Here is a 115,343-nt window from a genome sequence, read left to right as displayed (position 1 = left end):
TCAATTTTAGAAATCTCAAGAATATCGTTAATCAAATTGAGGAGATGCTCGCCGCTAAGATTAATAATGTCTAAAGACTTTTTTTGTTGTGTCGTTAATGATGGATCTTGTCCCATTAGCTGAGTAAAGCCTAAGATCGCGTTAAGCGGTGTCCGAAATTCATGGCTCATTTTGGCTAAAAACTGACTTTTGGCTTGGGATGCGGCTTCAGCTCGAATTTTGTCTTTCTCAAGTTTGAGATTTTGTTGGGCTAACTCGGTGCGATAGTGTTGCAATTTGAGGATTTCGTAGCCTGCGATCGCACTTGCAGACCCAATCAGCGCTAAAAATGGAGGCACCACCGGAATCCACCAGCCACCGAGAAATGTTAGATAGCTACTGACTGACAAAACACCCCCTGCCAATACTACAGCGGTGATCAAAATAGCCAGACGGGTAAACCTCCGGGTACTATCTCGTTTGGATTCCAATAGCCACTGGTATCCCAGGGCTCCCACCCCAGACCAGATCAAAATCCAGACTGCCTCTATGGGATCAGCCCATACCCGCAGCACTGCCCGGCCATCCAGGGCTGCACTCACTAGAGTGCTGGCCAGATTGGCATGGAGTACCATTCCTGCCGTCGCTTCTGGTGTATTGATCAGGCGACTGCTGTAGGGCGTATAAAACAAGTCATTGAGACTGGTGGCCATGCCGCCGACAAGTACGATGCGATCGCGAACCAAATCTGGCTCTAGACGATTATTCAGGGCCTCAGTTACAGATATCTGGGGAAATTGGTTTGCATGGCCGCGAAAATTAATCAGAATCTGATAACCACCAGCGTTAGTGCGAATGTAGCCACCAGCGTTACCGCGCAATGGCCTGAGGATCGCCTGTCCCAAACGATAAATTTTCTGGTCCGCATCCACCACTTCCTGGGGAACTCCCTGCATGGCTAAATAACGCACGGCCAGCTCTGCCCCCAGCCCCAGTCGGAGCTCATCGTCGGCATTGGCATGGGACAACAATCCTCGCCGAAACTTACCATCCGCATCCACCAGCAAGTCAGTCAGGGCCACCTGTCCCTGGCTCTCTAACTCAGCGGGGGGGGCCACTGTGCGGCCAATGGCTTTCTCGACACCAATCAGATTAGAGGTAGACGTCATCACCTCAACCCAGTCTTGATGCCCCGGCTCCACAGGTAGGTCGCGATATAGGTCTAAACCGATGACAGCAGGTTGATGTTGTCTGAGATTTTGAATCAGCTGGGCCAGTGTGGCGTCAGAGAGAGGCCACTGACCGAGACGACTGATATCAGACTCCTCAATGGTGACCAGCAGAATTCGTTCGTCAATGGGGTCTACTGGTCGTAGTTGAAAGTATTGGTCATAGATCGCCCACTCTAATAACTGTAGCGCGCCTGTAAAGCGTATGGCGATGACGACACCAGCCACAATTGGCGTTGTTAACAGTGCAGCAATCCATCGCATCTAAGTCATCTGAAAAGTACTGTGCATTCTCTTCTTTTTATCAGCGCGACTCTTGCATTATTGCAGAGCAGGGTAGCTGATGTGTTTTCATACAGGCAAGGAGGCAAATTAGCGAATGTATCGTGGTCACTCAAGCGCAAATTGTAGGGTAAACAATGAGAAACAAGAAAACCCATGACTCAAGTCTCTACCAGTTCCATGGCCTAACTGATGGGAGACTTATCTGAGTTTTTATAGGGTAATGCAATGCTAGTTAAGAAATGGGGTGTTTGCGATCGCACCTAAATCTTCAGACCGGAGCAACTCAATCCAATTCTCATTGAGAGCATTGCTCTCAGGCTGGCGTTCCTTCAGCAGTGCCAGGCTTAACAACATATCATGCCAAACACCAGCCCGTCCGTAAATAACCGCCTGGGACAACAAGGGCTGCTGAGGGGGCAAGTCATTATCAGATAGGTCAATGCGACGAATCTGACCACTGGTGATGGGCAGATCTGTTTGCGTGGGCTGACAGAGAAGTGCCAGGGACCAATGATACGTTTGCCCCACGACCAATTCAGGACTATCTATCGGTAAAGAAATCCTAAGAATCCCCCCGGTTTGAGGAATCTGTAGACGGCTTTGATATACGCCGTTTTGTTCGTCATCTCTCAACGTTAAATGGGCCTGAGTGGCCATTGTGGGAGGCACATAAACCATCAGGGTGGGGTGGGAAGACGTCGTCAACCCCACCCCAGACTGGGGCACCAGTGCTGTCATCGGAAACGCATAGGATTCATCCTGCATACATTTTATGTCTGTAGGGCGAGAGGCTCCACCGCGAGAATTATCTACCTTTTCATCAGTAGGCGGTTCAAACATAATTAGGGGAGTGGCGGTTGCCGGACGCGACGCCCTCATGGGACCAGGGGATGGCGCAGGACTAGCCTGGGCTATCGTATTAATTACTGACCCAAAATTAATCACTGACCCAAACGACAAGATTCCTAGTAGAGCCAGACACAAGCGGTTATGTAGAGAACGTTTCATAGGTATCTGATATCAATGGAAAATGAAAAAGATTTGGCTGTACTGATTCTTGGGAGGATTCAATCTGAAAAATCAAGGATTTTGGATAATCCTGCTAGATCGATTTACCCTCTAAATCATCAACAGCAAAGATTTTAAGTAAAGGAGATTTTAAACAGGTATCTGAATGAAGCCGTTTGCACCATGTGCCTAATCAGTTATCCCTCCCTATGAGAGATATGGCATGGCCTGAGATGCCTCCTTATTTAATTTTTTTGTTTCATTCCTCCAGGTTTAGCATCACTTCATAAACCACCTCCCACTACAACCAATTACCCACTAAAACAAACGGAGCCCAGTAGAAAGGCTGCTGATACTGGGGGTGTTTTAACAAGCTTAACTGTGCCGCCCTTAGGGCCGCCGCTTTACTCATGTCTGGGTTTTCTGCCAGCTGGCGATAAAATTCCACCATCAGGGTGGCCGTGGATTCATCTTTCACTTGCCAAAGTGTTGCCAGGGTACTGCGGGCACCAGACCGTAGGGCAATGCCAGCTAACCCTAGGGCGGCTCGTTTATCTCCCGTAGCCGTTTGACAGGCACTGAGTACCAAGAGTTCTAAGGCTTGGTCCGGGTCTCGTTTTCTGGGCTGTAGTAAGGCCTCCAAATCTTGAACATTGATCCGACCATCCCATGTCACCAGAAACGTTTCCTCTGCCTTGGAGCTAAACTGGCCATGGGTCGCTAAATGCACCACTGAAAAGGGTATATCGTTGAGGGCGCGTTGGAGTCGATCGGTGGTAAAGCTTTGATTGAGTAGCGTGGTGGTGGGCAGTGTAGAGCCAATTTGATTGACTTCTGTGTTAACACCGGGCAACGCGGAGAACCCTTGTTGAGAAATACTCAATCCCCCCGTCAGCACATCCAGCCGCCCCGGATCGAGGGACTGGGGTTCAAGCAGCTGTAACCCTGGGCTGAGGGCAATGCCATAGCGCTCAATGAGGTAGCGTTTACCATCATGCAGTGCCGCCATGGGCAAATTTCGTAACGTGCCGTCCAGCACAAACACCAGTGTTTGGGTATCCCCTAAGAAGTACTCAGCCGGGCGGATCAGCCAGTCATAGAGCTGCTGTGACACCTGTAGGCGATCGGCTTCGAAAAAGTGAGGATTTAAGTAAAGTTGTAGCTGGGCAATGGCGGTTTCAATATCGGCCTGGGGCAGACGCGTTTCATAGTAAAACAGGGGTAGGTCGGGGCGGGAAACAATCACCGCCAGACGATCGGACAAGATAATTGGATAAATGACAGCCGCTGTCGCATCAACGGTGTCAATGAGTTGAGATTTTGCTTGTAAACAAGCATGACGAAAAAAGTTATCCAGTTCCGCCAGCTGTAGAGATTCAATCAACTGCCTGGCCTGTTGTAGCTGAGCCTGCTGAGGGTCTTGCTCTAGGAGGAGTGAGACAAGTTCTCGATACACTGGCTCAACGGTTTCAAGAAAGGAAAACTGTAGCTCAGGATTGAGGGCCACTAGCTCCTGTCTTAAGGACTGGAGGGATTTAACCGCATTACTGTAGGATGCGATCGCAGCTTTAGTCGCTCCCTGATGTTTCAAAATGCGGCCCAACTGCCACTGCCAGGTGGTTTTCAAATCAGGTGCATTCAGACCTTCTGCCAACTGCATTGCCCGTTGTGTCAACTGTTGAGCGTCTTGCCATTGCCCAGCGGCCTCATAGAGGTGGCCCAGCTGTCCCAAGGCAAAGGCTTCGGCCCGCGTATCCGATAGCATCTGGGCAGATTGCACCGCATTAGCCAACAATTGGGCCATGGTTGCCCTCTGACCAGATAATTGCTGGCCGATGGGCGATTGGGCTGCCCGAATCCAGCTGGCAACAAAGTTGACCTGGGCATAAATGGTGTCCCGACCCGGTGGTAGGGTCGTTAATGGGTCAGGTAATGCAGATAACAGAGACTGCGCTAACGACCACTGCCCTGTTTTGACCAACAGTTGCAGCTGATGAAGCTGGGCCTCCATGCGAGACATTGACTGACTGGCCCTATCCGCCGCTTGCCGATAGCGGGATAGGGCAGTTTCATAGTCACCCTGGGCAGCCAGGGTATTACCTAGATTAACTAGAGTGGCACTGGCTTCATCCGCAAAGACTGGTGTGGTGGCCACCAGTGTCTGGGTAATTTCCAGACTTTCGGTGAGTAGGGATTGCGATCGCTCTAAATCTCCCACCGCCTGTAGGGCTGTGCCTAAAAGTTTGAGGCTAGTTGCTTTTACCGTTGGCTCTGAGAGGGTCTTTACTGTTGCCAGAGATTGTTCTAATAATTGCTGAGACTGTTGATAATATCCCAGAGTTTGTAGCGCCTTCGCTTGATTGAGCTGGGCCCCTAGTTGACCAGTGGTATCGCCTACCGAAGCATAGGTAGCTGCCGCTCGCTTCCAGGTTTCGATTCCTCGCTCAGGCTGTCCTAAAACCAGTTGCAATTGTCCATGCAGGTTTAAGCTGGCGGCCAACAGTGTTGCATCCCGTTGGGATGTCTCCGCCAATAGGGTCTGACTCTTATGATTGGTTTGCTGGGCCAATGCCCACTGGCCCAAATTAAAATAAGCCAGCGCCAGATAGTGTAGTGCCCTGGCCTGGTGTAGTTGCTGGCCCTGGCGTTCATAGTCCTTGGCCGCTTGCTGCCAAACATCTGCGGCTGATACTAACTGACCCGCTGCAAATAAGGCACTGCCCTGGCTGAGGGCACTGATGTTGGGATCCTCAAGATTGGGACCCGCAAGGTTGATGCCCTCAGCTAATGGTTCCCCTACAGTAGTCTTTGCCTGATGAATGGGGCTGGGGAGATAAAGCTCTCCCCTTGCTATCACGGGCGTCCCCCACATCCATAGCCAGCAGCTGACTATGGCCAACATCATTAGCCAGCTACGTCGCCAAAACCGTCTGTTACATATCTGCACAAGTCGCATCGCCGTTTAGCCTCTGTGACATTTCTAGGCAACGATGTCTAATAAGGTCATTCAACCTGTCTCCGTAGAAATCGGGATATCCATCAGATAATTGGGGTGATAAATACATTTCTTAACCACCCAGGTCGCAAGGGGATATCCACTCAAGCCAAGTTCCCTTGATTAGACCATAACGCTAGAATCTACCAGGATTCTAAGCCCTGACTTGTTAATTCTATGGGGTAGCTAACGCCTTGTTCTATCCAGGTGCTCCTTTAAAGACCGACTTAACCTTATAGTGAATCATCCGTAAATTAAGATCCATGATCTAACAATTCTCCCGATGGCTCTAGCTGTGTTTTGTAAGCTATGGCAAGAAGACAAAGTTGTTTGTCTTTGGGCAAGCCAATCATGTTATGAACGCTCATAGAAGCAAGGCTCCCTATCATGTCTCGACTGGTAATGCCCCGACGAGTAATACCCCGATTAGACTGGTCTACTAAGCTGACGGGTTACAGCTGGGTGATGGCAACGCTGCTGAGTGCGTTGGCACCCCCAGGGATTGTCCCAGCAGCCCAGGCCCAGACCCAGGACCCGATTGTGCCTGACAACACGACTAACTCGGTGGTGCCCAAGGGCTGTACTACATGCCCGATTACGGGCGGTATCCTCAGCGACGATAGTCAAACTCTTTTTCACAGTTTTCAACAGTTTTCAGTACCTACTGGCGGGGCGGCTCTTTTCTTGAATGATCCGTCCCTGAGCACGATCATCACGCGGGTGACAGGGGGGCAACGCTCGGATATTGACGGTGCGATCGCGGCCCAGGGCAACGCTGATTTGTTTTTACTTAACCCCAACGGCGTCATCTTTGGTCCCAATGCCGTGCTCCAGGTGCCGGGTTCTTTTATTGCCAGCAGCGCTGACAGTGTTGTCTTTGCCAATGGCGATGTTTTTAGCGCTGCTACAGCCAATGCTCCACCGTTATTAACCGTGAGTACCCCTGTGGGGTTGCAGCTAGGAACAACGCCAGGAGATATCCTTGTGGAAGGTTCAGGTGACTTTCCACCCACACGGCCCGGTTTATTTGTGTCCCCTGGTCATACCCTGGCTTTATTGGGAGGTGATGTCAGGGTAGTCGGTGGCACTGTGTCGGCACCATCGGGACGGTTAGAAATTGGCAGTGCGGCCCAGGGGACAGTCAGACTAAGGCCTGTTACCAACGGTTTTGATCTGCAATACAACACCGTCTCAAGATTTGGCGCAATTGACCTGAGTCAGGGAGCCTTACTTAACACCAGTGGCCCTGGGGCCGGAGACATTGACCTACGGGGACAAACAGTTCTTGTGGAAGACGGTTCCCAGGTATTAGCGGTAACCCAGGGGCCATTATCAGGGGGAGATTTAAGGATAAGGGCCACTGATTCGGTCACCGTGCAAGGAGACTCGGCCAATGGTCAGATTATCAGCCGTTTGAGTACGGATACCATTGGTGATGGCATGGGCGGCGACCTGATTGTGGATACACGGCAGCTTCAGGTTCGCGATCGCGGTTTGCTATCGGCCTCCACGGCAGGGAATGGAGCTGGAGGTAATCTGATCCTGCAGGCTAGCGACTCGATTGAACTTAGCGGGACTGGGTTTCAGGCATTACAAACCCTGATTATCGGTGCCCTTCAAGGCACATTAGACATTTCTGCTGCTGAAAGTGGACTATTAGCCGGCAGTGATGGAGCCGGAGCCGCAGGTCAGCTCAGGATCGATACGCCCCAGCTACGCCTGCAGGACGGAGCGTTAATCTCGACCACGACTAGTGGCAATGGTGCGGGTGGCGATGCGTTTATCAAGACTACTGAGTCAGTTGAAATCATCGGTTCAATTATCTTAACGGGCACTCTCCAAGGCACCACCCAAGATGCCGGTGATTTAACTCTCGATACTCAGCGTCTGGTATTGCGCGATGGCGGACTATTACAAACAATCACCTTTGGCGCAGGAGATGGCGGTGAATTGATCGTCAATGCCACTGAGTCAGTTGAATTGCTAGATACCCCAGTAGGAGCCGTTGCGCCTACGGGCATTTTTGCCAACAGCATTTTTGGTACCGGCTCGGGGGGGAATATTACGGTCAATACCCAGGAATTCACTATGACAGGGGGCGCTCAGGTGAGTAATCAAACGGGGGCTTTTTTGGGGAACGCAGTGATTCCATTGGGCGGTCCTGCTGGAGATGTCATTCTCAATGTCGGCGGCACCACTGAAATCATTGGCTTATCCCCAAATGGTCGCTTTGGCAGTGGTCCGGGTACATCTAGTTTTAGCGGGGCTCCTGCCGGTGATGTAATACTCAACACCGGTAATCTCTTTATTCGAGATGGGGCCAATATTTCGACCACTACCTTTAGCGATGGGCTAGGGGGCACACTCACCGTTAATGTGACCGATGTGTTAGAAATCAGCGGCACTGGTACAAGACAACCCTTAGGGGTAATTGTCGAATTGCCCAGTAGCCTGGTCTCCTCGTCTGGGCGAGACGATTTTCCGGGGCTGGTGGGCAATGGGGCAGCGGGAGAGCTACAGGTCACTGCAGGTGAGCTGATTATTCGAGATGGGGGTGCGATCGCAATCAATAGTCAGGGGCCTGGTGATGCGGGCACATTAAATGCCACCGCCAATCTGATTCGGCTAGAAAATGGCGGTACCATTAACGCGGCCACCACCACGGGTGCTGGCGGCAACATTGAGCTACAAACGCCTATTTTGTTATTGAGACAGGGCAGCAACATTAACACCGATGCTGGTAATGCCGACGGTGGCAACATTGACATTGATACTGTTTTTCTCATCGCCTTAGAAAACAGCGATATTACAGCCAATGCCCAACAAGGTAGAGGGGGAAGAGTTAGCATCACTGCCCAAAATATTCTCGGCACAGCCTTTAGAGAAAACCTAACCCCTGCAAGTGACATTACAGCCACATCAGCATTGGGGCCTGAGTTTAGCGGTGTGGTCGACATCAACACACCTGAGCTAGAACCCGACAGCGGCCTGGTGGAGTTACCTGCCACCATTAACGATCCGACAGATCAAATTGTTGCAGGTTGCGCCGCTGATAGTAACAATAGTTTTGTTATTGGTGGCCAAAACGGACTACCGACAAATCCTACCCAGCGACTACAAACATCAGGTGGCTGGCAAGATTTACGTTTTTTAAATGATGTTGATGCGGCAACAACATCAGCACCTGAAAGCGAGACTGTTATCATTGAGCAACCAACAATCTCAAATTCTCAACCGATGCTTGAGGCTAGCTACGCCCAGGTTAACGACAACGGTCAAATTGTTTTAGCCGCTAAAACCCATGACCCATCTCGGTTTAATTCTCAGCATGACCCATCGGGTGAATGTGCTGCCCATCGTTACAATTCCCCCTAGGCCCTGGCTCAATAAGCGACATTGATGGTCTCCTTGCTTAAACTGTGTCTGGATCAACCCCCATCGCTCTAAGACGTTCTGCTAATTGTTCTGCCCGTTTTTCTGCTTGCTCGGTATCTGTTAGCAGCCAGTTACCGTCTACATCACACCACCGTAGCCATGGGCCAGGCAACCCTTCAAAGTAGCCTTCCCATAGGCCCAATCCGATTTTTAGGTCGTCTAGCCAAATCATAGGGTTACCATCCTGGATGGATTGCTCTTCATAACGGCGACCAACGAGCTTGAAATAGCGCAAGCGCTGGGTATAACGGCTATAGACCAGATAATGGGGAACTCGTAGATATTTTTCATAAACGTCGACCTTGCTAGGAGGACGTTCGGCACCATTGGCCGGAGGGTGGGCATTGCCCACTCTGCTCTCGGGAATTTTATTATCGTCATCAGGAATCTGATCGCTATCTTTAAAAAATCGACCCAGGTCTTCCTGTTCTGTGCGGGGGATAAAAATTCTACAACGATGGTGGGGGCTTGGCCTTCTTGCCAGACGACGTAGCTACGGCGTAGGTCATGGCCATCGTAGAGGCGAGGGACGTCGAGTGCTAAGAACCAGTCAGGGCGTTTGTGCCAGAGGGGGTGCTGAACATCGTAATAAAGGTTAAGGTTAGAGCCGGTAAAGCGGTTGTCGGCGGCGTAATCTTGTAGGCGCAGAGTACGGCTCAGCAGTTGGGGTTGTAGGTCATGAAATTCGTCTGGCAAACCAGGTTCCTCTGGAAATTCGCTGGGTAGGTCATACATAGTAGGCAGTGTCTCGCGCGGAGAGCGAGGCTGCTCGGTTTGAGGGACGGAATAGCCAGTGGTGAAGGGCATGAGATAGCACACTTGACTAGGTTTCTTGCGCATGCAGATTCAAAACCATTGTACAAAAATTAAAATCACTGAAACTAAAGGTGTAGATGTGAACTTAGTTACTATGATGACTAATTCCTCTGTATTGAAGTAATTCACACTTACATCAGAGGCAATTGCTGTAGCTAAACTTTGGATTGTTATCAATCAGTTAAATCCAGTTGTTGTTTTAGCTTATTCGGGACACCAAAGGCACTGTCGATTCCTTGTATTCCTTGCCAGAATGTTTTTTGCCTTTTCACCTTGACTGGCTGATGCTAACCAGCTCTGAACTTTTGGACGCTGTTGAGCAAATTCCTTGAAGCTTTCTAAATATGCAGCCTGGCTAATCAACGCCACCGACTGTGCTAGTGTCGGCTCTTCTTTGGTAGTTTCCAGGTAAAACTTCATTAGCCCTGTACCAATAGACACAAACGGCAAACTTGCCCCCACAATCTTGCCCAAGGGCGAGTTCAGCACATCCAGCAAAGAGTCTAGCTGCGCCACTAGCGGTGCCAGCTTTTTTACATTAGGCTCTTCAGTCACGAATATATCTGCCAGTCCCAACACCGCTTCCGCTGCATCAGCCGTTCCCTCTACTGTATCCAGCGACGCAAGTTCATGAATATCCGTAGTCAGAAACTTCAGTCTCTCATCCTGCGACTGTCTTTGGGGCATTCGTACGGGTTTTGCCTAAAGCTTAGTTTTGCCGATCCCAATGCCTGGAGTAAAGAGTAAACCGAACCGAAAAGCGGTCAGCCCATGCGAGTCTTGAAAAAATGGATGCGCGTATGAGTCAAACCTCTGTCTTCAAGTGTTTACTAGAAGCTTCGCTATAGTTAAAGTGCTTTCTGTATTTCAGAGCCTTAGGTTAAAAGGTAAATTCAATGGCTAAACCACCAATCCTAGATCCTGAGCGTTCATATACCTTTCGGTCATATTTTGAAATGACCTATGATCCAGAGGATATCCTGGCTGAGTTTGGCTATCGCCTACAAAGGGCACGAATTACTTTACCTCAGGGAAAACGCACCTTTCCTCAGCTTGCTGAATTAGAACAGCGCATTGAACGTACATTGCCAGTCGTGAGTTTGACTAGCGAAACTGCTCGTCGGGAGACCTTGGTAGCTCCTATCCTGATAGAAATAGCTGCTTTCTGCAATTGTCAGCTCAAAATTGAATATCCCCTCAATGTTAGTCAATGGCTTAAAGGTAATCTGGATTATCTCCTACGATCTGATCACGAGTTTTTAATTATTGAGGCAAAAAACGACGATCTGTCGCGAGGCTTTACACAGTTAGCCGTAGAACTCATTGCCCTGGCAAAACAACAAGAATCCTTAGACCCCTTATTTGGTGCCGTAACCATTGGTGAAGTGTGGCGATTTGGTCAGCTCGATCCGCAGAAACAACAAATCACTCAAGACTTAGAACTGTTTAAACTACCAGGAGATTTAGACAGTTTAGTCTCCGTACTCATTGGCATTATGGAAGAACAAACTGCTTTTGCAGTGTAGTCTCTAAACACTCAACAACTGACAAAGTTTATACAGCAGTGGTGTCAACAATAGCGCTGGTAAAAATGAGGCCACTCGGATAGTCGCCACTTTTAACAAATTCAAACCTAACCCTAGAATAATGACCCCACCCACACCGGTCACCAACAACACACTGGGGGAAGATGCCGGATCACCAATCCCACTGGCCAACAATCCAGCCAACAAAGACATACCACCCTGATAGACCACCACGGGCAGCACCGAAAACCCAACACCAGCACCATAACTACCGGTCAACGCGATCGACACCAGGCCATCCATAGTGCCCTTGATAATTAAAATTGTGCCATCACCGCTAAGACCGTTGTTGAGACTGCCCAAAATTGCCATGGGGCCAATGCAAAACAACAAACTCGCAGCAACAAACCCTTCAGTAAACTGACCGCCGCCGCCAAATCTGGCTTTTAAAGCATCCCCAATAGCGATGAGTCGTCGTTCTATCTGCCACCACTCGCCCAGCAGACCACCGACAACCAAGGCCACCAAACCAACAATCACACCAGCAATGTTGCCAGCATCTACCTCAGTCAATGGCTGAGCCATTTGCATTCCGATAAATAGAGTGATCAGCCCCACCGCCTGGGTAATCACATCCTGCATCGCCCGAGGTAATCGTCCCCTTACAATTAGCCCACTCGTGGTACCCAATAGCACCAGCACCACGTTAATCCAGGTCCCACTTGTCTTTGCCCACAGGCTCAGCATTATTTTCTTATCTTCTATAGCATCCTGAGGCCATCATCGTCCCCTTGGACACCCTACAATCTTAAGCCCACCTTTTGTCGTCAATACTCTACTTGCGCATCAGGATCAACCAGGCATTTCTTCATGTAGGGTCGTTCCATGGAACGACCCTACATCAGATATTGGATTGCGATTTAGGGCCACCAGACTCACAATAAATAATGATATTGACCATTTTCTTGAATAATCTATGGTTTCCGTCAGTCTGCTCAAAGCTACCAGCTACGATATCGACACCCTAGAGCAGCAGCTTCGTGACCTGCTGGCTCCTTTAGGTGGCATGGCAGCCTATGTCAAACCAGGCCAGCGAGTTCTTTTAAAACCTAATTTACTCACAGGCGCACGTCCTACCAAGGAATGCACTACGCGGGCAGAGTTGGTTTATTGTGTGGCTAAACTGGTTCAAGAAGTTGGCGGCCAACCGTTTTTGGGTGATAGCCCAGCCTTTGGTAGCGCCTACGGTGTTGCTAAGGCCAATGGTCTACTGCAGTGGGCAAAGAAACTTGACCTACCCATTGTGGAACTCCACGGTAAACGCTATCAGCTTCAGCAAGAGGGTAATTTTGATAACCTGCTGCTCTCGAAAGAAGCAATGGAAGCCGATGTGGTGATCAATTTACCTAAGGTTAAATCCCACGTTCAGCTCACGCTAACATTGGGTGTCAAAAATCTCTTCGGCTGCGTGCCAGGAAAAATGAAAGCCTGGTGGCATATGGAATCAGGTAAGGACTGTCAGAAATTTGCTCAAATGTTGGTGGAAACTGCCCAAGCTATTGATCCAGACCTGACAATTTTAGATGGCATCATTGGTCATGAAGGTAACGGACCTAGCGGCGGTGAACCACGACGCCTTGGGGTATTAGGTGCATCACAGAATGTCTATGCTCTAGATCGGGCCATGGTAGATGTTCTTCAGATCAAGCCATCTCAAGTGCCAACCGTTGCAGCCTCTCAACGCCTTGGACTATGCCCCACTAACATTGATTTTGTTCTACAGTCACCGGCTGAGTTGTACATCGATAACTGGCAACTACCCGAGAAGCTAATGCCCATTGATTTCGGCATGCCACGGGTGATGAAATCTACCTTTAAGCACCTGTATATTCGATTTATCAAGGAACCGATCGCTGCCTATGCCCAGCGCTAGGTGGCATCAACCGCATGTTCCTATACACCCAAAGGTCGAGCTTGATAGATTAGCCCGACCTTTGGGTATAGAATTGATTCGCCACCGGGCGCTATCAGCAGGGATGTTGTATCCAGCCTTTACTAGAAACCAGCGGTAGTTCTCCTCATCGCTTTGGCCATGGACTTAAACGACGACATGCTGGGGCCTGGGCGACGACGACTCGCCTTAGCAACGGGGGTTGTGTAATCAAATGTGGGAGCTGGCTCTGGTTCAGGTGCTGGCGGTTGATTAGCTGAAGCTGCCAGTGCTGTACGAATTAGTTCTATAGGATCTGAAATAGAGGCAGTTGGAGTGGCCACTGGGGCAGCTGTTTCGGATGCTTTGTTATCAGTATTCTTGACCTTTTTAGCCGCAGGAGCTTTGGCTGTCGCTGCAGCGGGCTTTGGCGCTGGTGCAGCAGCAGGTGCTGGCGTAGCAGTGGGCTCAGAAATAGCCGCGATTTCTTCTTCGGGTAATTCTAAATAGTATCCAGACTTTTTACCTAAAAGTTTGTCCAGCACTCTAACTAAGCTCCTAATCAAACAGCAATGTTGTTGCTAATTTAAGGAAATATTTTTAGCTGCGTTGCCAAGAATTCCAAGAATTATTTAGCAACTTACAGATTAAGTTATTCCAAAAAACAGCAACGTTCAGCAATAAATACGCCGAATCCCATCGGCAATCATAACCTTGCAACGAAGTCGCTACGAGGTAAAACCATTATCAAATCTGACGCCTGTGGGAAGCAAGGAAGCATCAGACCTGTTTACAATAGTTAATAACTTACTTATTTAAGCGATTATTTAAGCGATATCGTTTCCTCAATCTGGCCCAAGCATGGCCATTAAAAATGACTTCTCGGAACTTTTCCAAGAAGTCATTTGTGAAATGAACTGAGACTAGGGCAGCTTAATCGGCACCTTGGGTAAGTAGCTCACGCTTCTCCTTAGGTGCGATAACGACCTTACCTTTCTCATCCACATCGACGACGGCTGTATCTCCATCCTGTAGACGGCTGGATAGAATCTCCTCTGCTAAGGTGTCCTCTAGCAGACGCATGATGGCGCGACGCAACGGTCGAGCACCGTAGCTGGGGTTGTAGCCCTCTTCCACCAAACGCTCTTTGAACTTGTCCGTTACCTCTAGGGTGATTCCCTGTTCGGTTAACCGACCAAAGACTTCTTTGAGCAGAATATCGGAGATTTCTTTAACCTCAGGCTTAGTAAGCTGACGGAAGACGATGATTTCGTCCAAACGGTTCAAGAACTCAGGACGGAAGTACTGCTTCAGCTCTTCATTAACTAGAGAACGAATGCGGTTGTACTGAGACTCAGCTGCATCTTCCTCTAGCTCAAAGCCAAGGCCACCGCCACCTTTCTCAATAACCTTAGAACCGATGTTGGAGGTCAAAATCAACAAGGTGTTCTTGAAGTCAACTGTACGGCCTTTGGCATCGGTGAGACGGCCATCTTCCAAAATCTGCAACAGCATGTTGAAGACATCGGGGTGGGCCTTTTCAATCTCATCAAAGAGAACGACTGTATAAGGACGACGACGTACAGCCTCAGTCAGCTGACCACCTTCGCTATAGCCGACATAGCCCGGAGGAGAACCAATCAGCTTAGAAACTGTGTGGCGTTCCATAAACTCGGACATGTCAAGGCGAATCATCGCTTCTTCTGAGCCGAAGAAGTAAGCGGCCAATGCCTTGGTTAACTCGGTCTTACCAACACCGGTAGGACCAGAGAAGACAAAGCTCGCAATGGGTCGGTTGGGATTCTTTAAACCCACACGGGCTCGACGAATTGCCCGAGAAATTGCTTTCACAGCTTCATCTTGGCCGATAACGCGCTGATGCAGCGTATCTTCCATGTGAAGCAGCTTCTCAGACTCAGTTTCGGTCAGTTTATTAACCGGTACGCCAGTCCAAGATGCCACGATGTGGGCAATGTCCTCTTCGGTAACCTCAGGAGAATCAGAACTACCAGCTTCATCAGTGCGCTTACTTTGAGCGATCGCACGAATTTCAGCCTTAATTTCCATTTCGCGATCGCGAAGCTCACCCGCTTTGTCAAAATCCTGAGAACGTACCGCATTGTCCTTATCTTTTAGAACACTGCGAAGCTCTCGGTCTAGCTCCTTAGCAGCCGGGGGAAGCTGGGAATTAATCAGTCGTACCCGAGAGCCTGCCTCGTCAATTAAGTCAATGGCTTTATCGGGAAGGAAACGGTCAGAGATATAACGATCCGCCAGCTTGGCCGCAGCTTCCAAGGACTCATCAAGAATCTTGAGCTTATGATGCTGTTCGTAGCGATCGCGTAGACCGTGCAGAATTTCGATGGTTTCCTCAACGCTGGGCTCACCCACCATCACAGGCTGAAAACGACGCTCTAGGGCAGCATCTCGCTCAATGTGCTTACGATACTCATCCAGGGTGGTGGCACCGATGCACTGTAACTCACCCCGAGCCAGGGCAGGTTTGAGGATGTTAGCAGCATCAATAGCGCCCTCAGCAGCACCCGCACCGATCAGGGTATGAACCTCATCGATTACTAGGATGACATTCGCAGCTGAGCGAATTTCATCCATGATTTTTTTCAGGCGCTCTTCAAATTCACCGCGATACTTGGTTCCTGCCACTAACAGACCAATATCCAGGGTGACAACCCGCTTTTCTTCAAGGATATCGGGGACATCACCGTTGGCAATGCGTTGGGCCAAACCCTCGGCAATTGCAGTTTTACCCACACCTGGCTCACCAATGAGGACAGGGTTATTTTTGGTACGACGGCCTAGAATCTGAATAACACGTTCAATTTCTTTTTGACGGCCAACCACAGGGTCAAGCTTGCCCTCTGAGGCCATCTGAGTCAGGTTAGAGCCAAATTCATCCAGGGTGGGCGTCTTCGTTCGACCTTGACTACCACCAGTGGAGACCTCAGCGGTCTCACCTAACATACGAATCACCTGGGTACGAACCTTAGACAGGTCGACACCAAGGTTTTCTAGTACACGGGCAGCCACGCCTTCGCCTTCGCGAATTAGGCCAAGGAGCAGATGCTCAGTACCAATATAGTTATGGCCTAGCTGACGGGCCTCTTCCAGGGACAGCTCTAACACCCGCTTAGCACGTGGTGTGAAGGGAATTTCTACGGCGACGAACCCGGAACCGCGACCGATAATCTTTTCGACCTCGATCCGAGCATCTTTGAGATTTACCCCCATGGACTTCAGAACTTTGGCGGCCACACCGGTACCTTCACCGATGAGACCGAGGAGGATTTGCTCAGTTCCCACAAAGTTATGGCCCAGTCGGCGAGCCTCTTCCTGGGCGAGCATGATCACCTTAATGGCTTTTTCTGTAAAGCGTTCAAACATGGCGGCTTTTCATCACCTGGCTTGTGCGGAGTTGCCATGATTCTAGCACAGCCATTTTTGCTGAAACTGTGCCGGTATTCACGACTTGCAATGGATCTAGCGCTAAAAAAAGACTCACTTAAACAATTTTTGGGTAGATCTGGGAGTGAAGTCAGGCGGCATTGTCCTTGGTCGCGCTCGTTACATCGTGTACCACCGATTACTGACATCCTTAACCAAGATTTAAGCCTGACAGGGCCTTTGTTTAGGGGGCAAACGCCTTGAATTTAGAGATTTTACTCCACAGATTTTCCGTGGCATTACGCACATAAATATTTAATACGTATTAATTAGTGATTGTTACATGGGTGCCATTGGTATTGATGCTGACGAAATGTTTCTGTGCATTCAAGTTCCAAATGCTCTAGCTGTTGTAGAAACTCAGGGTTTTGCAAATGGCTGCGCCATAAAATGAGGGCATTTTCGCCATCCTGGTAATATCGCTTACGTTGTCCGGCTGTGCGAAAGCCAAATTTTTGATACAGACTCAGGGCTTTTTGATTAGACGCTCGCACTTCTAACGTGGCATGGGTGAGTTCGCGTTGACGTGCCAGTTGTAGCAGCTGAATGAGCAAGAGCTGTCCTAAGTATTGGCGGTGATAATCGGGATGAATGGCTAATGTAGTGATATGGGCTTCATCTAGAATGGCCCATAGACAGCCTAGACCAATTACATCTTGATTGGCCAAAAGTACAAGTAGATCGCTATTGGGACTGTCAATTTCGCGTCGGTAGCCAGCTTCAGTCCACAGCCCCCCCAGACAAACCTGATCGAGCCGCAATACAGCAGGCAGCAACTCATCGGTCAAAACTTGGTAGGTCAGTGTTGTCATCACGCGTATGAAAAGGTCCAGGTAAATAGATACTTTCTCAGAAGAAGCCAGAGGGTGATCGGTGACGAATTGTACACTGGAAGCTTGCATTGGGTGATTTCACCCGCTGACAACCTCTGACAATAGCTATGGTTTCCACACTTCCTTCTGCAAATCAAACCACTCGTTCTAGCCTTGACTACCTGGAGACTAACGGGTCTGACTCACCCAATCAGCGGCTTTTACCCCTCAGTGTTCAGGTGAATGAACAGGATCATCTGCAAGTTGGCGGGTGTGATGTCGTCGAGCTAGTTAAGGAGTTTGGCTCTCCGTTATACATTCTTGATGAAGTGACGCTGCGAACGGCATGTCAGCAGTATCGTCAGGCATTTGACCAATACTATCCGGGAGAGGCTCTAGTGATGTACGCCTCAAAGGCATGGAACTGTTTGGCGGTGTGTGCGATCGCAACCCAAGAGGGCCTAGCCGTGGATGTGGTATCAGGGGGGGAACTCCTAACGGCGCTAACAGCTGGCGTTAATCCAGATAAGCTTTACTTTCACGGTAACAACAAATCCCACGGTGAGCTGCAACGAGGCATTGACGCAGGCTGCCGCATTGTTGTCGATAACTGGCATGAGCTTAAAACCCTCAGCGCGCTAGCCAGTCCGCAAACCCCCGCAACTATTCTGCTACGAATCACACCAGGCATTGAATGCCACACCCACGACTATATTCGCACCGGACACATCGATAGCAAGTTTGGCTTTGATCCCGATCAATTAGAAGAAGTCTTTACCTTCGTAGCTCAGCAGTCATCATTAGTTTGTGTTGGTCTGCATGCCCATATCGGCTCTCAAATTTTTGAGCTACAGCCCCATGAAGATTTATCTGCTGTCCTTGTAACTTGGATGGAAGCAGCAAAACGCCATGGTTTACCCATTAGTGAACTCGATGTGGGGGGTGGCCTTGGCATTCGCTACACCGAAACCGACGATCCACCCAGCATTACTGATTGGGCACAGGTCGTTTGCGAAAACATGATCAAAGCTTGCCAAGAGGCCAATGTGGCTTTACCCAAATTAATCTGCGAGCCAGGACGTTCTCTCATTGGCACAGCTTGTATCACCGCTTATACCATCGGTGGCCAGAAGACTGTCCCCGGTATTCGTGCCTATGCTGCGGTAGATGGCGGTATGTCTGACAATCCTCGTCCGATTACTTATCAGTCGCTTTACCGAGTGTTAGCGGCTAACAAAATGTCAGCCCCCCTCAGTGAAACCGTTACCTTGGCAGGTAAACACTGCGAATCGGGAGATGTGCTGATTCACGATGCCCAGCTGCCTGTTTTAGTGGCGGGCGACATCGTCGCTATTCCCGCCACTGGAGCTTACAACTACAGCATGGCCTCCAACTACAATCGCGTTCCTCGACCAGCAGCCGTATTGGTGCAAAACGGTGAGGCCTCATTAATAGTAGAGCGAGAAACCGATGCAGACTTAATCCGCTACGACCGTCTCCCCAGCTATTTGAGGAGCTGAGCTTGGCTATCTGGCGGTCAATGGAGCTGTTGCCTAGAATAGAAGCCAAGATACATGCTGCGGGCCATCTTGGGTAGTCTTTACAGTAGCCGCCGCTTTAGCAATGAATCGTCCACAGTTATTAACGCTATCTGTGGCGTCTTATCCTGTAAATCCTGATTTTTGAACTGGGTGCATCCTGAGATCTGCCGTGGCATCTCGTAAATGCAATTAGAGGAAGCGTTGGTTACCTTGGCAGGCCAACAACCAGGGTCCTTCTCAAAGCGATATGCAGGATACGTAGCCCCCGCTACCGTGATTAGAAGAACGGTTTGAATGCTAAAGCCGAGCGTCTAACGCAATGTCTAACGCACTATTTAGATCCTTATATTGAAAACCCAGGTTGGGGCTGACATTTGCTAGGTCTGTTCATCCATATCATCGATATTGCCCTTGTTCTCGTTCTCATCTACCTAATGCTGGTGGTTATTGGCGAGCGCCGTAACCTATGGATGATTCGAGGACTGATTGTGCTGATGCTGGCAGCCGTTCTTAGCCATGCGCTAAAGCTATCGCTGCTTGGTTTTGTGCTGACTAATTTATCCTTTGGGGCCGCTGTGGCCATGGCCCTGATGCTACAAGCAGAAATTCGTCGATTTTTAGAACTTTTGGGACGGGGCGAACTTATTCAGCTGTTTTCTCCCACCAGTCGCCCCACATCCAGGCCAGACGGTGTGATTGATGAACTGGTGGATGCCGTTCGGGAACTCTCTCAAAAACGTACGGGAGCGCTGATGATTTTAGAACTTGGCCCCCCCATTGATGAAAATGATTTCTCGGTTCCTGGAGTACGGCTGAACGCCGATCTATCCAAGGAACTGATTCAGACTATTTTCCAAACCAGTACCTTGCTCCATGACGGTGCCATTCTCATCCGTGCTTCTCGGATTGTAGCCGCCGGGGTCATTCTGCCCATTTCAGAAAGAATTGCCTCAAGACAGTTGGGGACTCGCCACAGGGCAGCCATGGGGATTACTGAACGCATTGAAAATTGCCTGTGTATAGTCGTTTCTGAAGAAACGGGTTCTATTTCCATTGCTCAACGGGGTCGCCTGAATCGCCCCCTGACTAGCAACCGATTGAGGGAGCTACTACAGGAACAATTCACACCGCTGGTGGAAAGCGACACTGTTGCCCCCGAATTGCTCAATCTCGGTCGTCGGTTGACCGGGCTATGGAAATGGGCTGGGCAATTGCTGGATAGACGTTAGATATCTGGATGTCTAGAGTTTTCCAAGTTTATTTTAGATCTCTGCTCAGGCCGTTACAAATGGGGCAGATTAAGTAAAAAAGCTAACAAACACGCCTCATCTTAAAAATGGTTATGATGTAATAAGCACTAAGCATATATACGCAGTGAGTGAAGGGTACTTCCATGTCAGCCAGCCAATCTTCCCAGGAAAAAGAGCAAACTCCCTTGTCAGAACGGGAATTGCAGATTGTTGAGCTGGTTGCCGCTGGCTTAACTAATCAAGAAATCTCAACTGAGCTTGATATTAGTAAGCGCACCGTTGATAACCACATCAGTAATGTTCTAAATAAAACAGCCACCGGTAATCGGGTGGCATTGGTCCGTTGGGCTCTGAAATGGGGCAAGGTCTGTATCGATGACGTTAACTGTTGCAACCTGCCCACTACTAATGGTCATAATGATCAGCATCTCTCCAATGGCCAGCAGGAGCTAGTGTCTTAAACCAAAGTTGCCATCTGTGGTCTTTTCTGCAGAAAAATCTAATTCTGGTTGTGGATAAAGTTTAAGCTGGCGATCATTTGATAGGGTGGGCAATGCCCACTGCAAATTTTTAACAGTTCACTAATGAGCAATATCCAGGCACTGCGAGGTACCCGTGACATTCTGCCCGATGAGGTAACGGTGTGGCAGCATGTGGAATCAGTAGCTCGTGATATTCTCAATCGCGCTGCCTATCGAGAAATTCGCCCACCCATGTTTGAGCAAACAGAGTTGTTTGCTCGGGGCATTGGTGAGGCCACCGATGTCGTTGGTAAGGAAATGTACTCCTTTGAAGATCGGGGGGGACGTTCCATTACACTGCGGCCAGAAATTACTGCTGGTCTTGTGCGGGCCTTTATTGGTAATAAGTTGTACGCAAGCGGCGGTGTACAGCGTCTATGGCATACGGGGCCAGCCTTTCGTTATGAGCGTCCTCAAAAAGGGCGGCAGCGACAGTTTCATCAGCTAGATGTAGAAATTTTGGGTAGTCGCGATCCACGGGCGGATGTGGAGGTAATTGCGATCGCAACCGACATCCTCCAAAGCCTGGGTTTAAAGTCTCTGACCTTGGATCTCAACTCAGTCGGTAGCGGAGCCGATCGCCAAGTCTATCGCGATGCTTTAGTGAACTACCTCACCCCTTACAGAGATGAACTTGACGGTGATTCCCAAGCTCGCCTAACGCGAAACCCCCTGCGTATTCTGGATAGTAAAGACAGTCGCACCCAGGAAATTGTCAACGATGCCCCCAGTTTGCTGGATCATCTGAGTGATGATTCCCAGCGTCACTTTAACCAGGTGCAACAGCAGCTCAGTGCCCTGGGCATTGACTTCACTATTAATCCTCGGTTAGTGCGAGGTCTCGACTACTACACCCACACTGCCTTTGAAATTATGTCAGCGGATCTTGGAGCCCAGGCTACAGTCTGCGGTGGTGGTCGCTATGATGGTTTAGTCCAACAATTGGGCGGCCCAGATGTTCCGGCCATTGGCTTTGCCATTGGTTTAGAACGACTCACCATTCTGCTTCAGCAACTGCAAAGTACACCGGTCCCTGCCTTAGATTTCTACATCGTTTCCCGGGGTGAAAAAGCAGAGCCTGCGACTACAGTCCTTGCTCAGAAGCTTCGCCATGCAGGATTTTCGGTAGAAATCGACTTGAGTGCTAGTGCCTTTGGTAAACAGTTTAAGCGGGCTGATCGCAGCGGCGCTATTGGCTGTTTGATTCTGGGGGACGCCGAAGCTGAAGCGAACACTGTACAGCTAAAGTGGCTGAGTTCGGGAGACCAGTCAGAACTGTCTCAAACTGATTTAATTAGACAGGCTGACAGTCTAAAAAACAAACTTACAACCTTGCGCCAGTAATAAAATTAGATCTATTAGCCCATGTATAGACGTTGCCTGCAACGTCTCTTCACCCATTTATGTCAAGACTAGAGGTCACCACCACCTATCTAGAAATGCTGTCCGTGAGTCAGATTAACCCTGCCTCGCCCACGCACATCACCCTGACAGAAGCTGTTGTCCCATGTCCAGAATTCCAACGATTCCTTTACACCGCAGTGGGAGGATCATGGTACTGGATGGACCGCCTGCGTTGGACCTACCAACAGTGGGCCGATTATCTCAACCAAGAGTCCGTTTGTGTCTGGGTTGGCTATGTCAACGGTGTACCAGCAGGCTACTTTGAGCTGTCAAAACAACCCGATCTCAGTGCCAAAATTGAGTATTTTGGTCTCTTGCCTCAATTTATTGGTCAAGGCCACGGGGGCTATCTTCTAACCCTGGCTCTCAAAACAGCCTGGGAACTCACCTCAACACGGGTCTGGGTGCATACCAACTCCATTGATGGTCCCCATGCCCTAAAAAATTATCAGGCGCGGGGGTTGGTCATTTATGACCAACAGCAACATATTTTTGACTTGCCCCAAAGCTCACCAGGGCCATGGCCTGGAGCCCGTAGCCCTCACCAAAAGCACTAGGCACAATTCCTTCAGAGACAATTACTCCAGAGACAATTACTCCAGAGACAATTACTAAGAAATATCCTCACTTCCGTCACAGGCTCCAATGGCGATGCTAGCGTAAACGGAATCAAAGGCTAATTTAGAGTGTCCATGGCCCAAGATCCATCTAACGATATATCCGATAACTCTCCTCAGACCCCATTAAACCAGCCTAAAAATCGTTCAGAGCTGGTAAATTTTATCGCAGCCGCTCGCAGTCGGGGAGCCTCCGATGAGTTTATTAGTAGCCTACTACGCAATTTTGGTTGGCCCCAAAGAGAGATTGAGCGTGCCTATTTTGTCGTCTATGAAGAATTCGTGGGCATGCCCATTCCTGCGCCCTCGGGTGGTCAAGGGGAAGCAGCGCGAGATGCCTTTATCTATCTGCTTTCGTTTGTCACGTTAGGAATTTGGACCCAAGCACTGGGAGAAATTGGGTTTATTTTGATCAATCACGTCATCCCAGATCCCTTAAGCCGTTCCTATGGCGACTCATCGTTTCAGGTGGCCTTTTGTCTAGCCCGTCTGTTGGTGGCCTATCCGGTATATCTGCTATTGATGCGCAGAATTCTCAAGGACCTGTCTGTATATCGCGAAAAAACCTACTCCGGTGTCCGCAAATGGCTCACCTATATTGCCCTACTCATCGTTGCATTGGTGGGCATCGGTACCTTAATGGCGTTTCTCACTTCGTTTTTGCGCGGCGAATTAACTCCACGGTTTTTGCTCAAAGTGCTGGTTATTTTAGTCATTGACGGCAGCGTCTTAGCATATTACTACCAATGGGTTCAACGACGTCCAGCTCAGATTTAACTCAACGTCTACCGTCAGATGGGCTATGCCCACCTCGCTTTGCAAACTATGAACCATTCAGCATTTGATCGTACCTTTGCCACCCTCGCTACTGTGGCTGTCGCTGCTGGTGCAGCGGCTGGTTTTTGGGTGTTGGGCACACCAGGTCAGCAGCGTCTGATCATGAGTGACCGACAGCGATTGGAAGATTTGAATGCGATCGCAAATACCCTTTATTGGCAAAATCAAGACCAGGAAGAATACGTCCTACCCGACACCCTAAACCCGGATGATCAGCGTCAAGATCCCATTACTCAAGAGCCCTATGGCTATAGCAAAGTTGACGAGAGTCTATACCAGCTCTGCGCTAATTTTGCCACCGATAGCAGCACCCACAAGTTAGCCAATGCCAATAACGAAAACTGGCAACACCCTGAAGGATTTCACTGCTTCGAATTAGAAATTAGTCAACAGCCCCCCTCTCTCTATTAACCATTTCAAGATTAGAGAAATTAGACAATCTATGGCATGATCCAAAGCCATCACGACAGGTTCAGCCGATTTTCAGGAGATTTTCAGCTGTGTAGGCGTTAATAACAGCAGCCTAACCGCCTAAAATCAGACCTCTATCTCACCCCTTCGTTTTCTTCTAGGAGAATTACATGAGCTACCTTGAAACCACAGCTAAGTTCTATAGTGACGTGGCCGAAGACCCCATGGTAGGACTGTGCTGTGTTCAGAGCACCCCATTGCAGCTACCGGACTTAAATGTTCCTACCCTGATGCAGGAAATGAACTACGGTTGCGGTACAACCGTCCATCCGTCCGAATTATCAGGTGACCCTACCGTGCTCTATGTTGGCGTTGGTGGTGGCATTGAAGCCTTACAATTTGCCTATTTTTCACGGCGGCCCCAGGGGGTCATTGCTGTGGATCCTGTAGATGCGATGAGGGATGCAGCCCAGCGCAATCTAGCCATCGCTGCCGAAGAAAACGACTGGTTTGACCCCAGCTTTGTCGACATTCGTAAAGGTGATGCATTCGATTTGCCCATCCCCGACAATTCCGTCGATGTGATGGCACAGAACTGTCTGTTCAACATTTTTGAACCGGCGGATCTAGTACGGGCTCTAAAAGAAGCCTATCGAGTGATTAAACCTGGCGGTCGTTTGGTCATGAGTGATCCCATTGCCACCCGCCCAATCCCCCCCCACTTGCAAGCAGACGAACGGTTGCGGGCTCTATGCCTGTCGGGAGCCCTCACCTATAACGAGTATATTCAGGCCTTAATTGACACGGGTTTTGGCCAGGTGGAAATCCGAGCCCGTCGCCCCTACCGTCTACTGGGTAAAGAAACCTACAACCTAGATCAACCCCTATTGCTAGAAAGCTTAGACTCAGTTGCGTTCAAGGTTCCCCTTCCTCCTGATGGAGCCTGTGTCTTTACTGGCAAAACAGCTGTCTATGCTGGCACAGAAGAGTACCTTGACGATCAGTCCGGACATATCATGCAGCCAGGCATTCCCCTGGCAGTATGCGATAAAACTGCAGCTAACCTGGCCAGCAAGTTCCCTAATGAGATTGTTTTAACCCCATCCACCTGGTTCTATGACGGAGGGGGGTGTTGCTAACCTAGACGGCGCGTTAGCCAGCAGCCACAGCCCACTGTGGCAAAGCCTAACCAAACAGACGGCTCTGGCACCGACTGCCTATTTGGACTAGTCGAGTTGTGGGGCAATGCATGATTAACAGTATCTCCTCGGTAAAGATTTGCCCCCACAACATATCCAAATTCATTGTTGTCAATCGCAAATCCATCCACTGCGACATCGTTAATAAGCGGAATTTCCGCAGGGTTATTACCTAAACGAGAAACGATATAGGTGATACCCATAAACTGGCCATCTTGAAAGTTGACTTTTGGAGAGTTGGCATCAATATCTAAAACATCATTGTCATCAGTAAATGTGATGCCACCAAAATCAAAGATAATTGACGTAGGCCGAACCGTTTCGTAACTCTCTTTCAGTAAATTCGTGACATCAACGGATGTTAACCCTATATAGCGCTCTCCTGCGAGGGGGCCGGATGTAACATCTACAGTGAAGTCATAGGAAACAGTGTGAGCAAAAGCTACTTGTGCCTTAAAGAATGTCAATATGGCAGTTGTTGCCGCCATCAAACAAACGCGATTCATCATGACAAGATTACCTTAGCTCAGTCAATTTATGGTCTCTAAACATCTTTAAATCCTGTATGTATACCCTAAAGGAGAGTCATAACAAAAACGCCAGTAACAACAAGGAAATTTGATGAGTGTTTACTTAAACTTGTAGTCAACTATTCTGAAAAATTGCGGACTTGAAAAACAAGAGGTAGTCCAACAAAAGATATTAAGTACTATTTTTTTCAGCCTAATGTCGGATTACATAATAGTTGTGGCAGTCATGAAGCCCTGGGCGTACTATTGAACTGTTGGCAAACAAATCTGCCTTGTGTCTAGCAACAGCTATGTGCGCCAAGCTATAAGTTCTGAGCGGCACCGTAGATCTCAGGGCTATGTATTCCATCGATAAAACAATGACGAACAATGCAGCTAAAGCTTAAGGTTTGGCGACAGGCAGCTCCTGATCAATCAGGGCATATAGAGGACTATCGCCTTTCAGGCGTATCCCCCGATATGTCCTTTCTAGAATTACTTGATTTACTCAATGAACAGCTCACAGCCTCGGGGCAAGAGCCGGTGGAGTTTGATCACGATTGTAGAGAGGGAATTTGTGGCTCTTGTGACCTAATGATCAATGGTCAGGCCCATGGACCAGAGCTGCGTACGGCTACTTGCCAACTGTATATGCGTAACTTCAAAGATGGGGATACCATCGTCATCGAGCCTTGGAGGGCTCAGGCATTCCCAGTTGTTAAAGACTTAGTGGTAGATCGCAGTGCGTTGGACCGGATCATGGCAGCCGGGGGCTTTGTATCTGTAAAAACCGGGTCTGCGCCTGAAGCTAATAGCCTTCCTGTTGCCCCTGGTAAAGCGCAAACTGCCTTTGATTATGCCACTTGTATTGGCTGTGGAGCCTGTGTAGCGGCTTGCCCCAATGCGTCTGCCGCCCTATTTACTGCGGCGAAGGTGGCTCATCTGTCTTTACTTCCCCAGGGACATCCCGAACGCCGTCAGCGTGTCATCAACATGACTGAACAAATGACAGCCGAAGGCTTTGGTGATTGCTCTAACCACGGAGAATGTCAGGCGGTCTGTCCTAAGGGAATTTCGATTGATGCGATCGCAACCATGCGCCGCGAATACCTCAAGACCATTTTTTAAGGCCTATCACCCAATCGTGGGTTGTCCAAATCGTAAAGCCATACCCCAAATCGTGTGGGGACGTTCCATGGAACGTCCCCACACGATTATTAGGCCTGGAGTTCGTCCAATCGGGCCAGGACTTCTTGGCTATGAATTGCCGGGCGCACACCGAGAAAACGCTCGCGCATGGTCCCATCCGGATCAATTAGATAAGTATGGCGCATCGACATGGGTTTCATCCAAGACCCATAGGCACGGCTCACCGCACCATCAGTATCTGCCAGTAAGGGAAACTTTAAGCCTTCGGAATCACAAAATTCAGCATGGCTATCCACATCGTCAGCACTGACACCAATAACCTGGGTCTTGCGCTCAATAAACTCTGGTAAATCTCGCTGAAAGCGTTGTGCTTCCAACGTGCAACCAGGGGTAAAGTCCTTGGGGTAGAAATAAAGAACAACCCACTGTCCCAAGTAATCTGTTAGGGAAATTTCCCCATCGCCTACATTTGTGGGGAGCGTAAAGGCAGGAGCAGGCTCCCCCAACGGTACTTGTTCACCACCGAGAGCTTGGGCCGGTAATGATGGCCCTAAAATCAGCACCCCCACCAAGAGCACCGACAAAGCCAGACGGTAAATACAACGACGGACAAACGAAAGGGTCATAACAAACAACAGCAAAGCAAATACTTTACTTAAGTTAACATTTCTGGCCAAGCCCACAGGTTGTCTCAAACACTAAGGAAATTAGATGAGATACACAAAAAAATAAGGTTCGAAGTTAAACTTCGAACCTTATTTTTTCTTAAGTGGCGGGGGCCGGATTTGAACCAACGACCTTCGGGTTATGAGCCCGACGAGCTACCAGACTGCTCTACCCCGCGTCAGCGCTTTACTACTATAGCTATGGGTTGTGTAAAGTGCAATACTTTTTTGCCATTAATTTTTGATCCCCAGATTTTTTCATATCTAATTCTGCCAAAAGCCCATGACAGTAGGCTTTTCAAGAAACTAAACAAGGTCAATTTCACCAACCATATCGAGCCGCTTGTAGTCGCTCAAATTTAAATAGGTTTCGGCCATCGTGTCGGCAATATCTGGAGAAATCCATCCCAACTGTCGTAAAACATGGAGAGCCGCTGCATATTTAGCCCGCTTAGAGCCATCCACGACCTTCAGGGCTACCCCCAAGCCTTCCCCTACTCGACTCATACATTGAATCCCTTCTGCCCCAGACTTACTGAGAATTTCGCCATGGGTCAAGCACATTAATTCCGTATCAAATCCGCCGGGGCCTGATACCATCTCCGGATGGTGTGTCATGGCTCGCACAACTCGCTCCATCTCCAGGTTTTCTCCTGACGCCAATTTGGCATACAGCGTTGCCATTTGTCGCAGCTGCATGAAATAGGTGGGAGCACCACAGTCATCGTGGGCGCAAATAAACTCGTCAGATGGCATTCCCAATAAACTGGCAAAGCGATTGAGAATCAGCTGTTGCAAAGGATGATTGCGGTTCAGATAGGTATTGAGTTCCCATCCTTGCTGTTTACAGCATGCCAGCATGCCAGCATGCTTACCTGAACAGTTGTGTTCCAACGGGCTCTTCTTGCCATCGGGCACCGGACATCGTAAACACGTAGGTTCTAAATCAGCACGCCACAAAATGCCAAATACTTGCCGGGCCTGGTGGGTCAGGCCTTGGTGAGAACCACAGATAATGGCCAAATCTTTGTCAGTAAGCTTAAACGCATCCAAAGCCCCTGTAGATGCAATAGCCATCGCTTGGAAGGGCTTCAGGGCAGAACGTATAAAGCTGGCATTATCTGCATCACCAGCTCCTGATAGTAGTCTCCCGCGACTATCAGCCACTGCCGCGTGGACCTGATGAACAGACTCGACAATCCCTTCTCTCAACAGTTGGACTGCCAATGGAGTAGTGGAGATACGGCTTGGCCTAGGCATAAATTTTGATTGAAACAGCTAGAAAATGACGATATATAAGATATACAAAGATACCGGACCATCTGAACCGGGATCAGAATACACCGATAAAAACTGAATACCTGACTTATCTTGGCAAAACAGGAAAATAGTTAGAGGAGCGACCACCCCAGAATACTGGTTGCCAGGCAGCTGGCTATGATACCAAAGGTTTTTCTCAGGCGACTTAAGATTGGTTTCACCTGGTAATCCACGATCAGGCAATCGCGATTGAATACATCATCAGGCTTAGTCCATATCTGACCGTCATACCAACCCGACTCTTCGTAGGGCAGGTCCCTGATTTGCAAGCGATGACCCACATGGGACCAACCCACATAAAGCTGTAGCAACGTTAGCGTTGGTATCACCAAAGCTCCCAATGAGGCACTCACCAAAAACTGAGTCAAAAATTTGGTTGGAGCAAAACTGGCAGCGGCAATCGGTGCGGAGACTAACCAACTGAGCCCCCAAACCACTAGAACAGGGACGGTGTAACCACGCAAACTACGGGCACCCCAGCTATAAAACCAGGACTCCCGCATTTCCTCATATTCTCGAATAGGCAGCTGCTCAGCAGGAACAGGACAGCGTGGTGCAGAGCGTTTCATGGCCAATGGTTACGTTTTAATAACTTCATCATAGGATAAGCACTCGCTTTGGCCTATTGCCCCATGCCAGGGGAGGGCGTAGGAATAAACTCAATGCGCTTAACGTGGCCCCAGAATGCCTCAAGATCGTAATATTCGCGCTCACGTGGCTGAAAAATGTGGGCAATGACGTCACCGTAGTCATAAATCACCCATTTCCCTTCTTCAACGCCCTCTGTACGTAGAGGAGAGCGGCCATGGTCCGTTTCGATGGTGGACTCAATGGAGCGGGCAATCGCACGAACCTGGACATTGGTAAACCCAGTGGCAATTACAAAGTAATCAGCTAGATAGGACGCATCGCCCACCTGTAGGATAGAAATATCCTCTGCTTTCCGGTCATCGGCGGCATTGGCAATGGCTGTCGCCAGCTCTAATGCCTTTTCGTCTATTTGTTCCGTTGCGATCGCATCTACACTATTTCCTGATGTATCCAATCTAAGTGCCTCAGTCAAAGATAATAAGCTCCCTCATCAAATCAACAATATCTACACGGTAATGCAAATTATTTGAAGCAGAACACATTCAGCAATTCTGCAGTCAATAGTGTAACGAGGTGTAATACATTACCAGTGGGTGTACCTAATGGCCATTACCGATGTCAAACTTTGGCATCATAGGGGATAATCCATCTGATTTTAGGGGATAATCCATCTGATTTAGAAAGTGAACCTACATGAGGAAGCGCTGTTATGGCGACGCAAGCAGGGATAGGCGTATTAATTGGATTGGGGATCGGTTCGGGTGTAACCGCCTTCTTAATGCAACGCATTATTCGTCGCCAGGATAATGCCTTACAGCAATCCATTAATCGCTTGAACCGCATCCAGGAAGATCATGCCCAAGATTTAAATGCAGCCCTGGAAAAAATGGCCGCTGACTACGAACAGCAATTGGCCGCCAAAATTGAGCGTTACCAAGACACCCATGAAGAACAACTCACCGAGCTAGACGCCGAATACGAAGCGCGTATTGCAGCATTGACCGGCATTGGCTTTCAAGAAGAAACCAATGCAGTGCCAGAAACGACGGCAGATGCAGTCAACGAGGTTTCAGCGCCCCCAATTGAAGCCACTCAACCCATTCCAGAACAAACCTTTACACCCATTCCAGATCCCTGGGCAGAGAGCAACAATCCACCTGGAGCCACATCTGAACCCGCTACCCCCCCAGAGACAGTGGCCACAACCTCGGTTGAGACAACGACTGCACCTGGCCAGCCCAACGCCAGCCAGAATACCCAACTGACTCAAACCGCAGCTGAACTAGGTAAAACCGCCGCCCTCAATCGTAAGGAAGCTATTCGCGCTGTCCCCCAGCTTGGCAAGCTCACCAAAGATGTCGATGCTGATGTTCGTCTAGCAGCCATTACAGCCCTTCAAGAATCTGGTTCCATCAAGGCAATTCCCTTTCTGCGGCAGGCACTTAGAGATACTGACAGCCGTGTTGTAGCTGCTGCCAGTGCCGCCCTCAATCGCTTTAAAGGCAGCAAGAAACCTGCGCCAAAAGCTAAAAAAACTAACAAAACCAAACGTCGTCGATAAGATATCTGCAACTCAGCTTGAGCCAAACTACGCTTGCTGCCATCATAGGCAAAGGTTTTAACCCGCTTTGCTATACGAGGATGCCTGCATGACTAAAGCAATCATGGAAACCGCGAAGGGAACTATCAATATCGACTTTTTCGATAACGATGCTCCCAATACAGTTGCAAACTTTGTCAAACTTGCCAAAGACGGATTCTACGACGGGCTCAATTTCCACCGCGTCATCCCCAACTTTATGATTCAGGGCGGTTGTCCCAATGGTACTGGGACTGGTGGCCCTGGCTATAAAATCAAGTGTGAAATCAACCCTAACAAGCACGAGGCAGGCAGTCTATCCATGGCCCATGCCGGTCGTGATACAGGAGGTAGTCAGTTCTTCATATGCCATTCTCCTCAACCTCACCTGGATGGAGTTCACACAGTCTTTGGTAAAACCACAGATATTGATGTTGTTAATGCCATTAAGGGTGGCGATAAGATAGTGTCCGTGACCATTCAAGACTAAAACTATTGCTTTGGTGGCCCAGCCGCTAATGATTAATAGCTTTAAACTACAGCCCTGTCTCTTCATTGGTCATGAAAAGACAGGGCTAGTTTTTTAGAGGCCCATTAATGTCATACCAAATCCGAATTTATTCACCCTGATTAAAAATGGACAATCCTGTAGGGGCAATGCCTTAGGGATGCCCTTCGGTATCGGGCGTTACTAGTCAGAATTTCGTATAAGTCAATAGATAAGTCAATGCATTTAAAATAAACTCCATAAGTTTCCGTTCAACTAATTGAACGGTTCAATAGAACACATCTGAATAGAGTGTTCGGGAGTAAGATAGCTAACCAAGCCCCACAGAATTTACTAACAATAGAGAGAGTAATCTCAAACTCCTATTGTGCAATATGCTATCTCTTCATTTTTGGCCGATATGTTATTTAGATCTCTGTTTTTAAATAATTTCATTCCCTCTCATTCTTCTCATTAAACGCAGTCTTTTGTCTTATATTTCTCATCTTTAGAGAGATATCTAAATACCGAGTGATTTGACCCTGTTTTTGTCTTGCACTATCAGGATTTCTACGATTAGTATAGCTGTAAGATTCGTAATCTTTAACACAGCGTATTCCTATGGCTAACATCAAAAAAACACTCAGTATTGTATTGAGGATGGTAAAAACTATCGGAGTCGCTTTTGGTGATTGGAAAACGAGTTTTTCCTTATAGTTTTTTGATGAATAGTCATGGTTGAGATACCCTGTGATTCCCCGCCAGCTTCAGAAAAACTGAATATTGACCTACTTAAAATTTGGCTGATCCGCTATCTGCCCAAGCTGGGATTAATCTCTTTGCAAGCACATAGCCATGTGAAGGCACGTCTTGCTGTTGCCGTGTCAGCCGAAGCCCGTCAAGAAACCCGTAGAAAAGTTTTGGGAAACCTAACAGCCCACTGCACAATGTCAGGGTTAAGGGCGCAACATCTGATGATGGATAGCCATATGCCATTGCAAATTCTTGAAGCTCAAAAAATCACTCATCAGATAGTGGCTATCTATCAATACTTAATGGAAGCCTATGTGAGAGATTTTGTATTTGCCCCGGTCTTGCACCATTTGCACACTACTGATAGTAAACAGGTAGTTGCACTTCAGATACTGCCCAAGTTTCATCAATTGATGCAAGGATTAGCGCCGTTGCTCAAGGGTTTACAATCTCTGATTTCAACATCTACCAATCTTCGTGCCATTGGCTTTTTAAGTACACAGATTCATCTATCTCGACAACGGATCTTAAGTCGTTTAGATGTTTATGAGCGCATCTGGCTCTCTCCATATTTGCAACTGACTGAAGAATTGCTGTGTATGCCTTGGCAGCGCGTATGCATAGCAGCAGGTAACCATTCATCCAACAGCCCGGCAGCAGCACTTGTGACCAAAATGTTGCCCCTGACGGAACCTATTGCCAGTGCGGTTTATCATCGAGCATTACGCACTTTTCCAAATCATGTTAGTCGTCAGGGTTGCATCCAGTCAGATCCGGTGCAAACCTCCAGTGTTCGCGATCTGAGCATGTTTCAAACCTACATCTGGCTCTCTTTGCTGGAGGGCAATATATCGGTTATTAAAAATGAGCTTCTGCCTCTATGTCTTTTAGTCTTCCCATGTTCCAAAGTTAGCTGGCAATTTGTGCAGTATGGGATTCAGTGGCTTAGTGAAGAGATTTACTTGCACCTCACATCTCCAGAAACACTCATGTTTTCTAGCTACATTAAACCCATTCAACGACTGTTTAAGCAGGCTGACCCAGATCAGATTGATCTGGTGAAAGTCAACAGCAAGTTAACGATAAAAACCATGGGGCATCAACTTCAGCCGGTAAGTCTTGGCTAAGTAGTATTGCTTTTACACTACTGATCAGCAGTATCAAACAGGGCTAGCAGCTGGGCTTCATTGAGTTGCGGGGTATTATACTTTTCAGCTTTTTTGAGTTTACTGCCAGGGTTTTTGCCAACAATAATGTAATCAGTTTTTCCACTGGGCATTTTATTAAGCCGTCCGCCCGCATCAGTAATTAGCTTGGTCACTTGCTCATAGGTAAGAGCCTTGAGTGTGCCTGTAATTACAAAGCTTTTGCCCGTTATTCCCTGGGTTGTTGTAGTGTCCTGAGATGGTTCTGTGGTGAGGCTGGCAGCTTGTGCCGATGGCTGTTCATTAGACTGTGTGGGAGTTGGGGCTGTTGCTGCCGAAACGGGAGGTGGAGAAGACGGGGGGACCGCAACGGCAGACGATGGTGCGGGAGTGGTTTGTTGTTTTTTGAGAGACGCAATTACAGTTTGGCTAATCTCTAGGGCTTCTTTCATAGCCACTTGCTCTTTAGCCGTTACTTTCAGCTGATCTGCCTGGGTTGTCATGGTTTGCTGAGCGGCTTGTAATTGTTGAGTCAGTTGAGCATTCATTGCTGTCAATTCCTCCACCTGGCGACTTAATTGGGGAGTATTCTGAGCTGTCTGTTGTGCCAGTTGCTGATGAGCTTGGGTCAGTTCTTCTAGCTGATTGCGTAGAGCTGTTTCACGATCATGGGAAAGCTGGGCATCTACTAGAGACTTCTGTGCCTGGGCTAATTCTGCTTCTAATACTGCAATCTGAGCCTGAGTTTGAGCTAATTGGGTCTGGCTGGTTGCCACGTCACGTTTTAACTGGTCACGTTCTTGCCCCAAGCTGGCTACCTTAGTTTGTTCACGCTGGGCGATCTGTTCTTGCTGCTGGATAGCCGTAGCCTGCTGTTCTCGTACCTGCTCTAGTTGCTGAGTCAGCTGAGCAATCGTTGTCTCAGTCTGAGCAGACTCTGTTTGAGCAGCGGCTCTAACCTGCTCTAGTTGTTGGGTGAGTTGATCGATGGTCAATTGAGCCTGGGTTGCTTCCATCTGAGACGTTGCCTGGGCTTGCTCTATCCGTTCTAACTGCTGGGTGAGGCGGTCGATGGTCGATTGAGCCTGGGTCGTTTCTGTGTGTGATGTTTCACGCGCTTGCGCTAGTTGCTGGGTGAGTTCAGCAATGGTTGCTTGAGCTGCTTCGATTTGCGCCTGGGATGTTTCGCGTGTTTGTTCTAGTTGCTGCGTTAGCTGATTGATCGCTGTCTGAACTTGCTCATCTTCAGTTTGCACAGCCGCAAGGGACTGCTCTAGCTGTCGTTTATTTTGTTCTAGAGTTGTAACGGTGTGGGCTAGCTGACTGTTTTCAGTCTCTAAATTCTTCAGCTGTTGCTGCTGGGTTGATGTCTGAGCCTGGAATTGGGCTAGCTGTGAGGTTACCTGCTCTAGCTGTTGCGTCAGTTCAGTAATGGTTGTCTGAGCCTGAGTAACTTCTGTTTGAGATGTTGCTCTGGTGTGTTCTAGCTGTTCTAACTGCTGGGTGAGTTGGGTAATCGTTTCTTGGGACTGGGTTGTCTCTGCCTGAGCCGTTGCTTGGGTTTGTTTTAACTGCTGCGTGAGCTGGGTTATGGTTGTTTGAGCTTGGGTCGTTTCTGTCTGAGCGGTCTCGCTTGCCGCTTCTGCCTGTTGCAGTTGCTGGGTGAGCTGATGAATGGTTGCTGCCGCTTGTTGTTGCTCTGTCTGGGCGGTTGTTTGGGCTTGTTCTAACTGCTGAGTCAGCTGAGTGATGGTTGCTTGGGCCTGAGTCGCTTCTGTTTGGGCTTGGGCTTGGGCTTGTTCTAATTGCTGCGTGAGTTGGGCTTGGGCTTGTTCTAATTGCTGCGTGAGCTGGGTAACGGTTGCTTGGGCTTGGGTGGCTTCTGTCTGGGCGTTAGCCAGGGTTTGCTCTAGCTGCTGCTTATTTTGTTCTAAGGTCTTAACGGTTTGAGCTAGCTGACGTTTTTCAGTCTCTAAATCCTTCAACTGCTGCTGCTGAGTTGAGGTTTGGGTCTGTAGTTGCCCCAGTTGGGTTTCCAAATCAGCTTGGCGAGTCTGAGTCTCTTGGCGTAGCTGGTGTAACTGCTGCTCTGATTGTTCTAGGCTATTCAGACGTTGCTGGGTGGCTTTTAATGAGCGTTCTAAGTTTCTAGAGCGATCGCATTCCGTTTTATAAGTTTGCTCCAGCGTCTGTTTCTCTGAAGTCAAACCCGCTACTTGACCTTCTAGCTGAGTCGTTGTGCTTTCTAGCTGAGTCGCTTTGCCTTCTAATTGAGCTGTTTTGCCTTCTAGCTGAGCCACGTTAGCTTCAGCGGCAGTGGCCATTTTAGAGATGCGATCGCGTTCTGCCTTCAGCTCACTCACCTGTTGCTCCAGGCCCATGACCGCATCCTTAGCCAGGGCCATGGCCTCATTCAAGGTTTTATTTTGTGTCTGAGCCTGATTTACCTGTTGAGTTAGCTTGGTTTTTGTCCCCTCCAACTTAGAAAGCTCGGTCGCTTGCTGGGCCTTCTGTTTGCCCAGGCGACTCGCCATCACTGCACCCACCAATGCCGCTGTGCCTACAGCAGTACCCACCAGTTCTGAAACCAGGGTGTAGTCCATCAGTTCTGAAACCAGGGTGTAGTCCATGGCCTGCATTTCCCAACTCAATTAACATATCAACTCAACAGACTTTCTATAGTAAACAGCTATGGCAGCGACTATGGCTCTTGGCAGAAATATTTTAGGCATTCGTCAGGGAATGGGTCGTTCGCTGGCCTAGGCAGGGGAAGGTGCAGTGGGCAGTGGGCCATGGCCACTTGCCTTCTATACTTTTCCTGCGATTCTTCCAAAGGCTTTTCGTAAACCAGACACAATAGAACTAATCGCAGCATTAGCAACTATGACTTCTACGCCCTCGGCTGGGTCAAACCGCCTGCTTACCCTTTACAAGTCATCCATTGGCAAAAAGCTCATCACTGGCCTTAGTGGTTTAGCCTTGGTCACCTTTGTCATCATCCATATGACGGGCAATTTCGTGTTGCTAGTTAGCGCCGATGGCTATAACCAATATGGTCACTTGATCGAGCAGTTGGGGCCATTGACATGGCTGATTGAGCTGGGGTTGTTAGGGTTTGTGTTGATTCACGTTTGGATGGGCATACAGATTTTTTGGGGGCGGTTGCGGGCACGACCTCAGGGATATGCCATCTATACATCTGCCGGAACGCCTAGTTACCAATCTATGAGTTCTCGCTCCATGATCATTACCGGGCTGGTTCTGGGCAGTTTTCTAGTCTGGCATCTGCTCACCTTTAAGTTTGGTGTGCGCTACACCGTACCAGGCTCAGATATCCGCGACTTATCGCGGCTGGTTATCGAAAAATTTCAGCAGCCCTTCTACTTGGTCAGCTACATCAGCGTCATGGTAATGCTTGCCAGTCACCTACGCCACGGCATCTGGAGTGCGTTTCAATCCTTAGGTGCCTTAAATGCCGCCCTACGCCCCATCATGTATGGGACCAGTTTTGTGTTAGCCATCGGCATCGCGTTGGGCTTTATTGTCTTACCCTTAGCCATATATTTGGGGCTCATTACCTAAAAAGTTTTGAATTTTGAGGTATGAATTTGGAATTTTCAGATCCACAATTTCCTGACCACCATAGATTCTCACAGTTCTAATTTTCTTGTGTTCTTAAACCTTAAAGCCAGCAACTCAAAACCAATAACCAAGACCCAATAGCCAATAACCAATAGCCAATAACCCTTTGCCTCAACCGACTCCTTATCGTTACACTTATGCCTTTAAACCCTCGCATTCCCCACGGTTCCTTAAAAGACAAGTGGAACAACTTTAAAGACCACTGCCAGCTGGTCAATCCCAACAACAAACGCAAGCATACGATTATCATTGTCGGTACGGGTTTGGCAGGAGCATCAGCGGCGGCAACATTAGCTGAACTGGGTTACCACGTAAAAAGTTTCTGTATTCAAGATTCTCCTCGAAGATCCCACAGTATTGCGGCCCAAGGTGGGATTAACGCCACTAAAAACTATCCCAATGATGGTGATAGTATTTGGCGGTTGTTTTACGACACCATCAAAGGGGGAGATTATCGCTCCCGAGAGGCGAATGTGTATCGTCTTGCCCAGATTAGCAATCACATTATTGATCACTGTGTTGCCCAGGGCGTACCCTTTGCCCGAGAGTATGGTGGGTTATTAGCCAATCGGTCCTTTGGGGGGGCTCAAGTATCGCGCACATTCTATGCCCGTGGGCAAACGGGCCAACAGCTCTTGCTAGGGGCCTACAGCGCCATGATGAAAATGGCCCACCAGATTGAAATTTTCACCCGACGTGAGCTGTTGGATTTGGTTGTCATTGACGGTCATGCCAGGGGAATTATTACCCGCAATTTAATTACTGGGGAGTTAGAGCGGCACCAGGGTGATGCGGTACTCTTGTGTACCGGCGGCTATGGCAATGTGTTTTACCTATCTACCAATGGTCGCAACTCTAATGTGACAGCAGCATGGCGCTGTTATAAACGTGGGGCTTATTTTGCCAACCCTTGCTATACCCAGATTCATCCCACCTGCATTCCAGTGTCAGGAGACTATCAGTCAAAACTCACCCTGATGAGTGAGAGTTTGCGGAACGATGGCCGTGTTTGGGTGCCGATAAAACCAGGGGATAATCGTTCGCCCAATGAGATTCCTGAAGACGAGAGAGATTATTACCTGGAGAAACGTTACCCTAGCTTTGGCAATTTAGTGCCTCGGGATGTGGCCTCACGCAATGCTAAGCATATGACCGATGACGGTCGTGGTGTGGGTGCCACGGGGCTGTCAGTGTATCTAGATTTTCGGGATGCCATTGCGCGGGATGGTGAGGATGCGATCGCAAACCGCTATGGCAATCTTTTCCAGATGTATCAACGCATCACCGACGAGAACCCCTACCAACAGCCCATGCGCATTTACCCAGCGGTGCACTATACCATGGGCGGTCTGTGGGTGGACTATCATCTGATGAGTACGGTACCTGGTTTATTTGTTTTGGGCGAAGCCAACTTTTCAGACCATGGAGCCAATCGTCTTGGGGCCAGTGCCCTGATGCAAGGATTGGCCGATGGCTACTTTGTAATTCCGTACACCCTGGGGGATTATCTGGCTCGTACCCCTTTACCAGCAGTAGAGACTACCGATGATGCCTTTGCTGAAGCTGAGGCCTCGGTGCAAACAAAAATCCAAAAGCTCCTCAGTATCCAGGGTGATAAAACGGTGATGCAGTTCCATCGTCAGCTAGGTCAGCTGGTGTGGGACCATGTGGGCATGAGTCGCGATCGCAATAGTCTCAAAGCTGTAATTAGCCAAATCCAATCCCTACGAGCAGAATTCTGGCAAAATCTCCGGGTTCCTGGCAAAGCTAACACCCTCAACAAAAATCTAGAATATGCTGGTCGTCTAGCTGATTTTCTGGAACTGGGTGAACTTATGGCCCGTGATGCCCTCAATCGAGAAGAGTCCTGTGGCTGTCATTTCCGTGAAGAATATCAAACCAGTGATGGTGAAGCCAAACGAAATGATCAAGACTATGCTTATGTAGCAGCTTGGGCCTACAGTGGTGACGAACAACCCCCTGAACTACATAAAGAGACACTGGCTTTTGATAACGTTGAACTGACGCAACGCAGTTATAAATAGGCTCGTTTAATTCTGGTTTCCCATCAGCGACAACTCTGCTAGTAAACCTTGATCGACTCTACCAATAGCTGAAACGGCCCTGCTTCAAAGTGGGGATTGAGCTGTCGATCATATTCAAATTTGCTCAACATCATTTGCAGCGAATAGATGATGCCTCTATTAATTGGGGGCCGTTGTACTACCCTTGCCCGTTGTACTGCCTTCATGTCAGCAAACGGGATGCGCACAGTTACCCAGCCCCCATTAGCTGTATCAAAAGAATAGGCATAGGCCACGGTGTCCCAGCCCGCACCATCACGCAAAAAGAATTTATAGCGTTGCCCATCGCCCTTGACCCGTAGTTCAATGCCACTGTAGTTACTAAGATCTAGCGGTGGTTCAAAGTTGCGCGTGCGCACCGAGGCAAACCCCCCGGAGTTAGCGGTCGAAACATATCCGGTAAACGCTAAACCCTCAGGTTGTAGCTGGGTTCCACTCTGGCTGACGCCCCCCATGACCACATCGTCAAGAGCGCCCCATAGTTCACGCATTTGCTCTGTAGGCTGACGAAAGTCAAACACTACATTGGCTTGAAGTTGGGGCGGCGGCGGTGGTGGTGAACCAAAGAACATGTTTTGTAGTGAGCTAATGATGGGGATGGCCTCAAAGTAGTTGAGGGTGTCAAAAAAGCGCCCAAAATCCCACGATTGCCGGGTTTGCTCTGGCATGGCCTCAACCTCAGTTGACAGATACTTTTATTGTATATGTAGCTTCATGGGATTTGAGAGGGCAGATTCAGTGAACCGAGACCTGCTATACCTAGCTTAGGCATTGCTGATTCTCCTGAAAAAAGTCATGACTCATCAAAAAATTCCTTTTTCCCTAATACGCATCCCGCTGATACTCAGTGGATTGCTATATCTGGGTTTAGGTGTTGCTTTCTGCGTATTACCAAGGTTTGAAGCTGTCCTCAATGCAGCTGAATTACCTGCTGTATTTTTCTATGGCTTTGGATTATTTTCAATCTTGCTAGGCATTGCGGCCACTCTCTTTGCCTGTATTGTCCATAAACCGAACAAGGCAATTTACATCGTTGCCCTCGTCCTTACTGTTCTCTATATTCCATCGGCATACATTTTCTTTGGGATACCGATGCTTATATTCCTAATACGGAAAGATGTTCGAGATTACTATGGGATAAATATATAGGCGCGTTGGAAGTATGCAGAAATCAGCTTAAAGACATGGGTAATTGGCTTTGTATTTGCAACTTAAGTTCACCTATAAACCAGCTTGGGTTTGAGCAAATAGAGCCTTAAAGTCATTGTTGACTGGTGTTTGATTCGGTGACTCTGGTTTCGAAACTACATCAAAGGCCTTATTGCGGGCAGTGGTCTGTAGCAAGGCTTGAACCACGACCGCCGCAACATCAGCCCGAGGAATCGACGTTGTGATGCCTTCTGGTGGATTTTTTAGCAAGACATCATTTTTGCTGACAACGAGTTCTCGCTTGCCACCTGGCTGGTCCAGTAACCCACCGGCTCGAATAATTGTGTAGTCAATACCCGAGTCAATCAAATGTTGCTCGGCTTTACGCTTCCAGATCAAGATATTGCCATTACCGATCGTGTTGAGAAAATGATTCTCATCTGTTCCTCCCATGGAGCCAACTAGAACAATCTGTTGTATACCTGCCCTTTTGGCTGCCTCAATCTGATTGGTCTGACCCTGATAGTCAATTTGTTCAGGCATTTCTCCAGGGGCAAATGTAAACTCTGGACGTTGTCCAGGCTGAGGTGGGGCCTTCATCTGCGGTACTGCACTGGTGAGAATAACCAGGGAATCACAACCTTCCAAAGCTGGTACTAGATCATTTGGCTGAAGAATATTGCCAAAGAAGAAATTATCGGTTGAGTCAAAGAGGGCTTTAGCTTTTTGAGGAGAACGGGCAAAACCTCTGACACAAAACGATTCAGGTAATGTTTGTAGTTTTTTGACAACTAAGGAGCCGGTTTGCCCAGTTGCACCTGTGACTAGAACGTTAAGGGGATGGGACATGAAAGATAGATACCATGGGGCTGTGCAGTATTTAGTATAGGGATTTTTGAGAAGAGTTTTCAGGTCTACTTCATTCATTACAAAGTTCACCGAGTCTAATTTTTGGCACACGGCCTCAACTCTGGGGACGGGGATATGCAAAGGAAGCTACACTTTCTGTACTTCGCTACACATTTGATGTGCTTGGATTGAAAAAAGTAGAGGCAGATGTTGATGAACCTAACAAAGCTTCTATTCGAGTGCTTGAAGCGGTGGGGCTGTCCCAAACTCGGAGAGCAATCGTTAATGAGCGTCCATTGCTTTACTATGAAATTCAAACTTGAAGAAGAGAAACAGAAGAGAAACAAATGAATAACTGCTAGCGACCTGATAATCGTGCTGCCGTTTGCAAGGGGGAAAAGATATGGGGGTATCCCACGAGTATTCAAGCCAGTGCTAAGCTCAAGGTAGAGTTTCTCTGGGTTGAGTCCAATGGCAGACACTGAAGAGTTGGCTGGTGAAAGTGCCCAATCAATGAATGCTAAGCAGATAGAACTATATGAGCGCATTCAGGCGTTTTCATTAGATAAGCCAGATGCCCAGCTACCGTTTAGTAAACGGCTAGCCAGAGATAATGGCTGGACCCTGCAGTATGCCCAGCGAGCCATTGAAGAATATAAGAAATTTGCCTTTTTAGCATTAGCAGCAGGGCACCCAGTCACCCCTTCAGACCAGGTGGACCAAGTATGGCACCTACATTTGTCCTATACACACTCCTATTGGGAAGAATTCTGCTCTGGGGTTTTGCAAAAAACACTACACCACGATCCCACCCTGGGGGGAGACGATGAAAGCCAAAAGTTCAATAATTGGTATCGTCAAACTCTAGAGAGCTATGAACAACTTTTTGACGAACCACCACCAGTAGAATTTTGGCCAGCACCCGAAGAACGTTTTGGCCGTGACTTACATTTTTTACGAGTTAACACCCAACAGAATTGGATACTGCCAAAATTACAAGTTCAAAAAGCAGCAATCGCCAGTGTAGCAACGCTTTTAGCCTCGATATTCAGTAGTTATTATCTAAGCAGTGCTGAAGGCAATATTAATCCACTGGCGGTAGTTTTACTCACTGCTATGATTGTTGCTTCAGGGTTTGGCGCAACACGAATGATTATGGGACTCGTGGATTTTATCAAAGACCCCTCTCGCCCTCGACTTAAAGGAGATTGGAGCAACTACAGTGTTGGTAGCGGCTGTGGTGGTTGTAGCGGCTGTGGCAGCGGCTGCGGTGGTGGTTAACTAAAATATCGCTTGGAAGGACCCGATTACTCGTATCGCACCCCATTGTGTTCTAGCCATCCATCTGCATGCCAATCTTTGGGATCATCATGGGTCCAGTGCAGCACACCTCCCCGCTCATTCCATTCATATTCACCCCGAAATCGCACCTCATCACTGACGCGTAACGCATCGATACGAGAAGCGACATCCCTATCAATATTGTGACTGACCAGCAGCGATTGCCCTGAGGCTAGTCGCAAAATAAACTTTTGATGACGAGAGCCTTCCAAATCATCTGGTAGTAGCTTTTCGACACGTCCTACCCCTTCTACAATCAGGTCAGACTCACCATTGCGATAAGCTTCCATCAAAGCATCATCACCTTTAACATCAGTCCGTCGAAAGTCGTCTCTTGCAGCAGCATCAGCCATAGGTACAGACAAAGGAAACAATAAAGACACTTTTACCACTGGCACAAGCAGTATTAAAACAGACAAAATGATTACTATTAAAAACGATGAAAACGCTTTTATAGCCTTGTTTATAGCCATCTCAGTGGGAAACCGTATACGGTAGTGTCGGTGTAATTTTACCCCATCCCATGGGGGCATTCACCACCTGCACCCATTCTCTCCTTTTGCGATGATGAATTTGTCGAACAAGAGAGATACGGCCCATGAAGACATCTGCACAGCAACCCATTATCGAAGGGATTCGCAACTGGTACCGCAACGCCATTCGCAACTCTAAATATCGTTGGCTTGTGGTTTTTGGTAGTCTTCTATATCTTGTCAGTCCCTTGGATATCTTACCTGATGTTTTGCCGATTATTGGCTGGCTCGACGATGGCATTATCGCTACTCTTCTAGTTACTGAAGTGTCTCAACTCTTGTTCGAACAGGTAAACGCCTCTAAGAAAAAGAATCATCAAGAGGCTAATTATTCTCCTGATACCACTAGCACAACCGAGCAGGTGGTTGATGTAGAGGTGGTATCCGTTAGCTAGCTCAGTCTTTGAGTAAGTTTGTCGCGCTCATCACGTTTCATTATTCACTTTATTCAATAAGGCACAGAATCATGACTAATACCAACACCCAAGTAATCAACGAAAACTTCCAGTCCATCAAAGCAGAAGGCGGACGTCGTACTCAAAAGATTGGCGATATTCTTAAGTCCGCTTTCTCGGAGGCTATCAGTGAAGTAAAAGAAGGTGCCAGCACCGTTCACCCCCTTGCTAAAGATCTAGCCGATAACGCCGTTCAAGTAGTCAAAGAAAAAGGACAGGAAGCCTATGTAAATGCAAAACAAGCGGCACAGGAAACGGCTACTGATGAGAAAGACATTGTGACTCAGTTCAAGCTAAAACTACAGGCTATCGTGGAAGCGATTAAGGCCACACTATTAAGTAAGGTAAAGACGGCAGATGATGAGACTGCTGCTGAGACGGTGAAATTAATTGAACAGGATACTGAGGTGCAAACCGTGGTTACGGTGGGTTCCACAGCTGTTTAGTCTTGTTAGGTTTCTCTCCTTCTCCTAGAGTTTTGTTAGGTACGTAAACTAGACGCTAGTTTCCCTTAGGACTAGCGTTTTTTTTGTTTACTGTAGGGGCACCGTAGGCAATGCCCCTACAGGGATGGGCCTTTATGTTTTGGCTAATGCTTCTTTTTTGCGTTCCTTGATTTCTAAATGTACTAGGAGTGCATTGATATCTGCAGGATTAACACCACCGATCCGAGTGGCCTGACCTACGGTTAAGGGTTTAAAAGATGTTAGCTTCTCGCGAGCTTCCATCGATAACGTGTCAATGCTCATGTAGTTAATATCTTTCGGTAGCTTGCGGTTCTGTTGTTTGGCTACTTGCTCAATCTGACTTTGCTGACGCTGAATGTAGCCTGAATACTTAATGTCGATTTCAGCACCTTCTTTTTCGGCCCGTGTTAGGTCTAAATTACCTAAATCGTATTGCTCCAGATGGGTGTAATGGAACCGGGGGCGACGGAGGAGATCGGCAAGTGCGATCGCATCCTTAATTTTCTGCCCCGTATCCGCCACAATCTGCTTACCCACAGGCTCATGGGCCTTCACCCGTGTACTGTGCAGTCGCTTTTTTTCAGCTGCAATATTCTCCTGTTTGCGCAGATATAGTTCCCACCGTCGGTCATCCACCAAACCAATGTCACGCCCCAGAGGCGTTAACCGCTGATCCGCATTGTCTGAACGCAGGATCAACCGATATTCCGACCGTGACGTGAGCATCCGGTAGGGCTCTCGCAAATCCTTAGTACACAGGTCATCAATGAGCGTACCGATATAACTACCCTCACGGGGGAAGATAATCATCTCGTCACCACGGCCATAGCGAACAGAATTAACACCAGCAACAAACCCTTGGGCCGCAGCCTCTTCATAGCCTGTTGTACCGTTGATTTGTCCCGCACAGAACAATCCCTCAATTTTTTTTGTCATCAGTGTGGGAAAACACTGGGTGGCAGGTAAGTAGTCATACTCCACCGCATAGGCCGGACGTAGCATGGTACAGTTTTCCAACCCAGGTAGGCTGCGCAACATCGCCCGTTGAATACTTTCGGGCAACCCCGTAGAAAATCCCTGCACATAAATCTCAGGAATTGTACGACCTTCTGGCTCTAAAAAGATTTGATGACTTTCTTTATCAGCAAAGCGAACAATCTTATCTTCAATGCTTGGACAATAGCGAGGTCCCTTAGAATCTACCCAGCCACCATAGATAGGAGACATGTGGAGATTCTCCTGGATGATGCGATGCGTTTCTGCTGTCGTACGAGTTAGGTGACAATCCATCGGTTCACGCTCAACCCACACATCTGGGTCAAAGCTAAACCAGCGTACATCCGTGTCGCTTGGCTGCTTCTCTAAAACATCAAAATTGATCGTGCGTCGGTCAACACGGGCTGGAGTCCCTGTCTTGAGGCGACCTGTTTCAAACCCTAACTGGTTTAGAGTGTCAGTTAGACCAACAGCTGCAAACTCCCCCGCTCGACCCGCCGCCATTGATTTGTTGCCCACCCAGATAACACCCCCTAAGAAAGTACCTGTGGTGAGAATCACCGCTTTACAGCGAAAGGCAACACCAAAGTAGGTTTGAACACCAATCACCTCATCGTTGTCACCCAGTACTAAATCTGTTGCCATCCCCTCACGTAGTACCAGATTCTCCTGGTTTTCTACGATGGTTTTCATGGTGGCGGCATATTCGCGCTTGTCGGTCTGTGCCCGCAGAGCCCACACTGCCGGACCACGGGAATTATTCAATACCCGCTTTTGTAGATAGGTGCGGTCGGCCATTTTGCCAATTTCTCCACCCAGGGCATCCACCTCATGGGTTAGCTGTGACTTTGCTGGCCCACCGATTGCTGGGTTACAAGGCTGCCAGGCAATTCTGTCCAGGTTGAGGGTAAGCAGCAGCGTCCGAGCCCCTAACCGTGCTGAAGCCAGCGCGGCTTCACAGCCCGCATGGCCTGCACCGATCACGACTACATCAAATTCATCTAAAAACTCTACCGAGCTGCTCATAGGCCTATCCATCCAGCGTTTCCCGTTGCTGATTTTTGCAAGATACCGATCTGGATTGAGTGCAATCCAGCAAAACTTGTCAGCTTCAACCCGATCGGGGGATCAGCAGCGTCAAGCGTTATTTATTCTAAACCCTCAATCCTGCTACAGTTAGGTTTCAGGATTGAGTTGATTAGAGTTAATCAATTGACAATTTTTACTAACCCCCTTTGGTATAGATTAATGTGGGGTTTGGAATCGGGTGCTTCTACGCCCTCGGGCCTTGAGTTTTTATTTACTCAAGGCCTCTGTTTATTGCCCCCACAGGAAACTCAACCATGCAACCAGATGTTCTGGCATTTGATTTCGATGGAGTAATTTGCGACGGGTTGATCGAATATTTTCAGACGGCGTGGCGAGCTTATTGCAAACTGTTTAAACCAGACAGCTTAGAGCCCCCTAAAGGACTAGCTAAGCAGTTTTATCCGCTGCGTCCCGTGATTGAGACCGGCTGGGAAATGCCCATGCTGTTACGCGCTTTAGTCTCAGGTAAAACAGCTGAGGAAATTATTCCAGGCTGGCCAACCCTGGCGCTGCCGTTTTTAGAAGAAACCCAGCTTACCCAGGCTGAAGCTGCCAAAATTTTGGATGGTGAACGTGACCACTGGATTGCCACCGACTTAGACAACTGGCTAGCCCAGCATCGGTTCTATCCCAATATGTTAACCGTACTACAAGCCTCTCTGGAAAAACGCCCCACCTATATTGTCAGCACCAAAGAAGGCCGCTTTATCCAGCAGCTACTTAAACAAAGCGGTGTGGCCATGCCCGCTGAGAATATTCTGGGTAAAGAGGTTAAACGACCCAAATATGAAACGCTGCGATTGCTGACAGCAAGCCATATGGCTCAGACGGAAACTGATCAGGAAGTTCAAGGCTATCATCCTGCTCCCCCTAGTATCTGGTTTATCGAAGACCGGATCAAGGCTCTCCAGTCCGTCAAGAAACAATCTGACCTAGACCACGTTGAACTGTTTCTAGCCGACTGGGGCTATAACTTAGGGCCTGAACGTCAAGCGGCTCAGGAAGACGATCGAATTCATCTGCTATCGTTAGATTCGATAGTACAAAGGTTCGATATCGTTTAGGCGGTTGGCAGCACCATGCTGGATCTATCAAAAATTGCACAGCAGATGCAGGGGATCAGTAATCACCTGGCCAAGGAGGCTGAGGCAGCGAAGACAAGGATTGCGATCGCAACCCAACTTCTCCACCAGGCCCAATTACAGCAACCCCATTTAATCCAGCAACTCCAAACCCATGGTCCGCAAATTGGTTTTGCCGCCGCCGCACCGGTTGAACCACTAGATACCCGAGTCAACATCAAACCTGCCCCCGAAGCCCACACTGTCCTTGCCACCGACGGTTCACAGATCAACCCCAGCCACCACGAAATTGCCTATTGCTATTTGCTTAACATCGGTCGTATTGTGCTGCACTACGGCCAAAGTCGCTTCCCAATGCTTGATAGCCAGCCAGAAGTGATTTATCGTCCCGAGGACCTTTACACATCGCGCCAGTGGGGCATTCGCACAGAAGAGTGGATGGGCTATCGCCGGACGGTATCAGAATCCGTGGTATTGGCAGAGTTAGGTCTGGATGTGCATGGAGGGCAAGGAGAGCCGAGGCAGCCGGAGACGCAAGCAACCTTAGAAGCCAGGCAATCCTCACCCCATGCATCCATCCCCACCCTGGCCATGACCGATGGGTCATTAATTTATTGGTTTCTCGATCAACTGCCCGCACCCGCCAGGGATCAAATTCTTGAGCCCATCCTGGTGGCCTGGGATACCCTCCGTGCAGCCCAGGTCCCCCTGGTGGGATATCTCAGCGCCTCACGGAGCAGCGAAGCCCTTAACTTTCTACGCCTGCAGAGCTGTCCCTATGGGCAACCAGATTGTCAAAAGCACTGCGAAGGGCAAACCGACGGTGCCCCCTGTCAGGTATTTTCACCACTGCGAGACGTCACCTTGTGGGCCACACTGCTAGAACCGGGACAGCGCGGCCCCTTATTCAAAAGCTCGGCAGACATTCTGCAACTTTATGGTGACCATCAAGTGTATTTTTGCCACGTCCATGTGGGCGCTGAAATTGCCCGTGTCGAGTTTCCTGAATGGGTGGTCAAGGACAATCAACTATTTGAGAGTGCCCTGAGTCTGACCCTCACCCAAGTGCAGAAAGGATTTGGCTACCCAGTTTCCCTGGCAGAAGCCCATAACCAGGCGGTGGTACGGGGGGGCGATCGCAACCGATTTTTTGCCCTACTTGAGCAGCAAATGATTCGCGCTGGTTTGCAAAATGTTGGCACCTCCTATAAAGAAGCTCGCAAACGCGGCAGCATTGCCTGATCGACACCAGGGTGCGACTGCGCTCATCCCTGAAGATTTGGGTTCAGCTGCGCCCAGCCATTGGACGTCTCTGTATCATCCGGAAAAAATTGCATGACAGCATTAAAATTTCCGCTCAAGCTATCGGGAATTCTCCCTAGAGGAATCGTTATTAATAGTACGTTGTTGCAAACGGACACTCCCAAAGGCTTTGGTCTGTCAAACAACCCATAACAAATGTGATAATAACTACTCAGTACCTCTGATGCATGTAGTCACTAGAGCTGCGGCTGTGAACTCGTCTCCCCAACCCCCGAGTCGCCATCTCTGGCAATGTATTCAAACGATTAACGCCCACAATAGCTGGATTCGTTCCATTGCCATTGATAGCCAAGCAAGATACATCGTCAGCGGTAGCGGTGACCGCTCCGTAAAACTGTGGCATTTCAACAGTGGGCAGCTACATCAAACCCTGCAAGGTCATCAGGGATGGGTTAGAGCCTTAGCCATTAGTCCGGATGATTCATTGATTGCCAGCGGTGGCAATGAAAACAAGGTGTGTTTGTGGCAACTGGAGCAGGGCCAACAATTAGCCATCCTCAAAGGCCACACCGATAGCATCCGCACCGTGACGTTTAGTCCTGATGGTCAGTGGATATATACGGGTAGCCAGGATAAAACGGTGCGGCGCTGGTCAGCTGTCGATGGCACGTTACAAGGCATCCTAATTACCCATCAGCACTGGATTCGTACCCTGGTGCTGAGCCCCGATGGTTGCACCCTGGTCACCAGCACTCAAGATCGGGAGATTAATATCTGCGATGCCAAAACTGGTCGCATTCTTCATCGTTTACAACGGCATACAGATGACATCGTATCCCTTGCCATCAGTCCCGATGGTGAGTTACTAGTGAGCGGCGGAGCTGACAATAAAGTCATGTTTTGGCGACTGGGGGACGGTCGGTTTCTAGCCGAACTTGATGCCCACAGCCAAGGGGTGAACAGCGTTACTTTTAGTGGCGATGGCAAACTTTTGGCGACCGCCAGTCGCGATCGCACCATCCGCATTTGGAATATGACCACCCGCAAATTGCTCGATATCCTTGAAGGCCACGAAAGCGGCGTCTGGTCAGCCGTATTTGCCCCCGATGGCCGCACCCTGATCAGCGGAGACTGGGCCGGTCAACTTCGATGCTGGCAGTTATCTAATGTAGGGGATTGAAGAACTTAAGACCAAGCTTTTCTACTCAAAAGCTAGTATTAAAATAGCTGTTTCACTCTTTTTAAGAACCGACTCTATGGAAACCCTAGCGCTCACCAACGACAACGTAGAAAAAGTACTTGACGAGCTCCGCCCTTACCTCATGGCTGACGGCGGCAACGTTGAACTAGTTGACATCGATGGCCCTGTAGTTAAACTACGCCTCCAAGGTGCTTGTGGCTCTTGCCCTAGCTCTGCCATGACCCTACGCATGGGTATCGAGCGTCGCCTACGCGAATTTATCCCTGAAATTGCTGAGATCGAACAAGTAGCTTAGAGCATCAAAGTCCCTCTCCCTTGGGGAGAGGGATTTAGGGTGAGGGATGTTATCCTGATTTACTGGGAAAACTCGGTGAACCACAGTGCTTGATCTAAAGCTGATTCGACAAAATCCTGACCAAGTGGCAGCGGCCTTAGCCAAACGCAGCGGCGACTATGCAAACTCTCTATCTGAACTCCAGGCATTAGATAGTGAGCAGCGAGGCTTGGAGGGAGTGCGATCTCAACTCCAGGCTCGCAGTAATGAAATCGGCAAAGCCGTTGGTATGAAGATCAAGGGCGGTGCCGACCCTAAAGGTGACGAGGTCAAGGCATTACGCGGCGAAGGCAACCAGGTCAAAAAAGAGCTTGCCGAGCTAGAGCCTCAGGAAAAGGAACTCAAGGCCAAGATTCAAGATATTTTGCTAACCTTACCTAATTTGCCCAACGACACAACGCCAGAGGGTAAGGATGAAGAGGAGAATGTGGAAGTTCGTCGCTGGGGCGATGACCTGATTCCCCAGGGCGATGAGTTGCTTGCGCACTATGAGCTAGGTGAAAAGCTCGGCATCATGAACTTTGAGCGTTCAGTCAAAATTGCCCAGAGTCGATTTGTGACCTTGATCGGTGCTGGTGCAGCTCTAGAGCGAGCCTTGATTCAGTTTATGCTCAACCGCCATACCAAGTCAGGCTACACCGAAATTTTGCCCCCCATCTTGGTCAACTCGGCCTCATTGACTGGCTCAGGGCAACTACCTAAGTTTGCTGAAGACAGCTTTAAATGTGCAGATGATGATCTTTGGCTCACACCAACAGCTGAGGTTCCCCTCACAAATTTGCACCGCAGTGAAATTCTCACAGAAGATCAGCTGCCCATTAACTACTGTGCCTATACCCCATGCTTTCGTCGAGAAGCAGGCAGCTATGGTCGCGATACCCGTGGTTTAATCCGCCTCCACCAATTCAATAAGGTGGAAATGTTTAAGTTTGTGCACCCAGACACCTCGTTTGATGAACTCGAAGCCTTGACGAAGGATGCTGAAGACATTTTGCAACAGCTGAAGCTACCTTATCGAGTACTCGCCCTTTGTACCGGTGACATCGGCTTTTCGGCCACCAAAACCTACGACTTAGAAGTATGGCTACCCTCAGCCAATCGCTACCGAGAAATCTCCAGCTGCTCCAACTGCGTTGATTTCCAGGCTCGCCGTGCTGACATTCGCTTTAAAACCCCAGGGCAGAAAGGTACTCAGTTTGTCCACACACTCAATGGTTCAGGGCTAGCTATTGGCCGTACCATGGCCGCTATCCTTGAAAACTACCAACAGCCTAATGGAGGCGTGAAAGTGCCTGAGGTCCTTCAACCCTACATGGGTCGCGAGTTTCTTTGAAGCATTTAACCCACAGCTATTTAAAGGGAACGGTAGAATGGGAATCATAACAAACGTTTTTCGTTAATTGACTCGCTTGCTTGTCTTATTGACGTTGTCTGTCAATGCTTTTGTGGGTTTTCTGATGCCCAAGAGTAAACCTACGTTCTGAACCAATCAAGCGACTTTTACTGACCTACTTACTGTCTTCTATGTCCGTTCTGGCCGTTATTTCTGTCATTGCCCTATTAATTTTCGTCCATGAGCTGGGCCACTTCCTAGCTGCTCGACTACAGGGCATTCACGTTAACCGGTTTTCCATCGGTTTTGGCCCCATCCTGTGGAAGTTTCAAGGCTCTCGAACAGAATACGCGCTGCGGGCACTTCCCCTCGGTGGGTTTGTGGGTTTTCCCATGGATGAGGATTCGGACACCAGTTTTGCCCCTGACGATCCGAACCTGCTGCAAAATCGTCCGGTGATGGATCGGGCCATTGTGATGAGCGCAGGCGTGATTGCTAACCTTCTGTTTGCTTACCTTGTCTTTGTCATCCAGTTCACCAGCGTTGGCGTCCCTCAAGACTTTATACCTGAGCCAGGTGTCCTGATTCCTCAGGTCATGTCCAATACATCCCCAGCCGCCCAAGCTGGCATCAAAGCGGGAGATATTATCCTCTCCGTTGAGAATCAACCCCTTAACCAAGGCGAAGAAAACGTACAGGTGTTGATTGATGCTATCCAAACTAGCCCTAATAAACCCGTTGATTTGCTCATCCAGCGGGGGAAACAGGAACTCAATCTAACGGTGACCCCTGACATGTCCCCCGAAGGGACGCCCATTATCGGTGTTCAGCTATATCCCAACGGTAGATTTAGCTATGAGCGTTCTGCTAATCCAATTGAGGTGCTTACGTTCGCCGCTGATGAATTTCAAAATGTATTTGTCCGTACAGCCGAGGGCTTCTTTGAATTAGCAACCAACTTTTCTGAAACATCCGACCAGGTATCCAGCCCTGTACGTATTGTTGAACAGGGTAGCACCATGGCCGATGCCAATATTATCAGCCTGTTTCCTTTTACGGCCCTGATTAGCGTCAACCTAGCCATCATTAATATTCTGCCCTTACCCGCCCTAGACGGTGGTCAGCTGGCTTTTCTGCTGGTAGAAGCTCTACTGGGAAAACCGTTACCAAGACGAATTCAAGAGAGCGTCATGCAAACGGGCCTGCTGCTGTTTCTTTGCTTAGGCAGCATGTTGATTGTTCGGGATATATCCCGCCTAGAAATTTTTCAGAATGTTTTTCAGTAGGTAATCCTCAGCCCCCAGCTCCTTCTCCTCCATGAAAAGGGGTACAAAAGGAGCGCTGGTTTTGCTCAGGTGAAAGCATCTAAACGCCATCAAAACCCCTCTCCCTAGAGAGAGGGGTTTGGGGTGAGGACAAATCCTTCAAAGCCACCTTCTAAGACATTGTCAGCCTCCTAAATCACCGTGACCGCTGCCCAGACCAAACGCCCTCGCCTCACTAAAAAACGACGAGCCTTATTCATCCTCGAGCAGCTCAAAGAGCTTTATCCCGAAGCTCCTTGCTCCCTCGATTACGACAATCCACTACAGCTACTAATCGCTACGATGCTGTCGGCTCAGTGTACTGATGCACGGGTCAATATTGTCACACCCCATCTATTTGAGCGCTTTCCAACGGTCACAGACTACGCAGAAGCAGACGTCAGCGAGATTGAGTCGTACATTAAATCAACCGGCTTCTATCGTAATAAGGCCAAAAATATCCGCGCCGCCTGTGAAAAGATTATTACCAATTTTGGTGGTGACGTGCCCCAATCAATGGAAGCCCTCACCAGTCTTCCGGGAGTAGCCCGCAAAACAGCCAATGTGGTCCTAGCTCATGCTTTTGGAATCAATGCTGGAGTCACCGTAGACACCCACGTAAAACGCATTACCAATCGTCTTGGCCTGACTAAACACGACACTCCCATCAAAATTGAGCAAGATCTGATGAAGCTTTTGCCTCAACCAGACTGGGAAAACTGGTCTATTCGGCTGGTGTACCATGGCCGTGCTGTTTGTGATGCTCGCAATCCAGCCTGTGAGCGATGTCAATTGATTGAATGGTGCACCTCTGGCCCTAAACTAATTAAGGCTAGAGCTGTGGCTGCAAGCACCAAGAACTCTAAAAAGAAGAAATCCTAGCCCGATAACGTCCATATATTTTTCCTGAATAGATGGGAAATTTAATGCATGAAGACAACGATATTCAGGGTATGTACCTGACAGCTCAACGAGTTCACTCCCCCAAACCCTTGTAAAACCTATGAATAGTTTAGGTTGGTTCATACTCGGACTTGTTGGTATTGGCATTCTTATTGGAGCCGCTGGCATTCTTAATTGGCTGATTAAATTTGATATTGAAGACGATTTCGATCAACGAGAACGTTAATTTATTAACGTTAGCTTTGCCAAAGCAGAGGTTCTCCTTTATTATGGGAAGCTGTGGTAAATATCGGTAACACCTAGGAAATTATCAGCCCAATGGCTAAAAAAGGCATGATTGCGCGCCAGCGTAAGCGCGAAAAGGCAGTTGCAAAGTATGCAGCTAAGCGTCAGGAGCTTTTGGATACATTTAGGTCCGCTGGCTCTCAAGCAGAAAAGTTAGAAATTCATCGAAAAATTCAGCAGCTGCCTCGCGATAGTTCCCCTACGCGTTTGCATAACCGCTGCTGGTTGACGGGTCGTCCTCACGGCTATTATCGTGACTTCGGTCTTTGCCGCAATGCTCTTAGAGATATGGCTCACCAGGGCTTACTACCTGGCGTAGTGAAGTCTAGCTGGTAGTTTTTAGTTTTGCCCAGGCTTTATCCCTGGCTAAGCTGACGAAATAAACCCAGTTTAGTCAGCAAGCATCAGAAAGTTTTGGCTTTTAACCGGAGGGGTGTCATTATTACCTCTCCGGTTCTATTATTTATTTGTAGATGTCATGTAGATGTAAGACTTTAAGATAGCTAGTTTATCGCCTCCCAGTTCTTGCCTGCATAGGAAAGTTTGCTCCAACCCCCAGGGGCACCCAGCCTATTCCAGTAGCGCTAAGCTCAACGGTCATTTTGCCCCCAGCGACCAGGTCACTGAATTATTAAGCTTTTTCATTCTCTGGTAGCCATTGCAATATAACCAGCAAACTGAGCCTCTAATTAGCAGAGCCTTTCAGTCGTTACTAAACCGTCGCCGAGTTACCTGTCTGCTTGTCAATCGGCAAAACTATTTACTACATGTCTGTGGCGATCCCCTTGGGCTGCTGAAAACTCAGTCTGAGGCCCAGACTGACGGTAGTGATTGTCAAGACATCCTGAAATGTTTGCCAATTTCATTGCGGCAGCCGGTCAGCATAGCTCTCCAGCAAGCACACATCAATGCTGGCCATATCCAACGAGCTAGCGGCATCAGCACAGTCGATAATGAACGGCCCTATAGGGTGACCATAGAAGCTCACTTACACCTTGCCAGTGAGTCAACGGAAGAGTTTTTAACACTTTTGGTTGAACGAGAGACCTATGACTCTTCATTAGAGAAGCTTGGCCAATGCGCCAGTACTGATTTATCAGTGCACAATTTAACCCAATCCCATAACCCTAAAAACGAAACGACAGAACTGCTCGCAATTAATAAACGTCTGCGAGCAGAAGTATTGGAACGACAACAAACAGAGCAAAAGTTAGCCCAGAAAGCTGAAGCATTAATCCGATCTAATGCGGATCTAGAGGAGTTTGCCTATGTCGTTTCCCATGATTTGCAGGAGCCTCTGCGAGCCATGACAGCTTTCTCCCAGCTGTTGGCACAGCGTTATAAAGACAGCCTAGATGCATCAGCCCAACGATATATCACCCATATCGTTGACGGTGGCACTCGCATGAAAGCCATGATAGATGGCATTTTAGAGCTCTCTCGCATTAACAGTAAACAATTAAATAACAACCCCACCAACCTAGAACAGGCCCTTGCCACGGCACTCGAAAACCTTAAGCTTATACGTTTGGAAAATCAAGTAACTATTACTCATGGGGGCTTACCCACCCTTGATGTGGATACAAATCATGTTGTACAGCTACTGCAAAACTTAATCAGTAACGCCATTAAATTTCGAGGACCGGAACCGCCCCATATTCATATTAATGCTGAGCAGCAGGCCACTAAGTGGTTTTTTAGCGTACAAGACAATGGCATTGGTATTCCCCAAGACCAACAAAAACGTATTTTTAAGCTATTTCAGCGATTGCATAACCAACAAGAGCAAAAGGGTTATGGGATTGGCCTAGCTATCTGCAAAAAAATTGTCGAGCACTATCAAGGTAATATTTGGCTCAAATCATCTCCAGGAGAAGGCTCAATATTTTATTTCACTCTAGTCCCAGATCAATATCAACATGAAGCTTAAAGTTTGCTTATGAGGAAACCCTCAAGTCCACTGTCCTGGTTAGAATCATAGCCTTCGGGTGCACAATGGGTGTTAGCATGCCTGACCACTAAGATGGACGTAACTATTCTTCTTGTAGAAGATTCCCCTACTGACGCAGCTATCTTATCAGCTGCTTTTGATGATGTCGGCTGCCAATGGTCTATTCAACTGGCTCAAACTGGAGACGAAGCTTTAACCCTACTAAAGCAATTCGATAACAGTCACGCTCATCCTCAACTGATTTTGCTGGATCTCAATTTACCTGGTAAAACAGGTCACGAAGTTCTAGGAGAAATTAAGGGGAACTCAGCTTGGCAAGCTATTCCCACCATTGTCTTGTCAAGTTCTGCCACTCGTGACGATATCGATAAAAGCTATCAGCTCCATGCTAATGCGTACATTACTAAACCCACAAACTTTAGGGAATATCAGTTGATTGCTCAGAAAATCCTGGGTTTTTGGCTTGAAACTGCCCAATTGCCCACCAGTCTGTAACTTAAAATACTAATTCAGCAATTTTTGACCCAATATCTAGAGTAGAGTTAGCTCGATATATGTTTTTCGATGCTCTAGCAATTCCGTAGCACCTGTGCTCTCTGTATAGGCAGTCATATCGTAAGAATAGGTATTTTTGCGATATACAAGTTATAACGACTTTTCTTACTATGTCTCTAGATCAATTAGGACGCTGCGTGTTGTTTTCTGTAGAGACTCGTATTTATTCTTTTGTTGTTGCATAATTACCAGTGCTGATTACCACCTAGCTAGTCTATTTATAGGAGCTGCTATGCCTATGAATAAAACACTAGCTATTTCATTTTTACATTTTCTCCTTAGATATAACCTATACGGGCGTACCCATGACAACAGGTATAGATGCACTATTGATTGAAGACAACATATCGGATGCTCAACTCTTCCAAGAACTGTTATCTTCCTCTGAACTGCTTGAAACAACATTGCATCATATTGAGCGCTTTAATGAAGCTATCAGGACTCTAGAGACTAATAACAATTTTGATGTGGTTTTATTAGACCTTTGTCTACCTGATGGTCAAGGTGTCGATCTAGTTAAGCAAATTAAAACACTTGTGCCCAAGGTGCCTGTGGTTGTTCTAACAGGTATTCAAGATCAAAACGTTGCCATAGCTGCCTTGCAGGAGGGTGCCCAAGACTACCTGGTAAAATCAGACACATTTTCACCCGAAAGATTGCAGAGGTTAGGCTATGTTGATGTTGGTAATCTCCTGGCTAAGACCATTCAATATGCAATTGAGCGTACAGAACTCACAAAAAAGCTAGAAATTAGTGAGGAACGCTATGCTCTGGCGGTGCAAGGGGCTAACGATGGCATTTGGGACTGGGATTTGAGAACCAATACTATTTGTTATTCCCTCCGTTGGAAAACCATGCTGGGGCTTAACCACAGCAATCTTAGTGATAGCCCTGAAGAGTGGTTGTCACGTATCCATGCTGATAGTCGGTCAGAGTTTGAACAAACACTACAAGAACACCTTGCTTCTCAGCGGTCTAACTTTCAATTTGAATATCGAATGCGTCATGCTGATGGCAGCTATCGCTGGATGTTAACGCGCGGTATGGCTTTATGGGATGAGGAAGGACAGCCCTACCGGATCGCCGGGTCCCAAACCGATACCACTGAGCGCAAACACCTGGAGCAATCGCTCTATCAAGAGAAAGAGCTGGCCCAGATTACTCTCCACTCCATTGGCGATGCTGTTATTACAACCGATGCCCATGGCTATATTAAGGATTTTAATCCGGTGGCTGAGAAACTGACGGGTTGGAAAGCCAATGACGCAAAAAAACGCTCCATTTCAGAAGTTTGCACCATTGTTGATAGTGCGACCCAGCAGCCCCTGCAAAATCCAGCCTTACAGGCCATCAAGGAAAAGAAAGCCATTAGCCTCAGCAATCATCCCACACTCATTTCTAAAACTGGTCAGGAATTTGCGATCGGAGATTCGGCAGCCCCCATTCGTGCCGATAACGGCGAGGTGCTGGGCACCGTTCTTGTCTTCCACGATGTCACTGAAGAACGGGGTAGGGCTAAACAACTGGCCTGGCAAGCATCCCACGATCCACTGACCGAACTATTCAATCGCAAAAAGTTTATGCACGCTCTAGATAATGCCATTGAGGAGCTGCACGGTGCAGAATCACAGCACATGCTGTGTTATATGGATTTAGATCATTTCAAGGCTGTGAATGATACCTGTGGCCATGCGGCTGGGGATCAGTTGTTGCAACAAGTGGCCGATCTGTGGCGGAGGCAAATTCGTCAAACTGATGTGTTGGCTCGACTTGGTGGTGATGAGTTCGGTCTGTTGCTATACAACTGTAAATTGGATCGTGCCACTGAAATTGCTAAGTCCTTTTGTCAGGGTATTCAAGGGTTTCGCTTTGTGTTCGATGGCAAGATGTTCAACATTGGTGTCAGCATTGGTATTGTGCCGATGGTATCCAATACTGTCAGCAGTAAACAGGTTATGCAGCTGGCGGATAAGGCCTGTTATGTCGCCAAAAATAAGGGGCGTAATCGCGTGCAAATCTACCACTCAGACGATGTCGGCATTAGCCGACAAACTGAAGATGTGCAATGGTTTTCACGGGTGACGGAGGCCCTTGATGGGGACCAGTTTCAGCTGTATTATCAAACGATTGAATCCGCTGTCCCCAACTCTAGCGATATTCGCTTGTGTGAAATTTTGCTACGCTTGCCCAATACTCGTACCGGTGAAATAGCACCACCGATGGCATTTTTACCGACAGCGGAACGCTATAACCTCATGCCCCGCATTGACCGTTGGGTCGTGGAAAGTTTCTTTAGTTATTTGACGTCCCATACCCCGATGCCTAAGACAATTTATAGTGTCAATCTATCGGGTGCTAGTATCAATGACGAAAATTTTATCGGTTTTTTGGAAAAGCAGCTACGAAAGTATCCCGTCAACCCCGCGATACTCTGTTTCGAAATAACGGAAACCCTAGCCATTGCTAATTTACAAAAAGCGGCGGATCTTATTTTGAAACTTAAAAAGATTGGCTGTCACTTTGCGCTAGATGACTTTGGTAGTGGTATGTCTTCTTTTAGCTATCTAAGGCATTTACCGGTAGACTACTTAAAAATTGATGGTAATTTTGTCAAGGAATCCCCAACAGATGATTTGCTCTGTGCCATGTTGGCAGCTATTAACAACATCGGTCACATCATGGGCTTAAAAACAATTGCTGAATATGTTGAAAGTCCAGCTGTGCTGAAAAAAGTTCAGGCACTGGGTGTAGATTATGTGCAGGGCTATGCTATTAGCCACCCCCAGCCACTGGTATAATGTCTTTTTAGAAAATTACTGACATCACAAAACTTGTTTATTTGAACGTGTACTTCGCCATATTTCTTTAGTATTGCTATAGCTAACGTACAGAAAGCTTAGGGAAAACGGTGACTCTGACGGAAAAAGGTGAGAATCGTAGCTATGTTTGCTAGGATTGCCCCTATGTTGTAGCTGTTTGTATAGATCACACCAGTGGCTACAGGTGATACGGGCAGGTCTCTGACAGGTGTTTAAGTATGCGTTATTGGGAGTTTTTAATTCAGCAGGAAGGTGATCAGACCTGGCTACCGCTGGAAACAAGGCAGGTAGAAATCTTGGAAGGTCGCTATCGCATGGCTGCCCATACGAGCTATGACAGTACTTCTGTCGAAGTTCGGGTTAGTCAACTGTTGCTAGATGAAATTCCTCCTCGCCGTCGTGTTCGTAAACGTAAAGCAAATACAAACGACTCGGGATTGCTGGCTATTTTCCCGTTTATCAAGCTGAGTCCTGGCCGCTGGGAAATTGAGTGTAACAGTCCCAATGTCATTGATGACTTTCTGGGGGAGGGGGGATGGCATTATTCGGTGCAATTACAGGTCACGCCGCGAGATGAGGATGATTGGGAACCTAACTGGTCGGAGGCTACAGTTGACCATCGGCGCTCGCTTGATGCAGAGGTCAGTGCGGAGCAACCAGCGGCTGGTATCTCTGATATTGCACTGGGTGATGCTCAATCACCTGACGTTCAGTTGCAGCTAAAGCAACAAGCCTATGTAACAGAGTTGGGACAAACATTAACCCTGACTGGCCATCTATCTCAAACGGCTGGGAGTCCTTTAGCCAATGGGCAGCTTTGGGTAGAGCTACGGGATCCACAAACGGCCAGTACGGTTACTGAAAAGGCGTTTGATTTACCCAAAGCATTGCCCTCTCCCTTTTCGGTCACGATCGCGTTGCCAGAGGAACTATCTACTCAGGTTATTCTGGGGGCGATTTCGCTCCTGAGCCCAGATGGCTCGGTGGAGAAAACTGCGTTGGTGTCGGCGTCCTTTACGGTCACCATCGGTTTAGCGCAGATGCTGGATGCGATCGCAAATCAGCCAGACCTCGATTTTGAAGAAGAAATCTCCATTTTTCCAGGCTCCACGGAAGCCTTTGTTCCCTCCCCAGAGAAATCAGAGGCACTCCTTACCAGCGATACCCCTATAGTTCCCAAGGAAATTATCCCTTCTGAAGGCTTGACCCTACCTCCCCAAATCAAGCCCCCCAGTGATGTAGACCTGGATCCCGACCGGCAACCAGAACTGCCCACCTTTCAGGTAAACGCCGACAGCTCTCCAACCAAAGCTGAGACAGAAAGTCTATTGACTGATCAGGCAGATGAAGTCGCAGACACTATTGCAGAAAATCCGTCAGAGGACTCTCCTGCGACGGACCCAATCATCGATGCTGATCCTGAGGCGATGCGTTCTATAGAACTGGGAACAGCTATGGAGGATACAAAAGTCGAAGAACCTCCTATGGACGAGCCACTCCCCTTTGCCGAACCCCGAGTATTTGGGCTCAGTAGCATTGAAGACGATGACTTAGACCTGGAAGTAGCCAATGCCGCTCTTAAGCAGGATGTTGCTCCAGCAGCAGTGGTGGTTAATCGCCCAACCCGTCTGCCTGAGCCAGACTCTGCTTCCAAAGAGTCCAAAGAGCCGCAGTGGGAGCCAGCCACTGACAGCATTGATCAGGCTTTTCAAAAGCTGCAATTACGGGAACGGTTCTGGAAAAAGCTTAACTTGCTAACTCAAGAGGGTTATCGTCAATCCCTGGAGGTCAAGCAGGCGCTACACCCCTCTGAAGCGCAACAACCATTAGAGGACAAGGGCAATCAACAGACACAGACAAATGAGTTTGTGGCGTATGACCCCCCGAAGCGTTCTCCATGGCCTGAGCAAAGAAAGGCGGCTCAAGAGGTAGATGATCCGATCCAAGTATTTCCGCCCATTTTGGACGTACCAGATCAAGAATTAATAGCTGGCGAATGGATGGCCATCAAAGTGCGTGTACCGGCTGGCGATTATCAGCCCTATGTCAAAGTGTGGATGAACGATTTACAAACGCGAACAATGATTGATTCGCCGCGTTTGCTGATGCAGTTTATCCCCAACGACTCCAATGAATTGGAAACCCTTATGCGGGTGCAGATTCCCCATGGTTGTTTAGAGCTACAGGTGGCTGCCATCTCAATTGACATGGCGACTTTGCAAGAAAGTCGCAAAGTCGTGCAAAATCGACGAGTTATGCCACCGGACGACTCCCTATCCATATTTGATGGTTGGGATATTTGATGGAATTTTTTAGGGGCGTTCCATGGAACACCCCTAAAAATGTGTACACATTCCATGCAAACTTTCTAAACAATTGACATATACCGCATCAAATCGCAGTAAATTAAGGGCTAGGTCCTAGACCCACCGTACAGTCAGAATGTGGAGTTTTCTCTTGGGAAAGCCCTAATCTTCTGGATGTGACAATGATTAATTCTTTAGAGCATTTGCTCACTATTAAGAGATAGGAGACTCGATATATGGATACATCCCTTTTGCCTCAGGTTATGGTCCCCATCGTTGCTATTCATGCATTTGCATTTATGATCGCGATGTTCCTCTATGTAGAGCAGGAAGAAACATCGGCATAGGTTGTCGATCTATCTGTGGAACTTTCTAATCACATGTAATCTGTGGTAAGACCACCAAAAGTATTGAATGAGAAAAACCCCTCAGGCTGAATAGCCTGAGGGGTTTTTCAACGCCTATTTTTTATAGCTTTGTGCACATTAGTTCACAACATTAGTGAGCGCTAGTAGGTAGGTTATACACCTGAACCCACGCCAGCATAGGCACCATAGAAAAACAAACCAACAACCACTAGCACACCAGTGCCAGCAACAGTTGCCACAATCCAAAGGGGAATTCGGCCATCCTTAAACATGCATTTATCTCCTAGTTATCGCCTACTCTCATGAAAAATGAGCGTAGACAGCCATAGTATTGGCCACCTACACCCGTTACCTTTTAGTTAAAGAAATAGCTGGAAAACAACAGGCCCAACACAAAGACTAGAAGCAAACCAAGGAACAATGATGTCCGGTTTAACTCAACGGGCTGTTTATTTGGATTCGGGATTCTATCCACGGTGATCTCCTATCGCTGAATAAATTGCATTGCAGCAATGGCACCCAGGAAGAAGACCGAGGGAATGCCAAGGGCATGAACGGAAAGCCAACGTACCGTAAAAATTGGGTAAACGATGGGCTCGTTAGGATTACTGCTGGTCATAAGGGGATTCCAATCTCAATTGACAATCAACAAAGGGGACTAATTACCAAATTGGGTAATTTGATTATCCGCATCGTAGCGGTTCTCAAGAATCGGTACTTGAACCTGATTGTTGGGGAAGTACTCGTTAGGACGAGGGGTGCCAAAAACGTCATAGGCAAGGCCAGTGGATACAAACAACCAGCCTGCAATAAATAGTGCAGGGATGGTGATGCTGTGGATAATCCAGTAGCGAATACTTGTAATGATGTCTGAAAAAGGCCGTTCTCCAGTATTACCTGCCATTGCACAATCTCCTCTTAACAGCGAATAGGCGTGACTAATATCCAAACTAGAACGCAAAGTTTTCACTATCTGAAAACCAAAGTTCTATGGATGGAAAGTGTTTAGTAACATCATAGAGAACAGGGCATATCCCTATCAAGCAACGATTAAGGATTCCTTCACGTTTCCGCGCTCTTGATGTTTCTCCCATAACGAGTAAAACGGCCTAAGCCATAGCTTCTGGGGAATATCGCAGTAGATAACCACGCTGTCCCAAAATAAAGCCCTGATCCTGATTAAAGAACTTAACCCTATAAAGATTGGAAGGAACATCGCCAGCGGGCTCATCTTTAAGCCAGGTTTCGCCGCCGTCAGGACTCATCAGCAGGGTACCGCTACCACCACTTACCCATAGCTCATTATCGGTACGATAACCAACATCTAAGAACCCCCAGCTAGTACCGATCTCGGGTCGCAAAGGCTCGCTCCAGCTTTCGTATTTAACAGCATCCGGATCTTCGTCGGTCTGGCTAAATTGCATCTGGCCACCTCGAGCAATCAACCAAAGATCGCCGTCACTGGTAAAGCCCATATTTTGTAGGCGCTTAGAGTTCTCACGATTATGGGGCTGCCAGCTATCCTGGCCAGGTTCCCACGTGGAATAGAAATTGCCTCGAGACGAAACGGCTACGTAACGTCCGTCTTCACTACGAGCCATGTTACGAACCACACCCACTGCGGCTTGGACGAGGGCAGACCAGTGACGACCGCTATCTTCAGTACGATAAATAGCACCTACATCCGTCGCCAGTTCCACAGCTCCTTTGGCTAGGGCCGTCACCATCAACGGGCTACCAGGAAGCTGATTGCTCAATGGCACGTTGGCCCAGGACTGACCGCCATCGGTTGTATGCAACAACACGCTGGGCAAACCTGAGACCCAGCCTTCATCACCGACAAAGCTAACAGAGGTAAATGTGTAGCGCTGATCGCCCAGGTCCAGTGTTCTTTGTCCCCAGGTCTCGCCACCGTCATTCGTTTCAAACAAAGAAGTCCGACTACCCACCAGCCAACCATGGCTAGCATCTGCGGTAAACGCGACATCGGAGAATGTGGCGTCGGTTTCCAGGGCAATCGTTTGCCAGGGATTACCTTCCAAAGCTGGCAGGAAGAACTTGGTACAGCCGACGCTAAGAACTGCGATCGCAACCAGCATTAGTCGCTTCAGCCCGATGGCCAATCGCTCATTGAAAAAGTCTGTTAAAACCGTTTGCATTTCTACGAAATCAAGACAAATAAACAAATTCAGGGATGAAAATCAGACTCAGCGCCCTGGCTGAACAAGCCTGTTTTTCAAAGCTTATTTAAGGCCGTACAAACTCATAAAGAACATGAACGCTACGGCCAAAGCTCCGAAAATCAAAATATTTTTCTGCCCAGGTGTCAGCGTGTTTACCCCCAATCCATATCCCAGATTTTCACTAAATCCTGACGGTTTACCTGCAGGGCCAATATTGGCAAACATCTTGGGGCGGGCACCGCACACCGGACAGCGCCACTTGATAGGCAGTTCATCAAAGGGCACTCCAGGCGGAATATCCGCTTTACCATCCCCCTTCACAGGCTCATAAACATAGCCACAAGGACGACATTCGTAGCGGTCTAACTCGTAAGGTGTCAGTGGTGCAGACGGTTCTTCAGTCTCAGGCACATCAGTCTCGGGCGCATCCACTATTGGATTAGCATCAGGCTCAGTACTCATGGGGGGGTCCGATAGCGTCATGTAAACAATTATTACACACTGAGTTGCGTCTCCTGACATATATAGGTATCAGGGCCATCATCATGCACCTATCTATAGAAACGTCCTATATAAATGTCTCGATTTTTTTATCGTCGGATCTCTTTATCACGATGGGATTAACCTACACAGCTGTCTAGAATAGAAGTAAGCTTATTGGGGGCAGTTAGCCCTCTACGAGAAAATCATAAAGCGCGCGTGTTTGTACTAACTGGATACGAATACTTCCTACTCTTTTTAATTATTTGCAGCCTGGTGCCAGTCTTGGCCCTGGGGGCAGCTAAGCTTCTCGGAGCCAGAGGTACGGGTGCGGCTCGACGCACCACCTATGAATCAGGTATGGAACCCATCGGTGGGGCCTGGATTCAGTTCAACATTCGTTACTACATGTTTGCCCTGGTCTTTGTCATTTTTGATGTAGAAACCGTTTTTCTATATCCCTGGGCAGTCGCCTTCCATAAGCTAGGTGTATTGGCATTTGTGGAAGCTCTGATTTTTATCGCAATCTTACTTATTGGTCTGGTTTACGCGTGGCGTAAAGGAGCATTGGAATGGTCATAAAGTCTCCCGCAGAGAGTTCCTTAATCAGTGACAATGAGCGGGTTATGAATCCGGCAGCCCCGCCAACTGTGACTCAGGATTTATCGGAAAATGTCATTCTCACCACTGTGGATGACATTTATAACTGGACACGTTTGTCCAGCTTATTTCCGTTGCTCTATGGCACAGCCTGCTGTTTTATTGAGTTTGCCGCCCTTTTAGGTTCTCGATTTGACTTTGACCGCTTTGGCTTGGCCCCTCGTTCCAGCCCGCGTCAGGCAGATCTGCTGATCACCGCTGGTACTGTCACCATGAAAATGGCTCCGGCGTTGGTGCGGCTCTATGAGCAAATGCCTGAGCCAAAGTACGTAATCGCCATGGGTGCATGCACTATTACTGGCGGTATGTTCAGTGTTGATTCTCCCTCAGCCGTGCGCGGTGTGGACAAGCTGATTCCCGTGGATGTTTATATCCCTGGTTGCCCACCTCGACCTGAAGCCATTTTTGATGCCGTAGTCAAATTGCGTAAGAAAGTGGCAAATGAGTCCATGCGTGAGCGGGGCATCCTGGAGCAGACCCATCGCTACTACACCCGTTCCCACAAGATGGAAGCGGTTGAACCCATTCTTACTGGCAAATATCTTCGTTCTGACAGTCGTGAGGCTCCCTCTAAGGAGCTAATGCAGTCCATGGGCATGCCTATGAACGTTGCTGAGTCGGAAAAATTAGGTGAGGAGAAGCAGACTAATGGCTGATGAAGAAATTAAGCCTGCCGCTGAAGCCGAAGGTGTGCTGGCTGAAGCTGGTCCTGTATCAAGCTGGCTAACGCAACAGGGGTTTGCCCATGAAATCATGGAGCGTGATCATTTAGGTGTGGAATTGCTTAAAGTTGAGTCTGCCTTTTTGATTCCCTTTTGCACGGCACTCTATGCCTATGGCTTTAACTATCTTCAGTGTCAGGGCGCATACGATGCCGGCCCTGGTAAACCTTTAGTTAGTTTTTACCACCTTCTGAAGGTTAGTGATAATGCTGATGCCCCTGAGGAAGTACGCATTAAGGTCTACGTTCCACGGGATAATCCCAAGATCCCTTCGGTTTATTGGATCTGGAAAGCGGCTGACTGGCAAGAGCGTGAAAGCTATGACATGTACGGCATTATCTATGAGGGACATCCCAATCTAAAGCGATTGCTTATGCCTGAGGACTGGGTGGGTTGGCCCATGCGCAAAGACTACATTTCCCCAGACTTCTACGAGCTACAGGATGCCTATTAATTGCTTTGATAGTACTCTTTGGAGACCGATCTTGGTAGCAAACCATAGATTTGCTACCAAGGCATTTGGTCATTTAGGTAAGAGTTGAAGAGTAAATCATGTTACTTGGGAGCTCTTGACTATTGGTAGGAACACTGATGGCTGGTTCCCATGTCGTTTAAGGATTCCATAGCGCCAGAGTTATTGCCAACTAAAAGTATCGTTATATGTTCTACAGGTAGATCTGGGAGTACTCTTCTGGGGCTTTCTCTGGGAGATACTGGCTATGCAGGTAAGCCCAGGGAATTTTTTAGGCCCGATGTATTGACTGCAAATGGTGTGCATTCGCATGTCAGTACGTTATATCCATACTTAGCCAACGTGTATGCTCAGGGAAAAACGCCAAACCAGGTATTTGGCGTCAAGTTACATTGGGACCATATGATCAATTTGATCAAAATTGTCCGCACAGATCCAGCCTTGCAGACAGGGTCAGATATTGAAATCCTTTCTACACTTTTCCCAAACCCTAGATTTATTTTTATTCGCCGTCAGAACCTCATTAAGCAGGCCATTTCTATGGAAATTGGTAAGCAAACAGGGGTGTATGTTGTGCGAAGCGAAGGTACCGACAAGGAACGCGCTAATAAAACGCACAAACTCTTCTTTAAACCCCTCAATATCTATCGCTACAAACAAGGTCTCGCAGGACGCAATCAGAAATGGCGGTCGTTTTTTCAACGCAATGATTTGCCCTTTTTGGAAGTGGTCTACGAGAGTTTAGTCGAAGATTTTGATGGCATCCTGCATCAGGTCATTGAATTTTCTGAAATTGAACTGCCTGAGGCAGGAGTTGAAATTACCAAAGCCACCAGTAAACAGGGCAATCGGATCAACGAACGCTGGCTCAAATATTATCAATTTATACCTGAAGGGCTTTTGGGATATTACTCGGCAATCAGAAGCTATGTGCGGAAAGTCCTGATAAGCAGGTAAATTACTCTGCCCAACGTCTGAGCAGGTTTGACACGCTTTTAGATAGCAGATCAAACTCTGCTGTCTTTCCATGTTGGGCAAAAATTGATCGCCGCACCGTATCAATATCAAACAGGAGCTCACGCTCATCAGGGGCGCGTACCAGGCTTTGTGCCCAACCCACCACCACCAAACGCTGCCCCTGGGTCACTTCATTTACCCGGTGCAGTGTGGACGAAGGATAGACAATTGCATGGCCCGCTGACAGCTTATAGTGCTGCTCGTCGTCAGCTCCTTCGATGACTAATTCTCCCCCTGCGTAATCAGTGGGGTCACTCAGAAACAGCGTAAAGGACACATCTGAACGGTACCCCCCCATCATGGCATTGTCTGCATGGGTACCATAGGACATACCAGGGCTGTAGCGACTAAATCGCAAACTGTGAACATGTTTGGGCCGAACCGCGACTTGAAATAAAGGATGACGGGTTAAGGCTGCCTTAACCGTTGCTTCTAGTGGTTGCCCGACACCAGGCTTGAGCTGTTGGTTGTGTTTTACTTGTTTGGCATACCAGCCAGCTGTGACTTTGCCATCCACAAATTCAGCCTTGGCTAAGGCTGTGTGGAGCTGGGTTAACTCATCCCCAGAGAGCACATCAGGAATTTGAAACAGCATTGTGCAGCAGCGTTGAGATATAGGCCAAATCTAGCCAGGCAGTTTAACGGGATTTCATCCCTGATCTAACGTGATAAGGCGGTGAACATCCCATGCAAGGCATTGATATCCCATGACTCACCGCCCGTCATCCCATGTTGACTCACTAAGCCGAGGCCTACTGCCAACCAGCTCGGTCAACTATTTTGACAACTTCGGGGTTGTTACGACCATAGGCAGAGACATTGACTTCATCTACCTTGAACTCGCCCAGTTCTGCCACGATAGGGTCCATGGTGATCCCTTCGACAACTGGATATTCATTATTGCTGCTGGCAAAGACTTCCTGTGCTTCAGAACCCACAAGAAACTCCAGGAATGCGATCGCATTCTCCTTATTTTCAGCCCCTGTCACGACACCTACGCCGCTAATATTCACATGGGTGCCCCGATCGTCTTGATTTGGGAAAAAGACAGCGGTCTTCGCGATCACATCCTGGCTCTCAGGCTCATCGGACTTAGCCAGTCGTGCCCAATAATAATGATTAGCAATAGCCACATCACATTGGCCCGCTGCCACCGCCTTGATCTGATTAACATCTCCACCATCGGGGTCCCGGGCAAAATTATTCACCAAGCCCTGGGCCCAAGCCTCCGTTTCCTCTGGGCCAATGGTTTCAATTAATGATCCCACCAGGGACTGATTGTAAATATTGCTAGAACTGCGCACACACACCCGTCCATTCCATGCAGGCTCCGCTAACGCCTCATAGGTTGACAGCTCAGCTGCATCTACTGTATCCACGTTGTAGATTAGGACCCGCGCCCGTTTTGTGAGGCCGTACCACAGTCCATCGGGATGGCGTAAATTCTCAGGGACTTTTTCATCTAATACAGCGGAGGATATTGGCTGAAAAATCCCTGCCTGCTCAGCGCGCCATAGTCGCCCTGCATCTACGGTGATAAATACATCAGCCGGGCTGGCATCACCCTCTACCGTAATCCGCTCAATTAGCTCATCCGACTTACCTTCGACCACATTGACCTCAATCCCTGTCTGCTCGGTAAAGCTGTCAAACAACTCATCATCCACTTCATAATGACGCGCGGAGTAGACATTGACGACGGCAGCCGCAGCCTCAGATGCAGGGGTATCAGACCCAGACGTCTCTTGCGCCTGATTACCACAGCTTGCGATCGCAAATGACATGAGTGCCATGCATAAGAAAACAGGTTTGTAGGACATAGCCAGCAGTTAATGCGAAAAGTTCCTAAATAATCATATTAGGGGAAAACTGACCTACTTGATAATTAAGAACATCCTTGGACGGTTTGTAGCTCAAAAAATTCCTTGCGCAGAGGTAAACATAAGTTGACGGAAGTTTCGCTACTAACCCACTGATATTCAACGAGTTAGCAAGTATTATCGCCATCCGGAGGCCATTACAGCCTCAATTATTCTTTTATAAACTTTTAGATATTATTTGCAATAGAGTAAAACTATTGCAAATAACTTGAGAGTTCGCTATATTCTCATTAAGCTCTTATTAATGACATCCTCCAGAGGAACGATTATGGTCTCCTACACTCCCGCAGCAATGAAAGCTGAGCTTCACGAACGGGGATGGCGCATGACTCCACAGCGGGAAACTATTCTAAATACATTCCAAAATATTGATAAGGGGCAACACCTTAGCGCAGAGGAGCTGTGTGAGCTACTCAAAGATGAGGGTGAGCCCATTAGCCTTTCCACTATTTATCGCAACCTTAAGCTTATGTCCCGCATGGGCATTTTACGCGAACTAGAGCTAGCGGAAGGGCAGAAGCGCTACGAAATCAACCAGCCCTCTCCCCATCACCACCATCACCTGATCTGTGTGCGGTGTAATAAAACTATTGAGTTTAAAAATGACTCCGTACTCAAAGCTGGAGCCAAAATGGCTGATAAATCAGGCTATCACTTGCTGGATTGTCAACTTCTGATTCACGCTGTATGCCCGGCTTGTCAGCGCTCAATCATGCCGGTTTAGGCTAAAAAATAGCAGGGCGACTTGCCCTGCTGCTTAGTACGCGCAACGCCAGCGCTACTTGCCCATAACGTCTTCTTCATAATCTTCATAGGGGCCACCAATGCTGATGGGGGTGCCCACCACTTCGGCATCCGCAATATCAATGTTCTCCAGCGATGCATTAGTGACATCGGTAAAGTAGAGGGCTGAGCCAGATAGGTTCGCGCCATCTAACGTTGCTGACTCAAAAACAGCATTGGTTAGAAAGGCGTTACTCAGGTTTGCGCCCTTCAGATTTGCCCCAGTTAGGTCAGCTCCTTCAAGATTGCTGTCTGACAAATTGACCCCCTGTAAATTAGCCCCTCGCAGATCTGCTCCAATTAGGTGGGAGGACTGCAAATCAGCCCCTGAGAGATCGCAGTCAGGGCAGATACCCGTCATGACCAAACGTTGCAGATCTTCTTCGGATGCTGCATGGCCTGGAAACGCCACAAAAATGGGTAAAGCTAGAGCCAATAACGCATTTCGCACTAACATAAGCAATCTCCTTAATAGGTCTAAACAATTCAGCCTTCGGAGAAACTGGGGGTCATTGAAATTGACACACTCAATGTGTTGGATTTTTCTCAGAACCCAGCTGTTTTAAGCAGCCTTTTGTGTATCTCGTATCGATCTTGACACAGCCTTTCGGTAATTGACTAGGATCTTAACAAGCAATAATTATTCGGTTTTCAGTACACATCCCCACAGTTGCATGAGCGTTGACTATGCTGATTTTCCAGAGTGTTAGCAGTGGATTTAAGTGACAATATTCTTTAACAATAACAGCGTGAAATTTGGTCTGTATTCGTGACAGTTTTGCTAGCGTCACCATCAATGTTATTTCGGAGAAATAGAGTCAAACAGATGGGGTAACGAGGTGGGATGGGAGAGGGATGTCTTTGCATCCTTCTTGGCATCTTTAATGTGGAGTTAACGATAGTTTACTCTGGATCTGCCCTTGTCGAATAGGCTACCCCATCGGCTCTAAAGTCTATAACCCCTGGGTATCTAAGGTTGTCATCTCGTTCAACAACTCCTTCATGAATTTTTCGGGATCCTTTAGATTTATTTCTGAAAGTGCAACCATTTCTTCTACACTGTAGCGATCATCGCTATCAACGACATCTGAAATCCAGGTGGAGATTGTTTCAGGATATTGTAGTAGCTCTTCAGCAAACTCTAACGGGCTTTTGCCTGAGTGTTTAGCATCCACTTTGGATGCTAAACATAATCCCAATAGTTTACCTAGTGTAGTTTCCGGGGTTGTACATAAGAGAAACGCCATTGTTTGAGTCAAAAGCTGTTCCTTCTGCATTAGAAAATCTCCTAGATTGACTATTTATGGATGATTTTGGGGTGTATATGTTCGCTGCGCGTAAACTATACCATGGAGGTTAAATTTCAAGTTGTGCGTAGCGATAAGGATAGTTCAGCATGAACAATCTAAAGGTGATTGTTGTTGGTGCAGGCATGGGGGGATTGACGGCTGGGATCTCACTGCGCCAGGTAGGTTACGACGTGGAGATCTATGACCGCGTTCGGCAACTACGACCGGCAGGAGCAGGCATTTCCCTTTGGTCCAATGGCATTAAAGTGCTAAATCGACTGGGTTTAGGGGCTGAAATTGCCCATATCGGTGGTTCTATGCAGCGCATGGCGTATTTCACCCAAGCTGGACAGACTCTGACCAATTTTAGCCTGACACCGCTGGTAGAAGCGATTGGTCAGTGCCCCTATCCTGTTGCCCGCACAGACTTGCAACAGATGTTGTTATCAGCCTTTGGTGTAGAGAATGTTCAGCTTAATTCTCAATGTGTCGGCATAGAACAATCGGATACAGACGCTACAGCTATTTTTGCGGATGGACGACGGGCAACGGGCGATCTTGTCGTTGCCGCCGATGGCACCCATTCTGTTCTTCGCAACTATGTGGTGGGGAAAACCATAGAGCGGCGCTATGCAGGCTATGTCAATTGGAACGGTCTGATACCTATCGCCCCTGAGCTGGCTCCGAGCCATAGCTGGGTGATTTATGTGGGTAACGGTCAGCGGGCCTCCATGATGCCTGTGGGTGATAATCGGTTTTACTTTTTCTTGGATGTGCCCTTACCCAAAGATGCTCAACCCCAAGCTGATATGCGAGCGGAATTAAACGATCACTTCGACGGTTGGGCGGCACCCGTTCAAACATTAATCCAGCGTTTGAATCCAGAAAAGACCAATCGCATTCCCATTCATGATGTGGATCCGCTGCCACAGCTGGTAAAAGGGCGTGTGGCGTTACTGGGAGATGCGGCCCACAGTACGTCCCCTGATCTGGGGCAAGGGGGCTGTCAGGCGATCGAAGATGCTTGGGCTTTAACAACCCACTTGGTAACGACCAATATTAGTGTGGTAGATGCCCTGAAACGCTATGAAACTGAGAGGAAAGATCGGACAGCTGAGATTATCCTTAAAGCGCGGGAGCGGGCGGATATGATTCATGGCAACGTCGCGGCAAAGACTGAGCAGTGGTACGAGGAGTTGGCCCAGGAAGATGGCGGTAGGATTATGGGTGCGATCGCAAAAATCATCCAAAAAGGCCCGTTTCACTAGACCGTTTCACTAGACTGCAAATCACCATGGCAGGCAAACTTACAACCCATGTTCTCGATACAGCCCAAGGCTGCCCTGCTGTAGGCCTGACCATCGAACTCTGGTGGGTAGAAGGTCTACTCAAAGCAGAGCACCTGCTCAAAACGGTAACCACCAATGCCGATGGTCGCACCGATGCCCCTTTGCTAATGGACAATGAATTCACTATTGGCGTCTACGAACTACGATTTGCGGTTGGTGACTACTTCAAACAACAATCCGGAGAGCTACCAGACCCTCTTTTTCTGGACAACGTACCAATTCGGTTTGGGATTGCCGATGCCACAGCCCACTACCATGTCCCGCTACTCTGCTCTCCTTGGTCCTACAGCACCTATCGAGGCAGTTAGCGATGGGATATAGCATCATTGAGATTAACCACATGACTCAGCTGGCGTTTGTTCAAGTTTTTGGCAGCGTGTTTGAGGACACACCCAGCATTGCAGCCCAGACCTGGCATCATCGTCCGTTTCTGGATTTGGCTAGTCTCCACCAGGCCATGGTAACTCTGGTGGAACAGATGCCTGAAGCCGATCAGTTAACGCTGATTAGAGCCCATCCTGACTTAGGCAGTCGGGTGCAAATGGCCCCTGCCTCTGTGCAAGAACAAACCAGTGTGGGACTTGACCGCCTGAGCCCAGCTGAATATGGACGGTTTCAGCAATTGAATGCCACCTACCAAACAAAATTTGGCTTTCCCTTTATCATGGCAGTCAAAGGTCAGACCAAGGCGGCGATATTAATTGCATTTGCCAAACGTTTGAACCATACGACGGTCAGAGAAAAACAGCAGGCGATTTTGGAAATCGGAAAAATTGCTAGATTTCGCTTAGAAGACTTACTCAATTAGTTAGTTAGAGATAAAGAGGATGGCAGAGGCATCTCCACCAGCTTGGCTAGGAAAGTGCTTGAATAATCGCTATGAAATTCGCAAAGAGCTGGGTAAAGCTGTTGGACGTAGAACGTTACTGGCTGATGATACCCAAGCGCAATGTCCTGTCGTCATTAAAGTCATTACATTCGGTAACGATTTTGAATGGGCTAATTTACGTTTGTTTGAGCGAGAAGGGGAAGTTCTCAAATCGCTTAATCATGCTGGTATCCCTGGATATCTAGACTATTTTGAGATAGATTTGCCATCCGCCAAGGGATATGCGCTAGTGCAAAGCTACGTCCATGGACAATCACTACAAGAGCACCTGCAAACAGGACGGAGTTTTAGTGAGGCAGATGTCATCGACATTGCCCAGCGGCTATTGACTATTTTGCAATACCTCCATAGTCAAATGCCGCCAATTATTCACCGTGACCTGAAACCCAGTAATATTCTGCTCAGTGATCGTACTGGCCATAGTCAGGGGCAGCTCTATTTGGTAGATTTTGGCTCTGTCCAGGTCCCGTTTCTAAATCCATCTGGCACGTTAACCATTGTGGGCACCTATGGCTATATGCCACCCGAGCAGTTTGGTGGACGGGCCACACCGGCTTCAGATTTATACAGTTTGGGAGCTACACTAATTTTTCTGATGACAGGATGCCATCCTGCGGATTTACCCCAAAACAATATGCGCATCCAGTTTGAGAGCAAAGCCAGACATATCAGTTCTCCCATACGCCAGTGGTTGCGCTGGTTGATACACCCTGATGTCAGCCAGCGACCTGCCTCAGCCACAGAGGCCCTAACTGGCTTACAGACGGTTTTAGAAAAGGGTACTTTAAGCGCTTTATCTGAACGCCCTTTTGATCAAAATCGCATTTTAGTGAATCAGCGGGACAGCACCGTAGATACTGTTATTCGTCCCTATGGTTTTCGAAGGAAACAAGTGGGTTCATGGTTAGATCTACTGATTCTTGGAGTCATCTTTAGTATCTCTTCTTATGTCGGAACAGTGGCTGTATGGATTGTTCTTTCATCTATAGGTTTTTTTGGGGGGCTTTTTGGAGGCTTTCTCTGGTTTTTTAACACCGTCGTTGTTAGCTCTATTGCAGGGTTTACAGGCATAGTCCTACTACCTACCCCCTCCAGGAATCGTTTGCTGAGTCAGTTACATATATGTCTCAGTGATGACAATCTCATCATTTATCGAGAAACTATACTGTTGATGCGATCGCGCAAAGTTCTGTTTCAGACTCAGCGAGAAGATATCTTGCATTTAAGGCTAGAGACAACTAAAAACATCCTTGAAATTCACACGAATCATCGTTCTTATAACCTTAAATGCAAGACCTTAGGCTTAACCACAAGAGAATCCCAGTGGTTGGCTCAAGAACTGAGCAATAATTTAGGCGTTAGCCTAATCTCCACTTGAACAGATGTGATTGAACAAATGTGATTAATTTGTAGGCGATAACGGTTAGGCAAACACCACTGTGCGATTGCCATACACCAGTACGCGGTTTTGCAAATGTAGTCGCACAGCACGGGCTAGGACCACCCGTTCTAAATCCTTACCTTTACGAATTAAATCACTGACCTGGTCGCGATGGCTAACATGCACCACATCCTGCTCAATAATCGGCCCTGCATCTAAATCTGAGGTGACATAGTGACCCGTCGCGCCAATGATTTTGACGCCTCGATCATAGGCGCGATGATAGGGATTGGCCCCCACAAAGGCGGGTAAAAACGAATGATGAATATTAATCACCCTGGGAAACTGCTCGATAAAATCAGGGCTCAGAATTTGCATGTACTTGGCCAGAACGACCAAATCAATGGAATGCTCTTTTAGCAATGCCAGCTGCTTTGCTTCTTGCTCAGCTTTAGTCGCCTTAGTAATTGGAATATGGTAAAAAGCGATATTAAACTGCTCAGCAATGGACCGTAATGTTTCATGATTGCTGATAATCAGCGGAATCTCTGCTGCTATCTCTCCCGCTTGATATCGCCAAAGCAAGTCTAACAAACAGTGATTCTGCTTACTCACCCAGAGGGCAACGCGAGGGACTTCATCAGAGAAGTGGAGCTGCCATGTTGCCTCTAAAGGTTTAGCAATGGAATCAAAGGCTGCTCCAATCAGATCACGTTTTAGATTAAATCCATCCAGTTGCCATTCAATGCGTGACAAAAAAAGTTCTGATGGCTCATCGCGATGTTGATCAGCATGGACAACATTGCCCCCATTGGCGTAGATGAAGTTTGCAATTTTAGCCACAAGCCCTTGCTGATCGGGGCAAGAAATCAGAAGTGTTGCAGTCGGTGAAGCCACAGTTAGCAGTTCCTATACATGAAATTAAACGATATTGATATTTCTACAGTAGTTACCAATTGAGATGAATATAATATCGCCTGGTGGTGTAAGTGATACATAAAAACAGCGAGTCGAGGCAATAATGTGCTCGACTCACTGCTGAAATCATTGATTCAAAATGAAACCCATCCAGTCAATAGGCCTCAACGTTTACATCCGCTGCTCTAAGAAACCAGTGAGGCGACCCAACGTATCGTTTAGCTTTTCATCAGTGGAAGGACCAGCATCCACTTCTTCAGTACGCTTCATACGCTCAAATGTACGAATTAGTACGAACAAAATAAAGGCAATTACAACAAAGTTAATCACGGTCGACAGGAACAGACCATACTTGACGCCATTGGCAGATAGCTCTGCAATATCGGCAACGCCAGCCTTATTGAGTGCAGGGCTCAATAACAGAGGAGTGATGATGTCCTCAATAAAAGAGGTGATGACAGCACCAAAAGCACCACCAATAACAACTGCCACGGCTAAATCGACAACGTTACCACGCAGCAAAAACTCACGAAAATCGTTCATAAAACTACCGGCAGAATTCACTGCACGAGAGCGAGCCTGATTACTAACCATAACTGTGTTTTCCTTAAATGCAACAATTCAGTGTGTAGGCTAAACCACATTGAGGTGCAGCTTAGCTCCTCGATAGAGCCAACTAAAGCACTACGGCTGTAACGTACAGCCCGCCTAGGCTTTTGCGACCATCAAAGTGAATTGTTTGGAAGTATATCAGTGTTTTTAACAAACGGGTAGGTATTCTAGGTTACGTTAACCTTTGTGGGTGGCACACTCACTTCTTGAACTGGCTGGGGGGAAATCGAACCACAAACTTGGGTGTATTGTCTTAACGTTGATAGACAATTTGCGTAAAAATCGTAAGCAGCTTGTTGCTTTTCTGGAGCAAAGACAGCATCATTTAACGTCAGTTTATGAAACTTTTTACGCAGAATCTTGCCGGCTTGAATTGCTTTGGAGTTATCTCCATACTTTAGACGAGACGTGTGTTTCGCCACCGTATAGCTATCGGAAAATGGAGAACTTGTCCCAAGAAATTTCTGAAAGGCAGCCAACGTAGCGTCGGTATCAGCTAGTAAATCCTTGTATTTCAGTGTTAGGCAGCGACTGGGGTCATTAATTTGCATCACTAGCCTTTCAAAGCACTCTAGCCGCCGCCGGTAATAATTAAGCCATTTATCGACACCTTCTGGGGACTCTTGTCCTGAAAAGGATTTCACTGTACTTGTGTAAGTGGCTGCGGGATCTCGCAGAAGAAATATAAACTTAATCTGTTTATTTTGCAGAATGTTGTCCGCAATCGGATAGTTTCGAACAATCTTATCCACAATGTAGGTATGTTCCATTGGATCAAAGTTGTCCAGAACTGCAGCTGTTCTCCAAGTTAACTGGCGCAGATCCGTCTCTGATGAATACCCCACATGGCTTTCACCATAACCTGCCACTTCCGGATGACTGTAGAGTATGTGGCCTAGTAATGTAGAACCAGACCGTGCGGGGGCCATAACAAAAAGATATTTTGATGGCTGTTGCCGCTGGTTTAACGTTTTGCTGAGGAATGGACCCAAAATGCGGTAGGCATAAATATCAAATAGTAAAAAGCTTTCGATTTTTGAAATAAACGTTCTAATGCTGACTGGAACGAACTTTCTTATGTAGCGTTTTAACATGGTGAGTGTTTCCTGTAAAAATCCACAGCCAGAAGCAGTAAAAGCATCTTGTACGTGACAACAAACGCATTTCACTGATTGTTGTTGATTCTTCTGTGCCGTGTATCTGCCAATGCTCAGATACCTTTTAATACACGTCTAAAAGAGGTTATACGGCTATACACGGCTAAGTGGATATGCCAGACAATCGGACGTGTTGTTTCAACCCTAGTTTCTAAAATTAACGGACAATGGCATTACGCAACATATCTTTAATTACCTGTCTATGCATAGGTAAAATAATGTAAACATCGCAAAACATCGCCTCTTCATTAGAAAAGCCGAGACTAATGACTATGAATGAGCGTACTAGCAGTATGCCCACAGAGACTATGTTAAACCGCTGAGAATTAAACCGCTAAGAACTCTTGAATCACATCATTACTGAGTTGATCCGTTGACCCCGATGCAACAATACCACCTTTCTGCATGGCATAGTAATAGTCGGCTTGACGGACGAAATGTAAGTGCTGTTCTACTAACAGAACGGAAATACCCGTAGTTTCAATAATCCGTCGTACCGCATTTTCAATGTCTAGAATAATTGAGGGTTGGATACCTTCGGTTGGCTCGTCTAAGAGTAATAACTGAGGTTGCCCCATAAGTGCACGGGCGATGGATAGTTGTTGTTGTTGTCCACCACTTAGATCTCCGCCCATCCGTGACAACATTGTTTTTAAGACGGGGAAAAGTTCAAAGATGAGGTCGGGAATTTCTTTTTTAGCCTTGGGGGCACGCTTTCCTAGCGCTTCTAAACCAATAAGAAGATTCTCTTTGACCGTTAAGCGGGGAATGATCTCTCGTCCTTGGGGGACGTAGCCAATGCCGATGCGGGCTCGGTTATCGGCAGTCAAAGTATGAATATTTTGTCCGTCATACGCGATCGCACCACCACGAGGCGACAACAGCCCAATAATATTTTTCAATAAGGTCGTCTTACCTACTCCATTACGTCCAATCAAACACACCATTTGGCCCCTGGGTACCGTGAGATCGACATCCCGTAAAATATGGCTCTCACCGTAATAGAAGTTAAGGCTGGAAATCTTCAGCATTGGAGCCGTGGAGGTGACTTTATGGGTAGGCGGGTAGGCTGTCTCTGTCATGGATGAGGATTGTTTAAGGGAAGTAAGAGGAATAAAGACTGTCTAGATCGAAGTTTCGAAAAAGTGCAGTTGGGTACCTAATTAGCGTTTTCAAATTGTTCTAGAGCAGCGTTTTCCAAACGACTTACGGTTTCTTCAGGCAGCGCCAACAGGTGTAACAGTTGCTGATATGCCGATGCTTCTGCCTGGTTAATTTGGTTAGCCTTAATGACGTCATAGCTCAGCATCAGTGCCTGTTCGCGCTGGTCGGGTGTTTTCAGCTGAGGAACCAACTCTTGTAAAGGAATTCTCTTCGCTAACAAATCTTTTAACTCTGTTTTCAGTGCAACTTGTTCCTCTGGTTCATAGGCAAACTGACGACTCAGGCGATCAAGAATAATCTCTTGTTCTATGGGTTCAAAGTTGCCATCGGCCCAGGCCATAGTTGCAGCGATACGTAACAACAACATCTGGTCTGGTGTAATGGACGTCTCGGTACCTAAATATACTTCAATCACCCGAGGATCATTTTGTACCTCATCCATCGTGCCTTCACAGAGCACAGAACCTTCGTGCAGCACCGTTACCTGACGGGCAATCTGACGCACAAATTCCATGTCGTGCTCAATCACGATTACAGAATGGCTTTCGGCTAAGGCAATCAACAGTTCACCTGTGCGTTCAGTTTCTTCATCAGTAAGCCCGGCAACCGGTTCATCCACCAGGAGTAAATCTGGGGACTGGGCCACTAGCATGCCAATCTCCAGCCACTGTTTTTCGCCATGGGAGAGGAGCGCAGCAGGCTTGTCGGCCTTATGGTCAAGGCCGATGGTTTCCAGCAACCCACCCACGGTACGGCGTTCTGCTGTGGGTGTGGGCTTAAACAGAGTAGATAATACGTTCTTATCCTGGTTGCAGCATAGCTCCAGATTTTCGCGCGGGGTCAGATTAAGGTAGATGCGTGGGGTTTGGAACTTGCGGCCTATGCCTAGACGGGCAATGTTATGTTCTGAACGACCGCTGAGCTTTTTGCCTTTGAATCGGACCTTGCCGTGGGTGGGTTGGACTTTTCCAGTGATGACATCTAGGAATGTGGTTTTACCTGCGCCGTTGGGGCCAATGATGACTCGCAGCTCACCTTCGTTCATGGAGAAGGTGAGCTTATTGAGAGCTTTGAAGCCGTCGAAGCTGACGGTGAGGTTATCGATTTCGAGGATTGGGTTGGCCATGATCGTGTGTGCAATGATGGTCGCTTGCAGAGATTGGAGAAAGTGGGATGGAGGGATGTTGGATTGAGCGGTGTTGGCGTAGCAATCAATAAAAGAGCTAGCGCTTAGGCTCAACCCAACCAAGGCTTTTGGTGGTTATTTACCGGCTAATTCGCGCTGTTCGCGTTTGACATCGGGATCTAGCTCCAGATCTGGATAGGTGCTGAGCTGGGGTTGTAGACCAAACAAATCACGAATCTGGCGGACGGCATCATCACGGACCCAACCAACGATTCCCTTAGGTAGCACCGTCACCACTAGCAAGAACAGGGCTCCTTGAAAGAATAGCCACACCTCTGGAAATTGTTCACTCAGGAGAGCTTGGGCCCAGTTAACCACCAAGGCACCCAAAATCGCACCGCCAAGGGTGGCGCGACCACCCACGGCCACCCAAATCACCATTTCAATCGAGAAGGCAACGCTCATGTACTGTGGCGTGATACCGCTAGATTGAACGGTATACAAAGCACCCGCTGCTCCAGCAATACCACCTGCCACGGCGAATACCAGGACCTTAAACATGGCAGGGTTATACCCTGAAAATCTGAGGCGGTTCTCATCATCGCGAATGGCAATGAGTAGACGACCAAAGCGACCACGGGTCAACCATCGGCAAAGACCATAGGTAAGGGCAAGGACAATAACGGTGGCAACATAGAAGGCAAACTGCATGCGATCGCTACCCACCTGCTGACCAAACAGAACCGTGGTATCGGTAGTGAGACCGTTTGTACCATTGATTAGCTTTTGTTGACCATTAAAGAAGTTAAAAAACACCACCAGCATGGCCTGGGTCAAAATCGAGAAATAGACGCCTCGAATCCGGTTACGAAAGACCAGATACCCCAATAAACCAGCCACTAAACCAGGTAAGGCCACCATGGCAATGAGGGTGACTGGCAGTGAATAGAACGGCTGCCAGAACCAGGGTAGCTCTGACACACCATACAAGCCAAAAAATTCTGGCAGACCATCGCCAGCCAGATTGAGCTGCAAATGCATCGCAAAGGCATAGCCTCCCAGGGCAAAGAAAATCCCCTGGCCAAGACTCAGCAACCCGGTGTAGCCCCAAATCAGGTCAACCCCCAGGGCCACAATCGCTAACGCTAAAAACCGCCCTAGTAACCCTAAACGGAAACCAGACAGTACTAACGGCGCAACAAAGATAAGGGCAAAGGCCAGACCAATAACAATACTTGCTTCGAGGGCACGTCTGCGCTTTTTGCCTACGGGTTTTGTCGTTACCATCGTTACACCTCCACCGAGCGGCCTTTTTGTGGGAATAAGCCCGCTGGCTTAATCTGCAGAAAGGCAATAATCAGAGCAAATACTAAGACCTTGGCCATACTCGTTGTGGCAAAGAATGTCGCCGTATCAATCAGAGGCTGTAAAGACTCGCTAGAGGGCAGCATCAGTACCAAAGTGCCGGAACCAACGATGTAGGTAATGATGCCAATTAACAGAGCAGCGACAATGCTGCCGATGAGCTTACCAACCCCGCCAACGACCACCACCATAAAGGCGTCAACAATATAGTTGCTGCCTAGGTTCGGCCCTACAGAGCCCAGCAGTGTAACAGCGCAACCGGCAATGCCAGCCAGTCCGGACCCTAAGGCAAAGGTAAGGGCATCCACTCGCTTTGTAGGAATTCCCAAACAGGCACTCATGTCACGGTTTTGGGTCACCGCTCGAATCCGCAAACCCCAGGCAGATTTATTGAGAAACCAGAATGTACCCAGCAGGCAAATAATTGTCAGTGCAATGATAAAAATACGTGCAGCTGGAAATGAAAGCGTATCCGTAACACTAATACTATCCTGGAGCCACTTGGGAGCCGTTACATCTACGTTACGAGCACTAAACCAAGGTTTGGACATGGTGGGATTACCATTGAGAGAACGCCCAAACGTGATGCCAATGGCGGCAGAAAGTACTAAAACAACAAAGTTAGCCAGCTTTTGACGCGGCCCCAAGTTAGCAAACTTGTTCAAAACAGCCCGCCCACCAAAAAGCAGTACACAAATAGCCAGAATGCCAAAGGCCATAGCCCAACTAACACTGCGCACAAACTGCTGCAAAATGAGGCTGACACCCCAGGTGGCCAAGAGCGTTTCCAATGGTCGCCCATAGAGCAATCGAATGACGCTGCGTTCTAACAAGAGCCCCACCAGGGCTGCCACGATAAAAGAGAGGGGTAAAGCTAACCAAATGTAGAAGTCTTGAGCCCCATCACCTAAGGACTTAAAGCTGTTCTGGACCACATAGGTGGTGTAAGCCCCTAGCATCATTAGCTCTCCATGGGCCAGATTAATTACACCCATGAGACCAAACACAATGGCCAGACCCAGGGCAACAATCAGGAGCACTGCCCCAATGCTGATGCCGTTAAATATGCCGTTGATTAAACCGTCGAGCACGACAATTACCTGTCAAAAAAGTAAACTCTTCTTCCCTTGAACGAAAAAAGGGAAGAGCCACAGTGACTCTCCCCTGTCAGCTAACCTACAAAAGCTTTAGGCTGCTTTAAACTTGCCACCCTTAGCAGGGTCAGACCAGTCGCACGCATAGCCCTTAGTATCAGGAACAAACTGATTCCAAGGAATTGGATCAACCGGACCATCAGTCTCGGAAACAATTTCAAATAGACCGTCTTCGCGGATTTCACCAATGCGAACAGTCTTAGAAATGTGATGGTTGGGGTTCATGGTAACCGTACCACCTGGTGCGTCGAAGGTCTGGCCATAGGCTGCTTCACGTACTGCGGCAATATCAGTAGAACCCGCTTTCTCAACCGCTTGTTTCCATAGGTAAACCATGATGTAAGCGGCTTCCATGGGATCGTTGGTTACGCGCTCATCGCCATACTCAGCTTTAAAATCGGAAACCCACTTCTCGTTAGCAGGGCTTTCGACAGTTTGGAAGTAGTTCCAAGCTGCATAGTGGCCTGTCAGGAAGTCGGGGCCAATGGTGCGAACTTCTTCTTCTGCAATACTTACAGACATGACAGGATAATTATCAGGTCCCATGCCTGCACCCTTAAGCTGCTTAAAGAAGGCGACGTTACTGTCACCGTTAAGGCTGTTAAAGATCACACCGCCATCGGGTAAAGCCGCCTTAATCTTAGTGATGATGGGAGTGACCTCTGTGTTACCCAAAGGTAGATAGTCTTCACCGACAGTGTTGCCACCCTTGGCCTTGAGCTGCTCTTTAATAATGGTGTTAGCAGTACGGGGGAATACATAGTCAGAACCCACCAGGAAGAAGTCTGTGCCCTTGTTCTCAAGCAGCCAGTCTACAGCGGGCTCAATCTGTTGGTTAGGTGCCGCACCCGTGTAGAAAATGTTCTTGGAGCATTCTTGACCTTCGTACTGTACGGGGTACCACAGCATGTGGTCCTTCGCTTCAAATACGGGGAGTACCTTCTTACGGCTAGCAGAGGTCCAGCAGCCAAATACCACGGATACCTGGTCTTGGTCGATGAGCTTTTCAGCTTTCTCAGCAAAGGTATCCCAATCAGAGGCACCGTCTTCCTTAACGGCAACAATCTGTTTGCCGAGGACACCACCAGCTGCGTTAATTTCTTTAATTGCTAATTCTTCAGCGTCCACCACGGTGGTCTCACTAATGGCCATCGTGCCACTTAGAGAGTGCAGAATACCGACTTTAATTGTGTCGCCATCACCAGCGGCCGCTATCGTAGTTTCGCCTTCGGCTGGTGCAGTATCTGCAGTGGGCTCAGAAGTTCCACCACAGGCCTTTAGCAAAATGCTGGTACCCACGGCAGTGGAGCCGTACACCAAAAATTTACGTCTATTAATCCTCGTCATTGGGCGTTCCTTTCTAAAGACTCACACACCTATGGCATCAAGAACCGGCCACTGCCACAAATCAAGTGTTGCAGTTACCGTAGATACACTTATTCGCTTCGTGATGGTAAGTCTTGAGGAAAACGACGATTGTAGCCTTTGATACTTTTCGGGTTTCTGTAGATTTATTTGTTTTTGTTTGCGTTTGATCCCCGGTATTAAATGAAGCGATTATGGCTCCAATAAAGACTCGAATGTTATGTCTCAATAACCTTATCTCTTGCAAAATGAATTATTTAACTTTCTAAACAAGAGTTTAGAAACAAGAGTTTAGAAACAAGAGAAGTTTTGGCAAGAACATTACGCACCCCTATGTGAGATTTGTAACTGGCAACCGCCCGTGAAACTGAATAAATTGCTGAATGGTGTCTAGCCCCTGGCTGATTTTAAGGTTTGTAAAGACAAAGGGTTTATCGCCACGCATGGTTTTAGCGTCGCGATCCATCACCGATAAGTCAGCGCCCACCATGGGAGCCAGGTCAATTTTGTTAATCACCAGCAGGTCAGATTTAGTAATCCCTGGACCGCCTTTGCGGGGGATTTTGTCGCCAGCGGACACATCAATGACATAGAGTGTCAGATCTACCAGCTCTGGGCTAAAGGTAGCTGCTAAATTATCGCCACCGCTCTCTACAAAGATTAGGTCTAGGTCATCAAACCGGGTTTCTAGCTCCTCAATTGCCACCAGGTTAAGGGAGGCATCCTCGCGGATGGCGGTATGGGGACATCCACCGGTTTCTACACCAACAATGCGGTTATGGTCCAGTAGGGCCTGACTGCGCACTAAAAATTGGGCGTCTTCTTGGGTATAGATATCGTTGGTAACCACAGCAATGGAATAGTCATTGCGCATGGATTTGCACAGGGCATCGACGAGGGCCGTTTTACCAGAACCGACGGGGCCGGCAACACCGACACGGTAGGGGGAGGAAGTCATGGGAGCATGCCGGATAGGTAATGGAATAAATCCCAGGATAAAACCCCTATTTAATGAGCCTAGAATTTACCTTCAAAATTTTAGATTTTACGTTAGCTACGGAAGAGGCGGGTGTATAGCGTTTCGTGTTGCATGCTTGCGATCGCACCGCCCCACCCACTCACATACAGCTGATCATCTTGCAGTGCCACCATGGTGGCTGCTGCCGTCCTCAGTTCAGGAATTAGCTGTAGCAGACAGCGTTGGCCGTCGGTTTGGCCCAGGGGCACCAGCTTAACGGCTGCACCGATCAGGTTAGCAGCCCAGCTTTGCAGATAGCCGAGGGCCATGGTGTGAACATCCATTTGCCAGTGGGCGGCGATGATGCCAAAGGCAACGGCAAAATTGCAGGGGGTGCCACAGGCGTTAAATGTGGCCTGAAGCTCTGGGTGAAGTGTGAAAACCAGACGCACCAGGGCGCGACCCATGTGCCAGCTTTGCTGGCGTAGTTCAGCGGTGTCGCGGCTGGCGGTGAGCCATTGATTCCAGTAGGCAAGCTGATCAGGGCTGTTAAGGTTCTGGTGGATGCGGGTTGCGATCGCAACGTCTAAACGCACCGCCCCATAGCGTAGCTCCTGCAACAGCCAGCTGTGTAACGCCTCACCATCGGTAAGATGCCCCTGCATAACTAACGTTTCTAAGCCTTCTGAGTAGCTGAAGGCACCGACAGGTAAAGCTGGACTGCTCAACTGCAGCAGCTTTAGCAGCGCTTGCTCGTCAATGGTGATGGCCATAGGCCCCCGACTCTGGTTGAAAGGGAACAGTTTCTTCCGTGACCGTTACACCCAGCTGATGCAACATCGCTGCCAAAACCGGATCTGGCGCTAAGCGTAAGTAATCCGCCCCCACTTCCAGGGCCACATGACGATTACCCAAATGATACGCCGCCTGCAAAAGTCGCAAGGACGCCTGGGCGTTAGTCGATGGGGCCTGAACATTAGTCGATGGGGGCTGAGCGTTAGTCGAAACCCTCACGGTCATTACTGGCTCAGGCTTTGCCACAATTTTTAATACCTGACTATGGTTGCTGCCTCCCAGGCAATCACCGTGTCGTAGCGTCGTTCCACGGGGTAGTTCTAGATAGATTTCATCAGACTGGGTAGTCTCTGGCTGGGTTGTACTAAAGTCTACAGTCTCCCCTTTAGTGTCCGTAATACCACCGGAGAGACTGTAGCGATATCGTGAGCGAGTACGCTCGTCCGCCGTTAGTGCTAGTGCCAATGTTGGCTCCAGTGCTGAAGATACTTTTTGAGTAAAAACGTACACCGAGATTCTATCTACGCATTGCTTTTACAGCATGCCACATGCTCACCCTATCCCCTAATCAAAACACGCGCACTGATTTATGCCGCCCGCCAAACTGTCACAAATTCATGCGGATTTTCCAAATTCGGAAATGAGGTAAATACCAACAGCGGCATCCGTATTTTCTACTAGTTTAATTCAGCATTTGATACGAATCTCACAGACGCCACTAGCACAGTCAACGAAGTTCAGATTTTCATCCGCCAATTACTTCTCGTTAGTTATGGCTTCTCAGACTCAACTCGTTCCCTCAATGGCTCCTTCTCCAGTTGCAGTAATCGATGATTCTAATGACTCTTTTAACATGCGGGCAGCTCTATTAATAGCTGCCATTGAAAATTCCACATTTGGCCTTGTGATTGTTTCTCAAAATGGAACTATTCTTCTCAAGAACAAACGTGCTCAATCACTACTTAAGAAGATGTCGTGCCCATCGTCCAGCAATATTCCTGATATTCTCTGGCAATCATGCCAAAGTCTTATGGAAAACCAAAATGAAGTCTCAGATCTCTTTCCCACACATTACACCATTGTTTTAGAGGATGAGCTTGTCACTGAGCATGGCAGTATCCATTTGCGAGCCCAATGGTTTGATTGGGAGAATACTGGCTATCAGCCTAGTAATTGTTTCCTAATTACATTAGAAGACCGCCAACATTCTCTCACTGTGATTGCCAATCAAGAGGCCCAGCGCTATGGTCTCACCACTCGTGAGACCGATGTATGGTGTCTAAAACGGATGGGTAAAAGTTACAAGGAAATTGCCAGCGCACTATTTATTTCTGAAAATACTGTCAAGAAACACTTGAAGAACATTTATTCAAAGAAAGAACAGTCTACTTGGTAGGCACAGTCAACTCAGTAGATTTAAACAGGAAGAAAACAGCATGCACCTATAAAAGGTTCCATGCTGTTTTTTCTTGCTTCACCTCAAAGGCACTCAACACCCTGTTTCGTCAGCTGTTTCAAGTGATTTTAGAAAGCCTGATGTTAAACGGTATCAGGCTTTCGCCAGCAGCTTAAACGTACTGGAAGCTAGAGCTCGATAGATTCAGGTTGCCTGCGCCTTGAATGACAGCAATCAGCTCATCCTTTTGGCCAGCCCCATTATCAATAAATAGAGCTTGACCATTGGGTACACCCTTTGGAGAAGATCCTAAACGATAGTCATGATCGTTGCTCAGCTGAATGATGTCTCCTTGACCAGCTTTGAAATCCTTGATTAGGGCGTAGTTGTTTAGCCCACTGGTTTTGGCTTTGCCATCATCGTAGAAAGCGCCAGCTTTGTTACCTAAAACAAAGGTATCGCGACCGTTACCACCCGTCATAATGTCTTTCTCGGTTGCACGCTTTCTAAAGGAGGTCCCTTGTAAACGGTCATTACCGTCACCACCGACTAGAACATCCGACTGTGTTCCGCCTAGCAGCCGATCATTGCCAGCACCACCATAGAGCTTGTCATTTAAAGAGCCACCATGGAGCGTGTCATCGCCATCTCCGCCTTTCAGGATATCTCTTCCGGCATTACCGTAAATCGTATCATTGCCCCCTTGTCCGTCGATGACGTCATTGCCGCTCCTGCCAAAAATTCGTTGGCTTTTCGAGCTACCAAACAACTTGTCAGCCTTGTTAGTTCCTCTAATAACAGAGTTGTTATTTGAGTTGGAAGGTGGTTTGGGGTTGGTGGGATTTGAGGGTGGCTTGGGTGTAGTTGGGTTTGAAGGTGGATTAGGTGAAGATGTTTCAATTGTTCCCTTACCAAACACCTGGGTCCAATAACTGTTGTAGTTAACACTACCCGTATCATTTTCTAAGAAATAATACCCGATGCCAATTTCGTTATAGTTAGAATTTAGCAGGTTGGCGCGGTGGCCAGGGCTGTTAATCCATCCATCAACTACATCTTGGGCAGAACGATATCCCGCTGCAATATTCTCTCCAACAAATCCAGATTCATAGCCTGCATTTTTAGCTCGATCTGCAGGGCTTGATCCATTTTGACCCTGATGGCTAAAAAAGTCTTTTTGGGCCATGTCCTTGCTATGCTGATCTGCAGCTTTGTTCAAGCTTTGATCAAAAACAAGAGGCTTTAAACCATTTTGCGCACGAAACTCATTGGTAAGTTCAAGAACTTCCCGTTCAAATGCGTTGATTTGCATGTTCTTTGCTTTTTTAAAGGATTAGGTTGAAAAGTGGTACCTGTACCCCGTTGAGAATTCACTACTTCCCCTAGCCCTTAAATCTCAGCTAGTATAACTAACTCGATTTAACTTAACTGCCGTAGATACGGCACCGTTGTTCATAGCAAAACCATCAAGGGGTTCTCTAGCGTTGAACACACTTAGTAGAATGAGTCACCTATGCGATCGCAACAATTGCAACCTTGCCACTGCCTCAGGTCATCACAATATGAAATATCCAACTCTGGAGGCAATTGGGAACTTTTGTATGGCCCTAATACCTATCACTCTATAACGGCATTAGGTTGAGGATAAACTAGTCGGCTAGGATCTCCCCTTTGTTGTTGTGGCGATCTGCACCTGTGATTCATCATAGAAACTGATTCTCATAAATGTCAACAGTTCAAGACTATTTGACAGTGATTTAAATCTTTTCAAGCCTGAAAAGCCCTGTGAATAAAAGGTTTTTCCCATTTATAAGTATAGCTGATGAGAGTTTTTAAAAGCTGCAAATGTCCCATGATATTGAGACGCATACTTTAAAGAAAACCTTGTGACCCACGTGCCAGTTGGAGAAGTCATACAAACTCCTCCGGATTCCCGAAGCAGAAACAAACACCTTCAATAGCCATGGAGAGCAGTCTTCAAGCATATTGTCCCCATAAAATGTCATGGGCTTCCCAGAGCCAGACTAAAGCAGCATAACCAAACACCGCTTAATATAGTAAGAAAATAGCCATTGTATAGCTAGCTCACGCCTATGCTGCCCAAAGACGACCTACTCAAGGGTGTTGAAAACACCGGAACCCTAACCCGTGTAATTGATCAAGCCGATCAGTCTATTCGTACATGGGAGCCGGTCACAACTGATTTTCTGTCACCACCAGAGCTTTACGAAGCCCAAGCCATATTTGGTCGTCTTACCGATATTCATACCCAGGCCCACGGAGGGTACCCCCAGGCCGAACGGCAGCGCCTGACCATAGCACGAACTGAAATTCCGTTAGCAGGACAAGCGCTTCCCTTAGCATTACTTAGCGTAGCGGGTAACTTTTTGTTTGATACAGCAACTCACCGGGACTTTTTGGGCGCATTATTGGGCACCGGCATTGTGCGGGAAAAAGTGGGGGACATCATTGTCTTGGGTGAACGCGGTGCCCAACTAATTGTTGTTCCGGAGCTGGTGGAATTTTTAGAAATAAGCCTGACCCAGGTACGCTCAGTACCCGTTAAAACAAAACCCATTGACTGGAGTGAGTTAAGAGTACGTGAACCCAAGAAAAAAGAAATCACAACTGTCGAAGCTTCTATGCGCTTAGATGCTGTAGCGTCAGCAGGATTTGGCATGTCCCGCAGCAAAATGGCAGACATGATTACTGCGGGCGATGTTCGAGTCAATTGGAAAACGATTCCCCAATCCAGTCATGGGCTAAAATCTGGTGATCTAGTCGCTATTCGCGGTAAAGGTAGACTGGAAATTGGCGATGTGATGATCACCAAAAAACAGCGCTACCGCATAGGCTTGACTCGGTATGTTTAGGCAGTCGCTATCTGGATGGCAAAATAAATCAATGACTGTGCACCCAATGCTGACTCACAATCAAGGCGGGTGAGAAACGCTACATTGAATCACAAAACTGCGAGGGGTCAAGAAAGAACCCATGGGTTCTTTCTTGACCCCTCGTAATTAAACCAGACTTGATTACAAAAGTGAGAATAGGCAAGCCTAAACCTAAAACACCTATCGTTTAGTTTCCTAAGATTTAGTTTTCTCGGACAGCCATACCAAACACATTAATATTGGCAATCCGCAGTTGATCCAGAGCCTGGTTGATTAGATTTTGCTTAATCTGACCAGGGTTCGTAACAATTAACATGCCATCTGCTTGCTCAGCAACCAGATATGCATCGGATTGACCCAGCAAGGATGGTGCATCGAATACAACTAAGTCAAATTTGGTTTTCAACTGTTGAAGTAGGCCTTGAACACGCTTAGTTGTTAAGATATGGCCCGCATCGTGACCTTTTGTTCCGGCACAGAGAACCTTAAGCCCATCAATAGGTTCATGGAGAAACGTATTTTTGGTAATGGAACTAGGATCAATCGAAGCCAGATCAGTGAGACCTGCATCATGGGGTAATTTAAGATAGCTGTGAATCTTAGGATTACGTAGATTAGTATCCACCAGCAGTACCCGTTGCCCCATCAAGGCAGCTGCTTCAGCCAAGTGAATGGCAGCAATTGATTTACCCTCATTATCCATCACAGAGCTAACCACGACCGACGTTAATGGTTGCTCTACACTGCTGAGTCTCAGGTTAGTGTAAAGGGAGCGAAACGCCTCCATAAATGGATCCTCAGTGTAAGATGCCGACCCGTTGCTTAAAGACGTTTTCGCTTGGGCATCGCCTACAGAAGACTTATTGACAGATAACTGTAACGCTTTGACAGGTTCTAGAATATCTTTTTCAACCAGTTGAGGCGTGGGGATCTTGCCTAAGATAGGCAATTGTATGACCCGTTGAATTTCTTTATCTGAATACAGAACCCCGGATGATTTATCCATCAAGAGGGCCATGATCGAACCCACTAATAATCCCAGGGTACCGCCCAGTAATAAGTTCTGCACCATGCTCACAGCCTGGGAGCTGGGTTGTGTTGGCGGGGTGACAATTTCCCAGGGAATTTCTCGCTGAGCCTCATCAATTTCTAAAGCCGCTTGCTTTGCTAAAAACTGATTCAGGTTTTCTGTGGCAATGCCTAGCTCCCGTTGAATTTCTAAATAGTCTCTCGAAATTCCTGAAAGGTCATCAACACCTGAGCTCAACCCCTGCAATGTTTGATTCAATGCCCGTTCCTGTGATTCTAGCTCTTGCAGCTGACTGATCAGATCTCTCTGGGATTGTTCCCCCTGTTGTTGCAGTAGCGCTAATAAATTCTGACGTTGCTCTTTGAGCACTTCCATATCAGGGCTACTGTCTAGATAAAGTGTGGAGGCCTCAGCAATTTTGGTATCTAGATCCAACAACTGATTAAGTAGCGTCTGATATCTGGGGTTTTGAGCTAATGCAGAGGAAGACGCCTGTTCTTGAGGCCCACTCAGCTGGCCGCGGAGACTATCGTAGGTCGCCCGATTTTGCTCCAGCTGTATTTGCAGGTCAAGCTGTTGTTTAGAGAAGGCATTTACCTGCCCTGATAGTTGAGCTCCACGGGAATCGGGATCAATAATATTGTGCTCTAAACGCAGTGATTGCAGCTGATCTTGCAAAGACTCTACCTTATTGACCAGATCAGGTAGCTTTTTCTCAACAAACTCAATTGCTCGGCGAATATCAGCCTGTTTTGACTCTAAGCTATAGGCAAGATAGGCTTGAGACACTAGGTCTAAGATAACCCGAACAGTCTGTGGATCAGGATCTTGCAATGTTACCTGAATGATGTCTGAATTCTTGCCGAGCTGCTTTACCTTTAAACGACTAGTAACCAGCTGGTAGCAAGGATCATAACTGAGCTCCAATGGTTCTGACTGCGTGGCTGCTGGAGGACAGAAATTAGGATATCGATCTCTAATGCCTTCAATAACAGGTTGTAAGACCTTAGGCCCTCTTAAAATCTTGAGTAGGTCTCCATCAACGGCCACTTGTTCTTGGCTTGTGATTGTTTCAGGAACGTTCGAGATGACCTCGGTCTCAGTACTTTGAGCCTGTACTAAAATTTCAAAACTGCCATTATAGACGGGTTTGGTAGTTATCACTTTAACCGCAGCCAAGCCCATGGTCACAACTGTCATGCCAGCGATGATCCACCACTTACGCTGTAGTGTTTTAAGGAGACCGCCAACATTTAGACCACCTTCATCTTCTGTCGTTGGTAGACGATCTTGAGGGGTCCATGGGGGTGAAGAGGGGAGGGTATCGGCTCTCATAGGTAGAAGATAATTATAATAGAGGTGAATTGTGCAAGATTAAAAGTGAAAATTCAGAGTTCTTGACTATCTCTGCCTAATCGAGTATATCCAGGAATCTTAGGGGAGAGAAGACATTCCTAATCACTTGTCCAACTGGCTCTAGTACAGCTCCAATATCATCGGTTACACGAGCTAGAGCATTGGGATTAACGATAACGACATCGTTATTTTGCAAGATAGGATTATTCTCGTCATTAATTGCTTGAGCAAAGTCCACCGGAATCGTTTCACGGGCAACGGTGCCATCCGCGTTGAGTCTGATCAATTCCGCTTCACCTTTTCTGGCACGACGGTTAAACCCACCAGCTGCAAGAATCGCTTGGCTGAGAGAGGTGTCAGGGGGTAACTCAATGACTCCTGATCGGCTTACTTCCCCGACAACGTTAACGCGAATTGAGTTAGGTGATAGGCTGGAACCTGCAACTGTCGGTACTTCAGCAGGGTTCAAAGCTGTTGCGACTGGAACAAAGATAGTATCGTTAGGCTGCAGCACGACATCTTGATAGATATCCCCTACTTCCAGCAATTTCCACAAATCAACATCAATAACCTGGGTCTCACCAGAACGGGTCGGGCGCACAACTTGCACCTTGCGAATATCGGCTCTGGGTTTGATGCCGCCAGCCAATTGTAGCGCTCGCGTCACCGTAGTGGGGGTTGACGAGCTAGAAGAGGCACCCGGAACACCAGCATCTCCAGTGCTAGCCCGACCTCCTTGCAGTGTATATGGACCTGGACGATAAACCTCACCAATCACAGCCACATTAATGGGCTGACTGACGCTGGCGGCAAAACTAGCATCTGCTAAAAAAGAGGCTTCTTGTAGAGAGAGGGTACCTGTGGGGATAAAAATAGAATCTCCATCTCTTAATGATATATCGTACTGGGAGTTACCAGTTTCTAGCAGCTCCCACAGATCAACGGTGAATGTCTGTTGTTCTCCATTACGTCCAGGGCGCTGGATCTGAATGTCCCGAATAGCCGCAACTTGCGTAACCCCCCCAGCCCGTTCTAGTAACTGGCTTAATCTGGGGGCCTGGGTCCCGGTTTGAGTCAGGGTGTAGGAGCCAGGGCTGTTGATTTCACCTGAAATACCAACTTGTAGAGGTCGTCTATTTAATAGACTGAGGGTAATTAAGGGACGCTTGAGATACTGACCGTACTGACTAGACAACAACTCTGTGGTTTCGCCTAACGTCAGACCCGCTACGTTTATAGGCCCCACGAGGGGTAAGTTAAGAGTGCCATCCACAAGGACTTCACTCTCGCCACTGTATTGCGGCACTCTAAAGATATCGACACGAACTACATCACCAGCACCTAATGTATAAGATGTTTCAGATGGTGGTGCAATGGCCTCTGATGTGGGTGCAGCACTGCGGCTTGTGGGGACTTCTCTATTACGATCCAACCCTGGCAATGGTTGAAGCTGAGCATTTGCTGGAGAGGTAGAGATACCCATTGCACAGAGTGCAAAACAGAGTAGGGCTAGGTTTTGCTGGGACAGGCGACGATTAAACATAGGTATCAAACAGATTGCAATGTGAGAAGTTAGAACACAAGCTTCGAACACACTGTATTCAGGCCATAAGCTATAAGCCTTTAGGGGTGTATCAGTTTTCTGTGTGAATCTACACCAATCCGTTTAATTTTGAAATCGCTGCCATTAATTTCACATATTTTCTGGCAGCAAAATCCTTGTAACCCTTGATCTGCCGTACATTATTGCCTGTTGTTATCTATATAAGTAAATAGGTCTCATCAAGACAATAGCCGTAGTTATAAAAATGCCCGTAAAACTGAACAATCGATTTGTAGAGATCCATTGTGCAACTTAAATAGATGACCACTGCCGCTAATGACAAATCATTTTTTTTTGTCTATACTGGCTGCAAAGCAAGGGTGTTTATGAAATAAAAACGTGTGTTTATAAAGCAATTATGAAGTATAGATTGCTTTCCCACTGAGAAAATGTGTTTTTATCATATGACGACACCTATTAGCAAGGAATTTGTCAATATGTAACGTAGGATGAATCGGCAGGTTTATCTTCGTGTACCCAACCCCAAATCTACAACGGCTAGAAGGTCTACCATATTCGTTTCAGGGTCTCTGAGTTTTATCGCGTTAATTAAACATGACTAACAGATAATTCTCCTGAGGTTGCTACCAGCCATTGAATAGAGTGTTGTTCTGTGTATTATCTACCTAAATCTTTGGTAAAGATTTACACGGGGCTCAGGGTTTACGCTACCAAGGAAGTTTTTCCATAGGTCTTTTAGTCTAAATCAGTCTTTTAGACTAAACAGATTTATCTAAGTAAATGGATAAAATGCTTGGATTAAGGGTGTTCTGAAGATAATCTTCCAAACTTCGTCAGTCTTACGTTCAAGGCAGCAGTAACGCAGCAGTGACTTTTATTACATGTAGATGCTCTAGTGCATCACTGCGAATAAACCTTCTTAAATCATTTAGTTCTCTTAATGTACTTACAGTAGTGCAAGTTTGATAAATTTGATTTTAAGAAAGCAGATTTATCAATAAAGATTCATAGGTTTATTCGATTTTGTGCGATCGCATTAGAAACAGAAGTTTTTGTAATCCGCCCTCAACAAAAATCGAGAATCATTATGCTGTATTCGACTACTAAGTCTAACCTTACTGGTCTTTGGAAGAGACGCACAAAAAAACTGGAAAAGCAGAGTGTGATTGGTTTTCCAGTTACAGCAGAACCCTTTGAGGCCCAAATTAATACGATGTTAGGTTGGGCACATCAGCGACTCAGTAAAGTCGTGTGTGTGGCAAATGTCCACATGTTAGTTGAGGCCAAATACAATGAAGGCTTTGCCTGGGTCTTACATAGAGCCGATATGCTCACGCCGGATGGTATGCCCCTAGTATGGCTAACCAGTCGCCTGAGAAAGCGCAAGCAAGATCGAGTCGCAGGAATGGATATTTTTCTTAGCCTGTGCGAAAAAGCATCTAAAGAAAATATCAGCATCTTTTTCTTAGGCTCTACTCCTGATGTGCTGTGGAGTATGGAACAACGGCTCAAGCGAGAGTATCCTAACTTAAAGATTGCAGGTATGGTATCGCCACCCTTTAGACCACTCACCCGTGATGAAGATGCGGCCTTAGTTAAGGAGATCAACGATAGTGGAGCTGGCTTGGTACTGATATCGTTGGGCTGTCCTAAGCAGGAGTGGTGGATGCATCATCACAAAGGCCGGATCCAGTCAGTTATGGTGGGTATAGGTGGTGTATTTCCGATTTTTGCTGGTGAGAAGAAGTGGGCCCCTGTTTGGGTGCAAAAGAACGGCCTGGAATGGCTATATCGCTTAGTACAAGAGCCAGGCAGACTTTGGAAGCGCTATGCCAAAACAATCCCCTTATTTTTGTTGTTGGCCTTTAAGCAACTGGTTAAGGTGAAGTTAGGATTAGAGCCTAGATTTGGTTGCCCTCAAGTAAACGTTGCGTTTGGGATGCATGGTAGACGATAGCCCAAAACATTAGGTGATTTGATAGAACGCTTTCAGTAGAAAGCTTTCTATCGCTTGTAGCCCATTGAGGACATGGAACAGCTCGATGGGCTATTTGAGCTGTCTGAAGCAATGCTGAAAATCAGATAGTTGCTTGATGAAGCAACTGTTTTAGTAATAGCTAAATGATGTGGTTTAGGTAAAGCTATGGGTTGCTTTTCGGTGTTTCTGACCTTTCCCGAAAATCGCTTTACATTAGGAAAACTATAGTGTGATGCGTATAGGCTCAGATTAACGTTTGTGGGTTATAAACTGCTTCCCAGAAGTATTTTCTATATTTTGACTTCATGAAAATAAAGCTACCTGGTGCCCTTCGTACACTGATCAAAACAACTCAGATCTGGAAGGAACATCATTTAATTCTTAGGGAATTTAAATATTTTCGAAGAATCGTCTTTCTAGCAATCCTCTTTGCTCTGATTGCAGCTGCCTTTGAAGGGGTAACGGTTGGATTTATTGCCTCCTTTCTACAAGGACTCACTAACCCTGAAGAGCCTCCTATTCAAACAGGAATTCAGTGGTTTGATACCATTTTTTTGGCAACCCAGGCTTCTGCAACAGAACGGATCTACAGACTGTCTGGTCTATTGCTGGTGGGAGTTTGGTTACGGGGTTGCTTTGATTATTTAAGCACTATCTATGCTAAGAAGTCCTCTTTGACTCTTGTCAATCGCTTACGTGGTCGAATTTTTGATCAGCTAGAAAGCTTGCGACTCAGCTACTACACCACCGTGAGTCCTGGAGCTTTGATGAGCACTATCCGGGGGGAAGTGAATCAGGTTCAGCAGGCATTTAATGTTCTTGCAACGTCTGTTGTCCAAGGCTCTAAGGTTTTGGCCTATCTAACGTCCATGTTGCTGTTATCCTGGCAGCTATTTTTAATCTCCACCCTTGTCTTTTCTCTAATCTCCGTTGGATTAACCTCTCTAACGGCCAAGGTGAGAGAGGCTAGCTTTGCAGTCCCGGCTGCTAACAAAGCCTTTACTAACCGAGCGCTTGCATTTATTAACGGCATCCGCACCGTTCACGCCTCAGGCACACAGGACTTTGAACGAAAGCGCTTTTATGCAGCTGCCCAGCAAATTCATGATTCTCAGCTTGCAGTCATTAATTTTTCCGCATTAGTAAGACCCTTAATTGAAGGTCTGGGCGTTACCCTCCTGGTGGGCATGGTTGTCATATCCTTTAGCTTACTCATTGCTAGGGGACAACTCAAAGCAGCAGAGCTACTGACATTCTTATTTGTACTGATTCGTACCACACCACTGGTTTCATCCTTAAACGGCATCCGTGTTGGTTTTCTCTCATCGCAAGGTGCCTTACATTCAGTCAATGACCTGCTCCGACGCGATGATAAGCCCTATTTCCAAGACGGCCATCAAGAATTTCATCGGTTAGAGCGCTCAATCGATTTTGTTTCGGTTGACTTCTCCTATAATCCTGGTGAGCCGATACTCCACGACATTACGCTCTCCATTAAGCGAGGAGAAACGACGGCACTGGTAGGTGCTTCGGGAGCTGGTAAGACTACGTTGGCAGATTTGATTCCACGTTTTTATGACCCTTCGCGCGGTCGAATTTTAATTGATGGCGTAGATCTAAACGAATTAAAAATAAATTCGTTTAGAAAGCGAATGGCTATCGTCAGCCAGGATACGTTTATCTTCAATACAACAGTGGCCGAAAACTTAGTGTACGGTGTTGAAAATGTTAGCGACACGGATATTATCGAAGCGGCGAAAGCATCTAATGCCCTGGAATTCATTCAAGAATTACCGAAGGGATTTGAAACGATCTTGGGTAATCGGGGTGTCCGATTATCAGGAGGACAGCGTCAGAGGATTGCGATCGCGCGTGCTCTGTTGCGAGATCCCGAAATTTTAATTCTGGATGAGGCAACAAGTGCTCTTGACTCATTAACTGAAAAACTGATTCAGGAATCAATCGAGAGGTTATCAAAAGGGCGCACTGTAATTGCTATTGCCCATCGACTATCAACAATCTCTAATGCGGATAAAGTTGTCGTCTTAGAGAAAGGGCGAATTGTAGAGCAAGGAAATTATCAGAGTTTACTCAAAGAGCGCGGCAAGCTTTGGAAATATCACCAAATGCAATTTGAAATAGGTAGCGCTAATTAAAGCGCTAATTAATCTGAAAGTTATCAATATTGGGAAATCAGCATGCATACCGTTAGTGAAGTAACTTATACAGAAAAAATTGTTTCAAAGTTAGTCAAGCGTTGTAGATCCGCTACTGTTGGCAAACCATTAGTGACCTTTTTTATAGCAGGAACACAAAAAGGAGGAACAACAGCTCTGCATGATTTTCTTACTAAACATCCAGAGATTTGTATGCCCTATTCCTTAAAGGAAGTGCATTTTTTCGACAATGATAGATTTTTTATAAATTTGCATTCTATTTTTCCAGCTTATCGAAAATATCATGCATTTTTCCAACCTTCGCCATCTACTAAAGTTGTTGGCGAAGCATGCCCTTGCTATATGTGGAATGAAAAAGCACCAGCAAGGATTCATACCTATAATCCAGATGCAAAAATCATTCTGTTGCTAAGAAACCCTATCACTAGAGCTTATTCCCATTGGAACATGGCAGCTTCCAGAGGTAACGAGCATAGAGATTTCTCTGAAGCAATTTTTACCGAACTTGATTATTCACGGGTCAAGACAGGAACGTCAAAAATGAAGAGATTTATCTCAGACCAAAATAGAACTTTTTCCTATCTTGATCGAAGCTTTTACTCATCCCAAATACGCCGCCTCCTTAGATTCTTCCCAAGGGATCAGATTTTGATTCTTTTATCAGAAGATCTACAGGAAAAACATAATGAGACACTGTCGCAGATATTTTCTTTTTTAGAAGTTGATGACACGGTTAAAATTGAGCCAAAAACAATTCATAAAAGGGAATATAAAATACCGCTAAAAGATAAACAGCTCCAAAGGCTCAAAATTCTTTTCGAACCTGAAATAAAAAGTCTTGAGTTATTAACTGAAAGAAATTTAGACCATTGGTTGAAATGTCCAGAAACTGTAAGTCGCTAAGATTTTATTGAAAATTAGTACGTTAGGAGTTTAACCCTATGAGTTTCGCATTTATTCTTCCTGTAATTCATCCTGATAGCGTTAAAGTAAGCAACTATGAGCATGTTGAAATAGTCCTTAAAAGGACATTAGAGTCATTACGGCGACAAACGTTTACTGATATAAAAATCATAGTTGTCTGCTGTAAAATTCCAGACTGGGCAAAAGACATTGGTGACAATATTTATTTTCTAGATGTAGCCGACTCTAAAACCTTTAAACCAGATCGAAATATTGCAAGGGTAGATATGGGTTTAAAGTTTATAGTAGGCATACTTTATGCTATCGAGAAATTCAAAGTAGACTTATTTATGCGCGTTGATGGTGATGACTATGTGAATAGTAATCTTGCTAAATATGCCATCAATTCATTAGATAAAACGCTGCAAAGTTCTACAGTAGATGGCTATATAATTAACAAGGGTCTTCAGATAGAAGTGAAGGTTAACTCAAACAATGAGATTGAATATGGAAATACATATTTCATCAGAAGATTCAACTCATCTTGTGGGACATGTCGCATATTTAAGCAAGCAACTTTACGTGCTAAGCTTCTAGAAATTCACTCAGATATATTTAGTAAATCAAGCCATTGGTTGGCAGCACACCAAGAAAGAACTGTTGCAATACCAACAGAAATGACGGACTGGCTAGATCAGATTTCAAAGGACCACTATGCAGAAGAATGGCATCCTGTAAATATTTTGGGGAGACATATTAATCAGTCGGAATATCTTAATTTTGAAAACTTCCCATTCTTAGGGGCGGCTAAGGCCTGTGGACATGGGAACCACGATGGTCCCCGTGAGGGAAAAATTCATCAAGATAAGATGATTGGAAAACTACCTAAAAGCATTTTAGAATCCACTTTTGGCATCAAAGATGTACCAGAAGCCTTCAGAATGGTTTTAAATTTCTATATGAGTACAATATTTCACTTACAGTCGAAGCTTAACTAACATCTACTTCAAGCATTAGTTTTAATAGAATTGATGCTTGAAATACTCTCTTATCTCTATATATTTTTTATCGCTAGGAAGCTCTAGCTAAATTGTATTCTAGTCAAAATAATTTCAACTAGCTAAGCTTCTAAGGCATTGATGAGAGACATTTATACAGTATAGGAATTCATTATGAAAAACGACCCTAAAGTAGCCATTATTTCTACCGTTAAAGGGACTCTAGAGGAATTAATTTTATTCATCAACTATCATTTGAATATAGGGATTGATAAAATTATTTTATTCTTCGATGATCCTAATGATAATTGCATCGATCACATACATTCAACATATAAAAATGTTCATGCAGTAACATGCACGGATGAATATTGGTTAAAAAAGTCTTCTCATAGACCTGAATTGCATACGGAGAGGCAGGTTATCAATGCTAATGAAGGTATAACTATTGCAAAAGAACTCGGCTGCAAATGGATTATACATATTGATAGAGATGAATTAATTTATTCATCCAAAAATTTCAAGTCTGTTTTAGATAATAGTGAATCAGATGTCATAAGATTATCAATACGCGAAGCTATTCCTGAAATTGAAAATTACAAAAATATCTTTGAACCTAGGATATTTAAAGTTCCTAACCCATCACCTCAAAAAGTAAAAGTAGCTAAGGTATTCGGCTGCAAATCTGTTTTCTATGGAAATAATTATTTCAAAGGTCATACAAGATCAAAAGTAGCTATCAAAATAACTTCAAAGATTCAAAAAATTGCAATTCATCAACCGCTTGAATATGACAAAGAAAATACAAGATTTACAGATACTCAAGAAATAAAGTTATTGCATTTTGATTCTATTGGCTTTCATGATTGGTATCAAAAATTTGCCAATAAGCCTGAGAACTTTTCTAAAAAACCAAATGTGAAAAGAGGAGCCCATAGAAAATTATTAATTCAAGAGTTTATGGATGCTCAATCCAAGGGGATTCAACATTTGCACTCTCTTTATAAAGAAAGCTATATGATTTCACAAAACAAGATTTTTATTCTATCTCTTTTGAAAATGGCAGAGAAAATTTCTATTAATCAAAAACTTTTTGAAACTCCATTTATATAAAAATGCCAAAATTAACCTGTTTAATCAGACTGTTCCATTACGTTAAAATTTGAGGGATAGAGTTATTTTGAAGTCAATTTACTCTTTCTAAATACAATTTTATGACTTAATCTCTTGATCATTAACATAAATGTTTTTTTGCTCAAGAGCGTAGTAAGCCTTCTAATTTCAATATAGGAATAAGGGCTATTTTAAATATACTTAATAGTATGGAGCTAACCTAGGAGAAATAAATTTTCTTTATTCATAAAGCAATTATCTGATTGTTTGATTCCTTACAAGAAAAAATACGGTTATCCATAAAACCAACGAATCATTATGCTCCTTTCCAAAGACAAGCCCCCAATCCTGATAGTTGGCTTACCCAGAAGTGGAACAACGTGGTTGGCTTCTGTATTGAATACAAGCAAGAATATAAAACTTTTTCATGAACCATTTAATATGGATCATGTCTCTGAAGCCTCCCCTCATTGGCTCAAATACCTCCGTGCAGACGACAATGATCTTGCATTTAAGCATTTTTGTCAAAAGGTGTTCTCTGGCAAAAGCAATCATCCTTATATTAAGTGCAAGCTGACTGGACATTATAGTCGTCTAAAAAAAAGACTCAGTTGGTTGCCTGGTCGAGTCATCGTGAAAGATGTTCATTCTTGCGCAGCATTAGATTGGATCGATCACAATATCGCGCCTCAGATTGTTATCATCACTCGCCACCCCTGTGGTTTGGCTTCTAGTTGGTTAAGAACCTTTAAATCCTCCCAAAATAATGGACGTGGTAGAGCTCTGAATAGATTGTTAGCGCAGCCAAAATTACTCGAAGACTACTTGCACCCTTTTGAGGATGACTTACGCAATAGCGATACTTTCTTTGACAATATAGCTCTTTATTGGGGGGCAATCTATTACATTTTACATAAACAATATCAAACCCATCCAAATTGGATATTTATTACCCATGAGGAGCTGTGTAGAGATCCCATAAAAGAGTACAAAGAACTCTTCAAGAAATTAAACCTTGAATGGACTTCTAAAACAGATCAAATTCTTGCGACATCTACTGTTGCCGATAGTGGCAGTTCTTATTCACCAATGCGTGTATCTGCTAATGAACCTAGTAAGTGGTTAAAGCAATTAACCCCTGAACAGATTGAGATAATACAGAAAAAAACTAGTCTTTTCAAGCTTCCTTTTTACTCAAAAGGATAGGGATATGCGATTTGAGATAAGTTAGTTGATATAAAAAGATATCGCTTAATTCAGTTATAAGCTTTTATTTATTCTCTTAGAGCATATGACGATTAAATGCCTGTTCAGTGAGGGAGTCATCCATGGCCATATTATGTAAATCATATAAACTCCTATTTATAATGACACCTAGAACAGCATGCTCAGCGATAGGGCAAGTTTTAATCAATGAGCTTGGTGGTCATTTCTTCCCAGAGAAAGATATTTTTGATGTTAATGGAAATCGAATTGTTCGTCATAAACATTGCACGCTTAATGACCTGATTACTAACAATTTAATTTCAGAAACTGAACTTGCGTCTCTCTTTGTTTTTGCAGGTGTCCGAAATCCATTTGATAGCCTAGCATCACTGTATATTAAAAAACGCACTAAGTATAAGGCACTTCCTTCAGACCCAAATTCTTGGGTCCACAAACAGCCTGGGTATTTAGATGATTTAATCTTTTGCCAAAATCACTCTTTTGATGAGTGGATCTATAAAAAATATTCTATTCCCATATTTAAAAAGCTTTTAGGAAAAGGTAGAAAATCATTATTCGAACCATATACCTACAGAACTAATGCAATTATCAGATTTGAGAATTTGCAAGATGATTTTCAAACTGCGTTAATGCGGTTTGAAATAGAGCGAGAAATACTCATTCCTCGTTTTAATATAACTCCTAAAAAGAAAAATTATCGTGATTATTACTCAAAAAAGTCACAAAAACTTATTGAGTATGTATTTCAGAGAGATTTAGAGCGCTTTGGCTATACATTTTAGGACTGGTTCAAATCATCAAGACTCAGTCCTGAACTAAAGCTATTGAGTATGAAAAACTTTAGTGAAGTTACTACCAGTAAGATGACCTCTATCCCCCATGACATGGTTGAGCCAATTCGCTGGTTTAACCTGCTAGTTTGGGCTCGACAAACCGTATCCGTCGACCGTAAAAACTATTACAAAAAAAAGCGACCCGTATCTACTACCAGACTATGGCATTGGGTTTTTCCCAATCTGAGTCGTCCTATTTTTATTGTAGGTTCTCCTCGCTCTGGTACCACATTTTTAGGCTCATGTATTGGCCAACTGCCGGAGCTTTCCTATCATTTTGAGCCAGTCGCTACTAAATCAGCCGCTCGCTATATTCATACCCAGGCGTGGAGCTTTGACAAGGCTAAATTTTTCTATCAACTCGTTTACGCATGGCTAATGCGACTGCATGGAGATGGTGATTTACGCTTTGCCGAAAAAACCCCCCGTAATTGCTTTTTAATCGACTTTCTCTATCAAGCATTTCCCGACGCCCAGTTTATTCACATTATTCGTGATGGCAGAGATGCCGCGCTCTCCCATAGCAAAAAGCCATGGCTACAAGCCGCTTCGGCCAACTCTGACAAACGAGAGTCTAGCGGCTATCGCCATGGTCCCTATGCTCGCTTCTGGGTAGAACCTGAACGTGTGAAGGAGTTTGAAAGCACTAGTGATATTCATCGTTGTATTTGGGCCTGGCGACGTCATGTCAGCAGTATTCTTGAGCAGGCCCAAGCATTACCAGCTGATCAATACTATGAACTACGCTATGAAGACCTGGTTAGTCAGCCTCAGCAGGCGGCACAAAAGCTACTTAACTACTTAGGAATTGAGAGTTCAGTCTCTAGCCAAACGCTCTACGAGGCATTCTCACAAGCTAAAGCAACATCCGTTGGCGGTTGGGAAAGGGAGTTTGCTGAAGAACAACACCAACAGGTTAATCAAGAGGCAGGCTCTCTACTCCGGCAGTTGGGATATGCTCACTAGCGCCATGAAAGATAGCAAACCTATGCAGACCCTAAATCCTATTTTTTTGGTGGGGTGTCCGCGCTCTGGTACCACGCTGCTACAGCAGATGTTGGATGCTCATCCAGACGTTGCGATCGCACCTGAAACCCATTTCATCCGAAATTTTTGGTTAAAGCGGGAGCACTATGGTGACCTAGCAGAAGATGCCAATTACCAAGTCTTGCTTCACGCCATTGCCGACATCCCCGAATTTGCGGAGATGGAGCTAGATCTGTCAGCTTTTCAGGATGCTGCACAAACACTCGATAGAAGTTATGCTGCACTGTTCACGTTGTTGCTGGAGCAGTTTCGACAAGGTCGCAATACCCAGATCGTAGGAGAAAAAACCCCTAACCATCTGCTCTATATGCAGACCCTACAGACCTTCTTTCCAAAAGCTCGTTTTATTCACATAATACGAGATCCTAGAGCTGTCATTAATTCTTGGAAGACGGTGCCATGGAGTACAGGTAGTGTTGGGGGTGACGCTGAAGTCTGGCGGAGATATATGGCCACAGCTCGTCAGTCGCCACCCGATAATGGTGCTATTTTTACATTGCATTATGAGCAACTAATCTCAGCGTCAGAAGATTGTCTTAAAAAGCTGTGCAACTTTTTAGAGTTATCGTTTGATGCCAGTATGTTGGACTATCACACCCAACAATCCAAGCGAGTCAATGTCAACCGTGAACCTTGGAAAGGAAATGCCGTTAGACCCGTCAATAACAAATCCTTAAACCGCTGGCAAACCGAGCTATCCACCCTAGAAATTGCCACCATTGAAGCGGTTGCCAGCAGCGAGATGTGCCAACTTGGATATAAGACGCAATCTGCCAGTTGGCCGCTCTTAAAAGCGAACGCCCAAAAACATACTCAGCAAAAGTTAAAGCTTGCCAAACGCTATATAAACAAGCTAGTAAAACTATGAATATCGGTTACTTACATGTAGGCCCTCAAGAACATGGCCTACATCGCTATGGTCGGCTCATTGCTGAGGAAGCCAAAACACGACCCAATGACTCTGTTATTGAAACCAGTGCGGCTTTAGACAAAGCCTGGTGGCAGAACCTGCTAACGTTGCATCAAGCTGCTCAAAAACTGGCCGATGCAGATATCGTTCACTTTCAATATAACAAGGCCATCTGGGGGAAAACACTAAGTGTGTTAAACCTCTTTATTTTTGCCCTCAGCTGCAAAGCTGTCTTAGTTGTAACCTTACACGATGTTTACTGGGAACAAGTCCCCTTTCAATGGTCTAAACTGGCCTTTTATTTTAAGGCCATGTATGGGCCCAAAGCACTAGCGATTCGGTTTTTGATCCATCGTATGGGTAAAGTCTTTGTTTGTACCCAACAGGAATTTGACAGACTGGTATCTGTATCTAACTTGCAAATTAAGGCTCAAGAAAAGGTCAAAATAATCCCTCACTTTGTGGAAACAAGGGATATTCAAATCAATCCTGAAGAGGTTCGGCAGTCTTTAGACCTTAAAAATAAGAGGATCATTACACTGCTAGGGTGGATTCATCCCCGCAAAGGCCATCGACTTGTGGTGGAAACTCTCCCTAAACTTCCCTCAGATGTGATGGTCGTTTTTGCAGGACAAAATAGTGAAGGTAGTGGTGGCGAACAGTTTTTGCAAGAACTCACCCAATTAGCGGAAACTCTCAAGGTCGCTGATCGGCTAAAAATCACAGGCTATCTATCCGAAAAAGAACTAGAAGAATATCTTATGGTTACAGACGTTGCCGTCTGTCCATTTATGAAGTGCTCTGCCTCCGGTTCACTATCTACCTGGATATCGATTTCACACCCAAAGGTAGCCGCCTATAAGCTCCCTCAAATTGAAGGATACAACAGCATTTCACCGGGTTCAATCCATACCTTTGAGCCTTACACTGCCAGCTCTCTGGCCATGCTTCTGAGCAATCTTCTATCTCAATCGAAAGAGTCTAACAATACAGCTATCGATCATTTACGTAGCCAGTTGCAGATTCGCACTATTGTTGAAGATCATACCCAACATTACGCCCAAGTAATTCATCGTTCCAACTCTTTCAATTCTAAATGCAATAGCTCTAAACAGTCCTTTCAAAATTTGTAACTACTTGTCAGTTAACTACTTAAACACTTTTCTTAGATCTTACTTCCACAATCGTTTTTCCAATAGCTATGCAGAATTTACTTTATTTTTCTCCACTTCAGACCAATCAAATGAAGTCAAAGATTTTCTTCCTTCATATTCCAAAATGTGGTGGAACATCCATGGATGAAGCAATTCGAAAAAGCTTTGGATTTTTCGGTAAGAAAAGAACATTCCAATTAAGTGCCCATGCTTCTTTGAAAGGGGCGACAATTGCCAACAAAAATCTAATGGACTTTCGGGAAGACATTCTACTTTACAGCATGTCTAATCATAACTATCAGTATATTGCAGGTCATTTTAGATATAGTGACAAGGTCTATAAAGAATTTGGCCAAGACTGGGATTTTATGACAATATTGCGACATCCTGTTAAAAAATGGATATCTCAATACTTCTTTAATAGAAGCAAAAAAGATAACCACTTCAGCATTGATTCTGACTTGGAAAGTTTTGTAGATTCAGAAGCAGGAAAAAAGCTAGGTAGTGATTATGTACAGAAGTTGACGGATAAAAATCTGGGTTTAGATCCTACCTCTGAGGATGCGATCTCAATTGCAGCAGAAAACTTGTCTAATTTTTCTCTAGTAGGCTTTCTGGAAGATTTAAATGGCTTTACTCAAACTTATAAGGATGTATTTGGTGTTAGTCTAAAAATTGAAAATAAAAACTCAAATCCTGTTTCAAAATCACAACAAAGATCTCAGATTTCTAGTCAACTAAGAAATAAAATTGAAGAAATCTGCCAACCAGATATTAAATTGTACAAATTAGCTGCAAAACAATGGAATTCAAAGGTGTTAGATGTATTTTGAGCTTTCTAAATGATTCTCAATCTATACACTTTTCTTCATCGTAGTGTAGGTTTCATTTTAACTTGGCTTGAGGAACTAGGAGGTTTAAAGTATATGCTTGGAGCATTTACAAAAAATAAGTCATTGACTCAGACTGACCAAGAAGGGGCTGCCGAGAATAGTCTTGGTCAAAATATCCAAGCATCTAATCAATACCAGGATAGTCTTAACGTGATTATTGCCCCCTGGTATACTGACAACCCGTATCAACAGAAATTAGCTGATCAGTTAACCCAAAAAGGGCACAAGGTCACAGGCGTTAGCTGCAGCACATCGAGCTTACTCAAAACAGTTAACAATAATCAGGCAGATGTTCTACATTTACATTGGCTACATCATTTCTTTTTAGAGGAAGAAAGTGGCTTTAGAGCCGTTTTGAAGCTTTCCCTATTTATTGTTCAGCTATTTATTCTTAGATTTTCTAAAGTTAATATTGTTTGGACAATTCACAACCTGAAAAATCATCAGAATAAATATCTATTACTCGATAATATCGCTTCATTTTTAGTTGCCCACATTGTTCATAAGTTAATTGTCCATAGTGAGACAGCTAAAACAGAGGTCGCCCAAAAATTTTGCTTAACCAATCAGCAACGTATCCATGTGTTACCCCATGCCAATTACATTGGCAGCTATCCCAATACCACAACACGTCAAGACGCTAGACGATCGCTAAATCTGCCAGAGTCAGGGTTAGTCCTATTGTTCTTGGGAACGATTCATCCCTATAAAGGTGTGGCAGATCTGTTGCAGGCCTTCAAAAAACTGAATTCAACCAATACATACCTCGTCATTGCAGGTAAAGTTAAGGATCAAGGACTAGCAGACGAATTAACAACTGCTGCTAAAAACGATGCTCACGTTCGATACTTACCAGGGTTTATCCCCGATGAACAGTTGCAGATCTACATGAATGCGGCTAATACCATTGTGTTTCCCTACCGAGAATTTTTAACATCTGGCGCTGTTATTTTAGCGATGTCTTTTGGAAAAGCCTGCATTGCACCTCGTAGAGGACATATCGGAGAGGTTTTAGACGACGTTGGCGCATTTTTGTATGATCCAGATTTACCAGACGGACTGCTTCAGGCATTGCATGCATCTATGCAACCTCCAGAACAACTCGATAAAATGGGTCAACACAACTATCAGGTTGCGAGTCACTGGACTTGGGACATGATCACTGAAAAAACCCTTGCGGTCTACCAATAATATCTGGAATTAGAGGCGCAATAGCCGTAGAAAGAATTTGATTACGACTTGTTCCCAGGAGAATCTATATCCCCTTAGGCTTTCAGATAAAACTATGGCTGAAAATGTTCACAAGATGCCGTTTGTCTCTATTATTATTCCTGTTTTTAATGACAACAGGTCATTACGCATTTGTTTGGATGCACTTAATACTCAAACATATCCAAAAGACAAATACGAAGTTATCGTCATTGATAACAACTCACAAGAAATTGTTAGCGATGTGACCAATGACTTTGAGCAGGTCACATTAGCGCACGAATCTCGGCCTGGTTCGTATATCGCACGTAACCAAGGACTTTCATTAGCTAAGGGCAATGTCATTGCTTTCACAGATGCAGACTGTGTTCCTACACCAACATGGCTAGAGAATGGAGTAGCAGCTCTGCTAAGCGAGCCAAATGTTGGCTTAGTTGCTGGTCATATTGATCTGTTTGCCGAAGATCCTGATAATCCTAACCCCTTTGAACTTTATGAAATGCTCGCCCTGGGGTTTCCACAGGATCAATTTTTAGAGAATGGCCAGTTTGGTGTCACCGCCAATCTATTTACATTTAGCCATGTTATCGAGGCCGTAGGTGACTTTGATAAAACACTCAAATCTGGCGGGGATAAGCAATGGGGACAACGGGTCTTTAAGGCTGGTTATAAACAGCTTTATGGCAAAGATGCCTGTGTAAAACATCCCACTAGAAATACCTGGGATGATCTTTATAAGCGTTGCACTCGAATTATGGGCGGTCGTTATGATGCCATCAAGACCAGCAAAACAACACAGCTTGCTTTGCTAATTGACTTTATTAGCTTTCTCAAACCGCCTGTCCGATTTTTTATACGTACCTGGCAAGACAAACGGCTACGGACTCCCCGTCAAAAATTCCAATTTACAACAGTAATGTTGCGTCTCAGAGGAGCAGCGATCAAAGAAAGAATGAGACTACAGTTTGGTGGTGGGATATCTGAACGCGGCTAATTTTCAACCAAAATGAGATCGCATTATGACCAGTTTTACTGTCCCTTTGAATAATGTATAGAGCAGTTGATATTGATCATGAGTGAATATAACCCCTTAGTTAGCATACTCATCAATAACTATAACTATGGTTCATTTGTGAGTCAGTCGATTGACAGTGCTCTCCATCAGACCTATTCAAATGTCGAAGTTATTGTCGTGGACGATGGCTCTAAGGACAACTCTCCAGAGGTTATTCGCAGCTATGGAGATAACGTGATAGCAGTCCTTAAGGAGAATGGTGGTCAAGCCTCGGCTTTAAATGCAGGATTTGCCAGAAGTAGTGGAGAGATTATTTGTCTACTAGATGCAGATGACCTGTATCTGCCTAATAAAGTTGCAGACGTCGTTAAGGTATTTAGAAAAGATAACAAGACTGACTGGTTTTTCCATCGGTCAACCCCCTATCGCTCTGATCAACTCGTCAATAATCGACTGACAGATTACTTTCAAGAGGTCAATCAAAATAATACGACTGAAGATCCTAGAAAAATTGACTTTAGAAATGAGCTCAAAAGTGGTAAAGCTCCTGACTTTGCCCCGGCAACATCTAATATCTGTTTATCTAGAACCTTAGCTGAAAAAATTTTTCCAATGCCTGAAGTTCGTGGTAAATCGGGTGTTGCTATTTCAGATTTATATATAAAACTCTTAGCAGTTGGGCTAGGCACAGGTTATCAGACAGAAAGAAACCTATGTATTTTTAGGCTGCACAATAATATTTTTTCAGAAACCGACTTTACCAATAAACGGAAAATTGGAGCTGAGATATCTATTGCCACTGGCTATTGGATTAGAGCTAAAGGTCCTGACTTTGAGAGCCTGAGTAATAAGCTTCTAGCCAAAGGGGTTAGTCTCAAGAAAAAAAGTCAGGTCAATGATCAGAGCTTTAGCAAGTTAATCGAAGACTATTTTTCCCAAAGTAACTTGTTAGAAAAAATAAAACTAAATTTTATGGTTACCTATTATCTTTTAAAGCTCTCCTTCGTGAAGATGGTTTAAAGGATATTTTTTGTTTAAATTAAATGAATTGAAAATAAGGACTAACGTTATGAATATGCCAAATTTTCTGATTATTGGTTCTGCCAAAGCTGGCACTAGTTCACTCCATTATTATTTAAGACAGCACCCGCAGATTTTTATGCCCTTCTCAAAGGAGCCTAAATTTTTTGCTTTGGAAGGAGAAGAAATCAACTTTCAAAACCCCGACAAGGGCATTAATCTATACTCTATAAATAATCTAGAAGACTATCAAAAGCTGTTCGAAGACGTAACTGATGAGATTGCCATTGGCGAAGCATCTCCTATCTATTTGTATAGCGAAAAGGCTGCCGATCGAATCAAACACTACATTCCCGATGTCAAGATGATCGTTATCTTACGACATCCGGTCGATAGAGCCTTTTCCTGCTACACCCACTTAAAACGTGAGGACTATGAACCCTTATCTTTTGAAGAAGGGCTCAAGGCAGAACCATCAAGAATTGCTAACAATTGGTCTCATCTGTGGCATTATCAAACAGCTGGATATTACCATGCACAACTTAAGCCGTACTTTGAACGGTTTGATGAGAAACAATTCAAAATCTATCTTTTTGAGGATTTATGCCGTGATTCTCTGGGTATTTTGAGGGATATTTTTGAGTTTTTAGGTGTTGATCCCGATTTTAATCCGGATATGACTAAACAGAATGTATCTGGGATGCCTAAAAGCATGCTGCTACAGAAGTTCTTCTCCAGGGATAATGTTTTAAGATCAACTATTCAGACCATTGTTCCTGAAGATTTACGACACAACGCTGCCAAGCGCATCAAGCAGTGGAACATTGGGAAGAAACCTGAATTACTGCCTCAGACGCGGCAACAACTTACTGCTATTTACCGCGACGATATTCTAAAGCTACAGGACCTGATAGATAGGGATCTATCTACATGGTTGAAGTAGGTGAGGTGTCCCATAAATTCTATTATAGGAATCGGATATGAGTAGTAAATCGCTGGTTAGCATTATTATTAACAACTATAATTATGAAAAATTTGTCAAAAAAGCGATCGACAGTGCGTTGAGTCAAACCTATGACAATATTGAAGTCATTGTGGTAGATGATGGCTCTACAGATAACTCAAAAGACTTGATCCAGCAGTATGATTCACGTGTCAAAACTATCTTTAAAGAAAATGGTGGACAGGCTTCAGCCTTAAATGCTGGCTTTTTTGCTAGCCAGGGCGATATCATCATTTTTCTTGATTCAGATGACTATCTTTTTGACAATGCTGTTGAAGAAGTCATGGAGCATTGGCGAGATGATCTATCTAAGCTTCATTACAGGCTAGGCGTTGTAGACAGTGAGAATAACTCGCTAGACTATACCTATCCTAGGAACGCTAAGTTGGCCATTGGCGATGTCTATAAGACACTTCTTTCAAAAACAACCTATGCTACCGTTCCTACGTCTGGTAATGCTATTAGTCGAAAAGCACTAACCGAAATTTTTCCCATCCCAGAAGATGATTTTAAGTTAGCTGCTGATAATTATTTAACAACACTCGTTCCCTTTTATGGTTCGGTGGCTTCCATCGAAACTGCGTTAGCAGGCTACAGAATACATCAAAACAATAGGTGGGTTTCTGCCACATTTGATGAAGGGAAACTGGGCAAATACGTACAGCATGATTTACTAAGGGATAGACTCTTAATAGAAAAGGCAGAACAGTTTGGTTACGAGATGCCAAAGGACTTTGAGCTAAGATTTTTTGGACGTCTCTGGTCTCGCCTAGCGTCATTGCGTTTGAATTTTAGCAATCATCCTATTCCATCAGATAATCGTCTCAATCTAACTTTTTCTGGTTTGATTTCGCTTTGGAAATACTCAGATTTAACACCGCTCAGACGGGCAATTTATAGCGTATGGTTTGTTTGGGTCGGTATCATGCCGCTATCATTAGCTAGGCCAGCAGTGATCTGGTTATTTTCACCTCAGGCAAGACCTAAACTCCTCAAGATGATGGTATCGAATTGAGCAAAGACTCTTGGCACTCAGCTCTCAGATTGAGCCGTTATCCCGGATGAGTCCGGATCTATTGCTAATATTACCGAAAGTGATGTTACAGGTTGGCTAACACCACCATTACATGCTGAATGATTGACAAGTTGCATCAAGAATGCAATTCAAAATTCAGAAAAGATATCCCTACAAGGGGCTCACCGTTAAACAAGTGCCTAAGCAAGCTAAATGAGAAGAGATAGGTCAAACTATCGTTTAGGAAATTTTTAAAGGAAACAATGTTTCTGGTCATCCTCTCAATTAGCTTTTTCTTGAGTTAAGAGCGCTGGTCTAGGAATTCTTCCCTGAGTGACCTTATCGCTTTTTATTTGTCTTTTACTAAATCATTAGTGTTAGGTGGTTAGACACATGTCAACTAATAACTTTCGCTTAGGCGTTGTTTTTACTCATCCGACTCAGCACCATGCTCCTCTCTGGCGTCAGTTGAATGCTCAACCAGGAGTCGATGTCTCAGCCTTTTATCTGTGTACTGAAAACCAGGCCCAAGGGGCTAAAGGTGTGGGTAATACAGCCGCTTGGGACGTGGATTTGACCAGTGGCTATACCTATGAGTATCTGAAGAATTGGAATGGTAGTGTGGCCCCAAAGATTAAGCGTGGACTGTTTACTCCAGGCTTGATCAATAGGCTTAAGGCAAAAAACTTTGACGCTGTCTTTGTCAGTAGCTTTTTCACCTATTCCTATCGACTGGCAATCTTGCTGTGTAAGCAGCAGGGCATCCCCATTATTATGCAAAATGATGCCACAATTATTACAGACTCACATTTTAGCTACTTAAGAAAGCTGGCCACTACTTTACTGTATCCATCCATGTATGGGCTGGTAGATCATTGGATCTCCAGTGGTGATCACAATGAAATATATCTCCGTCACTATGGCGTTTCCGCTGACAAGATTGTACGGGGATGTTATCCGGTTGATCGCGATCGCTACGAGCAGACACTGGCCCAAAACCCAGAAGAGATCAAGAAAATTCGGGCAGAGCTAGCCTGGGATGACGATACGATTCTGTATAGTTTTGTTGGCAAATATATTGAGCGCAAAAACCCCTTTGAGTTTATCGATGCCGTTGTGCAAGCCCATCGCAAAGATCCACGGGTGCGAGGCATTATGCTAGGCGGTGGTGAACTCAATGATGCCATTAATGAGCGACTGAGTGAGTTAAATGGAGAGGTGATCAACGTTGGCTTTATTAATCAAAGTAAGCTGCCCCTATACTATGCAGCTCTAGATGTATTTGTGGCTAGCTCATGGTCAGACCCCCATCCTCTGGTGGTTTCTGAAGCCATGGCCTGTGGTTGTACCGCCATTATTAGCGATCGCTGTGGCAACTGGGGCTATAGCGATACCGTTCGTCACCACTATAACGGTCTTGTCTACCCCTGTGGGGATGTGGATGCCCTGACCAACGCTATCCTCTCGCTGACCTGTACCCAAACTCGCCAAACCTATAGCCAACGTGCGCGCGAAGTGTTTGCTAATCAAGACTTAAATTGCGAAGTCAATGCCTTTTTAGCAGTTATTGAGCGCATCCAGCGGCAAAAAACTGGACAAAAATTGAATTTACATCCTGTTTCGTCTTAGTATTTCGAGATTTAACGAGATGAAGTTGTCTGTAAATACTAAGGACCTATACCTGAAATGCGCATAACAATATTAAGGCGTTCTCCCGGCGTTTCTTTTAGTATGGATGTGTATGCCGACGCCGTGGTGGAAGGACTTAGAGCCGTTCGACCGAATTGGGAAATTGTGGAAAATTTTCCCGATAACCCTGTTCAGGGCAAGCGTACTAACTCTCTACTCAAAGGCATACAAAAATATCACCAGAGATATTGGCAATATCCTAAAGGCTTACAAAATTGTGAGTCCGACATTTTTCATATTATTGACCACAGTGATGGCTATCTCGTGAACTGGCTTAAAACAGCCCAGGTGCCTGTTGTTGTTACCTGTCACGATTTGATCAATCTAGTCCATCCAGAGTTATTTCGTGATCGAGCTCTGATGCCTTGGTTAAGTTTAGCCACATGGAAATATTCACTGCGCAGCATGTGTGAAGCCCATCGAATTGTTTCAGTTTCGGACTATACCGCCCAAGATATTATTAAGTATTTGGACGTGGGTGCAACGAAAATCCAAACTGTTCCCAACGGGGTAGACGATATTTTTCAGGCTATAACTTCCCAGGCAGAGGGCCATTTTCGTCAAGATTTAAACATACCTGCGGAAACATGCTGTTTACTCAATGTTGGTTCTAACAACCCACGCAAGAATATCATTACAATTTTGAAGGTTGTGGCTCAGTTGCAAACTAAAGGATTCCCCATTCACTTTTGGAAGGCAGGGGATGACTTTACCCATGACCAGAAAAAATTTATTGCGGAACATCAACTTGATGGTCGTATATCTTATCTAGGTAAACCTGACAAGGAGACTTTGATCAAAATTTATAATGCAGCTGACATATTAGTCGCGCCTTCAACATATGAAGGTTTTGGGATCACGGTTTTAGAAGCAATGGCCTGTGGTCTGCCTGTAATTGCGTCCAATGTCACCTCACTACCAGAGGTGGTTGATGATGCCGCTATCCTTGTGGAGCCTCTGGATATTAATGGTATTGCTAAATCAGTAGAAGCAATCTTTAAAGATCCAGATGTAAAACGTGAGCTGATAACTAAGGGGACAACACGCGCAGCGAAATTTACTTGGAAAAACACCGCCGAGCAAATTGCTCAGATATATGAATCGCTATTAGCTAGTGCTGCTGAAACAAATATTGCTTAAATTTAAGGAATTATAGGATGAGCTATCAACTCAGAAATGTTCTAGGCTTACATGCTAGAGATGCTGTTTTTTTGACTAGGACGCTTAAAGCGAAAGCTCTTTCAGGTAACCGTCCTAAGAATTTCGTGATCTGTAATTCCTATCCTAAAAGTGGCACTCACTTACTGTATCAGATTCTTTATTCAACCCCTGGCCTCAAGCGATGGGATGACATTATTTCTGTTCAAGCCCTTTGCGGCATTATGAACACGCCTAACCATATTCGATGGAAGTTAGGGTCTGCCCCTAATCAATCT

The 115,343-nt window shown here is 46.4% G+C and carries 106 protein-coding genes, 1 tRNA gene and 2 pseudogenes (2 of these 109 cut by a window edge); 64 read left to right on the top strand and 45 right to left on the bottom strand.

Features of this window, described 5'->3' with window-relative positions:
• The 3 genes from SPB21_RS31520 to SPB21_RS31510 form a co-directional block, all read right to left on the bottom strand.
• Nucleotides 1-1,472, bottom strand: the 5' portion of a protein-coding gene (locus tag SPB21_RS31520) for a CHASE2 domain-containing protein (protein ID WP_499868999.1). Its footprint begins 943 nt before the window's first position; 1,472 of the gene's 2,415 nt are visible here — the first part of the coding sequence; it begins with the start codon at nt 1,470-1,472; its stop codon lies off the left edge, out of view.
• A 249-nt stretch (nt 1,473-1,721) separates the two neighbouring features.
• The gene (locus SPB21_RS31515; protein WP_499868997.1) at nt 1,722-2,501 is read right to left on the bottom strand and encodes a DUF928 domain-containing protein; all 780 of its coding nucleotides are present in this window, start codon (nt 2,499-2,501) and stop codon (nt 1,722-1,724) included.
• 301 nt (nt 2,502-2,802) lie between these two features.
• Nucleotides 2,803-5,457, bottom strand: a complete 2,655-nt coding sequence (locus tag SPB21_RS31510; RefSeq protein WP_499868996.1) for a CHAT domain-containing protein — start codon at nt 5,455-5,457, stop codon at nt 2,803-2,805.
• Nucleotides 5,458-5,883: 426 nt separating this feature from the next.
• On the opposite strand from SPB21_RS31510, the gene SPB21_RS31505 reads away from it, so the two are divergent.
• On the top strand, nt 5,884-8,871 hold the full coding sequence (locus tag SPB21_RS31505) for a two-partner secretion domain-containing protein (protein ID WP_499868994.1): 2,988 nt from the start codon (nt 5,884-5,886) through the stop codon (nt 8,869-8,871).
• Between the two features lie 37 nt (nt 8,872-8,908).
• Here the strand turns inward: SPB21_RS31505 and SPB21_RS31500 are convergent.
• Nucleotides 8,909-9,738: pseudogene (locus SPB21_RS31500) on the bottom strand (Uma2 family endonuclease).
• Nucleotides 9,739-9,951: 213 nt separating this feature from the next.
• Nucleotides 9,952-10,434, bottom strand: coding sequence for a hypothetical protein (locus SPB21_RS31495; protein ID WP_499868992.1), 483 nt, complete (start codon nt 10,432-10,434; stop codon nt 9,952-9,954).
• A 209-nt stretch (nt 10,435-10,643) separates the two neighbouring features.
• On the opposite strand from SPB21_RS31495, the gene SPB21_RS31490 reads away from it, so the two are divergent.
• The gene (locus tag SPB21_RS31490; protein ID WP_163669767.1) at nt 10,644-11,273 is read left to right on the top strand and encodes a hypothetical protein; all 630 of its coding nucleotides are present in this window, start codon (nt 10,644-10,646) and stop codon (nt 11,271-11,273) included.
• A 3-nt stretch (nt 11,274-11,276) separates the two neighbouring features.
• Here the strand turns inward: SPB21_RS31490 and SPB21_RS31485 are convergent, their stop codons facing one another.
• Nucleotides 11,277-12,020, bottom strand: a complete 744-nt coding sequence (locus SPB21_RS31485) for a DUF554 domain-containing protein (protein ID WP_163669769.1) — start codon at nt 12,018-12,020, stop codon at nt 11,277-11,279.
• Between the two features lie 229 nt (nt 12,021-12,249).
• Between SPB21_RS31485 and SPB21_RS31480 the strand changes: the two genes are divergently transcribed.
• Nucleotides 12,250-13,206: an Npun_F2552 family protein gene (locus SPB21_RS31480; protein WP_499868989.1), complete on the top strand. Its 957-nt coding sequence runs from the start codon at nt 12,250-12,252 to the stop codon at nt 13,204-13,206.
• Nucleotides 13,207-13,328: 122 nt separating this feature from the next.
• Here SPB21_RS31480 and SPB21_RS31475 read toward each other — a convergent pair whose 3' ends face one another.
• The 3 genes from SPB21_RS31475 to rimI all read right to left on the bottom strand — a co-directional run bounded on the left by SPB21_RS31475 (nt 13,329) and on the right by rimI (nt 17,477).
• A complete protein-coding gene (locus SPB21_RS31475; protein WP_163669773.1) occupies nt 13,329-13,748 on the bottom strand; it encodes a hypothetical protein in 420 nt (139 codons plus the stop codon).
• 388 nt (nt 13,749-14,136) lie between these two features.
• Complete coding sequence (locus SPB21_RS31470) at nt 14,137-16,605, bottom strand: ATP-dependent Clp protease ATP-binding subunit (RefSeq protein ID WP_163669775.1); 2,469 nt, start codon at nt 16,603-16,605, stop codon at nt 14,137-14,139.
• Between the two features lie 329 nt (nt 16,606-16,934).
• On the bottom strand, nt 16,935-17,477 hold the full coding sequence (gene rimI / locus SPB21_RS31465) for a ribosomal protein S18-alanine N-acetyltransferase (protein ID WP_458789377.1): 543 nt from the start codon (nt 17,475-17,477) through the stop codon (nt 16,935-16,937).
• A gap of 128 nt (nt 17,478-17,605) precedes the next feature.
• On the opposite strand from rimI, the gene lysA reads away from it, so the two are divergent.
• The 8 genes from lysA (at nt 17,606) to arsM (ending at nt 25,197) form a co-directional block, all read left to right on the top strand.
• Nucleotides 17,606-18,997, top strand: a complete 1,392-nt coding sequence (lysA, locus tag SPB21_RS31460) for a diaminopimelate decarboxylase (RefSeq protein ID WP_499868987.1) — start codon at nt 17,606-17,608, stop codon at nt 18,995-18,997.
• A gap of 395 nt (nt 18,998-19,392) precedes the next feature.
• A complete protein-coding gene (cdaA, locus tag SPB21_RS31455) occupies nt 19,393-20,247 on the top strand; it encodes a diadenylate cyclase CdaA (protein WP_006518533.1) in 855 nt (284 codons plus the stop codon).
• A 164-nt stretch (nt 20,248-20,411) separates the two neighbouring features.
• The gene (gene pedR / locus SPB21_RS31450) at nt 20,412-20,729 is read left to right on the top strand and encodes a photosynthetic electron transport-dependent transcriptional regulator PedR (protein ID WP_163669793.1); all 318 of its coding nucleotides are present in this window, start codon (nt 20,412-20,414) and stop codon (nt 20,727-20,729) included.
• Between the two features lie 123 nt (nt 20,730-20,852).
• Nucleotides 20,853-22,133, top strand: a complete 1,281-nt coding sequence (gene hisS / locus SPB21_RS31445) for a histidine--tRNA ligase (protein WP_499868985.1) — start codon at nt 20,853-20,855, stop codon at nt 22,131-22,133.
• A 59-nt stretch (nt 22,134-22,192) separates the two neighbouring features.
• Nucleotides 22,193-22,750, top strand: a complete 558-nt coding sequence (locus tag SPB21_RS31440; RefSeq protein ID WP_163669797.1) for a GNAT family N-acetyltransferase — start codon at nt 22,193-22,195, stop codon at nt 22,748-22,750.
• 135 nt (nt 22,751-22,885) lie between these two features.
• On the top strand, nt 22,886-23,587 hold the full coding sequence (locus SPB21_RS31435; protein ID WP_163669799.1) for a DUF5671 domain-containing protein: 702 nt from the start codon (nt 22,886-22,888) through the stop codon (nt 23,585-23,587).
• Nucleotides 23,588-23,635: 48 nt separating this feature from the next.
• The gene (locus tag SPB21_RS31430) at nt 23,636-24,058 is read left to right on the top strand and encodes a hypothetical protein (RefSeq protein ID WP_163698834.1); all 423 of its coding nucleotides are present in this window, start codon (nt 23,636-23,638) and stop codon (nt 24,056-24,058) included.
• A gap of 170 nt (nt 24,059-24,228) precedes the next feature.
• Nucleotides 24,229-25,197, top strand: a complete 969-nt coding sequence (arsM, locus tag SPB21_RS31425; protein WP_163669802.1) for an arsenosugar biosynthesis arsenite methyltransferase ArsM — start codon at nt 24,229-24,231, stop codon at nt 25,195-25,197.
• On the opposite strand, the gene SPB21_RS31420 is transcribed toward arsM, so the two are convergent.
• Nucleotides 25,194-25,766, bottom strand: a complete 573-nt coding sequence (locus SPB21_RS31420; RefSeq protein ID WP_499868982.1) for a PEP-CTERM sorting domain-containing protein — start codon at nt 25,764-25,766, stop codon at nt 25,194-25,196. The genes arsM and SPB21_RS31420 overlap by 4 nt on opposite strands.
• Before the next feature lie 390 nt (nt 25,767-26,156).
• On the opposite strand from SPB21_RS31420, the gene SPB21_RS31415 reads away from it, so the two are divergent.
• Nucleotides 26,157-26,894, top strand: coding sequence for a succinate dehydrogenase/fumarate reductase iron-sulfur subunit (locus SPB21_RS31415; protein ID WP_499062015.1), 738 nt, complete (start codon nt 26,157-26,159; stop codon nt 26,892-26,894).
• Between the two features lie 89 nt (nt 26,895-26,983).
• Here the strand turns inward: SPB21_RS31415 and SPB21_RS31410 are convergent, their stop codons facing one another.
• The 5 genes from SPB21_RS31410 to rsfS form a co-directional block, all read right to left on the bottom strand.
• Entirely contained in the window at nt 26,984-27,541 is a 558-nt protein-coding gene (locus SPB21_RS31410; protein WP_499062016.1) for a peroxiredoxin, read from the bottom strand.
• A 144-nt stretch (nt 27,542-27,685) separates the two neighbouring features.
• Nucleotides 27,686-27,759, bottom strand: a tRNA-Met gene (locus tag SPB21_RS31405).
• Nucleotides 27,760-27,886: 127 nt separating this feature from the next.
• Nucleotides 27,887-28,840: an asparaginase gene (locus tag SPB21_RS31400; RefSeq protein WP_163669816.1), complete on the bottom strand. Its 954-nt coding sequence runs from the start codon at nt 28,838-28,840 to the stop codon at nt 27,887-27,889.
• Between the two features lie 131 nt (nt 28,841-28,971).
• Nucleotides 28,972-29,469 (bottom strand): CGLD27 family protein, encoded by a 498-nt coding sequence (locus SPB21_RS31395; RefSeq protein ID WP_163669818.1) that lies wholly within the window; start codon nt 29,467-29,469, stop codon nt 28,972-28,974.
• A gap of 53 nt (nt 29,470-29,522) precedes the next feature.
• Complete coding sequence (gene rsfS / locus SPB21_RS31390) at nt 29,523-29,963, bottom strand: ribosome silencing factor (RefSeq protein WP_250565759.1); 441 nt, start codon at nt 29,961-29,963, stop codon at nt 29,523-29,525.
• 237 nt (nt 29,964-30,200) lie between these two features.
• Between rsfS and SPB21_RS31385 the strand changes: the two genes are divergently transcribed.
• From SPB21_RS31385 to SPB21_RS31375, 3 genes are all read left to right on the top strand, one after another.
• The gene (locus SPB21_RS31385; RefSeq protein WP_163698837.1) at nt 30,201-31,052 is read left to right on the top strand and encodes a HEAT repeat domain-containing protein; all 852 of its coding nucleotides are present in this window, start codon (nt 30,201-30,203) and stop codon (nt 31,050-31,052) included.
• A gap of 88 nt (nt 31,053-31,140) precedes the next feature.
• Entirely contained in the window at nt 31,141-31,560 is a 420-nt protein-coding gene (locus SPB21_RS31380) for a peptidylprolyl isomerase (protein ID WP_499868980.1), read from the top strand.
• A gap of 731 nt (nt 31,561-32,291) precedes the next feature.
• Nucleotides 32,292-33,437, top strand: coding sequence for a hypothetical protein (locus SPB21_RS31375; RefSeq protein WP_163669823.1), 1,146 nt, complete (start codon nt 32,292-32,294; stop codon nt 33,435-33,437).
• Nucleotides 33,438-33,454: 17 nt separating this feature from the next.
• On the opposite strand, the gene SPB21_RS31370 is transcribed toward SPB21_RS31375, so the two are convergent.
• On the bottom strand, nt 33,455-36,085 hold the full coding sequence (locus tag SPB21_RS31370; RefSeq protein ID WP_499868978.1) for a BRCT domain-containing protein: 2,631 nt from the start codon (nt 36,083-36,085) through the stop codon (nt 33,455-33,457).
• A gap of 253 nt (nt 36,086-36,338) precedes the next feature.
• Between SPB21_RS31370 and SPB21_RS31365 the strand changes: the two genes are divergently transcribed.
• Nucleotides 36,339-37,037, top strand: coding sequence for a succinate dehydrogenase cytochrome b subunit (locus tag SPB21_RS31365; protein ID WP_499868976.1), 699 nt, complete (start codon nt 36,339-36,341; stop codon nt 37,035-37,037).
• 197 nt (nt 37,038-37,234) lie between these two features.
• Complete coding sequence (locus tag SPB21_RS31360) at nt 37,235-39,142, top strand: fumarate reductase/succinate dehydrogenase flavoprotein subunit (RefSeq protein WP_499868974.1); 1,908 nt, start codon at nt 37,235-37,237, stop codon at nt 39,140-39,142.
• 38 nt (nt 39,143-39,180) lie between these two features.
• Here SPB21_RS31360 and SPB21_RS31355 read toward each other — a convergent pair whose 3' ends face one another.
• The gene (locus SPB21_RS31355) at nt 39,181-39,849 is read right to left on the bottom strand and encodes a CIA30 family protein (RefSeq protein ID WP_163698845.1); all 669 of its coding nucleotides are present in this window, start codon (nt 39,847-39,849) and stop codon (nt 39,181-39,183) included.
• 127 nt (nt 39,850-39,976) lie between these two features.
• Between SPB21_RS31355 and SPB21_RS31350 the strand changes: the two genes are divergently transcribed.
• The gene (locus SPB21_RS31350) at nt 39,977-40,330 is read left to right on the top strand and encodes a hypothetical protein (protein WP_163669833.1); all 354 of its coding nucleotides are present in this window, start codon (nt 39,977-39,979) and stop codon (nt 40,328-40,330) included.
• A 72-nt stretch (nt 40,331-40,402) separates the two neighbouring features.
• Here the strand turns inward: SPB21_RS31350 and SPB21_RS31345 are convergent, their stop codons facing one another.
• Nucleotides 40,403-41,179, bottom strand: coding sequence for an SDR family oxidoreductase (locus SPB21_RS31345; protein WP_163698849.1), 777 nt, complete (start codon nt 41,177-41,179; stop codon nt 40,403-40,405).
• Between the two features lie 56 nt (nt 41,180-41,235).
• On the opposite strand from SPB21_RS31345, the pseudogene SPB21_RS31340 reads away from it, so the two are divergent.
• Both SPB21_RS31340 and SPB21_RS31335 read left to right on the top strand, forming a co-directional pair.
• Nucleotides 41,236-41,502, top strand: a pseudogene (locus SPB21_RS31340) (GNAT family N-acetyltransferase); the annotation flags it as partial.
• 148 nt (nt 41,503-41,650) lie between these two features.
• Complete coding sequence (locus SPB21_RS31335; RefSeq protein WP_499868972.1) at nt 41,651-42,460, top strand: glycine-rich domain-containing protein; 810 nt, start codon at nt 41,651-41,653, stop codon at nt 42,458-42,460.
• 26 nt (nt 42,461-42,486) lie between these two features.
• Here SPB21_RS31335 and SPB21_RS31330 read toward each other — a convergent pair whose 3' ends face one another.
• Nucleotides 42,487-42,873: a DUF3465 domain-containing protein gene (locus SPB21_RS31330; protein WP_250565160.1), complete on the bottom strand. Its 387-nt coding sequence runs from the start codon at nt 42,871-42,873 to the stop codon at nt 42,487-42,489.
• A gap of 121 nt (nt 42,874-42,994) precedes the next feature.
• Complete coding sequence (locus SPB21_RS31325) at nt 42,995-43,120, bottom strand: hypothetical protein (RefSeq protein WP_284681675.1); 126 nt, start codon at nt 43,118-43,120, stop codon at nt 42,995-42,997.
• Here SPB21_RS31325 and SPB21_RS31320 point away from each other — a divergent pair.
• Both SPB21_RS31320 and SPB21_RS31315 read left to right on the top strand, forming a co-directional pair.
• On the top strand, nt 43,119-43,448 hold the full coding sequence (locus SPB21_RS31320) for a YkvA family protein (RefSeq protein WP_163669841.1): 330 nt from the start codon (nt 43,119-43,121) through the stop codon (nt 43,446-43,448). The two genes, SPB21_RS31325 and SPB21_RS31320, sit on opposite strands and share 2 nt — an antisense overlap.
• Nucleotides 43,449-43,519: 71 nt before the next feature.
• Nucleotides 43,520-43,954: a hypothetical protein gene (locus tag SPB21_RS31315; RefSeq protein ID WP_163669843.1), complete on the top strand. Its 435-nt coding sequence runs from the start codon at nt 43,520-43,522 to the stop codon at nt 43,952-43,954.
• A 132-nt stretch (nt 43,955-44,086) separates the two neighbouring features.
• On the opposite strand, the gene mnmG is transcribed toward SPB21_RS31315, so the two are convergent.
• Complete coding sequence (mnmG, locus tag SPB21_RS31310; RefSeq protein WP_499868969.1) at nt 44,087-45,997, bottom strand: tRNA uridine-5-carboxymethylaminomethyl(34) synthesis enzyme MnmG; 1,911 nt, start codon at nt 45,995-45,997, stop codon at nt 44,087-44,089.
• 317 nt (nt 45,998-46,314) lie between these two features.
• Between mnmG and SPB21_RS31305 the strand changes: the two genes are divergently transcribed.
• The 12 genes from SPB21_RS31305 (at nt 46,315) to SPB21_RS31250 (ending at nt 61,393) form a co-directional block, all read left to right on the top strand.
• Nucleotides 46,315-47,124, top strand: coding sequence for an HAD family hydrolase (locus SPB21_RS31305; protein ID WP_499868968.1), 810 nt, complete (start codon nt 46,315-46,317; stop codon nt 47,122-47,124).
• A gap of 15 nt (nt 47,125-47,139) precedes the next feature.
• Nucleotides 47,140-48,384 carry a DNA double-strand break repair nuclease NurA gene (locus SPB21_RS31300; RefSeq protein ID WP_499868966.1) on the top strand — a complete coding sequence of 415 codons (1,245 nt, stop codon included), beginning with the start codon at nt 47,140-47,142 and terminating at the stop codon, nt 48,382-48,384.
• A gap of 244 nt (nt 48,385-48,628) precedes the next feature.
• Nucleotides 48,629-49,585 carry a WD40 repeat domain-containing protein gene (locus SPB21_RS31295; RefSeq protein ID WP_499868964.1) on the top strand — a complete coding sequence of 319 codons (957 nt, stop codon included), beginning with the start codon at nt 48,629-48,631 and terminating at the stop codon, nt 49,583-49,585.
• 76 nt (nt 49,586-49,661) lie between these two features.
• Complete coding sequence (locus SPB21_RS31290; RefSeq protein WP_006518566.1) at nt 49,662-49,901, top strand: NifU family protein; 240 nt, start codon at nt 49,662-49,664, stop codon at nt 49,899-49,901.
• A gap of 85 nt (nt 49,902-49,986) precedes the next feature.
• The gene (gene serS, locus SPB21_RS31285; protein ID WP_163698862.1) at nt 49,987-51,273 is read left to right on the top strand and encodes a serine--tRNA ligase; all 1,287 of its coding nucleotides are present in this window, start codon (nt 49,987-49,989) and stop codon (nt 51,271-51,273) included.
• A gap of 191 nt (nt 51,274-51,464) precedes the next feature.
• Nucleotides 51,465-52,559, top strand: coding sequence for an RIP metalloprotease RseP (gene rseP / locus SPB21_RS31280; RefSeq protein ID WP_163669862.1), 1,095 nt, complete (start codon nt 51,465-51,467; stop codon nt 52,557-52,559).
• Between the two features lie 180 nt (nt 52,560-52,739).
• On the top strand, nt 52,740-53,459 hold the full coding sequence (gene nth, locus SPB21_RS31275; RefSeq protein ID WP_163669864.1) for an endonuclease III: 720 nt from the start codon (nt 52,740-52,742) through the stop codon (nt 53,457-53,459).
• Between the two features lie 339 nt (nt 53,460-53,798).
• Nucleotides 53,799-54,101, top strand: coding sequence for a 30S ribosomal protein S14 (gene rpsN, locus SPB21_RS31270; RefSeq protein WP_163669873.1), 303 nt, complete (start codon nt 53,799-53,801; stop codon nt 54,099-54,101).
• 322 nt (nt 54,102-54,423) lie between these two features.
• A complete protein-coding gene (locus tag SPB21_RS31265) occupies nt 54,424-55,695 on the top strand; it encodes a sensor histidine kinase (RefSeq protein WP_499868962.1) in 1,272 nt (423 codons plus the stop codon).
• A gap of 93 nt (nt 55,696-55,788) precedes the next feature.
• The gene (locus SPB21_RS31260) at nt 55,789-56,211 is read left to right on the top strand and encodes a response regulator (protein ID WP_163669877.1); all 423 of its coding nucleotides are present in this window, start codon (nt 55,789-55,791) and stop codon (nt 56,209-56,211) included.
• A 365-nt stretch (nt 56,212-56,576) separates the two neighbouring features.
• Nucleotides 56,577-59,069 (top strand): EAL domain-containing protein, encoded by a 2,493-nt coding sequence (locus SPB21_RS31255; protein ID WP_163669879.1) that lies wholly within the window; start codon nt 56,577-56,579, stop codon nt 59,067-59,069.
• Between the two features lie 239 nt (nt 59,070-59,308).
• On the top strand, nt 59,309-61,393 hold the full coding sequence (locus SPB21_RS31250) for a hypothetical protein (RefSeq protein WP_499868960.1): 2,085 nt from the start codon (nt 59,309-59,311) through the stop codon (nt 61,391-61,393).
• A gap of 523 nt (nt 61,394-61,916) precedes the next feature.
• On the opposite strand, the gene SPB21_RS31245 is transcribed toward SPB21_RS31250, so the two are convergent.
• The 6 genes from SPB21_RS31245 to SPB21_RS31220 all read right to left on the bottom strand — a co-directional run bounded on the left by SPB21_RS31245 (nt 61,917) and on the right by SPB21_RS31220 (nt 64,409).
• Nucleotides 61,917-62,036, bottom strand: a complete 120-nt coding sequence (locus tag SPB21_RS31245; protein WP_006518578.1) for a photosystem II reaction center protein J — start codon at nt 62,034-62,036, stop codon at nt 61,917-61,919.
• Nucleotides 62,037-62,119: 83 nt separating this feature from the next.
• Nucleotides 62,120-62,239, bottom strand: coding sequence for a photosystem II reaction center protein PsbL (psbL, locus tag SPB21_RS31240; protein WP_006518579.1), 120 nt, complete (start codon nt 62,237-62,239; stop codon nt 62,120-62,122).
• A 9-nt stretch (nt 62,240-62,248) separates the two neighbouring features.
• Nucleotides 62,249-62,383 (bottom strand): cytochrome b559 subunit beta, encoded by a 135-nt coding sequence (gene psbF, locus SPB21_RS31235; RefSeq protein WP_006518580.1) that lies wholly within the window; start codon nt 62,381-62,383, stop codon nt 62,249-62,251.
• A gap of 39 nt (nt 62,384-62,422) precedes the next feature.
• The gene (gene psbE / locus SPB21_RS31230; RefSeq protein WP_006518581.1) at nt 62,423-62,668 is read right to left on the bottom strand and encodes a cytochrome b559 subunit alpha; all 246 of its coding nucleotides are present in this window, start codon (nt 62,666-62,668) and stop codon (nt 62,423-62,425) included.
• Between the two features lie 205 nt (nt 62,669-62,873).
• Nucleotides 62,874-63,923 carry a photosynthesis system II assembly factor Ycf48 gene (locus tag SPB21_RS31225; protein ID WP_163669883.1) on the bottom strand — a complete coding sequence of 350 codons (1,050 nt, stop codon included), beginning with the start codon at nt 63,921-63,923 and terminating at the stop codon, nt 62,874-62,876.
• An 84-nt stretch (nt 63,924-64,007) separates the two neighbouring features.
• Nucleotides 64,008-64,409, bottom strand: a complete 402-nt coding sequence (locus SPB21_RS31220; RefSeq protein ID WP_250565161.1) for a rubredoxin — start codon at nt 64,407-64,409, stop codon at nt 64,008-64,010.
• Nucleotides 64,410-64,646: 237 nt separating this feature from the next.
• Here SPB21_RS31220 and ndhC point away from each other — a divergent pair, with 237 nt between their 5' ends.
• From ndhC to SPB21_RS31200, 4 genes are all read left to right on the top strand, one after another.
• Complete coding sequence (gene ndhC, locus SPB21_RS31215) at nt 64,647-65,009, top strand: photosynthetic/respiratory NAD(P)H-quinone oxidoreductase subunit C (protein ID WP_036019082.1); 363 nt, start codon at nt 64,647-64,649, stop codon at nt 65,007-65,009.
• Nucleotides 65,000-65,743: an NADH dehydrogenase subunit K gene (locus SPB21_RS31210; RefSeq protein WP_250565162.1), complete on the top strand. Its 744-nt coding sequence runs from the start codon at nt 65,000-65,002 to the stop codon at nt 65,741-65,743. The genes ndhC and SPB21_RS31210 overlap by 10 nt, the downstream gene beginning before the upstream one ends.
• Entirely contained in the window at nt 65,736-66,263 is a 528-nt protein-coding gene (locus SPB21_RS31205; RefSeq protein ID WP_499868958.1) for an NAD(P)H-quinone oxidoreductase subunit J, read from the top strand. Before SPB21_RS31210 ends, SPB21_RS31205 begins: the two co-directional genes overlap by 8 nt.
• Before the next feature lie 150 nt (nt 66,264-66,413).
• Entirely contained in the window at nt 66,414-67,238 is an 825-nt protein-coding gene (locus SPB21_RS31200; RefSeq protein ID WP_499868957.1) for a Stf0 family sulfotransferase, read from the top strand.
• Between the two features lies 1 nt (nt 67,239).
• Here SPB21_RS31200 and SPB21_RS31195 read toward each other — a convergent pair whose 3' ends face one another.
• Complete coding sequence (locus SPB21_RS31195; protein ID WP_163669889.1) at nt 67,240-67,893, bottom strand: Fe2+-dependent dioxygenase; 654 nt, start codon at nt 67,891-67,893, stop codon at nt 67,240-67,242.
• Nucleotides 67,894-68,050: 157 nt separating this feature from the next.
• On the bottom strand, nt 68,051-69,091 hold the full coding sequence (locus SPB21_RS31190; protein WP_499062038.1) for a Fe(3+) ABC transporter substrate-binding protein: 1,041 nt from the start codon (nt 69,089-69,091) through the stop codon (nt 68,051-68,053).
• Between the two features lie 355 nt (nt 69,092-69,446).
• Here SPB21_RS31190 and SPB21_RS31185 point away from each other — a divergent pair, with 355 nt between their 5' ends.
• Entirely contained in the window at nt 69,447-69,902 is a 456-nt protein-coding gene (locus SPB21_RS31185) for a Fur family transcriptional regulator (protein WP_006518590.1), read from the top strand.
• Nucleotides 69,903-69,956: 54 nt separating this feature from the next.
• On the opposite strand, the gene SPB21_RS31180 is transcribed toward SPB21_RS31185, so the two are convergent.
• On the bottom strand, nt 69,957-70,418 hold the full coding sequence (locus tag SPB21_RS31180; RefSeq protein ID WP_163669893.1) for a pentapeptide repeat-containing protein: 462 nt from the start codon (nt 70,416-70,418) through the stop codon (nt 69,957-69,959).
• A gap of 496 nt (nt 70,419-70,914) precedes the next feature.
• Entirely contained in the window at nt 70,915-71,238 is a 324-nt protein-coding gene (locus SPB21_RS31175) for a hypothetical protein (protein ID WP_163669895.1), read from the bottom strand.
• A 119-nt stretch (nt 71,239-71,357) separates the two neighbouring features.
• Here SPB21_RS31175 and hpxO point away from each other — a divergent pair, with 119 nt between their 5' ends.
• Genes hpxO through SPB21_RS31155 form a run of 4 tightly spaced genes read left to right on the top strand, consistent with a single transcriptional unit; the run spans nt 71,358 to nt 74,866 of the window.
• Entirely contained in the window at nt 71,358-72,518 is a 1,161-nt protein-coding gene (hpxO, locus tag SPB21_RS31170; protein WP_499868954.1) for an FAD-dependent urate hydroxylase HpxO, read from the top strand.
• A gap of 26 nt (nt 72,519-72,544) precedes the next feature.
• Nucleotides 72,545-72,907 carry a hydroxyisourate hydrolase gene (gene uraH / locus SPB21_RS31165; RefSeq protein WP_163669911.1) on the top strand — a complete coding sequence of 121 codons (363 nt, stop codon included), beginning with the start codon at nt 72,545-72,547 and terminating at the stop codon, nt 72,905-72,907.
• A 2-nt stretch (nt 72,908-72,909) separates the two neighbouring features.
• Nucleotides 72,910-73,407 (top strand): 2-oxo-4-hydroxy-4-carboxy-5-ureidoimidazoline decarboxylase, encoded by a 498-nt coding sequence (gene uraD, locus SPB21_RS31160; RefSeq protein WP_163703217.1) that lies wholly within the window; start codon nt 72,910-72,912, stop codon nt 73,405-73,407.
• A 19-nt stretch (nt 73,408-73,426) separates the two neighbouring features.
• Nucleotides 73,427-74,866: a serine/threonine protein kinase gene (locus tag SPB21_RS31155; RefSeq protein ID WP_499062042.1), complete on the top strand. Its 1,440-nt coding sequence runs from the start codon at nt 73,427-73,429 to the stop codon at nt 74,864-74,866.
• A gap of 45 nt (nt 74,867-74,911) precedes the next feature.
• On the opposite strand, the gene purU is transcribed toward SPB21_RS31155, so the two are convergent.
• The 11 genes from purU to SPB21_RS31100 all read right to left on the bottom strand — a co-directional run bounded on the left by purU (nt 74,912) and on the right by SPB21_RS31100 (nt 85,948).
• Nucleotides 74,912-75,766 (bottom strand): formyltetrahydrofolate deformylase, encoded by an 855-nt coding sequence (gene purU, locus SPB21_RS31150; protein WP_163669917.1) that lies wholly within the window; start codon nt 75,764-75,766, stop codon nt 74,912-74,914.
• A gap of 192 nt (nt 75,767-75,958) precedes the next feature.
• A complete protein-coding gene (mscL, locus tag SPB21_RS31145; protein WP_163698134.1) occupies nt 75,959-76,381 on the bottom strand; it encodes a large conductance mechanosensitive channel protein MscL in 423 nt (140 codons plus the stop codon).
• A 185-nt stretch (nt 76,382-76,566) separates the two neighbouring features.
• Nucleotides 76,567-77,493 (bottom strand): sulfotransferase family protein, encoded by a 927-nt coding sequence (locus tag SPB21_RS31140; protein WP_163669921.1) that lies wholly within the window; start codon nt 77,491-77,493, stop codon nt 76,567-76,569.
• Nucleotides 77,494-77,882: 389 nt separating this feature from the next.
• Nucleotides 77,883-78,638, bottom strand: a complete 756-nt coding sequence (urtE, locus tag SPB21_RS31135; RefSeq protein ID WP_006518599.1) for an urea ABC transporter ATP-binding subunit UrtE — start codon at nt 78,636-78,638, stop codon at nt 77,883-77,885.
• A gap of 77 nt (nt 78,639-78,715) precedes the next feature.
• Nucleotides 78,716-79,846: an urea ABC transporter ATP-binding protein UrtD gene (urtD, locus tag SPB21_RS31130; protein ID WP_499868950.1), complete on the bottom strand. Its 1,131-nt coding sequence runs from the start codon at nt 79,844-79,846 to the stop codon at nt 78,716-78,718.
• Nucleotides 79,847-79,981: 135 nt separating this feature from the next.
• Nucleotides 79,982-81,133 carry an urea ABC transporter permease subunit UrtC gene (gene urtC, locus SPB21_RS31125; RefSeq protein WP_163669925.1) on the bottom strand — a complete coding sequence of 384 codons (1,152 nt, stop codon included), beginning with the start codon at nt 81,131-81,133 and terminating at the stop codon, nt 79,982-79,984.
• A gap of 2 nt (nt 81,134-81,135) precedes the next feature.
• The gene (locus SPB21_RS31120; RefSeq protein ID WP_163669927.1) at nt 81,136-82,302 is read right to left on the bottom strand and encodes an ABC transporter permease subunit; all 1,167 of its coding nucleotides are present in this window, start codon (nt 82,300-82,302) and stop codon (nt 81,136-81,138) included.
• 96 nt (nt 82,303-82,398) lie between these two features.
• Nucleotides 82,399-83,712: an urea ABC transporter substrate-binding protein gene (urtA, locus tag SPB21_RS31115; protein WP_163669929.1), complete on the bottom strand. Its 1,314-nt coding sequence runs from the start codon at nt 83,710-83,712 to the stop codon at nt 82,399-82,401.
• 349 nt (nt 83,713-84,061) lie between these two features.
• The gene (gene ureG, locus SPB21_RS31110; protein ID WP_163669931.1) at nt 84,062-84,688 is read right to left on the bottom strand and encodes an urease accessory protein UreG; all 627 of its coding nucleotides are present in this window, start codon (nt 84,686-84,688) and stop codon (nt 84,062-84,064) included.
• 92 nt (nt 84,689-84,780) lie between these two features.
• Nucleotides 84,781-85,461 carry an urease accessory protein UreF gene (locus tag SPB21_RS31105; protein ID WP_499868948.1) on the bottom strand — a complete coding sequence of 227 codons (681 nt, stop codon included), beginning with the start codon at nt 85,459-85,461 and terminating at the stop codon, nt 84,781-84,783.
• Entirely contained in the window at nt 85,445-85,948 is a 504-nt protein-coding gene (locus SPB21_RS31100) for an urease accessory protein UreE (RefSeq protein ID WP_499868947.1), read from the bottom strand. The genes SPB21_RS31105 and SPB21_RS31100 overlap by 17 nt, the downstream gene beginning before the upstream one ends.
• Before the next feature lie 307 nt (nt 85,949-86,255).
• Here SPB21_RS31100 and SPB21_RS31095 point away from each other — a divergent pair, with 307 nt between their 5' ends.
• On the top strand, nt 86,256-86,879 hold the full coding sequence (locus SPB21_RS31095; protein ID WP_163669937.1) for a helix-turn-helix transcriptional regulator: 624 nt from the start codon (nt 86,256-86,258) through the stop codon (nt 86,877-86,879).
• A 172-nt stretch (nt 86,880-87,051) separates the two neighbouring features.
• Here SPB21_RS31095 and SPB21_RS31090 read toward each other — a convergent pair whose 3' ends face one another.
• A complete protein-coding gene (locus tag SPB21_RS31090) occupies nt 87,052-88,191 on the bottom strand; it encodes a CAP domain-containing protein (protein WP_499868945.1) in 1,140 nt (379 codons plus the stop codon).
• A 781-nt stretch (nt 88,192-88,972) separates the two neighbouring features.
• Here SPB21_RS31090 and SPB21_RS31085 point away from each other — a divergent pair.
• Nucleotides 88,973-89,752: a photosystem II electron transport protein, Sll1252 family gene (locus tag SPB21_RS31085; protein ID WP_499868943.1), complete on the top strand. Its 780-nt coding sequence runs from the start codon at nt 88,973-88,975 to the stop codon at nt 89,750-89,752.
• 223 nt (nt 89,753-89,975) lie between these two features.
• Here SPB21_RS31085 and SPB21_RS31080 read toward each other — a convergent pair whose 3' ends face one another.
• Together SPB21_RS31080 and SPB21_RS31075 are read right to left on the bottom strand one after the other, a co-directional pair.
• Nucleotides 89,976-92,138: a GumC family protein gene (locus SPB21_RS31080; RefSeq protein ID WP_163669942.1), complete on the bottom strand. Its 2,163-nt coding sequence runs from the start codon at nt 92,136-92,138 to the stop codon at nt 89,976-89,978.
• 76 nt (nt 92,139-92,214) lie between these two features.
• The gene (locus SPB21_RS31075) at nt 92,215-93,642 is read right to left on the bottom strand and encodes a polysaccharide biosynthesis/export family protein (RefSeq protein ID WP_250565164.1); all 1,428 of its coding nucleotides are present in this window, start codon (nt 93,640-93,642) and stop codon (nt 92,215-92,217) included.
• Nucleotides 93,643-94,810: 1,168 nt separating this feature from the next.
• On the opposite strand from SPB21_RS31075, the gene SPB21_RS31070 reads away from it, so the two are divergent.
• From SPB21_RS31070 to SPB21_RS30980, 19 genes are all read left to right on the top strand, one after another.
• Complete coding sequence (locus SPB21_RS31070) at nt 94,811-95,680, top strand: WecB/TagA/CpsF family glycosyltransferase (RefSeq protein ID WP_163669946.1); 870 nt, start codon at nt 94,811-94,813, stop codon at nt 95,678-95,680.
• A gap of 326 nt (nt 95,681-96,006) precedes the next feature.
• Nucleotides 96,007-97,857 (top strand): heterocyst formation ABC transporter subunit HepA, encoded by a 1,851-nt coding sequence (gene hepA, locus SPB21_RS31065; RefSeq protein WP_163669947.1) that lies wholly within the window; start codon nt 96,007-96,009, stop codon nt 97,855-97,857.
• Between the two features lie 42 nt (nt 97,858-97,899).
• A complete protein-coding gene (locus SPB21_RS31060) occupies nt 97,900-98,781 on the top strand; it encodes a sulfotransferase family protein (protein WP_163669949.1) in 882 nt (293 codons plus the stop codon).
• A 38-nt stretch (nt 98,782-98,819) separates the two neighbouring features.
• Nucleotides 98,820-99,779 carry a glycosyltransferase family A protein gene (locus tag SPB21_RS31055; protein WP_163669951.1) on the top strand — a complete coding sequence of 320 codons (960 nt, stop codon included), beginning with the start codon at nt 98,820-98,822 and terminating at the stop codon, nt 99,777-99,779.
• Between the two features lie 174 nt (nt 99,780-99,953).
• Nucleotides 99,954-100,892: a glycosyltransferase family 92 protein gene (locus tag SPB21_RS31050; RefSeq protein ID WP_499868940.1), complete on the top strand. Its 939-nt coding sequence runs from the start codon at nt 99,954-99,956 to the stop codon at nt 100,890-100,892.
• A 318-nt stretch (nt 100,893-101,210) separates the two neighbouring features.
• Nucleotides 101,211-102,098: a sulfotransferase gene (locus SPB21_RS31045; protein ID WP_163669955.1), complete on the top strand. Its 888-nt coding sequence runs from the start codon at nt 101,211-101,213 to the stop codon at nt 102,096-102,098.
• Between the two features lie 122 nt (nt 102,099-102,220).
• Nucleotides 102,221-102,901 carry a sulfotransferase family 2 domain-containing protein gene (locus SPB21_RS31040; RefSeq protein WP_163669957.1) on the top strand — a complete coding sequence of 227 codons (681 nt, stop codon included), beginning with the start codon at nt 102,221-102,223 and terminating at the stop codon, nt 102,899-102,901.
• A gap of 48 nt (nt 102,902-102,949) precedes the next feature.
• A complete protein-coding gene (locus SPB21_RS31035; RefSeq protein WP_499868938.1) occupies nt 102,950-103,918 on the top strand; it encodes a sulfotransferase family protein in 969 nt (322 codons plus the stop codon).
• Between the two features lie 4 nt (nt 103,919-103,922).
• Nucleotides 103,923-104,867 carry a sulfotransferase family protein gene (locus tag SPB21_RS31030; RefSeq protein ID WP_499868937.1) on the top strand — a complete coding sequence of 315 codons (945 nt, stop codon included), beginning with the start codon at nt 103,923-103,925 and terminating at the stop codon, nt 104,865-104,867.
• Complete coding sequence (locus SPB21_RS31025; RefSeq protein WP_499868935.1) at nt 104,864-106,042, top strand: glycosyltransferase family 4 protein; 1,179 nt, start codon at nt 104,864-104,866, stop codon at nt 106,040-106,042. The genes SPB21_RS31030 and SPB21_RS31025 overlap by 4 nt, the downstream gene beginning before the upstream one ends.
• 68 nt (nt 106,043-106,110) lie before the next feature.
• Nucleotides 106,111-106,896, top strand: coding sequence for a sulfotransferase family 2 domain-containing protein (locus SPB21_RS31020; RefSeq protein ID WP_163669965.1), 786 nt, complete (start codon nt 106,111-106,113; stop codon nt 106,894-106,896).
• Nucleotides 106,897-106,989: 93 nt separating this feature from the next.
• Nucleotides 106,990-108,147: a glycosyltransferase family 4 protein gene (locus tag SPB21_RS31015; RefSeq protein ID WP_499868934.1), complete on the top strand. Its 1,158-nt coding sequence runs from the start codon at nt 106,990-106,992 to the stop codon at nt 108,145-108,147.
• A 94-nt stretch (nt 108,148-108,241) separates the two neighbouring features.
• Nucleotides 108,242-109,159, top strand: coding sequence for a glycosyltransferase family 2 protein (locus SPB21_RS31010; RefSeq protein WP_499868933.1), 918 nt, complete (start codon nt 108,242-108,244; stop codon nt 109,157-109,159).
• Nucleotides 109,160-109,237: 78 nt separating this feature from the next.
• Nucleotides 109,238-110,200: a glycosyltransferase family 2 protein gene (locus tag SPB21_RS31005; protein WP_499868931.1), complete on the top strand. Its 963-nt coding sequence runs from the start codon at nt 109,238-109,240 to the stop codon at nt 110,198-110,200.
• Between the two features lie 49 nt (nt 110,201-110,249).
• Nucleotides 110,250-111,143 (top strand): sulfotransferase family protein, encoded by an 894-nt coding sequence (locus tag SPB21_RS31000; RefSeq protein WP_499868929.1) that lies wholly within the window; start codon nt 110,250-110,252, stop codon nt 111,141-111,143.
• A 37-nt stretch (nt 111,144-111,180) separates the two neighbouring features.
• Nucleotides 111,181-112,218 (top strand): glycosyltransferase family 2 protein, encoded by a 1,038-nt coding sequence (locus SPB21_RS30995; RefSeq protein ID WP_163669972.1) that lies wholly within the window; start codon nt 111,181-111,183, stop codon nt 112,216-112,218.
• A 393-nt stretch (nt 112,219-112,611) separates the two neighbouring features.
• On the top strand, nt 112,612-113,847 hold the full coding sequence (locus SPB21_RS30990; protein ID WP_499868927.1) for a glycosyltransferase family 4 protein: 1,236 nt from the start codon (nt 112,612-112,614) through the stop codon (nt 113,845-113,847).
• A gap of 57 nt (nt 113,848-113,904) precedes the next feature.
• On the top strand, nt 113,905-115,047 hold the full coding sequence (locus SPB21_RS30985; protein WP_163698096.1) for a glycosyltransferase family 4 protein: 1,143 nt from the start codon (nt 113,905-113,907) through the stop codon (nt 115,045-115,047).
• Nucleotides 115,048-115,064: 17 nt separating this feature from the next.
• Nucleotides 115,065-115,343 carry the beginning of a sulfotransferase domain-containing protein gene (locus SPB21_RS30980; protein WP_163669978.1) on the top strand. It continues 603 nt past the right edge of the window, so 279 of the gene's 882 nt are visible here — the first part of the coding sequence; its start codon is at nt 115,065-115,067; its stop codon lies off the right edge, out of view.

The sequence above is a fragment of the Leptothoe sp. ISB3NOV94-8A genome (assembly GCF_043421595.1).
In the GTDB taxonomy this organism is placed as follows: Bacteria; Cyanobacteriota; Cyanobacteriia; order Phormidesmidales; family Phormidesmidaceae; genus Leptothoe; species Leptothoe turfae.
Note: the sequence above shows the minus strand (reverse complement) of the source record. Positions and strands in the feature narration are given on the sequence as shown.

Bases quoted from the DNA above. Each gene is read 5' to 3' on its own strand.
- SPB21_RS31255 (WP_163669879.1), top strand. From the start codon at position 56,577: ATGACAACAGGTATAGATGCACTATTGATTGAAGACAACATATCGGAT.
- hisS (WP_499868985.1), top strand. From the start codon at position 20,853: ATGAGCAATATCCAGGCACTGCGAGGTACCCGTGACATTCTGCCCGAT.
- arsM (WP_163669802.1), top strand. From the start codon at position 24,229: ATGAGCTACCTTGAAACCACAGCTAAGTTCTATAGTGACGTGGCCGAA.
- SPB21_RS31330 (WP_250565160.1), bottom strand. From the start codon at position 42,873: ATGGCTGATGCTGCTGCAAGAGACGACTTTCGACGGACTGATGTTAAA.
- uraD (WP_163703217.1), top strand. From the start codon at position 72,910: ATGGGATATAGCATCATTGAGATTAACCACATGACTCAGCTGGCGTTT.
- SPB21_RS31400 (WP_163669816.1), bottom strand. From the start codon at position 28,840: ATGCCTAGGCCAAGCCGTATCTCCACTACTCCATTGGCAGTCCAACTG.
- SPB21_RS31200 (WP_499868957.1), top strand. From the start codon at position 66,414: ATGTCGTTTAAGGATTCCATAGCGCCAGAGTTATTGCCAACTAAAAGT.
- SPB21_RS31180 (WP_163669893.1), bottom strand. From the start codon at position 70,418: ATGTTAGTGCGAAATGCGTTATTGGCTCTAGCTTTACCCATTTTTGTG.
- SPB21_RS31375 (WP_163669823.1), top strand. From the start codon at position 32,292: ATGGTTGAGATACCCTGTGATTCCCCGCCAGCTTCAGAAAAACTGAAT.
- SPB21_RS31515 (WP_499868997.1), bottom strand. From the start codon at position 2,501: ATGAAACGTTCTCTACATAACCGCTTGTGTCTGGCTCTACTAGGAATC.
- SPB21_RS31045 (WP_163669955.1), top strand. From the start codon at position 101,211: ATGCTCCTTTCCAAAGACAAGCCCCCAATCCTGATAGTTGGCTTACCC.
- SPB21_RS31510 (WP_499868996.1), bottom strand. From the start codon at position 5,457: ATGCGACTTGTGCAGATATGTAACAGACGGTTTTGGCGACGTAGCTGG.
- SPB21_RS31010 (WP_499868933.1), top strand. From the start codon at position 108,242: ATGGCTGAAAATGTTCACAAGATGCCGTTTGTCTCTATTATTATTCCT.
- SPB21_RS31000 (WP_499868929.1), top strand. From the start codon at position 110,250: ATGAATATGCCAAATTTTCTGATTATTGGTTCTGCCAAAGCTGGCACT.
- SPB21_RS31085 (WP_499868943.1), top strand. From the start codon at position 88,973: ATGCTGCCCAAAGACGACCTACTCAAGGGTGTTGAAAACACCGGAACC.
- SPB21_RS31225 (WP_163669883.1), bottom strand. From the start codon at position 63,923: ATGCAAACGGTTTTAACAGACTTTTTCAATGAGCGATTGGCCATCGGG.
- SPB21_RS31415 (WP_499062015.1), top strand. From the start codon at position 26,157: ATGCAGCTAAAGCTTAAGGTTTGGCGACAGGCAGCTCCTGATCAATCA.
- SPB21_RS31295 (WP_499868964.1), top strand. From the start codon at position 48,629: ATGCATGTAGTCACTAGAGCTGCGGCTGTGAACTCGTCTCCCCAACCC.
- SPB21_RS31015 (WP_499868934.1), top strand. From the start codon at position 106,990: ATGCTTGGAGCATTTACAAAAAATAAGTCATTGACTCAGACTGACCAA.
- psbF (WP_006518580.1), bottom strand. From the start codon at position 62,383: ATGACCAGCAGTAATCCTAACGAGCCCATCGTTTACCCAATTTTTACG.
- SPB21_RS31480 (WP_499868989.1), top strand. From the start codon at position 12,250: ATGGTTTCCGTCAGTCTGCTCAAAGCTACCAGCTACGATATCGACACC.
- SPB21_RS31195 (WP_163669889.1), bottom strand. From the start codon at position 67,893: ATGCTGTTTCAAATTCCTGATGTGCTCTCTGGGGATGAGTTAACCCAG.
- SPB21_RS31210 (WP_250565162.1), top strand. From the start codon at position 65,000: ATGGTCATAAAGTCTCCCGCAGAGAGTTCCTTAATCAGTGACAATGAG.
- SPB21_RS31385 (WP_163698837.1), top strand. From the start codon at position 30,201: ATGGCGACGCAAGCAGGGATAGGCGTATTAATTGGATTGGGGATCGGT.
- pedR (WP_163669793.1), top strand. From the start codon at position 20,412: ATGTCAGCCAGCCAATCTTCCCAGGAAAAAGAGCAAACTCCCTTGTCA.
- SPB21_RS31050 (WP_499868940.1), top strand. From the start codon at position 99,954: ATGAAAAACGACCCTAAAGTAGCCATTATTTCTACCGTTAAAGGGACT.
- SPB21_RS31485 (WP_163669769.1), bottom strand. From the start codon at position 12,020: ATGCTGAGCCTGTGGGCAAAGACAAGTGGGACCTGGATTAACGTGGTG.
- SPB21_RS31105 (WP_499868948.1), bottom strand. From the start codon at position 85,461: ATGGCCATCACCATTGACGAGCAAGCGCTGCTAAAGCTGCTGCAGTTG.
- SPB21_RS31505 (WP_499868994.1), top strand. From the start codon at position 5,884: ATGTCTCGACTGGTAATGCCCCGACGAGTAATACCCCGATTAGACTGG.
- SPB21_RS31355 (WP_163698845.1), bottom strand. From the start codon at position 39,849: ATGCCAGAGCAAACCCGGCAATCGTGGGATTTTGGGCGCTTTTTTGAC.
- SPB21_RS31495 (WP_499868992.1), bottom strand. From the start codon at position 10,434: ATGCCCCAAAGACAGTCGCAGGATGAGAGACTGAAGTTTCTGACTACG.
- SPB21_RS30995 (WP_163669972.1), top strand. From the start codon at position 111,181: ATGAGTAGTAAATCGCTGGTTAGCATTATTATTAACAACTATAATTAT.
- SPB21_RS31345 (WP_163698849.1), bottom strand. From the start codon at position 41,179: ATGTCCCATCCCCTTAACGTTCTAGTCACAGGTGCAACTGGGCAAACC.
- SPB21_RS31370 (WP_499868978.1), bottom strand. From the start codon at position 36,085: ATGGACTACACCCTGGTTTCAGAACTGATGGACTACACCCTGGTTTCA.
- SPB21_RS31250 (WP_499868960.1), top strand. From the start codon at position 59,309: ATGCGTTATTGGGAGTTTTTAATTCAGCAGGAAGGTGATCAGACCTGG.
- SPB21_RS30990 (WP_499868927.1), top strand. From the start codon at position 112,612: ATGTCAACTAATAACTTTCGCTTAGGCGTTGTTTTTACTCATCCGACT.
- SPB21_RS31175 (WP_163669895.1), bottom strand. From the start codon at position 71,238: ATGCAGAAGGAACAGCTTTTGACTCAAACAATGGCGTTTCTCTTATGT.
- mscL (WP_163698134.1), bottom strand. From the start codon at position 76,381: ATGGTTAGTAATCAGGCTCGCTCTCGTGCAGTGAATTCTGCCGGTAGT.
- SPB21_RS31020 (WP_163669965.1), top strand. From the start codon at position 106,111: ATGCAGAATTTACTTTATTTTTCTCCACTTCAGACCAATCAAATGAAG.
- mnmG (WP_499868969.1), bottom strand. From the start codon at position 45,997: ATGAGCAGCTCGGTAGAGTTTTTAGATGAATTTGATGTAGTCGTGATC.
- SPB21_RS31185 (WP_006518590.1), top strand. From the start codon at position 69,447: ATGGTCTCCTACACTCCCGCAGCAATGAAAGCTGAGCTTCACGAACGG.
- SPB21_RS31055 (WP_163669951.1), top strand. From the start codon at position 98,820: ATGAGTTTCGCATTTATTCTTCCTGTAATTCATCCTGATAGCGTTAAA.
- urtA (WP_163669929.1), bottom strand. From the start codon at position 83,712: ATGACGAGGATTAATAGACGTAAATTTTTGGTGTACGGCTCCACTGCC.
- SPB21_RS31205 (WP_499868958.1), top strand. From the start codon at position 65,736: ATGGCTGATGAAGAAATTAAGCCTGCCGCTGAAGCCGAAGGTGTGCTG.
- lysA (WP_499868987.1), top strand. From the start codon at position 17,606: ATGGTTTCCACACTTCCTTCTGCAAATCAAACCACTCGTTCTAGCCTT.
- SPB21_RS31420 (WP_499868982.1), bottom strand. From the start codon at position 25,766: ATGATGAATCGCGTTTGTTTGATGGCGGCAACAACTGCCATATTGACA.
- SPB21_RS31335 (WP_499868972.1), top strand. From the start codon at position 41,651: ATGGCAGACACTGAAGAGTTGGCTGGTGAAAGTGCCCAATCAATGAAT.
- SPB21_RS31290 (WP_006518566.1), top strand. From the start codon at position 49,662: ATGGAAACCCTAGCGCTCACCAACGACAACGTAGAAAAAGTACTTGAC.
- SPB21_RS31380 (WP_499868980.1), top strand. From the start codon at position 31,141: ATGACTAAAGCAATCATGGAAACCGCGAAGGGAACTATCAATATCGAC.
- SPB21_RS31070 (WP_163669946.1), top strand. From the start codon at position 94,811: ATGCTGTATTCGACTACTAAGTCTAACCTTACTGGTCTTTGGAAGAGA.
- SPB21_RS31365 (WP_499868976.1), top strand. From the start codon at position 36,339: ATGACTTCTACGCCCTCGGCTGGGTCAAACCGCCTGCTTACCCTTTAC.
- rimI (WP_458789377.1), bottom strand. From the start codon at position 17,477: ATGACAACACTGACCTACCAAGTTTTGACCGATGAGTTGCTGCCTGCT.
- SPB21_RS31080 (WP_163669942.1), bottom strand. From the start codon at position 92,138: ATGAGAGCCGATACCCTCCCCTCTTCACCCCCATGGACCCCTCAAGAT.
- SPB21_RS31095 (WP_163669937.1), top strand. From the start codon at position 86,256: ATGGCTTCTCAGACTCAACTCGTTCCCTCAATGGCTCCTTCTCCAGTT.
- SPB21_RS31410 (WP_499062016.1), bottom strand. From the start codon at position 27,541: ATGACCCTTTCGTTTGTCCGTCGTTGTATTTACCGTCTGGCTTTGTCG.
- SPB21_RS31325 (WP_284681675.1), bottom strand. From the start codon at position 43,120: ATGGGCCGTATCTCTCTTGTTCGACAAATTCATCATCGCAAAAGGAGA.
- psbE (WP_006518581.1), bottom strand. From the start codon at position 62,668: ATGGCAGGTAATACTGGAGAACGGCCTTTTTCAGACATCATTACAAGT.
- SPB21_RS31470 (WP_163669775.1), bottom strand. From the start codon at position 16,605: ATGTTTGAACGCTTTACAGAAAAAGCCATTAAGGTGATCATGCTCGCC.
- SPB21_RS31305 (WP_499868968.1), top strand. From the start codon at position 46,315: ATGCAACCAGATGTTCTGGCATTTGATTTCGATGGAGTAATTTGCGAC.
- SPB21_RS31315 (WP_163669843.1), top strand. From the start codon at position 43,520: ATGACTAATACCAACACCCAAGTAATCAACGAAAACTTCCAGTCCATC.
- SPB21_RS31190 (WP_499062038.1), bottom strand. From the start codon at position 69,091: ATGGCACTCATGTCATTTGCGATCGCAAGCTGTGGTAATCAGGCGCAA.
- SPB21_RS31030 (WP_499868937.1), top strand. From the start codon at position 103,923: ATGAAAGATAGCAAACCTATGCAGACCCTAAATCCTATTTTTTTGGTG.
- SPB21_RS31300 (WP_499868966.1), top strand. From the start codon at position 47,140: ATGCTGGATCTATCAAAAATTGCACAGCAGATGCAGGGGATCAGTAAT.
- urtD (WP_499868950.1), bottom strand. From the start codon at position 79,846: ATGGCCAACCCAATCCTCGAAATCGATAACCTCACCGTCAGCTTCGAC.
- ureG (WP_163669931.1), bottom strand. From the start codon at position 84,688: ATGACTTCCTCCCCCTACCGTGTCGGTGTTGCCGGCCCCGTCGGTTCT.
- SPB21_RS31360 (WP_499868974.1), top strand. From the start codon at position 37,235: ATGCCTTTAAACCCTCGCATTCCCCACGGTTCCTTAAAAGACAAGTGG.
- SPB21_RS31260 (WP_163669877.1), top strand. From the start codon at position 55,789: ATGGACGTAACTATTCTTCTTGTAGAAGATTCCCCTACTGACGCAGCT.
- rseP (WP_163669862.1), top strand. From the start codon at position 51,465: ATGTCCGTTCTGGCCGTTATTTCTGTCATTGCCCTATTAATTTTCGTC.
- SPB21_RS31025 (WP_499868935.1), top strand. From the start codon at position 104,864: ATGAATATCGGTTACTTACATGTAGGCCCTCAAGAACATGGCCTACAT.
- SPB21_RS31435 (WP_163669799.1), top strand. From the start codon at position 22,886: ATGGCCCAAGATCCATCTAACGATATATCCGATAACTCTCCTCAGACC.
- SPB21_RS31060 (WP_163669949.1), top strand. From the start codon at position 97,900: ATGCATACCGTTAGTGAAGTAACTTATACAGAAAAAATTGTTTCAAAG.
- uraH (WP_163669911.1), top strand. From the start codon at position 72,545: ATGGCAGGCAAACTTACAACCCATGTTCTCGATACAGCCCAAGGCTGC.
- urtC (WP_163669925.1), bottom strand. From the start codon at position 81,133: ATGGTAACGACAAAACCCGTAGGCAAAAAGCGCAGACGTGCCCTCGAA.
- SPB21_RS31430 (WP_163698834.1), top strand. From the start codon at position 23,636: ATGAACCATTCAGCATTTGATCGTACCTTTGCCACCCTCGCTACTGTG.
- SPB21_RS31090 (WP_499868945.1), bottom strand. From the start codon at position 88,191: ATGCAAATCAACGCATTTGAACGGGAAGTTCTTGAACTTACCAATGAG.
- SPB21_RS31490 (WP_163669767.1), top strand. From the start codon at position 10,644: ATGGCTAAACCACCAATCCTAGATCCTGAGCGTTCATATACCTTTCGG.
- SPB21_RS31320 (WP_163669841.1), top strand. From the start codon at position 43,119: ATGAAGACATCTGCACAGCAACCCATTATCGAAGGGATTCGCAACTGG.
- hpxO (WP_499868954.1), top strand. From the start codon at position 71,358: ATGAACAATCTAAAGGTGATTGTTGTTGGTGCAGGCATGGGGGGATTG.
- SPB21_RS31040 (WP_163669957.1), top strand. From the start codon at position 102,221: ATGGCCATATTATGTAAATCATATAAACTCCTATTTATAATGACACCT.
- SPB21_RS31140 (WP_163669921.1), bottom strand. From the start codon at position 77,493: ATGTTAAAACGCTACATAAGAAAGTTCGTTCCAGTCAGCATTAGAACG.
- SPB21_RS31035 (WP_499868938.1), top strand. From the start codon at position 102,950: ATGAAAAACTTTAGTGAAGTTACTACCAGTAAGATGACCTCTATCCCC.
- SPB21_RS31155 (WP_499062042.1), top strand. From the start codon at position 73,427: ATGGCAGAGGCATCTCCACCAGCTTGGCTAGGAAAGTGCTTGAATAAT.
- SPB21_RS31220 (WP_250565161.1), bottom strand. From the start codon at position 64,409: ATGAGTACTGAGCCTGATGCTAATCCAATAGTGGATGCGCCCGAGACT.
- hepA (WP_163669947.1), top strand. From the start codon at position 96,007: ATGAAAATAAAGCTACCTGGTGCCCTTCGTACACTGATCAAAACAACT.
- urtE (WP_006518599.1), bottom strand. From the start codon at position 78,638: ATGACAGAGACAGCCTACCCGCCTACCCATAAAGTCACCTCCACGGCT.
- SPB21_RS30985 (WP_163698096.1), top strand. From the start codon at position 113,905: ATGCGCATAACAATATTAAGGCGTTCTCCCGGCGTTTCTTTTAGTATG.
- SPB21_RS31005 (WP_499868931.1), top strand. From the start codon at position 109,238: ATGAGTGAATATAACCCCTTAGTTAGCATACTCATCAATAACTATAAC.
- SPB21_RS31395 (WP_163669818.1), bottom strand. From the start codon at position 29,469: ATGAAACGCTCTGCACCACGCTGTCCTGTTCCTGCTGAGCAGCTGCCT.
- SPB21_RS31075 (WP_250565164.1), bottom strand. From the start codon at position 93,642: ATGGGTATCTCTACCTCTCCAGCAAATGCTCAGCTTCAACCATTGCCA.
- SPB21_RS31440 (WP_163669797.1), top strand. From the start codon at position 22,193: ATGTCAAGACTAGAGGTCACCACCACCTATCTAGAAATGCTGTCCGTG.
- SPB21_RS31245 (WP_006518578.1), bottom strand. From the start codon at position 62,036: ATGTTTAAGGATGGCCGAATTCCCCTTTGGATTGTGGCAACTGTTGCT.
- rpsN (WP_163669873.1), top strand. From the start codon at position 53,799: ATGGCTAAAAAAGGCATGATTGCGCGCCAGCGTAAGCGCGAAAAGGCA.
- SPB21_RS31350 (WP_163669833.1), top strand. From the start codon at position 39,977: ATGACTCATCAAAAAATTCCTTTTTCCCTAATACGCATCCCGCTGATA.